The sequence below is a fragment of the Mesorhizobium sp. AA22 genome, assembly GCF_001672375.2.
GTDB lineage: Bacteria > Pseudomonadota > Alphaproteobacteria > Rhizobiales > Rhizobiaceae > Mesorhizobium > Mesorhizobium wenxiniae.
On sequence record NZ_CP048406.1, the window covers coordinates 57,290 to 172,632 of the forward strand.

The 115,343-nt window shown below is 62.9% G+C and carries 100 protein-coding genes, 2 tRNA genes and 3 pseudogenes (1 of these 105 cut by a window edge); 62 read left to right on the forward strand and 43 right to left on the reverse strand.

Going from position 1 to position 115,343, the window contains the following annotated elements; translation table 11 throughout:
• Window positions 1-196: 196 nt before the first annotated feature.
• From A9K68_RS00275 to A9K68_RS00285, 3 genes are read left to right on the forward strand one after another with little or no spacing between them, the layout of a single operon-like run.
• A complete protein-coding gene (locus tag A9K68_RS00275; RefSeq protein WP_029356985.1) occupies window positions 197-616 on the forward strand; it encodes an HIT family protein in 420 nt (139 codons plus the stop codon).
• 36 nt (window positions 617-652) lie between these two features.
• On the forward strand, window positions 653-1,594 hold the full coding sequence (gene nudC / locus A9K68_RS00280; RefSeq protein WP_065005913.1) for an NAD(+) diphosphatase: 942 nt from the start codon (window positions 653-655) through the stop codon (window positions 1,592-1,594).
• Window positions 1,595-1,611: 17 nt separating this feature from the next.
• Entirely contained in the window at window positions 1,612-1,905 is a 294-nt protein-coding gene (locus tag A9K68_RS00285) for a Dabb family protein (RefSeq protein ID WP_065005914.1), read from the forward strand.
• Between the two features lie 40 nt (window positions 1,906-1,945).
• On the opposite strand, the gene A9K68_RS00290 is transcribed toward A9K68_RS00285, so the two are convergent.
• From A9K68_RS00290 to A9K68_RS00305, 4 genes are all read right to left on the reverse strand, one after another.
• On the reverse strand, window positions 1,946-2,599 hold the full coding sequence (locus tag A9K68_RS00290; RefSeq protein WP_065005915.1) for a glutathione S-transferase family protein: 654 nt from the start codon (window positions 2,597-2,599) through the stop codon (window positions 1,946-1,948).
• Window positions 2,600-2,745: 146 nt separating this feature from the next.
• Window positions 2,746-3,549: an alpha/beta hydrolase gene (locus tag A9K68_RS00295; protein WP_065005916.1), complete on the reverse strand. Its 804-nt coding sequence runs from the start codon at window positions 3,547-3,549 to the stop codon at window positions 2,746-2,748.
• A gap of 64 nt (window positions 3,550-3,613) precedes the next feature.
• Window positions 3,614-4,477 carry a prephenate dehydratase gene (locus A9K68_RS00300; RefSeq protein WP_065005917.1) on the reverse strand — a complete coding sequence of 288 codons (864 nt, stop codon included), beginning with the start codon at window positions 4,475-4,477 and terminating at the stop codon, window positions 3,614-3,616.
• Between the two features lie 20 nt (window positions 4,478-4,497).
• Entirely contained in the window at window positions 4,498-5,226 is a 729-nt protein-coding gene (locus A9K68_RS00305; RefSeq protein WP_065005918.1) for a 3-deoxy-manno-octulosonate cytidylyltransferase, read from the reverse strand.
• 193 nt (window positions 5,227-5,419) lie between these two features.
• On the opposite strand from A9K68_RS00305, the gene A9K68_RS00310 reads away from it, so the two are divergent.
• The 7 genes from A9K68_RS00310 to A9K68_RS00340 all read left to right on the forward strand — a co-directional run bounded on the left by A9K68_RS00310 (window position 5,420) and on the right by A9K68_RS00340 (window position 14,912).
• On the forward strand, window positions 5,420-6,124 hold the full coding sequence (locus tag A9K68_RS00310) for a cytochrome c family protein (protein ID WP_065005919.1): 705 nt from the start codon (window positions 5,420-5,422) through the stop codon (window positions 6,122-6,124).
• Window positions 6,125-6,281: 157 nt separating this feature from the next.
• Entirely contained in the window at window positions 6,282-8,162 is a 1,881-nt protein-coding gene (locus A9K68_RS00315; RefSeq protein WP_065005920.1) for an extracellular solute-binding protein, read from the forward strand.
• A complete protein-coding gene (locus A9K68_RS00320) occupies window positions 8,162-10,048 on the forward strand; it encodes an extracellular solute-binding protein (RefSeq protein ID WP_065005921.1) in 1,887 nt (628 codons plus the stop codon). The genes A9K68_RS00315 and A9K68_RS00320 overlap by 1 nt, the downstream gene beginning before the upstream one ends.
• A 30-nt stretch (window positions 10,049-10,078) precedes the next feature.
• Window positions 10,079-11,173: a microcin C ABC transporter permease YejB gene (locus A9K68_RS00325; protein ID WP_065005922.1), complete on the forward strand. Its 1,095-nt coding sequence runs from the start codon at window positions 10,079-10,081 to the stop codon at window positions 11,171-11,173.
• Window positions 11,173-12,312 (forward strand): ABC transporter permease, encoded by a 1,140-nt coding sequence (locus A9K68_RS00330; RefSeq protein ID WP_065005923.1) that lies wholly within the window; start codon window positions 11,173-11,175, stop codon window positions 12,310-12,312. The genes A9K68_RS00325 and A9K68_RS00330 overlap by 1 nt, the downstream gene beginning before the upstream one ends.
• Window positions 12,309-13,940 (forward strand): ABC transporter ATP-binding protein, encoded by a 1,632-nt coding sequence (locus A9K68_RS00335; protein ID WP_065005924.1) that lies wholly within the window; start codon window positions 12,309-12,311, stop codon window positions 13,938-13,940. Before A9K68_RS00330 ends, A9K68_RS00335 begins: the two co-directional genes overlap by 4 nt.
• A 30-nt stretch (window positions 13,941-13,970) precedes the next feature.
• Window positions 13,971-14,912, forward strand: a complete 942-nt coding sequence (locus tag A9K68_RS00340) for a glyoxylate/hydroxypyruvate reductase A (RefSeq protein ID WP_065005925.1) — start codon at window positions 13,971-13,973, stop codon at window positions 14,910-14,912.
• Here A9K68_RS00340 and A9K68_RS00345 read toward each other — a convergent pair.
• Window positions 14,909-15,241 (reverse strand): hypothetical protein, encoded by a 333-nt coding sequence (locus tag A9K68_RS00345; protein ID WP_065005926.1) that lies wholly within the window; start codon window positions 15,239-15,241, stop codon window positions 14,909-14,911. The two genes, A9K68_RS00340 and A9K68_RS00345, sit on opposite strands and share 4 nt — an antisense overlap.
• Before the next feature lie 217 nt (window positions 15,242-15,458).
• Between A9K68_RS00345 and A9K68_RS00350 the strand changes: the two genes are divergently transcribed.
• Window positions 15,459-16,469 carry a ligase-associated DNA damage response exonuclease gene (locus tag A9K68_RS00350; RefSeq protein WP_065005927.1) on the forward strand — a complete coding sequence of 337 codons (1,011 nt, stop codon included), beginning with the start codon at window positions 15,459-15,461 and terminating at the stop codon, window positions 16,467-16,469.
• A gap of 51 nt (window positions 16,470-16,520) precedes the next feature.
• Window positions 16,521-18,122 (forward strand): cisplatin damage response ATP-dependent DNA ligase, encoded by a 1,602-nt coding sequence (locus A9K68_RS00355; RefSeq protein WP_065005928.1) that lies wholly within the window; start codon window positions 16,521-16,523, stop codon window positions 18,120-18,122.
• Between the two features lie 3 nt (window positions 18,123-18,125).
• On the opposite strand, the gene A9K68_RS00360 is transcribed toward A9K68_RS00355, so the two are convergent.
• Window positions 18,126-19,334, reverse strand: a complete 1,209-nt coding sequence (locus tag A9K68_RS00360) for a hypothetical protein (protein WP_065005929.1) — start codon at window positions 19,332-19,334, stop codon at window positions 18,126-18,128.
• A gap of 342 nt (window positions 19,335-19,676) precedes the next feature.
• Here A9K68_RS00360 and A9K68_RS00365 point away from each other — a divergent pair.
• Window positions 19,677-19,752: transfer RNA gene (locus tag A9K68_RS00365), tRNA-Thr, on the forward strand.
• A 62-nt stretch (window positions 19,753-19,814) separates the two neighbouring features.
• On the opposite strand, the gene A9K68_RS00370 is transcribed toward A9K68_RS00365, so the two are convergent.
• A complete protein-coding gene (locus A9K68_RS00370; protein WP_065005930.1) occupies window positions 19,815-20,942 on the reverse strand; it encodes a PQQ-dependent sugar dehydrogenase in 1,128 nt (375 codons plus the stop codon).
• Between the two features lie 305 nt (window positions 20,943-21,247).
• Between A9K68_RS00370 and A9K68_RS00375 the strand changes: the two genes are divergently transcribed.
• The 4 genes from A9K68_RS00375 (at window position 21,248) to A9K68_RS00390 (ending at window position 22,788) form a co-directional block, all read left to right on the forward strand.
• Window positions 21,248-21,673: a globin family protein gene (locus A9K68_RS00375; protein ID WP_065005931.1), complete on the forward strand. Its 426-nt coding sequence runs from the start codon at window positions 21,248-21,250 to the stop codon at window positions 21,671-21,673.
• Between the two features lie 66 nt (window positions 21,674-21,739).
• Window positions 21,740-22,066 (forward strand): hypothetical protein, encoded by a 327-nt coding sequence (locus A9K68_RS00380; RefSeq protein WP_029357011.1) that lies wholly within the window; start codon window positions 21,740-21,742, stop codon window positions 22,064-22,066.
• A 186-nt stretch (window positions 22,067-22,252) separates the two neighbouring features.
• On the forward strand, window positions 22,253-22,561 hold the full coding sequence (locus A9K68_RS00385) for a DUF2380 domain-containing protein (protein ID WP_246811389.1): 309 nt from the start codon (window positions 22,253-22,255) through the stop codon (window positions 22,559-22,561).
• A 151-nt stretch (window positions 22,562-22,712) separates the two neighbouring features.
• Window positions 22,713-22,788: transfer RNA gene (locus tag A9K68_RS00390), tRNA-Thr, on the forward strand.
• 728 nt (window positions 22,789-23,516) lie between these two features.
• On the opposite strand, the pseudogene A9K68_RS00395 reads toward A9K68_RS00390, so the two are convergent.
• Both A9K68_RS00395 and A9K68_RS00400 read right to left on the reverse strand, forming a co-directional pair.
• Window positions 23,517-25,062, reverse strand: a pseudogene (locus A9K68_RS00395) (GMC family oxidoreductase N-terminal domain-containing protein).
• A 156-nt stretch (window positions 25,063-25,218) separates the two neighbouring features.
• Window positions 25,219-26,013, reverse strand: coding sequence for an alpha/beta hydrolase (locus A9K68_RS00400; protein ID WP_065006134.1), 795 nt, complete (start codon window positions 26,011-26,013; stop codon window positions 25,219-25,221).
• Window positions 26,014-26,157: 144 nt separating this feature from the next.
• Here A9K68_RS00400 and A9K68_RS00405 point away from each other — a divergent pair, with 144 nt between their 5' ends.
• On the forward strand, window positions 26,158-26,628 hold the full coding sequence (locus tag A9K68_RS00405) for a MarR family transcriptional regulator (protein ID WP_065005932.1): 471 nt from the start codon (window positions 26,158-26,160) through the stop codon (window positions 26,626-26,628).
• A gap of 54 nt (window positions 26,629-26,682) precedes the next feature.
• Here A9K68_RS00405 and A9K68_RS00410 read toward each other — a convergent pair whose 3' ends face one another.
• Together A9K68_RS00410 and A9K68_RS00415 are read right to left on the reverse strand one after the other, a co-directional pair.
• The gene (locus tag A9K68_RS00410) at window positions 26,683-27,462 is read right to left on the reverse strand and encodes an SDR family oxidoreductase (protein ID WP_065005933.1); all 780 of its coding nucleotides are present in this window, start codon (window positions 27,460-27,462) and stop codon (window positions 26,683-26,685) included.
• The gene (locus A9K68_RS00415) at window positions 27,459-27,800 is read right to left on the reverse strand and encodes a nuclear transport factor 2 family protein (RefSeq protein WP_065005934.1); all 342 of its coding nucleotides are present in this window, start codon (window positions 27,798-27,800) and stop codon (window positions 27,459-27,461) included. The genes A9K68_RS00410 and A9K68_RS00415 overlap by 4 nt, the downstream gene beginning before the upstream one ends.
• Before the next feature lie 137 nt (window positions 27,801-27,937).
• On the opposite strand from A9K68_RS00415, the gene A9K68_RS00420 reads away from it, so the two are divergent.
• Window positions 27,938-28,840 carry a LysR family transcriptional regulator gene (locus tag A9K68_RS00420; RefSeq protein WP_065005935.1) on the forward strand — a complete coding sequence of 301 codons (903 nt, stop codon included), beginning with the start codon at window positions 27,938-27,940 and terminating at the stop codon, window positions 28,838-28,840.
• An 895-nt stretch (window positions 28,841-29,735) separates the two neighbouring features.
• A complete protein-coding gene (locus A9K68_RS00425; RefSeq protein WP_065006135.1) occupies window positions 29,736-30,530 on the forward strand; it encodes an FkbM family methyltransferase in 795 nt (264 codons plus the stop codon).
• Window positions 30,531-30,626: 96 nt separating this feature from the next.
• On the opposite strand, the gene A9K68_RS00430 is transcribed toward A9K68_RS00425, so the two are convergent.
• The 5 genes from A9K68_RS00430 to A9K68_RS00450 form a co-directional block, all read right to left on the reverse strand.
• Window positions 30,627-32,219, reverse strand: coding sequence for an indolepyruvate oxidoreductase subunit beta family protein (locus A9K68_RS00430; protein WP_065005936.1), 1,593 nt, complete (start codon window positions 32,217-32,219; stop codon window positions 30,627-30,629).
• Window positions 32,212-34,365: an indolepyruvate ferredoxin oxidoreductase subunit alpha gene (locus A9K68_RS00435; RefSeq protein ID WP_065005937.1), complete on the reverse strand. Its 2,154-nt coding sequence runs from the start codon at window positions 34,363-34,365 to the stop codon at window positions 32,212-32,214. Before A9K68_RS00435 ends, A9K68_RS00430 begins: the two co-directional genes overlap by 8 nt.
• A 45-nt stretch (window positions 34,366-34,410) precedes the next feature.
• Window positions 34,411-34,890 carry a MarR family transcriptional regulator gene (locus A9K68_RS00440; RefSeq protein WP_065005938.1) on the reverse strand — a complete coding sequence of 160 codons (480 nt, stop codon included), beginning with the start codon at window positions 34,888-34,890 and terminating at the stop codon, window positions 34,411-34,413.
• A complete protein-coding gene (locus tag A9K68_RS00445; protein WP_065005939.1) occupies window positions 34,890-36,461 on the reverse strand; it encodes an NAD(P)/FAD-dependent oxidoreductase in 1,572 nt (523 codons plus the stop codon). Before A9K68_RS00445 ends, A9K68_RS00440 begins: the two co-directional genes overlap by 1 nt.
• A gap of 202 nt (window positions 36,462-36,663) precedes the next feature.
• Complete coding sequence (locus A9K68_RS00450) at window positions 36,664-37,455, reverse strand: cyclase family protein (protein ID WP_065006136.1); 792 nt, start codon at window positions 37,453-37,455, stop codon at window positions 36,664-36,666.
• A gap of 122 nt (window positions 37,456-37,577) precedes the next feature.
• Here A9K68_RS00450 and A9K68_RS00455 point away from each other — a divergent pair, with 122 nt between their 5' ends.
• From A9K68_RS00455 to A9K68_RS00550, 20 genes are all read left to right on the forward strand, one after another.
• Window positions 37,578-39,152 (forward strand): NAD(P)/FAD-dependent oxidoreductase, encoded by a 1,575-nt coding sequence (locus tag A9K68_RS00455; protein ID WP_065005940.1) that lies wholly within the window; start codon window positions 37,578-37,580, stop codon window positions 39,150-39,152.
• Window positions 39,153-39,258: 106 nt separating this feature from the next.
• Window positions 39,259-40,785 (forward strand): ABC transporter substrate-binding protein, encoded by a 1,527-nt coding sequence (locus tag A9K68_RS00460; RefSeq protein WP_065005941.1) that lies wholly within the window; start codon window positions 39,259-39,261, stop codon window positions 40,783-40,785.
• 70 nt (window positions 40,786-40,855) lie between these two features.
• Complete coding sequence (locus A9K68_RS00465) at window positions 40,856-41,863, forward strand: ABC transporter permease (protein ID WP_065005942.1); 1,008 nt, start codon at window positions 40,856-40,858, stop codon at window positions 41,861-41,863.
• Window positions 41,856-42,704, forward strand: a complete 849-nt coding sequence (locus A9K68_RS00470) for an ABC transporter permease (protein ID WP_065005943.1) — start codon at window positions 41,856-41,858, stop codon at window positions 42,702-42,704. Before A9K68_RS00465 ends, A9K68_RS00470 begins: the two co-directional genes overlap by 8 nt.
• Window positions 42,701-43,588 (forward strand): ABC transporter ATP-binding protein, encoded by an 888-nt coding sequence (locus tag A9K68_RS00475; protein WP_065005944.1) that lies wholly within the window; start codon window positions 42,701-42,703, stop codon window positions 43,586-43,588. Before A9K68_RS00470 ends, A9K68_RS00475 begins: the two co-directional genes overlap by 4 nt.
• The gene (locus tag A9K68_RS00480; RefSeq protein WP_065005945.1) at window positions 43,581-44,411 is read left to right on the forward strand and encodes an ATP-binding cassette domain-containing protein; all 831 of its coding nucleotides are present in this window, start codon (window positions 43,581-43,583) and stop codon (window positions 44,409-44,411) included. The genes A9K68_RS00475 and A9K68_RS00480 overlap by 8 nt, the downstream gene beginning before the upstream one ends.
• A gap of 106 nt (window positions 44,412-44,517) precedes the next feature.
• Entirely contained in the window at window positions 44,518-45,129 is a 612-nt protein-coding gene (locus A9K68_RS00485; protein WP_065005946.1) for a VOC family protein, read from the forward strand.
• 143 nt (window positions 45,130-45,272) lie between these two features.
• On the forward strand, window positions 45,273-47,567 hold the full coding sequence (locus A9K68_RS00490) for a bifunctional salicylyl-CoA 5-hydroxylase/oxidoreductase (RefSeq protein WP_065005947.1): 2,295 nt from the start codon (window positions 45,273-45,275) through the stop codon (window positions 47,565-47,567).
• The gene (locus A9K68_RS00495; RefSeq protein WP_065005948.1) at window positions 47,564-48,337 is read left to right on the forward strand and encodes an SDR family NAD(P)-dependent oxidoreductase; all 774 of its coding nucleotides are present in this window, start codon (window positions 47,564-47,566) and stop codon (window positions 48,335-48,337) included. Before A9K68_RS00490 ends, A9K68_RS00495 begins: the two co-directional genes overlap by 4 nt.
• A complete protein-coding gene (locus tag A9K68_RS00500; protein ID WP_029357027.1) occupies window positions 48,331-48,801 on the forward strand; it encodes a MarR family transcriptional regulator in 471 nt (156 codons plus the stop codon). Before A9K68_RS00495 ends, A9K68_RS00500 begins: the two co-directional genes overlap by 7 nt.
• Complete coding sequence (locus A9K68_RS00505) at window positions 48,798-49,610, forward strand: enoyl-CoA hydratase family protein (RefSeq protein ID WP_065005949.1); 813 nt, start codon at window positions 48,798-48,800, stop codon at window positions 49,608-49,610. Before A9K68_RS00500 ends, A9K68_RS00505 begins: the two co-directional genes overlap by 4 nt.
• 104 nt (window positions 49,611-49,714) lie before the next feature.
• Entirely contained in the window at window positions 49,715-50,863 is a 1,149-nt protein-coding gene (locus tag A9K68_RS00510) for an acyl-CoA dehydrogenase family protein (RefSeq protein ID WP_065005950.1), read from the forward strand.
• 77 nt (window positions 50,864-50,940) lie between these two features.
• Entirely contained in the window at window positions 50,941-51,336 is a 396-nt protein-coding gene (locus A9K68_RS00515) for a RidA family protein (RefSeq protein WP_065005951.1), read from the forward strand.
• 356 nt (window positions 51,337-51,692) lie between these two features.
• Window positions 51,693-52,421, forward strand: a complete 729-nt coding sequence (locus A9K68_RS00520) for a GntR family transcriptional regulator (protein ID WP_082982108.1) — start codon at window positions 51,693-51,695, stop codon at window positions 52,419-52,421.
• Window positions 52,422-52,592: 171 nt separating this feature from the next.
• Window positions 52,593-53,732 (forward strand): aminotransferase class V-fold PLP-dependent enzyme, encoded by a 1,140-nt coding sequence (locus A9K68_RS00525; RefSeq protein WP_065005953.1) that lies wholly within the window; start codon window positions 52,593-52,595, stop codon window positions 53,730-53,732.
• 100 nt (window positions 53,733-53,832) lie between these two features.
• Window positions 53,833-54,630, forward strand: coding sequence for an ABC transporter substrate-binding protein (locus A9K68_RS00530; RefSeq protein ID WP_065005954.1), 798 nt, complete (start codon window positions 53,833-53,835; stop codon window positions 54,628-54,630).
• Between the two features lie 193 nt (window positions 54,631-54,823).
• The gene (locus A9K68_RS00535; RefSeq protein WP_065005955.1) at window positions 54,824-55,498 is read left to right on the forward strand and encodes an amino acid ABC transporter permease; all 675 of its coding nucleotides are present in this window, start codon (window positions 54,824-54,826) and stop codon (window positions 55,496-55,498) included.
• 61 nt (window positions 55,499-55,559) lie between these two features.
• Complete coding sequence (locus A9K68_RS00540; RefSeq protein WP_065005956.1) at window positions 55,560-56,840, forward strand: cysteine desulfurase-like protein; 1,281 nt, start codon at window positions 55,560-55,562, stop codon at window positions 56,838-56,840.
• Between the two features lie 463 nt (window positions 56,841-57,303).
• Window positions 57,304-57,999, forward strand: a complete 696-nt coding sequence (locus A9K68_RS00545) for an RNA polymerase sigma factor (RefSeq protein WP_065006137.1) — start codon at window positions 57,304-57,306, stop codon at window positions 57,997-57,999.
• 294 nt (window positions 58,000-58,293) lie between these two features.
• Window positions 58,294-59,568, forward strand: coding sequence for a hypothetical protein (locus A9K68_RS00550; protein WP_246811272.1), 1,275 nt, complete (start codon window positions 58,294-58,296; stop codon window positions 59,566-59,568).
• A gap of 363 nt (window positions 59,569-59,931) precedes the next feature.
• On the opposite strand, the gene A9K68_RS00555 is transcribed toward A9K68_RS00550, so the two are convergent.
• The 5 genes from A9K68_RS00555 to A9K68_RS00575 are packed head-to-tail and all read right to left on the reverse strand — an operon-like array spanning window position 59,932 to window position 65,214.
• Entirely contained in the window at window positions 59,932-60,762 is an 831-nt protein-coding gene (locus A9K68_RS00555; RefSeq protein WP_065005958.1) for a dipeptide ABC transporter ATP-binding protein, read from the reverse strand.
• Window positions 60,759-61,634 (reverse strand): ABC transporter ATP-binding protein, encoded by an 876-nt coding sequence (locus A9K68_RS00560; protein ID WP_065005959.1) that lies wholly within the window; start codon window positions 61,632-61,634, stop codon window positions 60,759-60,761. Before A9K68_RS00560 ends, A9K68_RS00555 begins: the two co-directional genes overlap by 4 nt.
• 2 nt (window positions 61,635-61,636) lie before the next feature.
• Window positions 61,637-62,554 carry an ABC transporter permease subunit gene (locus A9K68_RS00565; protein ID WP_065005960.1) on the reverse strand — a complete coding sequence of 306 codons (918 nt, stop codon included), beginning with the start codon at window positions 62,552-62,554 and terminating at the stop codon, window positions 61,637-61,639.
• 1 nt (window position 62,555) lies between these two features.
• A complete protein-coding gene (locus A9K68_RS00570; RefSeq protein WP_065005961.1) occupies window positions 62,556-63,563 on the reverse strand; it encodes an ABC transporter permease subunit in 1,008 nt (335 codons plus the stop codon).
• A gap of 58 nt (window positions 63,564-63,621) precedes the next feature.
• The gene (locus A9K68_RS00575) at window positions 63,622-65,214 is read right to left on the reverse strand and encodes an ABC transporter substrate-binding protein (RefSeq protein ID WP_065005962.1); all 1,593 of its coding nucleotides are present in this window, start codon (window positions 65,212-65,214) and stop codon (window positions 63,622-63,624) included.
• 429 nt (window positions 65,215-65,643) lie between these two features.
• Between A9K68_RS00575 and A9K68_RS00580 the strand changes: the two genes are divergently transcribed.
• A complete protein-coding gene (locus tag A9K68_RS00580) occupies window positions 65,644-67,497 on the forward strand; it encodes a long-chain fatty acid--CoA ligase (RefSeq protein WP_065005964.1) in 1,854 nt (617 codons plus the stop codon).
• Between the two features lie 86 nt (window positions 67,498-67,583).
• A complete protein-coding gene (locus tag A9K68_RS00585) occupies window positions 67,584-68,243 on the forward strand; it encodes a 50S ribosomal protein L11 methyltransferase (protein WP_082982109.1) in 660 nt (219 codons plus the stop codon).
• 10 nt (window positions 68,244-68,253) lie between these two features.
• On the opposite strand, the gene A9K68_RS00590 is transcribed toward A9K68_RS00585, so the two are convergent.
• Window positions 68,254-68,976 (reverse strand): HAD family hydrolase, encoded by a 723-nt coding sequence (locus tag A9K68_RS00590; protein WP_065005966.1) that lies wholly within the window; start codon window positions 68,974-68,976, stop codon window positions 68,254-68,256.
• Window positions 68,977-68,981: 5 nt separating this feature from the next.
• Window positions 68,982-70,625, reverse strand: coding sequence for a glucose-6-phosphate isomerase (pgi, locus tag A9K68_RS00595; protein ID WP_065005967.1), 1,644 nt, complete (start codon window positions 70,623-70,625; stop codon window positions 68,982-68,984).
• 337 nt (window positions 70,626-70,962) lie between these two features.
• Here pgi and A9K68_RS00600 point away from each other — a divergent pair, with 337 nt between their 5' ends.
• Window positions 70,963-72,456, forward strand: a complete 1,494-nt coding sequence (locus A9K68_RS00600; protein WP_065005968.1) for a PLP-dependent aminotransferase family protein — start codon at window positions 70,963-70,965, stop codon at window positions 72,454-72,456.
• 185 nt (window positions 72,457-72,641) lie between these two features.
• Window positions 72,642-74,231, forward strand: a complete 1,590-nt coding sequence (locus tag A9K68_RS00605; RefSeq protein WP_065005969.1) for a trimethylamine methyltransferase family protein — start codon at window positions 72,642-72,644, stop codon at window positions 74,229-74,231.
• 21 nt (window positions 74,232-74,252) lie between these two features.
• On the opposite strand, the gene A9K68_RS00610 is transcribed toward A9K68_RS00605, so the two are convergent.
• Genes A9K68_RS00610 through A9K68_RS00620 form a run of 3 tightly spaced genes read right to left on the reverse strand, consistent with a single transcriptional unit; the run spans window position 74,253 to window position 76,921 of the window.
• Window positions 74,253-74,651 carry a hypothetical protein gene (locus A9K68_RS00610; RefSeq protein ID WP_065005970.1) on the reverse strand — a complete coding sequence of 133 codons (399 nt, stop codon included), beginning with the start codon at window positions 74,649-74,651 and terminating at the stop codon, window positions 74,253-74,255.
• Between the two features lie 54 nt (window positions 74,652-74,705).
• Window positions 74,706-76,109, reverse strand: a complete 1,404-nt coding sequence (chrA, locus tag A9K68_RS00615; protein WP_065005971.1) for a chromate efflux transporter — start codon at window positions 76,107-76,109, stop codon at window positions 74,706-74,708.
• Window positions 76,106-76,921 carry a sulfurtransferase/chromate resistance protein gene (locus A9K68_RS00620; RefSeq protein ID WP_065005972.1) on the reverse strand — a complete coding sequence of 272 codons (816 nt, stop codon included), beginning with the start codon at window positions 76,919-76,921 and terminating at the stop codon, window positions 76,106-76,108. Before A9K68_RS00620 ends, chrA begins: the two co-directional genes overlap by 4 nt.
• 192 nt (window positions 76,922-77,113) lie before the next feature.
• Here A9K68_RS00620 and A9K68_RS00625 point away from each other — a divergent pair, with 192 nt between their 5' ends.
• A complete protein-coding gene (locus A9K68_RS00625) occupies window positions 77,114-77,533 on the forward strand; it encodes a GFA family protein (RefSeq protein ID WP_065005973.1) in 420 nt (139 codons plus the stop codon).
• Window positions 77,534-77,686: 153 nt separating this feature from the next.
• Here the strand turns inward: A9K68_RS00625 and A9K68_RS00630 are convergent, their stop codons facing one another.
• Window positions 77,687-79,492 carry an IlvD/Edd family dehydratase gene (locus tag A9K68_RS00630; protein ID WP_065006138.1) on the reverse strand — a complete coding sequence of 602 codons (1,806 nt, stop codon included), beginning with the start codon at window positions 79,490-79,492 and terminating at the stop codon, window positions 77,687-77,689.
• Between the two features lie 157 nt (window positions 79,493-79,649).
• Here A9K68_RS00630 and A9K68_RS00635 point away from each other — a divergent pair, with 157 nt between their 5' ends.
• Complete coding sequence (locus A9K68_RS00635; protein WP_065005974.1) at window positions 79,650-80,099, forward strand: carbon monoxide dehydrogenase subunit G; 450 nt, start codon at window positions 79,650-79,652, stop codon at window positions 80,097-80,099.
• Window positions 80,100-80,254: 155 nt separating this feature from the next.
• Here the strand turns inward: A9K68_RS00635 and A9K68_RS00640 are convergent, their stop codons facing one another.
• Window positions 80,255-81,448: an Mrp/NBP35 family ATP-binding protein gene (locus tag A9K68_RS00640; RefSeq protein WP_065006139.1), complete on the reverse strand. Its 1,194-nt coding sequence runs from the start codon at window positions 81,446-81,448 to the stop codon at window positions 80,255-80,257.
• Window positions 81,449-81,688: 240 nt separating this feature from the next.
• Here A9K68_RS00640 and A9K68_RS00645 point away from each other — a divergent pair, with 240 nt between their 5' ends.
• The 10 genes and pseudogenes from A9K68_RS00645 to A9K68_RS00690 all read left to right on the forward strand — a co-directional run bounded on the left by A9K68_RS00645 (window position 81,689) and on the right by A9K68_RS00690 (window position 91,860).
• A complete protein-coding gene (locus A9K68_RS00645) occupies window positions 81,689-82,066 on the forward strand; it encodes a VOC family protein (protein ID WP_065006140.1) in 378 nt (125 codons plus the stop codon).
• Between the two features lie 96 nt (window positions 82,067-82,162).
• Window positions 82,163-83,062, forward strand: coding sequence for a LysR family transcriptional regulator (locus tag A9K68_RS00650; RefSeq protein ID WP_065005975.1), 900 nt, complete (start codon window positions 82,163-82,165; stop codon window positions 83,060-83,062).
• Window positions 83,063-83,196: 134 nt separating this feature from the next.
• Entirely contained in the window at window positions 83,197-83,676 is a 480-nt protein-coding gene (locus tag A9K68_RS00655; RefSeq protein ID WP_065005976.1) for a formate dehydrogenase subunit gamma, read from the forward strand.
• A pseudogene (locus tag A9K68_RS00660) lies at window positions 83,673-85,230 on the forward strand (NADH-quinone oxidoreductase subunit NuoF). The gene A9K68_RS00655 and the pseudogene A9K68_RS00660 overlap by 4 nt, the downstream one beginning before the upstream one ends.
• A 10-nt stretch (window positions 85,231-85,240) precedes the next feature.
• Complete coding sequence (gene fdhF / locus A9K68_RS00665) at window positions 85,241-88,117, forward strand: formate dehydrogenase subunit alpha (RefSeq protein WP_065005977.1); 2,877 nt, start codon at window positions 85,241-85,243, stop codon at window positions 88,115-88,117.
• A gap of 3 nt (window positions 88,118-88,120) precedes the next feature.
• Complete coding sequence (gene fdhD / locus A9K68_RS00670; protein WP_065005978.1) at window positions 88,121-88,951, forward strand: formate dehydrogenase accessory sulfurtransferase FdhD; 831 nt, start codon at window positions 88,121-88,123, stop codon at window positions 88,949-88,951.
• Window positions 88,941-89,288, forward strand: a complete 348-nt coding sequence (locus A9K68_RS00675) for a formate dehydrogenase subunit delta (protein WP_065005979.1) — start codon at window positions 88,941-88,943, stop codon at window positions 89,286-89,288. The genes fdhD and A9K68_RS00675 overlap by 11 nt, the downstream gene beginning before the upstream one ends.
• Before the next feature lie 127 nt (window positions 89,289-89,415).
• Entirely contained in the window at window positions 89,416-90,969 is a 1,554-nt protein-coding gene (locus A9K68_RS00680; RefSeq protein WP_065005980.1) for an alpha/beta fold hydrolase, read from the forward strand.
• A 173-nt stretch (window positions 90,970-91,142) separates the two neighbouring features.
• A complete protein-coding gene (locus A9K68_RS00685; protein ID WP_065006141.1) occupies window positions 91,143-91,505 on the forward strand; it encodes a nuclear transport factor 2 family protein in 363 nt (120 codons plus the stop codon).
• Between the two features lie 40 nt (window positions 91,506-91,545).
• Entirely contained in the window at window positions 91,546-91,860 is a 315-nt protein-coding gene (locus tag A9K68_RS00690) for a hypothetical protein (protein WP_065005981.1), read from the forward strand.
• Window positions 91,861-92,008: 148 nt separating this feature from the next.
• On the opposite strand, the gene A9K68_RS00695 is transcribed toward A9K68_RS00690, so the two are convergent.
• The 7 genes from A9K68_RS00695 to A9K68_RS00725 form a co-directional block, all read right to left on the reverse strand.
• A complete protein-coding gene (locus A9K68_RS00695) occupies window positions 92,009-93,436 on the reverse strand; it encodes a gamma-aminobutyraldehyde dehydrogenase (RefSeq protein WP_065005982.1) in 1,428 nt (475 codons plus the stop codon).
• A gap of 29 nt (window positions 93,437-93,465) precedes the next feature.
• On the reverse strand, window positions 93,466-94,281 hold the full coding sequence (locus A9K68_RS00700; RefSeq protein WP_065005983.1) for an ABC transporter permease: 816 nt from the start codon (window positions 94,279-94,281) through the stop codon (window positions 93,466-93,468).
• Window positions 94,271-95,236 carry an ABC transporter permease gene (locus A9K68_RS00705; RefSeq protein ID WP_065005984.1) on the reverse strand — a complete coding sequence of 322 codons (966 nt, stop codon included), beginning with the start codon at window positions 95,234-95,236 and terminating at the stop codon, window positions 94,271-94,273. The genes A9K68_RS00700 and A9K68_RS00705 overlap by 11 nt, the downstream gene beginning before the upstream one ends.
• Before the next feature lie 256 nt (window positions 95,237-95,492).
• On the reverse strand, window positions 95,493-96,491 hold the full coding sequence (locus A9K68_RS00710; protein ID WP_065005985.1) for an ABC transporter ATP-binding protein: 999 nt from the start codon (window positions 96,489-96,491) through the stop codon (window positions 95,493-95,495).
• Between the two features lie 186 nt (window positions 96,492-96,677).
• Window positions 96,678-97,829, reverse strand: coding sequence for an ABC transporter substrate-binding protein (locus A9K68_RS00715; protein WP_065006143.1), 1,152 nt, complete (start codon window positions 97,827-97,829; stop codon window positions 96,678-96,680).
• Between the two features lie 126 nt (window positions 97,830-97,955).
• Window positions 97,956-98,882: a LysR substrate-binding domain-containing protein gene (locus A9K68_RS00720; protein WP_065005986.1), complete on the reverse strand. Its 927-nt coding sequence runs from the start codon at window positions 98,880-98,882 to the stop codon at window positions 97,956-97,958.
• Window positions 98,883-98,958: 76 nt separating this feature from the next.
• Window positions 98,959-99,735 (reverse strand): DeoR/GlpR family DNA-binding transcription regulator, encoded by a 777-nt coding sequence (locus tag A9K68_RS00725; protein ID WP_065005987.1) that lies wholly within the window; start codon window positions 99,733-99,735, stop codon window positions 98,959-98,961.
• A 435-nt stretch (window positions 99,736-100,170) separates the two neighbouring features.
• Here A9K68_RS00725 and A9K68_RS00730 point away from each other — a divergent pair, with 435 nt between their 5' ends.
• A complete protein-coding gene (locus tag A9K68_RS00730) occupies window positions 100,171-101,055 on the forward strand; it encodes a phosphotransferase family protein (protein WP_065005988.1) in 885 nt (294 codons plus the stop codon).
• Complete coding sequence (locus A9K68_RS00735; RefSeq protein ID WP_065005989.1) at window positions 101,052-103,505, forward strand: FAD-dependent oxidoreductase; 2,454 nt, start codon at window positions 101,052-101,054, stop codon at window positions 103,503-103,505. The genes A9K68_RS00730 and A9K68_RS00735 overlap by 4 nt, the downstream gene beginning before the upstream one ends.
• A 1-nt stretch (window position 103,506) precedes the next feature.
• On the opposite strand, the pseudogene A9K68_RS00740 reads toward A9K68_RS00735, so the two are convergent.
• Window positions 103,507-103,641, reverse strand: a pseudogene (locus tag A9K68_RS00740) (SAM-dependent methyltransferase); the annotation flags it as partial.
• 154 nt (window positions 103,642-103,795) lie between these two features.
• Between A9K68_RS00740 and A9K68_RS00745 the strand changes: the two are divergent.
• Window positions 103,796-104,791: a methyltransferase domain-containing protein gene (locus A9K68_RS00745; protein WP_082982110.1), complete on the forward strand. Its 996-nt coding sequence runs from the start codon at window positions 103,796-103,798 to the stop codon at window positions 104,789-104,791.
• A 263-nt stretch (window positions 104,792-105,054) separates the two neighbouring features.
• On the opposite strand, the gene A9K68_RS00750 is transcribed toward A9K68_RS00745, so the two are convergent.
• Complete coding sequence (locus A9K68_RS00750; protein ID WP_065005991.1) at window positions 105,055-105,687, reverse strand: methyltransferase domain-containing protein; 633 nt, start codon at window positions 105,685-105,687, stop codon at window positions 105,055-105,057.
• A 158-nt stretch (window positions 105,688-105,845) separates the two neighbouring features.
• On the opposite strand from A9K68_RS00750, the gene A9K68_RS00755 reads away from it, so the two are divergent.
• A complete protein-coding gene (locus tag A9K68_RS00755) occupies window positions 105,846-106,748 on the forward strand; it encodes a phosphotransferase family protein (RefSeq protein ID WP_065006144.1) in 903 nt (300 codons plus the stop codon).
• 121 nt (window positions 106,749-106,869) lie between these two features.
• Here the strand turns inward: A9K68_RS00755 and A9K68_RS00760 are convergent, their stop codons facing one another.
• The 4 genes from A9K68_RS00760 to ilvD all read right to left on the reverse strand — a co-directional run bounded on the left by A9K68_RS00760 (window position 106,870) and on the right by ilvD (window position 111,467).
• Window positions 106,870-107,790: a DMT family transporter gene (locus tag A9K68_RS00760; RefSeq protein ID WP_065005992.1), complete on the reverse strand. Its 921-nt coding sequence runs from the start codon at window positions 107,788-107,790 to the stop codon at window positions 106,870-106,872.
• A gap of 141 nt (window positions 107,791-107,931) precedes the next feature.
• The gene (locus tag A9K68_RS00765; protein ID WP_065005993.1) at window positions 107,932-108,186 is read right to left on the reverse strand and encodes a hypothetical protein; all 255 of its coding nucleotides are present in this window, start codon (window positions 108,184-108,186) and stop codon (window positions 107,932-107,934) included.
• Between the two features lie 115 nt (window positions 108,187-108,301).
• Window positions 108,302-109,594, reverse strand: a complete 1,293-nt coding sequence (locus tag A9K68_RS00770) for an amidohydrolase family protein (protein ID WP_065005994.1) — start codon at window positions 109,592-109,594, stop codon at window positions 108,302-108,304.
• A 28-nt stretch (window positions 109,595-109,622) separates the two neighbouring features.
• On the reverse strand, window positions 109,623-111,467 hold the full coding sequence (ilvD, locus tag A9K68_RS00775) for a dihydroxy-acid dehydratase (RefSeq protein ID WP_065005995.1): 1,845 nt from the start codon (window positions 111,465-111,467) through the stop codon (window positions 109,623-109,625).
• A 272-nt stretch (window positions 111,468-111,739) separates the two neighbouring features.
• Here ilvD and A9K68_RS00780 point away from each other — a divergent pair, with 272 nt between their 5' ends.
• A complete protein-coding gene (locus A9K68_RS00780) occupies window positions 111,740-112,213 on the forward strand; it encodes a VOC family protein (protein WP_065005996.1) in 474 nt (157 codons plus the stop codon).
• 43 nt (window positions 112,214-112,256) lie between these two features.
• On the opposite strand, the gene A9K68_RS00785 is transcribed toward A9K68_RS00780, so the two are convergent.
• Window positions 112,257-113,849, reverse strand: a complete 1,593-nt coding sequence (locus tag A9K68_RS00785) for a peptide chain release factor 3 (RefSeq protein WP_065005997.1) — start codon at window positions 113,847-113,849, stop codon at window positions 112,257-112,259.
• Window positions 113,850-113,983: 134 nt separating this feature from the next.
• Between A9K68_RS00785 and A9K68_RS00790 the strand changes: the two genes are divergently transcribed.
• Complete coding sequence (locus tag A9K68_RS00790) at window positions 113,984-115,060, forward strand: FAD-binding oxidoreductase (RefSeq protein WP_065006145.1); 1,077 nt, start codon at window positions 113,984-113,986, stop codon at window positions 115,058-115,060.
• Here A9K68_RS00790 and A9K68_RS00795 read toward each other — a convergent pair.
• On the reverse strand, window positions 115,054-115,343 hold the end of the coding sequence (locus tag A9K68_RS00795; protein ID WP_065006146.1) for an amidase. 1,084 nt of this gene lie beyond the right edge of the window; only the last 290 of its 1,374 coding nucleotides appear in the window; the start codon falls outside the window, past its right edge; it ends in the stop codon at window positions 115,054-115,056. The genes A9K68_RS00790 and A9K68_RS00795 overlap by 7 nt on opposite strands.

Below are 115,343 nucleotides of genomic sequence, written 5' to 3' on the forward strand. Positions count from 1 at the left end.
GCCGGGAGTGGCGCCGAATGCTGAAACAGAAAACCCGCCTCGGGGCGGGTCATTGGCGCAAAGCAGCACCATGGCCGAACCACTAGCATAACTGCCGTCACAAAGCAACGATTCGCTTGCCGCCTCTTGCGGGCCACCGGCAGCCGCTTTAGCGTTCGAAAGTCTAAAAAACACGACAAAAGTGAAGGAAACGCCGATGTTGCCGGGCCTCAAGGCCGGATTTACGCTGGATGCTCGTCTGGAGGCGGACAGCGAGCAATTGATGTGGCTCGGCCTATGCGAGCTGCGGGTGATGAACGACCGCCGCTGGCCGTGGCTGCTTCTGGTGCCGCAGCGACCGGGCGTGGAGGAAATCCACGATTTGACGCCGCTCGACCAGGCGATGCTGACCTTCGAGACCAATATGGTGGCGCAGGCGCTGAAGAGGGTGAGCGGCTGCACCAAGATCAACAGCGGCGCCCTCGGCAACGTCGTGCGCCAGTTGCATGTCCATGTCGTCGCCCGCTCGGAAGGCGATCCCGGCTGGCCGGGCCCGGTGTGGGGGCACGGCATGCGCGAGCCCTACCAGCGCTCGGACCTTCGCCGGTTTGCGCAACAGATAAAGGCGGCGCTATAAGCCTGTCCCGTGTCCATCCTGAATCTTGAGTCTCCCATGAGCATCCGCCTGTTTGACGCGCCCTTGCGCGAGCCGAGCCAGTTCGTTGGCTTCGCCGGCAATGTGATCGACCGGCAATCGGAAAACCGCGCCGACGATTCCGTCGAAAAGGCGCTCGCCGATCCCTCGGTCAGGCTTTTGCTGATGCATGGCGGGCGCCTCTACCTGAAGCTTAGGGATGGCGGCTTCGACCCCTGGTTCGGCGCCGAGGAAAGCCAGCCGCTCCAGGTGTCGCGCGACCATGGCGTCCTGCTCGGTTTTTCCGACAGCGGTCCGGTGCTCGCCGTGCCGGCCGGCATCGACCCCGAACAACTGCCGGAGACGATCAAGGCCATCGACTATCGCTCGGTTTATATGCAGGGGCTGATCGACGAGGCGGCGGCCGGCGCGATGGCGCAAGGAGCAGCATTGCTCGCCTGGCATGCCAGCCACCGCTTCTGCAGCAAATGCGGCGCTGAAGCCGAAATGCGGGCCGGCGGCTACAAGCGGCTTTGCCCGGCCTGCGCCACCGAGCATTTTCCGCGCACCGACCCGGTGGCGATCATGCTGACCGCGACGCCCGAAAAATGCCTGCTTGGCCGCGGCCGGCATTTCGCACCGGGCATGTATTCGGCGCTCGCCGGCTTCATCGAACCCGGCGAGACGATCGAGGCGGCGGTGCGCCGTGAAACGTTGGAGGAAGCCGGCATCAGACTTGGCCGCGTCGTCTACCATGCCAGCCAGCCCTGGCCGTTTCCCTATTCGCTGATGATCGGCTGCTTCGGGGAACCGCTCAACGACGACATCCAGGCCGACCTCAACGAGCTGGAAGACTGCCGCTGGTTCTTTCGCGACGAGGTATTCTCGATGCTGGCCCGCGAGCATCCGGGCGGCCTGATCACGCCGCCGAAGGGGGCGATCGCCTATAATCTCATCCGCGCCTGGGCAGACAGCGCGTAAAACTCACAGGGGGACAAATGATCCGTCACACAGTGGTGTTCAGGCTGAAGCACAAGGACAGCTCGGCCGAGGAGGCAAAATTCCTCGTCGACGCGAAAATACTGGCGGCGATACCGGGCGTCGAAAAGTTCGAGCAGCTGCGTCAGGTCAGCCCGAAGAACGATTTTCGTTTCGGCTTCTCGATGGAGTTCGCCGACCAAGCCGCCTATTCCCGCTACAACGACCATCCCGACCACGTCGCCTTCGTCCGCGACCGCTGGATCCCAGAGATCGAGGCGTTTTTGGAGATCGACTACGCGCCGCTGAGCTAGCATCAATCATTCGAGCAAGTTCGACCGAGAGCAGCCCTCATCAGCCGGTCGGTGACTTGCCAGTGAAAACCGCCAGTTGAGCGGCGAAAGCACGCTTGTAGGCCGGCCGGGCTTCGCCGCGGGCGACATAGGCGAAGAGGTTCGGATATTCGTGCAGTATACCCGACCCGCTCAACCTTAGCAGCACGTGCACCATCATCAGGTCCCCCGCGCTGAACGCACCATCGAGCCAGTCGGCATCGCCCAAGCGACCGGAAAGTTCGCCCAGCCGGTCACGGATGCGATTCTCGACCATAGGCAGGCGCTGTTCGTGCCAGGTCTCGTCGCGCTCCAGGAGCACGGCGGTTTGGCGTTCAAGGATCGGCGGCTCCACCGTGTTGAGCGCGGCAAACATCCATGAGATCGCGCGCGCCCGCGCATTCCCATCCTCTGGCAGCAGGCCACCATGGCGCTCGGCGATATGGAACACGATCGCCCCCGACTCGAACAGGGCGAGATCGCCTTCCTCATAGGTCGGAATCTGCCCGAACGGATGGAGCGCTCGATGCGCGGGTTCGTTCATCGCCTTGAACGAAACAAGACGAACCTTGTAGGGCTGGTTCACTTCTTCAAGCGCCCAGCGAACACGCATGTCGCGCGCCAGTCCCCTGCCGCGATCCGGCGACTGCTCAAAGGCGGTGATGGTTGGGGTCATTGGAAGGCTCCGGATGATTGCATGACGCGATCGTGCGTGACGTCGTCGATTGAGATCAGTTTCCTCATCTCGTCGCGTCCCTTCTTCGATTGAGGCAACCAAAGGACGAATGTCGAGCCGGAATTCCGACATCTGGGAACTGCTCGTCAATCGCGCGTGACCGCTGCAACGGAGGCGCGTAGCGCTCCGGCGAAATCGGGATGGCCATAGAGGTCGTTGTGGCCAGCCGCTATGGCGATGTGGCTGCGCAGATCACGGGCAGCCTCGCGCAGAGGTGCCGAGCGTGCGGCAGGAACGATGGTGTCGTTTTCGGCGGTGATTACGGCCGTGGGCACATCGAGGTCGCGCAGAGATCCTGCCGCCTCCATGCGGTGCCGCAGCAAGAGGCGAACCGGAAGCCAGGGATAGTGGTGAGCGGCGAGTTCTCTCAGCGAATCGAAGGGCGTAACCATCACTATGCCGCGCAATGGCCGGGCCGTCGCCAGATCGACCGCAACCGCAGCGCCGACGCTAAGGCCGATGGCGACGACGCCGGCTTTGGCATCGGTGGCCAGGTGGTCGTGGGCGCGTCGGGCGTCCTCGAATAGGGCGGCGGCCGACGGGCTTCCGCTGCTCGGCGCATATCCGCGGTAGTGCAGCGCAGTGACTTGATGTTCGGGAAATAGCTGGTGCAGCATAAGGGCAAGTGCATCGGCATTCCAGGCATTGCCGGCGAATCCCAGCAGGAGCGGGCGCGGCGCGGCCGGCGTCTGCCTTGCCGGCAGGCGCACCAGAACGACGCGCTCGCCGTCCTCCGTCGCCAGCTCGACATGGCGTGCCCCGGCCGGCAGATCGGGTCCGAACGCCGCAAGGCCGGCCGGAAAGATCAGCCAGGACTGAAGCACATACACGACGGCGACAAAAACCGCATACAATCCAGCGACTGCGAGTGCCAGTTTCAGGAGCCACATCGCAGGAATGTCGCCCGGCGCTCGTCACCTGGCAAGGCGCTACGTCAGGACGCCGCAGGGGGAGCTAATCCGCCACCTTCCATTGCTCGCGCGATTCGCTGGCCGGGTAGACGCCAAGGATCCGCATTTCGCGCGAGAAGAAGGCAAGCTCGTCGAGTGCCAGCTTGACCAAAGGATCGTCCGGATGGCCCTCGATATCGGCATAGAACAGGGTCGCGGTGAATGCGCCGAGCTGGTAGCTCTCTAGCTTGGTCATGTTGATGCCGTTGGTGGCAAAGCCGCCCATCGCCTTGTAGAGCGCGGCCGGCACGTTGCGGACGCGGAAGATGAACGTCGTCATCATCCTGGCTTCGGCGGAAGGGCGTTGTGCCCACTGCCTGTTCTTGGTCAGCACGACGAAACGGGTGACGTTGCTGTCGGTGTCCTCGACATTCTCCTCGATGATGTCGAGCCCGTAGAGCGTCGCGGCCAAGGCCGGCGCCAGCGCCGCCATGGTGCGGTCTTTCAGCCCGGCGACGAGCTTGGCGGCGCCCGCCGTGTCGCCGGCGACCACCGGCTTCCAGCCGTTTTTGCGGATGTATTTGCGGCACTGGCCGAGCGCATGGATGTGGCTGTGCACGGTCTTGATCTCGTCGCGCCTGACGCCCGGCAAGACCATCAGCTGGAAATGGATCGGCAGGAAATATTCGCCGACGATGTGCAGCTTCGATTCCGGCAGGAGGTGGTGGATGTCGGCGACGCGCCCGGCAATCGTGTTCTCGATCGGGATCATGGCGAGGTCGGCCTTGCCGGTCTCGACCGCATTGAAGGCATCCTCGAAGGTCGGACACGGCAACGGCTCCATATCAGGGAACATGTTGCGGCAGGCAGTGTCGGAATTGGCGCCCGGCTCGCCCTGGAAGGCTATTCTGTTGGTTTTTTCAGGCATTCTCAGGTTGACCGGATGTCTCAGGTTGAAAGAAGGGTTCTGGCGCGTTCGAGATCGTCCGGCGTGTCGACGCCGAACGGCGCCGACTGCACAATCTCGGCGTCGATGCGCATGCCGGCCTCCAGCGCCCGCAACTGCTCGAGCTTCTCGCGCCGTTCCAAGGGCGATGGCTTCAGCGCGACGAAGCGTTCGAGCGCTGAGCGGCGATAGGCATAGAGGCCGATGTGGTGATAGAGCGGCCCCTCGCCCCAGGGTGCCGTGGCGCGGGTGAAATAGAGCGCCCGCAGCCGTGTCTCCGACAGCGGCGAGCCGACGATCTTGACGACATTCGGGTTGGTCTTTTCCTCGTCGCGGACGATCTCGATACCGAGCGTGGCGATGTCGACCGTCGCATCCGCGAAAGGCCTCAGCGCGGCATTTATGATGTCGGGATCGATGGTCGGCAGGTCGCCTTGCACATTGACGATCGTTTCGACCTTACGCCCGGGATCCAGCGTGGCCAGCGCCTCGAAGATGCGGTCGGAGCCCGATTCGTGGCCGACGCGCGTCATCACCGCCTCGAAACCGTGCTCGCGCACCGCTTCGGCCACGCTTTCGGTATCGGTGGCGACCACCACCCGGCCGAGCCCGGCTTCGGCAGCGCGACGGGCGACATGGACGATCATCGGGACGCCGGCGATTTCGGCAAGCGGCTTGCCCGGCAGGCGGGTCGAGGCCATGCGGGCCGGGATGAGAATGAGCGTGGACATCGGGTGATGAAGCGTCCGAAAAAGAGGAAGGGAAAAGTGGCAAAAGGTCTCACTGGAAGCGCCCTTATAGGTGTTGCAACGCCAGAGCAAAAGACCTAGTTTCCGCCCGATTTGACCGCCTTGTGGGGTGGTTCACGATTACCGACGGACGGAGTGGACGGATCGGTCCGCCGGAAAAGGGAGCCTGGGGCGTATGGACTCTTTCGAAATCAACAAGCTGATCGGCGGCCTGCTCGGAACCGTGTTCGTCGTCTTCTCGGTCGGCATTGTGTCCGACGCGCTGTTCGCCTCCCCCGCACCGGAAAAACCCGGCTTTGCCATCGAGGCGACCGAGGAGCCTGCCGAGGGCGGCCCGGCAGCCCCCGCTTCAGAGGCCAAGCCGATCGCCGACCTCCTGGCCAACGCCAATGTCGAGGCGGGTGCCGCCGTGTTCAAGAAGTGCCAGGCCTGTCACTCCGGCGAGAAGGGCGGGCCGAACAAGGTCGGCCCCGATCTCTGGGACCTCATCGACCGTCCCGTCGCCGAGCATGGAGGCTTCGCCTATTCGGCCGGCATGAAGGATTTTTCCAAGGGCGGCGCCGAGAAGTGGACCTATGACAACCTCAATCACTTTCTCCTCTCGCCGAAGAAGCTCGTGAAGGGCACGGCGATGGGCTTCGCCGGCCTGCCGAAGGACGAGGACCGCGCCAACGTCATCGCCTATCTGCGCACGCTGTCGGACAGTCCAAAGCCGCTGCCGGCCCCCGGCGCTTCGGCCGAGAATGCCGCCGCGCCCGCCGAAGGCGCGGCGCCGGCCAAACCGGCAAAAAGTGCGGCACCGGCCAAACCCGCAGAGGGTGCAGCGCCGGCCGCACCTGCGCCGGCCCCAGCTGCTCCGCCACCAGCGCCGGCGCAATAACGCAATTGTAATCGTACATTCCTTGAAAAAGCCGGGTTCAGCCCGGCTTTTCAATGGGAAAAGCGCATGTGCGGCGACAAAGGCGACCTGTCGCGGTTTTCATGATCGTCAAATGAACTAGATTGTCGGCTGACAGCTATCGCGCAGAGGAGAAGGCATGACGGTTGGCCGAACGTTTCTCAGATCGACGCTGGTTGTGGCGGCTTTCGCCGGCGGCCTGCAAGCAGCCTTCGCGGACGAATGGCGCACTACCTCGTCGCTGATCGGCGAATCCAAATACGGCAACAACTTCCAGCGCTACGACTACGTCAATCCGGACGCGCCGAAGGGCGGCACCCTAAATTCGGTGGTGCTCGGCACGTTCGACAGCTTCAATCCCTATATCGTCCAGGGTTCCTTCGCCGCCGGCTTCGTCCCGTTCGGCGGCGGCCTGCTCTATGACACGCTGATGGAGCAGGCGACCGACGAAGGCAGCGTCAGCCATCCGCTGGTCTCCGACGCCTACAAACATCCGGACGACTATTCCTCAGCGACCTACCGTCTCGATCCGCGGGCCAAGTGGCACGACGGCAAGCCGATCACCACCGACGACGTGATCTGGTCGTTTCAGGTGCTGAAGGCCAACAGCCCGATGTACAGCCGCTATTTCGAGAACGTAACCGATGCCGTCGCGATCTCGGACCGCGAGGTCGAGTTCCATTTCGACCAGAAGGGAAATCGGGAGCTGCCGAAGATCCTCGGCGATTTGGTGGTGCTGCCGAAGCACTGGTGGGAAGGCACCGACGCCAACGGCAAGAAGCGCGATATCACCAGGTCGACGCAGGAGCCGCCGCTCGGCTCGGCCGCCTACAAGATCGCCAGCTTCAAGCCTGGCACTGAGATCGTCTGGCAGCGCGTGCCGGACTACTGGGGTGCCAAGCTGCCGGTGAAGATCGGGCGAGAGAATTTCGACAGGCAGCGTTTCAGCTACTTTCTCGACGACAATGCCTCTTGGCAGGCCTTCACCAAGGGCGGCTTTGAGGATTTTCGCGTTGAGTCACGGGCCCAGAGATGGGCAGTCGAGTACACCTTTCCCGCCATCAAAGCGGGGGACGTCATAAAAGCGGAATATACCACAACCTCGCCGGAACCCATGCAGGCCTACGTGATGAACACGCGCCGGCCGCTCTTTCAGGACGTGCGCGTGCGCCAGGCTCTGACCTACGCCTATGATTTCGAGAGCATGAACCGCACCATCTTCTTCGGCGCCTATACGCGCACGGACAGTTATTTCGAAGGTGGCGATTTAGCCTCAGGCGGCCTGCCGCAGGGCAAGGAGCTGGAAATCCTGCAGCAATATCGCGACAAGCTGCCGCCCGAACTGTTCACCCAGGAGTTCAAGCTGCCCGTCTACACCACGCCGCAGTCGGGGCGTGAAAATCTTCGGAAGGCCTATGACCTCTTCAAGCAAGCGGGTTGGGTCAATCGCGGCGGCAAGCTCGTCAACGAAAAGACCGGCGAACCGTTCAGGATCGAGTTTCTCGGCAACGACCCCGTAGACGAACGCGTCGCCGGGCCCTTGATTGACAATCTCAGACGTCTCGGCATCGATGCCACGCTGCGCATCGTTGACGACAGCCAGTACACGAACCGGACCCGCGCCTTCGATTTTGATATGCTGGCGGTTGCCGGCTTCCAGCAATCCAATTCGCCGGGTAACGAACAGCGGGATTTCTTCAGCTCCACTGCAGCCGATACATCAGGGTCACGCAATTTGGCAGGGATCAAGAACCCGATCGTCGACGCCCTCATCGACCGAGTGATCTTTGCCACCGATCGGGACGATCTCATAGCGGCCACCCACGCACTGGACCGGGTGCTGCTCTGGAACTACTACATGATCCCACAGTGGCACTTGGGAAAAATTCGTATCGCCTACTGGAACAAATTCGGCATCCCGGAGAAGCAACCGGCTTATAGCGGCGTCGACCAGAATTCCTGGTGGATCTATCCGGACAAGGAAAAGGCGCTGGCGGCAAAATACAAGAGTGGCAATTGATGGCGGCGCTCCCCTGCCGCGCTCCTCTGGCCCGCCGCGACTTTCTGGCCCTGGGCGCCGCGGCCACGGCGGCAGCTTTGCTGCCCGGCCGGGCCTTCGCCGCCATCCCGACCGGCGTAAAGCTGCACGGCCTGTCGGCCTTCGGCGACCTCAAATATCCTCCCGATTTCACGCATTTCGATTATGTCAATCCGGACGCGCCCAAGGGCGGCACCTTCAATTTTGCCCCACCCAACTGGGGCTATAATCAAAACCCGGAGACCTTCAACACACTGAACTCCTTCACGCCAAAGGGCGATGCTCCGCCGCGCATGGGGATGTGCTTCGACACGCTGATGGTGCGAGCGCTGGACGAGGCGGACGCCGTCTACGGCCTGCTCGCCGACGGCGTGACCATTTCGGACGACCGCAACAGTTTCGAGTTTTCGCTGCGGCCCGAAGCGCGCTTCCATGACGGCACGCCTCTGACCGCGCAAGACGCCGCCTTTACTTTCAAGCTCTTGAAGGACAAGGGCCATCCAAGCCTGTCGTTGCCCTTGAAGCATCTGGACGATGCAGCCGCCGTCGATGCGCGGACGCTGCGCCTCGTGTTTTCCGGCAAACATTCTGCCCGTACGATGCTTAACGTCGTCGAGTTCCCGATCCTGTCGAAGGCCTTTTACGAAGCCAATCCTTTCGACTCCTCGCAACTGAGACCCGCGCTTGGTTCCGGTGCCTACAAGGTTGGACGCTGGTCGGCCGGGGCATGGATCGAATATGAGCGCGTGCTTGACTATTGGGGCCGCGATCTCCCGGTCAATCGCGGCCAGAACAATTTCGAACGCCTCCGCATCGAGTTTTACCAGAACCGAACGGCCGGGTTTGAAGCTTTCAAGAAAGGCGAGGTACTCTACCGGGAGGAAGCCACCTCGCGGGTCTGGGCGACGGCTTACGATTTTCCGGCGCTCACCGCCGGCAAGGTCATCAAGCGCGAATTCCCCAGCGAAAAGCTGCCCTCCATGCAGGCCACCGCCGTCAACCAGCGGCGCGAACAGTTTCGCGATGCGCAGGTGCGGCAGGCGATTGCGCTCTGCTTCGACTTCGAATGGACGCGGAGGAATTTCTTCTACGGTTCCTATGAGCGCTCGCAATCGTGCTTCGAGAAATCGGACTATCGCGCCGAAGGCATGCCGTCGCCGGAAGAGCTTGCCTTGCTGGAGCCGTTGCGCGACAAGCTGCCGGCGGAAGCCTTCGGCGAAGCGGTGGTGCAGCAGGCTTCCGACGGTTCCGGCCGCGACCGGAAATTACTTGGCCAGGCGGTGAAACTTCTCGCCGATGCCGGCTGGAAGCGTTCGGGCGACTTCGTTGTCAACGACAAGGGCAAAAAGCTTTCAGCCGAATTCATGGTCGACGACGATGTCTTCGTACAGGTCTATTCGCCCTGGGTCGCCAACATGAAGGCCGTCGGCATCGACGCGACGATCCGCCTAGTCGATTCGGCGCAGTATCAGCTGCGGCAGTCGACGTTCGATTTCGACCTGCTCTCGGCCGCTTCCAATTTTAGCGCCACGCCGACCCGCGACGATCTCGAGATCTTCTTCCACTCAAGCGCGGCGACCGTGTCCGGCTCGCGCAATTTGCCGGGCATATCAAGCCCCGCCATCGATGCGTTGATCGACGCGATCGGCGCCGCCAAGGACCGCGAAAGCCTGACTGTAGCGATGCGGGCGCTCGACCGGGCCTTGCGCGCACGCCGCGATTGGATTCCAAGTTGGTTCCTCGCGAATCACCGAGCCGCCTATTGGGACATGTTCGGCTTTCCCGAGCAGAAGCCCGATTTCGGCTTTCCGGTCGAGACGCTGTGGTGGTTTGACAAGGACAAGGCGGCAAAGATTGGCAAAGCCTGAGATTCTCGCTCAAGCAAGGCAGAGAGCCTGATGGGCGCCTATATCCTGCGCCGCATCCTGCTGATGATCCCGACCCTGTTCGGCATCATGGCGGTGTCCTTCGCCGTCATCCAGTTCGCGCCGGGCGGGCCGGTCGAGCAGGTCATCGCCAGGCTGACCAACCAGGGCGGCAGCGATCGCCTTGGCGGTGGCGGTGGCGACGCAGGCGCCAGCAATTTCGACGTGGCCGGCGACGTCGGTTCGAAATATCGCGGCGCGCAGGGGCTCGACCCCGAATTCATCGCCAAGCTGGAAAAGCAGTTCGGCTTCGACAAGCCACCGCTCGAGCGCTTCGGCATGATGCTGTGGAACTATATCCGGTTCGATTTCGGCGACAGCTATTTCCGTGACATCTCTGTGATCGATCTGATCCTGGAGAAGATGCCGGTATCGATCTCGATCGGGCTGTGGATCACGCTGCTGTCCTACCTGATCTCGATCCCGCTCGGCATCCGCAAGGCAGTCAAGGACGGCTCGGCATTCGACGTATGGACCAGCGGCGTCGTCATTGTCGGCTACGCCATTCCGGGCTTCCTGTTCGGCATCCTCCTGATGGTGCTGTTTGCCGGCGGATCCTTCTACGACTGGTTTCCGCTGCGAGGCATCACCTCCGACAATTGGGACCAGCTGTCCTGGCCGGCGCGGATCGTCGACTATCTCTGGCACATGACCTTGCCGCTGACGGCGCTGGTGCTGTCGGCCTTCGCCACCACGACGCTGCTGACCAAGAATTCGTTCCTCGAGGAAATCCGCAAGCAATATGTGGTGACCGCGCGCGCCAAGGGCCTGTCGGAACGGCAGGTTCTCTACGGACACGTCTTCCGCAACGCCATGCTGATCGTCGTTGCCGGCTTTCCCGGCGCCTTCATCTCGGCCTTCTTCACCGGCTCGCTGCTGATCGAGAACATCTTTTCACTCGACGGCCTTGGCCTGCTCGGTTTCAGGTCGGTGGTCGAGCGCGACTACCCGGTGGTGTTCGCCAATCTCTACATCTTCTCGCTGCTTGGCCTGATCGTCGGGCTCCTGTCCGACCTGATCTATACCTGGGTCGACCCGCGCATCGACTTCGAGCGGAGAGACGTCTGATGGCCGGGGCCGCAGCCGAAACGGCGCCGGACCGGATTGCCGGGCCCTGGCTGTCGCCGCTCAACCAGCGGCGCCTGCAGAACTTTAGGGCCAACCGGCGCGGCTATTGGTCGTTATGGATCTTTCTCGTGCTTTTCGTGCTGTCGCTGTTTTCCGAATGGATCGCAAACGACAAGCCGGTCCTCGTTTCCTACAAGGGCGAGATCCTGTTTCCGGTCCTGGTCGCTTATCCCGAGGAGAAGTTCGGCGGCTTTTATGCGGTCACCGACTATCGTGACCCGGTCATCCAGGACGAGATCAATGCCCATGGCTGGATGATCTGGCCGCCGGTCCGCTATTCCTACCGGACCGTCAACAACGCGATCCCAGAGGCGGCGCCCACCAAGCCGTCCTGGCTCTATGACGTCAAGACACGCTGCAATCAGTATCCGCAAGGTACCGCCGACCCCAATTGCGCCGTCGGCAACTGGAACTGGCTGGGCACCGACGACCAGGCCCGCGACGTGCTGGCGCGCGTTATTTACGGATTCAGGGTCTCGGTGCTGTTCGGCCTGATCCTCACCGCCGGCTCGGCGCTGATCGGCGTGACGGCCGGGGCATTGCAGGGCTATTTCGGCGGCTGGACCGACCTTCTGTTCCAGCGCTTCATAGAGATCTGGTCGGCGATCCCGGTGCTCTATCTCTTGCTGATCGTCGCCGCCATCCTGCCGCCCGGCTTCTTCATCCTGCTTGGGCTGATGCTGCTGTTCTCCTGGGTGGCGCTGGTCGGCGTGGTGCGGGCCGAGTTCCTGCGCGCCCGCAACTTCGAATATGTCAACGCCGCCCGCGCGCTCGGCGTACCCAATGGCACCATCATGTTCCGGCATCTGTTGCCAAACGCCATGGTGGCGACGCTGACCTTCCTGCCCTTTCTGCTCAGCGGCTCGATCTCGACGCTGACCTCGCTCGACTACCTTGGCTTCGGCCTGCCGCCCGGCTCGGCGTCGCTGGGCGAGCTCCTGAAGCAGGCGCAGCGCAACCTCAACGCGCCATGGCTGGGCATTTCCGGCTTCGTCGTCATCTCGCTGATGCTGTCGCTGCTGGTCTTCGTCGGCGAAGCGACCCGCGACGCCTTCGATCCGCGCAAGACGTTCAGATGAGCGAAGCCCCCCTCCTCTCCGTGCGCGATCTCAGCGTAGCCTTCGCTCAGGAAGGCCGCCAATCGATGGCCGTCGACCACATCTCCTTCGACATCGCCAAGGGCGAGACGGTGGCGCTGGTCGGCGAATCCGGCTCCGGCAAGTCGGTCTCGGCGCTGTCGGTGCTGAAGCTGCTGCCTTATCCGGCTGCCAGCCATCCATCGGGAAAGATCCTGTTCCAGGGCGCCGACCTGCTCGCCACCGACGAGAAGGCATTGCGCCGCGTGCGCGGCAACAAGATCACCATGATCTTCCAGGAGCCGATGACCTCGCTCAATCCGCTGCACACGATCGAGCAGCAGATCATCGAGGTGCTGGCGCTGCACCAGGGCCTGGGCGACCGCCAAGCCAAGGCGCGCACCCTGGAGCTGCTCAACGAGGTCGGTATCCGCGAGCCGGAGAAGCGGCTCGACGCCTATCCGCACCAGCTTTCCGGCGGCCAGCGCCAGCGCGTCATGATCGCCATGGCACTGGCCAACGAACCGGAACTGCTGATCGCCGACGAACCGACGACGGCACTCGACGTCACCGTGCAAGCGCAGATCCTCGAACTGCTTGCGGAGCTGAAGAGCCGCAAGGGCATGTCGATGCTGTTCATCACCCACGATCTCGGCATCGTCAGAAAGATCGCCGACCGGGTCTGCGTTATGACCAAAGGCAAGATCGTCGAAACCGGGCCGACGAAGGAAATCTTCGCCTATCCGCAGCACAGCTATACGCGGCATCTGCTGGCCGCCGAACCGAAGGGCAAACCGCCCGCCGCCAACGCTGCCGCCAAGCCTGTGATGACGGGCCAGGACATAAAAGTCTGGTTTCCGATCAAGAAGGGCTTTTTCCGGCGCACCGTCGACAATGTGAAGGCGGTGGACGGCATCGACGTCACCGTGCGCGCCGGCCAGACGCTCGGCGTCGTCGGCGAATCCGGCTCTGGCAAGACGACGCTCGGCCTGGCGCTGGCCAGGATGATCTCGTCGACCGGGACCATTCGGTTCAACGGGCGCGATATCAACGAACTGTCATTCAACGCCATGCGGCCGCTGCGGCGCGAGCTGCAGATCGTCTTCCAGGATCCGTTCGGGTCGTTGAGCCCGCGCATGTCGGTCTCCGAGATCATCGAGGAAGGGCTGAAGATCCACGAGCCGAAGCTGTCGCACGATGAGCGCGACAAGCGCATCGTCGATGTGCTCGGGGAAGTCGGGCTCGACCCCGCCACGCGCAATCGCTATCCGCACGAGTTTTCCGGCGGCCAGCGCCAGCGCATCGCCATCGCCCGCGCCATGGTGCTCAACCCGCGCTTCGTCATGCTGGACGAGCCGACCTCGGCGCTCGACATGAGCGTGCAGGCGCAGGTGGTCGATCTTTTGCGCAGCCTGCAGGCGAAGCACGACCTCGCCTATCTGTTCATCAGCCACGACCTGAAGGTCATCCGCGCGCTTGCCAACGACGTCATCGTCATGCGCAATGGCAGGATCGTCGAAACCGGCCCATCCGAACAGATTTTCGAACGGCCGCAGACCGACTATACCAAGGCGCTGATCTCGGCCGCATTCAGGATCGAAACGGCGCCGGTCGGCACCGTCAGCGAGTAGCCTGTACCGCATAAGGAAATAGAATCCGCAATGGAAAAAGGCCGTATCCTGCTTGCCCTCACCGGTATCCATCCAGGCCGTTGGCGCGAACTCTTGTCGGCGGAACGCGAGGTGGTGCTCGAGCCGGACGGCGCCAGCGATCCCTCGATCACCTATGCGGTGGTGTGGAAGCAGCGGCCCAACCTTCTGTCGTCGCTGCCCAATCTGCGCGCTGTCTTTTCGATCGGCGCCGGCGTCGACCACATCTTCGCCGATCCCACTTTGCCCGACGTGCCGATCGTCAAGGTCGTGGCCGACAACCTGACCCAGTACATGACCGAATACGTCGTCTGGCGGGTGCTCGATCACCATCGCCAGGGCATGCTCTACCGGTCGCAGCAGCAAAAGAAGATCTGGCACGAGCCGCCGCAGCGGCCGGCCGGCGACATCTCCGTCGGCATCATGGGGCTCGGCACGCTTGGCCACGCAGCGGCGTCGGGGCTTTTGTCGCTCGGCTTTGCGGTCAATGGCTGGTCGCGCAGCGAGCGGCCGATGGAAGGCGTTTCGACCTATGCCGGCGAGGCAGGGTTGATCCCGTTCCTCAACGCTACCGACATTCTGATGGTGCTTTTGCCGCTCACGCCGCAGACGCAAGGCATCATCAATTACGGCGTGCTGAAGGAGCTGAGGAAACGCAACGGCCTCGGCGGCTCCGTGCTGATCAATGCCGGGCGCGGCCGCCTGCAGAAGGATGCCGACATCGTGCGCGCGCTGGACGACGGCACGCTGAAGGAAGCGAGTCTCGACGTGTTCGAGGTCGAGCCGTTGCCGAAGACCAGCCGGCTGTGGAACCACCCGAAAGTGTTCGTGACGCCGCACGCGGCGGCGACATCCGATCCCGTGCATCTGGTGCCGATCATGTTGCGCCAGATGGCCGCCTTCGAGCGCGGCGAAAAGCTCGAGAACGTGGTGGATCGCGACGCGGGGTATTAACCCGGCTTGCCACATTCGCGGCGGGCGATCGACCGGTTCATGGCATCGATCCGGCCGCTCGCCTGTTCGACCTCTCGCTGGGCCTTGGAACGGGCGTCCGGCGTGAACGGGCCGAGGCCCACCCCGGGATCGGAGAAGGACGGCTTGGCATCCTGTGGAAGACGGTATTGCTGTGCCAGCCGGTTGCGTTGCGCCAGCAATTGATTGCAGGGCACGCTATCATATTGCAGCGAGGACTGGACATTCGCGTCCTGTCGCTCGGCAATCGAGGTGCCGACGCAACCGGCCATTGCCAGGCAAGGTGCCAAGACCACCAAGTTCCAGCGCATGCAAGGTCCTCCGTGTCGGTGTCCTGCCCTTTCGGGCATGTGAATCCAGGCTTTTTCACAGCCGCCGCCAGGTATGGCGCAGATGAACGAAAAGCGTCGCCGGACGAGGCCTGATGCAGTTTCGTGATGGAGATCCCGCCGACAGTTGCCTGTAAGCCGAGTCAGCAGTCACTTGCAACAGGCTTCCCGCGCCGGAATTAGCAACTATCTTGGAGCCATGCGCGCCAGTGACCTGCTTCATCCCCGGCCCGAGGGTCTCTACTGCCCACCCGGCGATTTCTTCATCGACCCGGTGCGGCCGGTCAACCGGGCGCTGATCACGCACGGCCATTCCGACCATGCCCGTTCAGGCCACCGCTCGGTGCTGGCCACACAACAGACGCTTGACATTATGGGGCTGCGCTACGGCGAGCACTTTGCCGGGACGACGCAAGCGGCAGCACTTGGCGAGGCGATTGCGCTGAACGGCGTCACCGTAACCTTCCATCCGGCCGGCCATGTGCTGGGCTCGGCGCAGATCGAGGTCGTGCATCAGGGCTCATGCATCGTCGCTTCGGGCGACTACAAGCGCCATAGGGACGCGACTTGCGAGCCGTTCGAACCGGTCAAGTGCGACGTGTTCATCACGGAGGCGACTTTCGGCCTGCCGGTGTTCCGTCACCCGCCCGATACCGAAGAGATCGCCCGCCTGCTGAAATCGACGGCGCAGTTTCCCGAACGCGCGCATCTGGTCGGCGCCTATGCGCTCGGCAAGGCGCAGCGCGTCATGCGGTTGCTGCGCGACGCCGGCTACGACAAGCCAATCTACATCCACGGCGCGCTGGCCAAGCTCAGCGACTACTATCAGCGCCAGGGCATCGACCTCGGGACGCTGGAGCCGGCGACCGTCGAAAGCGGTGGCAAGGACGCCTTCACTGGGGCCATCGTCGTTGGCCCGCCCTCGGCCTTCGCCGACCGCTGGGCGCGACGCTTTCCCGATCCGATCTCGTGCTTTGCGTCCGGCTGGATGCGCATCCGCCAGCGCGCCAAGCAGGGCGGCGTCGAACTGCCGCTGATCATTTCCGACCACGCCGACTGGGACGAGCTGACCGCCACGATCAGGGAGACCGGCGCCGGAGAAATCTGGGTGACGCATGGCCGCGAGGAGGCCCTGGTGCGCTGGTGCGAACTCGAAGGCATCGCCGCGCGGCCGCTGCATCTCGTCGGCTACGAGGATGAGGGCGATTGAGCTGATGGAAGGAACAATCGTCAACGCAGCGCTGACGCGGTTCTCACCGCCATGAATCGCTTCGCCGAACTCCTCGATCGCCTTGTCCTGACTCCGTCGCGTAACGGCAAGCTGACGCTGCTGAGCGATTATTTCCGCAGCGTCGAGGATCCGGATCGCGGCCTGGCGCTGGCTGCCATCACCGGCGACCTGACCATCGCGGCGGTCAAGCCGGCTATGCTTCGCATGCTGGTGATGGAGCGCATGGATCCGGTGCTGTTCGGCTATTCCTACGATTATGTCGGCGACCTGGCAGAGACCGTGTCGCTGGTCTGGCCGCAATCGCCCGCAGATATCGCCAACCATGAGCCGACGCTCGCCGAGGTCGTCGCAAAGCTGCAGGCGGCGAGCCGTTCCGACGGGCCGAAGGTGCTGGCCAGACTGCTCGACAGCGCCAGCATCTCGGCGCGCTTCGCCATCATCAAGCTGGTCACCGGCGGCCTGCGCATCGGCGTCTCGGCGCGGCTGGCCAAGCAGGCGCTGGCCGATCTCGGCAAGGTCGACATCGCCGAGATCGAAGAACTCTGGCATGGGCTGACGCCGCCCTATACCGAGCTGTTCGCCTGGCTGGAAGGCAAGGCAGAAAAACCCAGAAAGACGGCTCTGGCGCTGTTCCGGCCGGTGATGCTGTCGAACCCGATCGGTGACGGCGATCTCGAAAAGCTCGACCCGGCCGACTACGCCGCCGAATGGAAATGGGACGGCATCCGCGTCCAGGCCGTATCGGAAGGCGGCATTCGCCGGCTCTATTCGCGCACCGGCGACGACGTCTCCGGGGCCTTTCCGGACCTCGCAGAGGCGATGGATTTTTCCGCCACCCTCGACGGCGAGCTTCTGGTCGGCGATCCCCTGCAGGCGACCGGTACGTTCTCGGACCTGCAGCAGCGGCTGAACCGCAAGAGCGTGACACCGAAGATCCAGCAGCAATACCCGGCCTTCATGCGCTGCTACGACGTGCTTCAGATCGGCGACGAGGACTTGCGCGCGTGCTCTTTCCGCGAGCGGCGCGGCCGCCTCGAAGCCTTCGTGCAGACGCTCGATCCGAGCCGCTTCGATCTTTCGCCGCTGGTCGAATTCACCGACTGGCAGGCGTTGGAGGAATTGCGCCGCAAGCCGCTGCATCCGGTCATCGAAGGCGTAATGCTGAAGCGCTGGGATTCGCCCTATCTCACCGGCCGGCCCAAAGGTCCATGGTTCAAATGGAAGCGCGATCCGCACACGGTCGACGCCGTGCTGATGTATGCCCAGCGCGGCCACGGCAAGCGTTCGAGCTTCTATTCCGATTACACGTTTGGCGTGTGGTCCGGCCCGGAAGGATCGGAGGAACTGGTGCCGGTGGGGAAAGCCTATTTCGGCTTCACCGACGAGGAACTGAGGCAGATCGACAAATATGTCCGCGACAACACGATCGAGCGCTTTGGCCCGGTCCGCTCGGTACGGGCCGACCGCAGACAAGGTCTCGTGCTGGAGGTGGCGTTCGAAGGGCTCAACCGCTCGACACGGCACAAATCCGGCGTCGCCATGCGCTTTCCGCGCATTTCACGGCTGCGCTGGGACAAGCCGGCGGCCGAAGCCGATCGCATCGAGACGCTGCAGGCGCTGCTCGATACCTGAGGATCACGGAACAATCGAGACGCGGATCTCGTAGATGTCGACCGACTTGCCCTGTTTGTCGAAGTCGGAGTTGATGGCGATGGTGCCGGCAGCACCCGGACGCTTGTCGGGAAACCGCACGTCGAACAGATATTCGTTGCGCTCGTGGCCGACCGCGTAGCGCTTGCGGCCGCAGTCGCCGAGTTCGCCGAAGTTGCAGTCGACGGAGATCTGAGTGTCCTTGCCCTCCTCGGAGCGGGCGATGATGTCGAACGTGGCGTGCTTGCCGGCGAGTTTTTCCAGCACGCCTTGCCCGACGTCGAAGCTGATCGCCGAACCGGAGGCGCCCGACCGGATGCGCAGGAAGGAACCGCTGTCGTCCTGCATGACTTCGGCCTTGGCATCCGAAGGCGCACTGACAAGCGCCGGGTCGCTCGGTGAAAACACATTGATCCAGTCGCGCGCCGTCTCGCCGGAGTCCAGCGGCGAGGCGGTGTCGCTTGGCGGCGTGAAATCATCGTCTTCCACCGTCGGAGGCGTCTGCGGCGGGGCCGTGTCGAGTTCAGCCGCCGACTTGAAGACGCCGGTCTGGGCAGCGAAATAGAGGCCGATGCCGACAGCTGCGAGCAGCGTCACGCCGAGGAAGATTGCGGTGAGAGGCAGGCGGGGGCCTCTCGCCCGCCTGTCGTCGCGGTCGGGCATCACCTCTGCGTCGTCGTCTCCGGTCGATGGAGGGGACGACAAGTCGATCTCCGGCGCACCGGAAAAGGCCGCTTCCGGCATGATATCGGGAACGACCGGCAAGACGCGCGAGCGCGGCGCGTCGGCAGCAGGGGGCGCGTCGGATGCAGGAGGCTCCGCCGGACCGTCGACAACGACGTCAGGCGGCGGCGCGGGTTCGGCGTCGGCTTCGGCATCCGGTTCAACCTCGACATCGGCCTCAACTTCTGCTGCGCTATCAGCCGGCTGCTCCACCGCCGATGCTGCAGCGTCATCATCGGTCTGTGGGCCGACGCCGGCAACCGCCGGCAGGAATTCGGATTCGATTTCGGTGATCTTGGCCTGCACCGCCTTGCGGCGCTTGATAGCGAGTTCCACCGTCACGCCCGGGTTGGCCTGCAGGGCACGGTCAAGTGCGGCGAAGGCCGATCGATAGACCCGCTCGCGAAACGCGCGGTCTTCGGCATTGCCTTTCTCGAAGGCATTCCGGATCGCTTTTTCGATCGCGTCCAAGCTGGATCCCTCTGCACCTACGGCCACATGTCATGATCGTTAGCCGCAGGCGATCAATCAATCAACGGGCCAGCGGCCGCATTCTGTCTTCGTGACGCATCCAAAGCCGATTTCGGCGGTTTTCGGTAAAGGAATCAACATTTTTCGCCGATTTCCCGATGCAGCGCCAACGCGACATCGCGCAACCTGCCAGTGTGGCTTCGCGCAACCGCGCGGCGGGATCGGTGCGGAAGCCCCGCTTATGCGCCCGGCATGAGCCCACACGAATTGCCAAGTCCCATCTTGAATTTATGGTGGGTTGCGTCTATCACCCAGCGCATCTTGGAGGCCTCGGCTTCCCGGGCCGCTTTAGCTCAGTTGGTAGAGCACATCATTCGTAATGATGGGGTCAGGTGTTCGAGTCACCTAAGCGGCACCATATTTCATTTTTCAAGGCGCTTTGCGCTTCTTTCCATCGGAAGTCTGTCGCGCCGCGTGGGCTCACTGCGACGCTGCCGGCGCCAGTCGCAATATCCTTCCCGCTGGCTCGTCGGTCAACGCCATTACCGCGCCGTCGGGAGCCTGCACCACGTCTCGGATACGCCTGCCGAGAGCGAGGACTTCCTCGCCGGCGACCTGCTTTCCGTCGATCCTGACACGAACGATGCCTTCCGCCGAAAGTCCGCCAATCAGGAGGTCGCCTCGCCAATCGGCAAACATGTCGCCGGTGTAGAAGGTCATGCCGGAAGGCGAGATGACCGGCGTCCAGCTATGGATGGAGTCGGCAAACTCCGGCCGGGTCGAAGGATCGGGGATGCGTTCGCCCGAATAATGCCGGCCCCAGCTGACCGCAGGCCAGCCGTGATTCCTACCCGCTTGCGGAATGTTCAGCTCATCGCCGCCGCGCGGTCCCATTTCCGCCGTCCAGAGCACGCGGGTTTCGGGATGGATCGCTGCGCTTTGCACATTGCGATGCCCGTAGGACCATATCTCATCGGCGCCGTCCTTGCCGACGAAAGGATTGTCGTCAGGCACAGAACCATCGGGATTGATGCGGACGACCGTGCCGAGATGATTGTTCGCGTCCTGCGCCTGTTGCGCCTTGCCGCGATCGCCGAGCGTGACGAAGAGCTTGCCGTCCGGCGCGAATACCAGGCGGGATCCGTAGTGGTGCCGGCTGGACACGGCTGGTTCCTGCCGGAAGATCACTTCGAAGTTCGAAAGCGCGCTGCCGTTCTTATCCAGCCGTCCACGGCCGACGGAGGTGGCCGCGCCGCCGCCGCGTTCCTCCGAGTAGGAGAGATAAACCGTCCGGTTGTTGGCAAAGTCCGGATCGAGCGCCACATCCAGCAGACCGCCTTGTCCGCTGGCGAGGACGTCCGGCACACCGTCGATCGGATCGGAAACGGCCCCCTCGGCCGAGACGAGCCGCAGGCGCCCCGGACGCTCGGTGACCAGCATTGCGCCGTCGGGCAGGTAGGTCGCGCCCCAGGGATGTTCGAGCCCTTCGGCAAAGGTCTCGACCGCAATGCGGCCGGTCTCGCTCTCGATGCTGCCGTCCTGCGCGAGCGTGGTCGAGGGCGCACCGAAGGCAAGAAGAAAAGACGAAGCAATGAATATCCGCAGCATGATTTCTCCATCCGAACGGGGGCATAGGGGAGGAGCCACCGGCTCCCCGATATAATGACCGACTGCCGATGCAGTTCCAAGCTGGCGCGCGCGCCTAGGTTTTCAACTATGACCAGGTCCGGATCGAGCGAGATGAGCACGGGGCCTGTGGCACCCTCAGTACGATCTACCTAAAAAGAAGCCAAATGAGCGCGAACTGAAAAACCATCGAGACACAACTGAAACACATCGGCGCGCAGGCGACATGCACGCGAAACGCTCTGGGGCGATGGTCACCCCAAGCCAGGAACGCAGGAGCGTCGCCGATGACACCCGACCAGATCAGACTTGTTCAGGACAGTTTTCGCGAGGTCGTCCCGATTAGCGTGGCCGCCGCCGCGCTGTTCTATGACCGCCTGTTCGCGATCGACGCGGACCTTCGCGCGCTGTTTCCGGTGAGAGACATGACCAAGCAAGGCGCCAAGCTGATGGCGAGCCTGGGCTTCGTCGTGCACGGATTGGACCGTGCCGACACCATCCTCCCGACGGTGCGCGTGCTCGCCAAGCGTCACGAGACCTACGGCGTCGAGGAGCGTCATTACCCGATCGTCGGGCAAGCGCTCATCGAGACGCTGGCAGTCGGCCTCGGTCCGGCTTTTACACCGGCTGTCCGCGACACTTGGGAGGCAGCCTACGGGTTGCTCGCGAATGTGATGATCGCGGCTGCCCGCGAGGATCAGCTCGCAGCGTGATTTTATTGGATGCAGCCGAAGGCGACCATCCAGCCGAACGGCAAATCATTAATAGAGGAGAAAACGATGTTCAGATACACAGCTCTTGCAGCGCTTTGCGTTGTGGCAGGTTCCGCTTCTGCCGGCGAACTCACGGCCCGTCAGGGTGGGAGCGTCGATCTCGGCAACTTTCACGGCGTCGTCTACTACACGGAGGCGGCTGACGGCTACCGGGTGGTCACCACGATGGCGGCGGGCGAAGAAAGTTTGCCAGTACGCTTCGTCGCGACCCTCACCGAGGGCCAGGCGTTCGTGATCTCGGTCCCGGGCGAGTTGGCAGGGGCCGGCCAGGCACTCGAAATCTCGCGCGCCCAAGGCAAGCTCGTTGTCGCCAAGGTGGAGTCCACCCAGTAACGGGCGGAAAGTTGACGTTGCGACGTAACTGGATAGCCTGCGCTTGCTTTCCGCCTCTTCTAAACAACGCGACGAGACAATCATGCAGACGATCGATTTCGACTTTTTGAGTGCGGACGATTTCTCCTGATCCTGATCGGCGCAGGTGTACTCGCGTCGACCGCTTTTGCCGATGCCGAGCCCACGATCCTCGCCGTCGCGGATTTCGAGTTCAAGGATACATCCGGCGAAGTCAGGGACCAGACCGCCGAACACGAGGCGCGACTGAAGGCATTTGGCGTTGCGTTGCAGGATGGTCTTTCGGGCAACCAGAAGATCGACCTCGTCGCACTACCCTGTCAGGCAGAGCAGTGCACCATCAAGGACCCCGGCCTTGTCGATCTCTCCAAGCGGGCAAGAACAGTCAGCGTGAAATATCTCCTGATCGGTCAGGTGCACAAGATGAGCACGCTGGTTGGCTGGGTGAATCGCAGTGCTGGATTTGAACGACAATAAACCTGTCTGCGATCGATACCTGACCTACCGCGGGGATATCGACGAAGCGTGGCGACGCGCAGCAGAGTTCACGGCGCGCGACATCGAGAAGCACTGCATTCCGTAGCGTTGCGTCTATCACCAGCGCATCTTGGATGACTTGGCTTCCCGGGCCGCTTTAGCTCCGTTGGTAGAGCACATCATTCGTAATGATGGGGTCAGGTGTTCGAGTCACGCAAGCGGCACCAAAGTTTGTCAAGAAAATCAAAGGTCTAGATCCAACCATCCGGGCGATCGAGTTGGAGACATTGCTTTCCGCTAAGCCTTTGTCTCCGCGTTGTCTCCAGAAAAATGCTGGCTACGGGATACGGATGGCGAGCAGCGGCGGCATTCCCGGCCTCGACGCTCCGCGCCAATCGGGATCAGGCTTGGGCGAAGCGGCCGATTTGGAATACGGGATTGGCCGAAGACGACGGTGGCGCTCGCCGGTCCCGTTTGCCGCAGCGGATTTAGAATCCGCGGTCCTTACGGATTTGTCGCCTCGCGTCTGACCGCAGCACCCTCCCCTTAACTACGAATCTGGGGTCAGGAGTTCGAATCTCTTCGGGCGCGCCACTCCAACCATTTGAAATCATTAATCTTTCAGAGACTGTACTCCATCTCTCACCAGCTTAATTTTCCAGATTAGGCCGGTTTTTAAGCCGGTTTTGGAAGGACGGACATTCCATCGAACCATGTGGCAGCCTAGCGTACGCGCGACCGGGAGCAGGTGAAGATCCCCGCCAAGAATCGAATTTGCGTGATGCCGATGACAGCTCAGCGCCTCAGTTTTGGACATTGCACAATATGGTGTGGCTGCTTGGAAGCAGACACTCCTTTCGAAGCCGATGTCGTGGCGGCCTCGCGAAGTCCGATTTTGTGCAAGCTGTAACATCAAAGACTGTCGGCGCTTAAACGCCCCGTTTCGCCCCACTTATCAGAGACGATATTCGTTTCGGACCATCTGCGCTGCCCGTTCGCCAATCACAGCACAAGGTGCTTGGGTGTTCCCAGTTGTCACCCTTGGCAAGATCGACCCGTCCGCTACGCGTAGCCCCTTGACGCCATGCACGCTGAGGTCACTATCGACTACCGACATTTCGTCTACACCCATTCGAGCGGTGCCACACTGATGCCAGTAGGTTACGGCTGCATCACGGATGAAATCGTCGTCTGCGTCAGTTCCCACACCAGGGATCACCTCACGCTTGACGAACGGGCGTAGCGCGTTCGCTTGGCCGAGTTCCCGGCAAAGCTTCACACACGCCCTTGCCGCTTCCAGGTCATGGGGGTGAGCCATCATACGGGCGTCAACGACCGGACCCGATACAGGGTCCGCGTTCCTCAATCTCACCCGTCCACGGCTCTGTGGGCGAGCAAGTCCAGCGAACATCGTCCATCCGTGCGCGGGTATCCCCCGAGCGGAAGTTCGGTCGCTTGGAACCGGGAATTCCACCTGACAGAACAGAAGGTCTGGCTCGCGCATTTCCGGCCGGCTCTTCCAGTAAAGAGTAGCTTCGCTTCCATTGTTGCGAGGAGCGAGCGGTTCGCGACACTCCCACGAGCAACCGAAGGATACGTGGTCCTGCAGGTTTTCGCCGACCCCAGGCAGGTTTTGAACGAGCGGAATGTTGTGGCGTTCGAGGTGCGTGCAATCTCCTATTCCAGACAGCATCAAAAGCTTTGGCGTATTGATCGCTCCTGTCGAGAGGATGATTTCCGTGGTCGCGGAGAGCGTCTGAACATTTCCACCTCGCTCAATTTCAACGGCTACAGCGCGTCGTCCGCCGAATAGCACCCGTCTTACCAGTGTATCGTCAGCACTGTGAGATTCGGTTTGTCGGTCCACGGTAGAACGTATGCGCGATAGAGCGAGTGGCGCCGCCCGTCGCGCACAAGCATGTCGGTGTAGGCCGCGCCGCCTCGCTCTCCATCATAGCGCCGTTCGGGCTGTCGAACCGCGGGATACCTAGTTGCTGAGCCGCCTGCAGCATCGCACCCGCGATCGGGCTGGGGTCATGGGGTGGCTGAACCCAAACCGGACCGTTCGTTCCCCGATATCGTTCATTCGGTGCCCCTTGCCAGGATTCAATGCGGCGATAGATGTCCAACACCGCCTCATAACCCCAACCATCATCGCCAGACACCTCAGCAAAGTGATCCCAGTCACTGCGGTGCCCGCGCGCCCAGACCATGACGTTGACGCTGGAGCCTCCACCAAGGCCCTTTCCCATCGACATCGGCAAGGCGCGTCCGCCTAGGTCCCGGTTTGGCTCTGCAACAAAACCCCAATCGCGCTCGCTACCGAGGTTTGTGGGCCACAGGCTCGGATCAAGCACCGCTTCGGTATCGTCGGTACCGCCCGCTTCAATCAGAAGAACATTGCAGGCAGAGTTTTCGGCGAGGCGTCGAGCAATCACGGATCCGGATGCGCCGGCGCCGCAAACTATGAAGTCGTATCCTGGCTTGAGCTTTGCCGTCAGCCTCGCCTGATTTTCTCGAGCGCGTCGTTCGAAGTCTTTTGCCGCGTGGCGGAAGAACTGCTCTGCATTGTAACTCTCTTGGAATTGTTGACTTCGTGTTTCGCGCGCCGGATGTCAGTTATCCGGCGCGCTGTTTGCAGCCACGACTGTCGCTCATCAACGAGCCGCGACGGCGCCCTTGCGTGCAGCTTCGTCAATCACGTCAGCGACGACTTTCGGCTGCGTCATGAACACTGCATGGCTGGCCGCCACCTCGGTGACCTTTGCGCCGATGCGTTTCGCCATGTCCTGCAGCATGCGCTGGTCGAAGGCTTTGTCGTCCGTGGCAATCACTGCCCAGCTCGGCTTGCTGCGCCACGCGGCGTGCTCGAGCTTCGTCCCGAACGCCGACATATTCACCGGCACCTGCGAGTCGCGCATGAAGGCCGCATCAGCGTCGGTCGTGTCGTTGGCGAAGCCGATCTTGAATTTGTCGGGGGAGATAAAACCGTAACCGTCCGGTGTGGTCTCGATGACGAATTCCGGCGGGGTCTGATATCCCTCGTACAGCTGACCGGTGGTCTGTCCGGCGTCGGGAGAAAGCGCTGAAACGTAAACGAGACTTTCGACATTGTGGTGGATGCCGGCCTCGGTGATCACAGTGCCGCCCCAAGAATGCCCCACAAGAACCGCCGGTCCTTCCTGACGATCCAGCGTACGTTTGGTCGCGGCGACATCGTCTGCCAGCGAGGTTAGCGGATTCTGGACGATCGACACGCGATAACCTCGCGCCGTCAGATCTTCATAGACGCCGCGCCAACCGGAACCATCCGCGAATGCGCCATGAACCAGCACCACGTTCTTGATGGCCTGTGTGTCAGGAATCTTTTCGGCGCCGTGTGAAGCTGAGGCAGTGGCGATTACCGCGACGGCGGCTGTTGCTGCCAAGATGTTCGATGTCTTCGAAACCATGTTTTCTCTCTTCATCAAAATCGCGATATTCATTATCGCGATAACTATCTTGGCTCGGCGTGAGAAGCTTGTCAATCATAATTTTTATCGCGATATTCTTTTTGCCGACGGGATAGGCTATATCGATCTGCAGGAGACGAACCCATGCCCACGAAGAAACCGAACAACCCACTGCCGCTCGATGACCAGCTTTGCTACGCAATTTACTCCGCAGGCATCGCAATCCAGCGGGTCTACAAGCCATTGCTGGACGGCCTAGGGCTTACATATCCTCAGTATCTGGTGCTCAACGTGCTCTGGCAACACGGCGAGCAGACGGTTGGCAGCATCGCCGACAGGCTGGCGCTAGAATCAAGTACCCTGACGCCTCTGCTCAAGAGGCTGGAGACTGCGGAACTTCTCAGCCGAACCAGGAACCCGACCAACGAGAGGCAGGTTCTGATTGAACTCACCGACAAAGGGCGTGAACTGAGATCTCGGGCAGGTTGCCTTGCAGATGGACTGCTCTCGACCTCAGGACAAAGTCCTAGTCATCTGAACCAGATCACGCGCGATGTGAGGGAACTGCGTAACGCGATTTACTCCCACACGGGTGGCTGGACCAGCACGGCCTGACCGCACTACCTCTGGCAGGGGGCAGATGCGCGCTGTGGTGCGCGCACCGTCTGTTCACGCGGTGGGAATAGTGCCGCCGTCGATCACATGCTCTGTCCCGGTAATGGACGATGCTCGATCCGATGCAAGGAAGGCGATCAGGTCGGCGACCTCTTTCGGCTCGGCCGGTCGTCCAAGCGGTATGCCGCCGAGTGACTTCATGATCACCTCTACCGCATCGGCGTAGGCAATGCCGGCTTCCTCGGCTATGCGCAGGGCCAGACCATTAGAGTTCGGACTGGCGATCCAGCCGGGAGAAACGCGCACCACCCGCACTCCCTTAGGAGAAACCTCCTTCGAGATGCTTTTGCTGTAGGTGTTGAGGGCCGCTTTGGCCGAAGCGTAGGCCGTCGTCGCCTCCGGTAGCGGCAGGCGGTTCTGGATCGAGGTGACGTGGATGACGACGCCGCTTCCCTGAGCGATCAGGCCGGGAATCAGAGCACGATCGAGCCTGACCGCAGGAAAGAAGTTGAGGTTGAACTCCTTGTCCCATTCCGTGTCGGTGAGCGCAGCAAAGCCGCCTGAAGGGGCAGAAGAGCCTCCCAGCACGTTAACAAGGATATCGAGCCCGCCAAGATCCCGATGCACCGCGTTGACGACGGCTTGAACCCCCGCCTCGGTAGTCAGGTCGGCCGCGACGAATGCCCCACCGGAGAAGTCCGCCGGCTTGGTGCGAGCGGTGGTCAGCACACGGGCGCCAAGCTCTTGAAAGAGCGCCACGGTCGCGGCGCCGGCACCTGAAGTACCTCCGGTGATCAGGGCCCGACGCCCCTGCAATGTGACGAAGGGTGTCATATAGTGATCTCCAGTTCGGCAATCTTGTCGTCCGCGAGGACGAAGAAGAAACGCAGTTCGACCGGGCTTCCCGGGAAGTCGCCGACGGCGTGGCCCGTCACTTGGGTCTTCCCGTTTTCGGTCGCGATGAAGATGGGTTCGACCGTGTAGCTGTATTGCTGGGTGGCCTCAGCCATCCACTTTCGAATGGCCTCACGGCCCATATGGGTTTTGCCCTTGTCCTTCACGATGCCGTTTTCGGTAAAAGCGGCAGCGACAGCATCCGGCCCGCCATTTCGGTCGGCGTCGAAATAGGCTTGGATGCCCTTTGGCAGTGTAAGGGGTAGTGTAATCGTCATTTTACTCTTCCAATCAAGTCCAGCCTTTGCCAGCTGTGGGCCTCGACCCATTTGGGCCGGCAAGTGACAACCTAGGTCTGGACGACTGCCGCGATAACTGGGATAAAAAGGCACGTGGAATTCCGATAAGAGGGATAATGACGAGGTCTTTTCTGGCTGACCTGGATGCGGTTCTCAGCATCGCTCGGCTGGGCTCTTTCCGGGCTGCAGCACTTGATCTCGGTATGTCGACGACGGCACTAAGCAACGCCATTGCAAAGCTTGAGCAGCGTTTAGGAATTCGCCTGTTCAACCGAACAACGCGTAGCGTTTCGCTTACCGATGCCGGAAGAAGCTTCGTGGAGCGGGTCGGTCCGGCGATGACGGACATCCATGACGCCATGCTGGCGGCGCAGTCGCTGCAGGAGACGCCAACGGGCACCTTGCGCATCAACACCTTTGCATCGGCGGCACGGGAAGTGATCGCGCCCCTCGTTCTGTCGTTTCTACGGCGCTACCCGCAGGTGCATATCGATCTTGTCACGGAGGGGCGGCTGGTCGACATTGTCGCCGGCGGATTCGACTTGGGCTTGAGGCCGGCGGACCTTGTGCCAAGCGATATGATCGCCATTTCGCTTGGACTACCGCGACGAAATGCGGTTGTCGCCTCGCCGGATTTCCTGCGCACACACGGGCGGCCTGTCGTTCCGGGCGATCTATACCGATTTCGGTGCATACGGGCACGTCTTCCGAACAACGCGCTGTTCCGCTGGCGGTTCGAGAAGGAAGGGACCGCCGTGCAGATCGATGTCCAGGGGGCCATCACCCTCGACGAGCCGAGCTTGGTCCGGATTGCTGCACAGAATGGGATCGGACTAGGATATGTGATGGAGGCGGATGTGCGCGAGGACATCGCTGAGGGTCGGCTCATGTCCGTTCTCGATGACTGGACCCCGCCGCTGGCGCCGCTCTCGCTCTATTACCCGGGCAGGAAGAACCCACCCGCAGCCTTCAGTGCCTTCCTGCAGGCCGCAAGGGAGTTCGCAACCGGGAACCGTTAGCCACACCTGGCACCAATAACGGTTCTGGGCCCAGAAGCGGTCATCGCACGATCGAACTGTCAATGGCTCCTATGGAGTCGGGTGTCGAACGGCTGCTGGTAAAAAATCCCAGCCGAAACCTGACAGTCCGGTTACGGCCCCACACCCGCCATTCGATCACTGCTTCAGCGATTAAACGCAGTGGAGCCCAAGCTGCGCTTAATCCGTATGGCCGCGTGCCGACGACCCAGGCAATCTTGTTGGGAGTGTCGTTCATAATAGCGACCTGGGCTAGATCGGCGAGCCGCTCGCCACGTGGTCCGGTCTGAATGGAAACCGCTCTATGTCTGCCACCGTGCTCAACCCAGTAAGGATATTTCCTCGTATGCCGACGGCAATAACTATCTGTAAAATAGACATTTTTCGTTCTGTAGCGAATCGTGGCGTCCGCTCGCCATAAAGTTCGTAATGATGGGGTCAGGTGTTCGAGTCACGCAAGCGGCACCAGTTGTTTCATAGGCTTAGGTGCACTGCCCGCAAGCTCAAAGCCTTTCCATCAAGACGCGTTCCGAGGTACAAATGGCGCCATTCGTGTCAGGCTTCTTCCTCTCTGCCGGTTCGTCCACCTTACGTCTGGCCGGCCCCATCAAGCCACTCTCCATTGATGCGGCGCCGTCATTTCCTTTCTGGACCTCGCCACAACGCTGATGCGTGCGGTCAACCCCCCGAACCGCTCCGTGTGTCAATGTGATCGTCCAGAAAGGGCATCCCTCGAATGGACGAAGACAGGCCCAGATTTAAGCGTACTTTGCCGTGTTCGTTTTCCAATGGCGCTGCGGGATCGGAAGCTCCGTGCGAGGTTCAAGCCCTTATCGGAACGGAACGGTCCACCGGGGGCGGGGGCAGGAGGGCGAGGATGTTCATTGCCGCAACGGGGCCGACGGCCCGATTGGCAACAAAGCTCACTAAAAAGACCCAGAAAGCAACAGACGTCTTGAGAACCGAGGGGCTTGGGCGGTTCCTCCAACTGTCGGCCTTGTCGCTGAGCGAACCGTTTAGGTCGCGATGGCTCCGTCGTCGCGTTGCGACGGACGCAAGGCAGGCATTGTCCAAGCTCAAGGCAGCAAGGCGAAGTCGCGGATTGTTTATCGATTGTGGTTCGAACATCGGTCAGGGATACAAATACTTTTCCCGGTACTACACACCCGACCGCTACGACTTCGTTCTGGTCGAGCCCAACAAGAATTGCCTGGCGCACCTTTATGCTTTGCGCTCAGAAAAGGCGACTATGGAGATCATCGGCAAGGCGGCAAGCGTGAAAGATGGCTACGCCGAATTATTTGGTCCCCCTCCGGGCCGGTCGGAGCCCACCCACCAAAGTTGCTCGATCGTCCCTGACCACAACGAAAGCTTGTATCAATCGCTGCGATTTGCCCCGGACCTTGTCGAAACGTTTTCGCTGTCACAGATGATCCGAGCGAAGCATGAGCTGTACGACGTGGTCGTTCTCAAACTCGATGCAGAAGGGGCAGAGTACGAGATCCTTGATGACTTGATCAGGTCCGGAGTCCATCGCGATCTTTATGCCGCATACGTGGAATTCCACTCTCTCAAAATGCGGAATTCTGAGAGACGAAAGAAACACGTCGTGGAATTGCAAATCAGACATGCATTCCTTGAGGCAGGCACGCGCTTCAGCGAATGGATATAGCGTCGGTGATCGGGGGGATAGGAAGCCTGGTCGACATGACTGGACGCTGAATGGTTGCCCGGATCCCTGAGTGGTTCGGTGCCGAACCGGGGCGTTTCAATTTTCCAGATCCGAGCCCAACGACGCCACAGTCTTCAGCGCGCCGTCGAGCATGTCGCCCTTCTCGTCCTTCAGCGCGGCTTCGCGCAAGCGCCGGATCCAGTCGGCGGCGTCGGCGCGGCCCTTGAGCAGATCGAGTGCCGACAGCACGCGGTCGAATTTCGACTGGGCGCGGGCATGTGTGTCGCTGTAGCCCTTGATCAGGCGGCGACAGTTGAGGATTTCGGCGGAGAGTGCGTAGTCCTCCCTGACATGGCCGAGCGCCAGCGCATACCAGCGCTCGAGATGTGCGGTCTCGACCTTGTGGCGCAGCAGGCGACGGCGCCAGCGACGCAGGCCGCCGATGAACCACAGCGCGACGAAGCCGGCGAAACTGTCGGTGCGGATGCGGCGGCCATGGTTGATGCGGCGGTCAAGGAAGGCGGCAAGCTTCGGCCGCGTCTCGATGTAACTGCCGAGGCCGGACGGCAGCGTGCCGCAGAATTCCTCGATGCGCGGATGGAAATATTCGGTCACCTGGAGGATCGTTCCCTCCTTGACACCGACCTCGCGGCGCACCCGCTTGTCGCGCGTCGAACGCGTCTTCAGGTCGGCGACGCGGATCATGTCATCGTAGCACATGGCGTTGGCCAAATGCTTTGCCGCTGATATCGACAGCACGTAGTCATGCTCGGCACTGTCCAGAGCGACGGCCCGGTCGAGCCGGTCGAGATACTCGCCGCCATAGGCGATGTCCTGATAGTCGACGACTTTTTTCAGACCGCGAAACGCCATGTCGTGCAGGGGAAGCGGTAGCGCATCGACGCGCGCCGCAAGGTCCTGCCAGCCCTTCAACAGGCTTTCCGGGCCGCTCACCTTTGCCGCCGCGCCCGAGCCGGTTTCAGCAGCTTTCGGCTCCGCGATCTTGTCGCCCAGAGGTGGCGTGTTCGTGATGTCGCGGGCGCGATCAAAGGACGCGCCGAAGGCGGCGAGGCTGGCCTTCACGCCGCGGCCGCCGGCACTGATCGCCTGTTCATAGCTCTCGCGTGTGAACGGCAAGGCATCGGAGCCGGCCAGCGCGCCGAGCAGGCTGGCCGAGATCATCGAGCCGTTGTCGGCGGCGATCTTCTCCATGTCGAAGGCGATGAAGCGCTTGGCCGCCGTTTCAGCCGTGGCATGCACCTTTGAGGACGAGGCGCGGCCATCGCCGGGCTCGATCTTTTCCGAGACCGCGGCGATGCGATGCGACGAGGCAATCAGCGTCGTGCGCTCCGGCGTGACGAAGCCGCGGATGATGGCGCGGCCGGCCTCCATCAGTTCGGCGGCGATCAAGATGTCGACGTCGCCCTGCGAGGGCGACAGCGCAAAGACCGGCAGGCGGCCGGTGTCGCGGCACATTTCGACATAGTAGATCGTGGCGCCGGTGCGCTGGGCGACGCCGGCGACCGAGGTCGACTGCGCGACATAGCCATTGCGTTCGGCGACGTCGGTGATCCAGTCGGCGAGCACGCCGCCGCCCTGGCCGCCGACCGCCAGCACGGCAAGCTTGATGACGCGCTCGCCTTCAGGAGCACCGGCGTTCGAGCGCGATGAGGGAACGGCGTCAAGCATCGGCGAATGTCAGGCGCCGGCTTTCACGGCGCCGCTGCAAGAGGCTGATCGTGGCGCGACGCGCGGCTTCGAGGAAACGGTCCCAGCGGCTGGGATTGTGCACCACGTCGGCGCGGTAGAAGGACGGGCACAGCACCGCCGCATCGGCAACCTCGCCGCAATTGCCGCAGCCGACGCAGCTCTGGTCGATATGCGCCACCGGATCGTCGCGCAGCGGATCGTCCAGCGACTTCACCGACAGCGACGGGCAGCCGGAAAGCCGCATGCAGGCATGGTCGCCGGTGCAGATGTCCTCGTCGACGCCGAATTTCGGCTTGACGATCCTTTTCCCGCCCTTGATCGCCTTGTCGACCAGCGGCTTTTCGCGGCGCTGCCGGTTCAGCATGCATTCGGACGAGGCGACGATGACTTTTGGGCCCTTCTCGTCCGTCGTCAGCGCCTCGCGCAGCGTGTCCTGCATCTTGGTCACGTCATAGGTGCGGTCGATGTGGCGCAGCCATTTGACACCCATGCCCTTCACCGCCTCGGTGATCGGATGCTTGGTCGATTTCGTCTTGTTGCCGGCGCGGGATGAAAGAATGTCCTGCCCTCCCGTCGCCGCCGAATAGAAATTGTCGACGATGACGATGACGCCGTCGTTCTTGTTGAACACGGCGTTGCCGATCGATGAGGTCAGGCCGTTGTGCCAGAAGCCGCCGTCGCCGACGAAGGAGATCGACCGGCGCTTGGCATCGGGCGAATTGAACGCTGAGGCCGAGGCCGGCCCCAGCCCGTAGCCCATAGTAGTAGCGCCAAGCTCGAAAGGCGGCATGATCGAAAACAGATGGCAGCCGATGTCGGAGGCGATGTGGTGCTTGCCCAGCTCCTGCTCGACCAGCTTGGTGGCGGCGAAGATCGGCCGTTCCGGACAGCCGACGCAGAAGCCGGGCGGACGGCCCGGAACGACGTTGATCAGGTCAGCGGTATCGAGCCCGTCGCCGATCTTGTTCGGCGCGCGGACTTCGCCCGGCAGCAGGTGGGGGATGGTGGCGCGCAGGAACGATCCGATGCCGTCGAGCATGACCTGGCCGGTGTATTCGCCAGCCATCGGCAGGTGCTCCTTGCCGACGAGTTTCGTGCCACGCCCGGCCTTGTGCAGCATCGATGCGAAAGCCTGCTCGATATAATTGGGCTGGCCTTCCTCGACGACGAGCACAGCGTCCTTACCCTCGCAGAAGGACAGGAACTCGTCGTCGACCAAGGGATAGACGGCATTCAGCACGTAGAGCGGCACGTCTGTCACACCATAGGTGTCGGCAAGGCTTAGCCGCTGCAGCGCTCGGACGACCGAATTGTACATACCGCCCTGCATGACGATGCCGACCGAGCCGTGCTCCGGACCGAAGAACTCGTTGATCTTGTTTTTGCGGATGAAATCCACCGCCGCCGGCCAGCGTTTCTGCACCTTTTCCTTCTCGTGCAGGAAAGAGGCGGGCGGCAGCACGATGCGGCCGGTGTCGCGGCGCGGCGCGGCGAGCGCATCGGCCACCGTCATGGTCGGCCGCTTGTTGTCCTTGGCGATGAAACGGCCATGGACATGGCAGCAGCGGATGCGGACCTGCAGCATGACAGGCGTGTTGGAAACCTCGGAAAGCTCGAAGCCGTCCTCCACCGCCTTGACGATCGAGGGCAGGTTCGGCCGCGGGTCGAGCAGCCAGACCTGGCTTTTCATGGCAAAGGCGTGGCTGCGCTCCTGCATGATCGAGGAGCCCTCGCCATAATCCTCACCGACAATGATCAGCGCGCCGCCGGTGACGCCGCCAGAGGCGAGGTTGGCGAGCGCGTCCGACGCGACATTGGTGCCGACGGTCGACTTGAAGGTCGCCGCACCGCGGATCGGATAATGCACAGATGCGGCCAGCATGGCGGTGGCGGTGGCTTCCGAGGCGCTTGCCTCGAAATGCACGCCGAGCTCGCCCAGAATATCCTGCGCATCGGCCAGCACATCCATCAGATGGCTGATCGGCGCGCCCTGATAGCCGCCGACATAGCCGACGCCGCATTGCAGCAGCGCCTTGGTGATGGCGAGAATGCCCTCGCCGGAAAACTCCTCTCCGGCGCCGAGCCTGAGCTTTTCGACTTCCTTGGCAAAAGACCGTTCAGCCATGTCAGCCTCCTTCCGTTGCCGCCGATATCCGGCGGCGGCGTACGTCTAGATGTCGTGCTTGCGAATGTTCTTCAGCATCTTCTGCAGCGTCGCGATCAGGGCGGCATATTCAACATCATCGATGTCATCGAACATCGCCTCGAACGCATCATGCATGGCCGGCCAGGCGCGGCTGAACTCGGCGCGACCGTCGTCGGTCAGGAACACATGGCGGATGCGGCTGTCGGTGACCCCCTGCTCCCGCCGCACAAACCCTTGCCCTTCCAGCGTGTCGAGCGTCCGGCTCAACGTGGATTGTTCGATGACCGTGTAGACCGAGAGATCGTTGACGGTGACGCCGTCGGCCACCGACAGCACGGCGAGTGTGCGCACCTGCGGGATGGTCAGGCCCTGCTTGCGAAAATCGTCGCGCAAGGTGGCGTTGTAGCGGCCCATGATGCGGTTCATCAGATAGGGCGCGAATTGCTGCAGTCCGATCTGGCCCAGTGTCGAGATGCGCTGGCGCTTTTCAACCTTCTGTTCCATCACAGCCTCCCCGCCAGCAGAAAGCCGGAACCGCCGCCAAGCCCGGCGCCGGGATGGGTCGAGGCTCCGATATGGTAGAGGCCCTTGATCCCGGTGTCGTGATTGCGGCTCGTCTTGAACGGCCGCCATAGGAACGACTGGTCGATGGTCGATGAGCCGCCATAGGGATCGCCGCCGACCAGATTGACGTTGATCGCTTCCAGATCGGCGGGCGAATAGGCGCGGCGTGCAATGACGCTGTCCTTGAACCCGTCGATATGGCTGGCGAGGATCGCTTCGGCACGGTCCGCGTAGGCCTCGCGCAGCGCGTCGGTCCAGCGGCCGTCGGCCGGTGTCTGCAGTTTGCCGGCGGCATCGCCCTTGATATGGCGTGGCGCCTCGGGCAGTTGCAGCCACAGGATCGCCTTGCCTTCCGGACAGCGCGAAGGATCGAGCGCATGCGGCTGGCCGACGCAGATGGTCGGCACCTCCGGCAGCATGCCGCGCGTGGCCTCGTTGCAGGCTTTCGACACGCCGTCGAGCCCCGGTGTCAGATGCAGCAGCGCGACCTTTGCCAGGCCCTCGCCGCGCCATGCGGGCGGCTTGTCCAGGGCATAGTGTATTTGGAAATTGCCCTTGCCGTAGCGGTATTTCTGCGCCGCCTCGAGGTCGGCTTTCGGAGCCGCGTCGCCGAGCAGCCGCCCGTAGAGATGGGTCGGCGTGACCGAGCAGATGACGCTCTTCTTCGCGGTGACCGTTTCGCCCGAAGCCAGCCGTACGCCGGTGGCTCGGCCTCCAGTCTGGATGATGGAGGCAACGTCCCCTTCAGTCCGGATCACGCCGCCGCGCTCCTTGATCAGCGCTTCGAAGGCGGACAGCAGATTCCCAGCGCCGCCCTTGACGATCGGCGCGCCGGCAGCTTCCAGCGCAAAGGCGATAACCCTGGCGATCTGGCCGGAGAACGCGTCTTCAGGCCCAAGGCCGGCATGCAGCACCCAGGGCGCCCACAGCGCCCGGGTGATCTCAGACTGGTAAGTGTTCTCCAGCCAGCCGCGCGCCGGCACCAGCGCATCGCCGAGAAAGGCGGCAAGGCCGCGCGGGCCGCGCCGCCAGGCTTCGCCCGCCAGCAGCCTGGTCGTGGGGTAAGACCACAGGCTGCCGCCGAGCAGCCCGAACAGCAGGCCGGCATTGCGCTCGATCTCGCCGACGTCGCTGCCGTGCCGGTCGCCATCGCCTGCGGCAAGCGCATTGGCAGCCGCGACATTGGCGGGCCGATCGGTGCGCAGGATGGCATAGCTGCCGTCCGGCCGCAGCACGCCGGTGGGCGTGCCGGTGTTGCAGAACTCCAGGCCGTGCCGCGCCAGATCCTTGCCCAGCGCCGCATAGGCAGGCGAGGTGATGAACAGTACGAAGGTCGTCGCCATCACGTCGTGGATGAAGCCGGGCGCGGTGATCTCCTCGGTGCGCATGCAACCGCCGATGCGGTCGTTGCGCTCGAGCACCAGCACCTTTGCCCCCTTGCCGCCAAGCATCGCCGCGCAGACCAGCGCGTTGATGCCGCTGCCGACGATGATGTGATCGGGCGCGTTCATCTGCGATTGCTCCTCGTCCTCGGGAGGTTGGAGTCAATTGCGCGGGTTGGCGTTCCTTCGCGCCCCCCTCTGTCCTGCCGGACAGTCCAGCAGGACAGAGGGGGGCGCCGTAGAGCGACAGCGCTACAAGGCTGCCGCTCCAAATCCGTCACTACAGCATTGCCTACAAGCATGATCTTCTCCCGAAGACCGCCACCTCGTCCTAATGCCTTGGCACCAGCGCCAGTGCGCGGATCGGGCTTCCGGTGCCGTGCTCGATTTTGAGCGGTGCGGCGATGAGGATCGCGCCTTTCGGCGGCAGCCGATCGAGATTGCACAAGCTGGCGAGGCCGTAGCGGTTCGCCTTGTGCATCAGGCTGTGCGCCGGGAATGGCGGCTCCATTCCCCCTGCTTTGCCAGCATCCGTGCCGATCGTCTCGCTGCCCCAGCCCTTGATGTCTTTGCTGATCAGGTACTGGATGGCCTCGGCCGTCGGTCCGGGCGTGTGCGGTCCGGTCTCGTCGGCGTTGAGGAATTCGGCTTCCGAGCCGTTGCGCTTATACCAGTCGGTGCGCATCACCACCCATTCGCCGGCGTTAATCGGGCCGTGCTCGGCTTCCCACGCCTTGATGTGGTCGACTGTGAGGAGGAAATCGTTGTCGGCGGCGGCTTGCTTCGAGCAGTCGATGACATTGACCGGGCCGACGAAATTCTGAACCGGAATGGTGTCGGTGGCACCGTCCGGATAATCCTTGCCGGTAATCCAGTGCTGCGGCGCGTCGAAATGCGTGCCCGAATGTTCGCCGAGCTTCAGCCAGTTCCATGCCCACCACGGACCGTTCTTGTCATAGCGGGAGATGGCGTGGATCTCGACCTTCGGCGTGTCCACCGCCAGCTCCGGCGGCAGCTTGATCAGCGGCGTGTTGGGCCCGAGCGGCGCCGTCAGGTCGACCACCTGGATGCTGCCTGAAAGAAGCTGGCCGGCGACCTCGCCGAGGAGTTGTTGCGTGTCCATGGTCTCTATTCCCTCTTTCTCGGTGATGATCAAGGCTCTTCGCGGCCCTTAATATCCTACTAGACTAAAACATATGCATCTGCAATTATCTTTAAGCATAAAGGAAATGGGTTGGGTGGGGTGTGAGCGAGTTTGACGCCATATTCGTCGGGGCAGGCCACAACAGTTTGGCATGCGCCGCGCATCTGGCGCTCAAAGGTTGGAACACCGGGATTTTTGAGCGCAGCGCAACTATCGGCGGCGCTGTCCAGAGCCGCGAATTCACGCTTCCCGGCTTCCGGCACGATTTCGGCGCGATGAATCTGAGCCTGTTCGCCGGCTCGGCCTTTCACAAGAAATATGCAAATGAATTGAAAAGCCATGGGCTGCAATTTGCGCCGGTCGCCGATTGCTTTGCCAGCGCCTTTCCCGACGGACGGTGGTTCGGCGTCAGCAACGATCTGGAAAAGACCGCGTCGCGCATGGCAGCTTTCTCCGCAACCGACGCCGCCACATGGCGCCGGCTGGTCGGCGCCTTCCCGGTGGAAGCCGAGCATCTGTTTCGGCTGCTGGGCTCACAGATGAGCGGGCGGGCGCTGGCCGGCACCGCATGGAACCTGTGGCGCAAGAAGGGCCTTGCCGGCGCGCTCGACACCGGCCGGCTGCTGCTCTCATCACCACGCTCGTGGCTCGAGGAGAATTTCGAGTCGCCGCATGTCAGGGCGACGCTCGCCACCTGGGGCATGCATCTCGACTTCGCCCCTGACATCGCCGGCGGCGCGGTGTTCCCCTATCTGGAATCGATGGCCAACCAGTGCTTCGGCATGGTGCTCGGCAAGGGCGGCGCCGACACCATCATCCGCGCGCTGACCGGCATGGTCACCGTTGCCGGCGGCCAGATTAGCACCGGTGCTGAGGTGGCCGAGATCACGGTGTCCGGCGGCCGAGCGACAGGCGTGCGGCTTGCTTCCGGCGAGACCCATACAGCCACCAAGGCGGTGATCGCCGGCGTTGCACCCGGGGCGCTAGCCGGAAAGCTTTTGCCTGATGGTTCCGGCGACGCCGGCTTCGACATGGCGATGAAAAAATTCCGACATGCGCCGGGCACGATGATGATCCATCTGGCGCTTGACGATCTGCCGGACTGGCGCGCCGGCGCCGAGCTTCGGCAATTCGCCTACGTCCATCTTTCGCCGTCGCTCGACGCCATGTCGCGGACCTATCAGCAGGCAATATCCGGCATGCTGCCGGACGAGCCGGTCCTTGTCGTCGGCCAACCGACTGCGGTCGATGCATCGCGGGCGCCGGAAGGCAAGCACGTTCTGTGGGTACAGGTGCGGATGCTGCCCGCCGAAATCTTTGGCGATGCGGCCGGCAAGATCGCGCCAGCTCATTGGGATCAGGTCAAAGAACGCTACGCCGAGCGCGTTCTCGACATCATCGAGACCTATGCGCCCAACCTTCGCCGGAATATCCTCGGCCGTGCCGTGTTCTCGCCCCTTGACCTCGAACGCGAGAACCCCAATCTCGTCGGCGGCGACCAGATTTGCGGCAGCCATCATCTGGCGCAGAATTTCCTGTTTCGTCCGGCGCGCGGTTTTGCCGGCTGGAACACGCCGGTCATGAATTTGCATCTCACCGGTGCTGCAACATGGCCGGGCGCCGGCACAGGCGCGGCCTCGGGCTACATGCTCGCCCAACAGCTCGGCGGGAGGTAGAATTCAAAACACTTGCGGGTGAAGGAGAGGCAATGCGCGGTTGCCCAAGGAGCCTGAACCCACTGCATGACAACGACGCGCATAGAAAACCAACAGGGGAACGACCATGACAATCAACAGACGAGAATTGCTCGGATATGGCGCAGCAGCACTTGGCGCCACCGTCATCGGCCTGCCGCAAATAGCCAAGGCAGCCGGCGAACTGACCATCGCCTACAACGTCAACCTGCCGTCCTGGGACCCGACAACCGGGCCTTCGGCGGTCAACCCGACGATCCAGGGCCTCTACCAGTCGGTGTTCGATCAGTTCATCCCGCAGAAGCCGGACCTTTCCTTTGCGCCGGGCCTGCTCACCGAATGGGGCTGGAACGACGACCGCAGCAAGATCATGATGACAGTGCGCGAGGGCGTCACCTGGCATGACGGCTCGCCGTTCACCGCCGAGGACGTGGTGTGGTCGCTGCAGCGGGCGGGCGACGAAAAAACAGGGAATCCGATCCAGTTCGTCTGGAAGAACGTCAACAACTTCAAGATCGCCGGCAACAAGATCACTGGCGATGTCGTGCAGTTCGACCCGGTGTATTTCAAATGGATGTCGTTCCTGACCGGCTACATCATGCCGAAGGCCTACTACGAGAAGGTCGGCGCCGAAGGCTTCGAGAAAGCCCCGATCGGCACCGGCCCCTACATGGTCGACAAGTTCGAGCGCAACGCCTTCCTGCGGCTCAAGGCCAACCCGAACTACTGGGGCGGCAAGCCGGCTTTCGAGAATGTGACGATCAAGTTCGTCACCGACGCGGCGAGCCGCGTTGCCGAAATCGAGTCCGGTTCTTCGCAGGTGACGCTCGAAATCCCCTATGAGGAATATGATCGCCTGGTCGCCAAGGACGGGCTTGCCGGCTCGTGCAAGAACGTTTCCGACATCGGCATGATCTTCTTCAACGACATCGATGTGATGCTGGACAAGAACGTCCGCCAGGCCGCGGTGATGGCCGTCGACAAGAAGCTGCTCGTCGAGCGGCTGCTGCGCGGCTACGGCCAGCCGATCGATACGCTGGAGACGCCGGAATACGAGGCCTACGACCCGTCGATCAAGGTCGAGCACAATCCGGAAAAAGCTAGGGAATTGCTGGCCGCGTCGGGCTACTCGCCGGAGAAGCCGGTCAAGTTCACGATTCAGACGACTAAGGGCTTCAAGCCCAAGGATTACGAGATGGTCCAGGCGATCGTCGGCATGTGGCGCAAGGTCGGCATCGAGGCGTCGATCGAGGTCTACGAGATCGCCAAGCACTACGAGCTGCGCGCCGCCGACAAGCTGGCCCCGGCCGCCTTCTACAATTGGGGCAACGCCATCGGCGATCCGACCACCTCGACCGGCTTTGCCACCTATGGCCCGAGCCCGCATTCGGTGTGGGACAGCCAGGATCTGATCGACATGATCAACCCGCTATGGGGCGAGAAGGACGAGACCAAGCGCATCGCCGGCTGGAAGGCTGTCGACAAATACATCGCCGAACAGGCCTATGTGCTGCCGCTGATCCAGTATGCGCAGCCGATCGTGCACGCCAAGGGCGTCAATGTCGTGCAGCATGTTTCCGGCGCGCTTTTGCCGGCGCTGATGACCCCGGCCTGACATCGGCCAGGGATCGCCGCGCGCTGTCCGCAATGACGGCGCGCATTTTCCGCCAGGCATACAGGCGACCATGCTGCTGCAAAGATTCCTGATCCGTCTTTTGACGATGGCGATCACGCTGCTCGGCGTCGCCGTCGTGGTCTTTGTCGTCATTCGCGTCGCGCCCGGCGATCCGGTTGCGATGATGCTGCCGCCCGGCGCGACCGATGCCGACATCGCCCGGCTGCGCGCGCTCTACGGGCTCGACAAAACCATCGTCCAGCAGTTCTTTATCTGGCTGTCCGGCGTCATCAGGGGCGATTTCGGCACCTCGATCTCGCTCCGGCAGGATGTGCTGGGCCTGGTCTTCAACCGGCTGCCGGCGACGCTGGAACTCGCCATCGTCGCGCTGTTGATGGCGCTGGCGATCGGCGGCACGACGGCGATCCTCGGGGCACGCGAGCGCGGCACGGCAGTCGAAGCCGGTATCGACATCGCCAGCGGTGCAGCGCTTTCCATTCCCGACTTTTTGTGGGGCCTGGTGCTGATTCTTTTGTTCGGCGTGCTGGTGCCGGTGTTCGACATTTCCGGCCGGGTGTCGCCGCAGCTCGACCTGCCCTTCGTCACCCAGTTCTATCTGTTCGAGAGCATCGTGCGGCTGCGCTTCGACCTGACCAAGGACCTGCTCGGGCACATGCTGATGCCGGCCGTGGCCCTGGCGCTGCCGCTCGCCGCGATCATCTCGCAGCTCCTGAAGCAGTCGTTGAAGGAAGTGCTCGACGTCGATTACGTCGTGCTGGCGCGGGTGAAGGGCTTTTCGGAAACGCAGGTCATTTTGCGTGAGGCGCTGAAGAACGCCGCCCTGCCAACGCTCACTCTGGTCGGCGTGCAGTTCACCTTCCTGATCGGCGGCACGGTCATCGTCGAACGGCTGTTTTCCTATGAAGGGCTCGGCAACATGGCGATCGACGCCGTCATCAACCGCGACCTTCCGCTGATCCAGGGCATCGTGCTGGTCTTCGCGCTGCTGTTCGTGCTGATCAACCTCACCGTCGACATGATGTATGCGCTGCTCAATCCGAGGCTGCGCCATGGATGAGGGCCGCATTTCAAGACATGGCTCGGGCGCAAGGCTGTGGCTGGCCGGCGGCTGGCTGCTGCTGGCTTTGCTTGCCGCGATCTTCGCGCCGCTGATCGCACCGCAGAACCCGCTGGCGCAGGATCTGATGTTCGAACGCCTGCCGCCCTTTTGGATGAGCGGCGCGGAGCCCGGCTTCTGGCTCGGCACCGACAGCCTCGGCCGCGATCTCCTGTCACGGCTGATCTTCGGCGCCCGCATCGCCTTGATCGTCGCCTTCGCGGCGGCCTTGGCCGCCTGCCTGATTGGCTCGACGCTCGGCCTGATAGCAGGCTATTTCGGCGGCTGGGCCGATCGCATCATCTCGCGCATCGTCGACGTCTGGATGGCGTTTCCGCCGGTGCTGTTCGCCATCCTGCTGGTGGCCGTGCTCGGCACCGGTCTGAACTCGGTCATCATTGCCATCGCCGTCATCGACTGGACGCGCTTCTGCCGGGTGATCCGCGCCGAGACCATGGGCCAGGCGCGCATGGATTATGTTGAGAACGCCCGTATCGCCGGCTATGGCCGTATCGGTATCATGCTGCGCGAAGTGCTGCCCAATGTGGTGCCGTCGATCGTCGCGTTGCTGTCGCTCGAAATGGGCATCGCCGTGATCGTCGAGGCGATCCTGTCCTTCGTCAACCTGTCGATCTCGACCGACGATCCGACCTGGGGCGGCATCATCGCCGAGGGCCGCCTGTCGATCCATCAGGCGTGGTGGGTGCTGGTGTTTCCACTGGTCACCCTGATCCTGACGGTTCTGTCGTTCAGCCAGTTCGGCGAGGGTCTCAAGGCGCGTTTCGATCCGGTGCTGCGATGAACGCCACGAGACCTTGCCTCGACATTCAGTCCTTGAGCGCCGTGCTGCCGAATGGCGCGCGCGTGCTGCGGTCGGTGTCGCTCTCCGTTCAACCGGGCGAAGTTCGCGCGCTGGTCGGCGAGAGCGGCGCCGGCAAGACGATGATCGGCAAGGCGGTACTCGGCGTGCTGCCACCCAGCGTGCGCGTCGTCGATGGCGATATGCTGCTCGAGGGCGAGGACCTCGGCCGGCTTCAGCCAAAGGCGAGGCGCACGCTGATCGGAGCGCGCACCGCACTGATCCCTCAAGACCCGCTGACCGCGCTCAATCCGTCGCGCCGCATCGGTCCGCAAATGACCGATCGGCTGGTGCGCATCCTCGGATGGAGTGGGCCGCGAGCCGACGCCCGCATCCGCCAATTGCTCGACGCGGTACAGATCCGCGACCCGGACCGCGTCCTCAAATGCTATCCGCACGAGCTTTCCGGCGGCATGCGCCAGCGCGTGCTGATCGCCGCAGCCTTCGCCGCCGAACCAAGGTTGATCGTCGCCGACGAGCCGACCACTGCGCTAGACGTAACCGTGCAGAAGCAGATTTTGCGGCTGATCGCGCAATTGCAGCGCGAGCACGGCACGGCGATCCTGTTCGTTACCCATGATCTCGGCGTCGTCGCCAAGATCAGCCAGAAAGTGTCGGTGCTCTATGCCGGCAAGGTGGTGGAGGAGGCCGAGACGGCGGCGCTGTTCGCGGCTCCGCAGCACCCCTACACGCGAGCGTTGATGGCGGCAACACCGCGCTACACCGATCCGCTCGCCTCGCTGAAACCGGTGGACAAGGTGGTATTGGCCGGACTGGCCTCGGAGATCGCCGCTGCCGACCAGGCCTGGAGGCGGCCGCATGGCTGAGCCGCTGTTTTCCGTGCGCGGGCTGAAGGTCGCGTTGCCCGACATGTCGCGCAAACCACTGATCGGCCGGGCGCCGATGGCCGAGATCCTCAAAGGGCTTGATTTCGAGCTGCCCAGGGGATCGGTGACCGGCATCGTCGGCGAATCCGGATCCGGCAAATCGACGCTGGGTCGCGCTTTGGTGCGCCTCCTGGAGCCGAGCGCCGGCAGCATCATCTTCGACGGCCGCGATATCACGCATCTGCCGGAGGCGGAGCTCAGGCCGCTGCGCCGCAACCTGCAGATGATCTTCCAGGATCCGATGTCGTCGCTTAATCCGCGCCGCACCATCTTCAGCATTATCGCCGCCCCACTCAGGCAAAACGGGTTTGGCGACAATCTCAAGGGTCGTGTCGCGGAGGCGCTGCAGCGCGTCGGCCTGCCGCTAAGTTTCGCCAGCCGCTATCGTCACCAGCTGTCGGGCGGCCAACGCCAGCGCGTCGGCATTGCCCGGGCGCTGGCGCTGTCGCCGAAATTCGTGCTGGCCGACGAGATCGTCTCCGGCCTCGACGTGTCGACCCAGGCACAGATCCTGACGCTGCTGGAACGGCTGGCCGCCGAAATGGGCCTGACCGTCGCCTTCATCAGCCACGACCTGTCGGTAATCCGGCGGCTTTGCCGGCAAGTGATCGTCATGCGCGAAGGCGTGATCGTCGAGGCAAGCGCCACCGACGCTTTGTTCGCGAACCCGCGGCAGGCCTACACGCGCGATCTTCTCGCAGCCATCCCGCTGCCCGAGATCGATGACGGCTGGCTGCTGCCTGCGGCGAAGGCGCCGGCATGACATCGGTCGCAACGATCATTCACAGCACATCTCATTCGCACACCGAAGAGCGGGCCTCGGGCGTGCGCCCGGCAAGTCACCCATGTCCCGCGAGAGGATGACTGAGATGAAGAATGCGCTCCTAACCGCAACGCTTGCGGCCGCCGTCCTGGGCACTATCGGTGGAACCATCAGCACAGCCTCAGCGGATTCCATTCCTGGCATGCGCGGGCATGATCACACCGGGGTTACAGTCCCCGACATGAAGCAGGCCGTCGACTTCTTCACCGAGGTCGTCGGCTGCAAGAAGGCGATGTCCTTCGGGCCGTTCGCCGATGATAAGGGGACGTTCATGCAGGATCTGCTGGGAGTCGACCCCAAGGCGGTGATCGAGGAGATCACCCTGGTTCGCTGCGGCTACGGGTCGAATATCGAGCTGTTCAAATATACCGCGCCCGACCAGAGAGACCTGCAGGCCCGCAACAGCGACATTGGCGGCTTCCACATCGCGTTCTATGTCGACGATATCGCTGCCGCGAAAGCCTATTTCGATGAAAAGGGCGTCAAGACGCGTATGGGGCCGCTGCCGGTTACCGAAGGGCCGGCGGCCGGCCAGAGCATCCTTTATTTCCAGGCGCCCTGGGGCCTGCAGCTGGAAGCGATCAGCTATCCCAACGGCATGGCCTATGAAAAGGACGCCGAGACGGTGCTGTGGAGCCCGAAGACCCCGGAAAAATGATCCGCCAGGCGCGTGCTTGCGGGTCTGACCGCAAGCACGCCATAGGCACCTGAGACGAATCGCTTCAATTATGAAACTTCAAGCTTGAAATAATATACGTCAGGCGCGATACTGAAGATAGGAAGCGAGAGGAGATCGCACAGATGAAGGTTGCGGTTCTCGGCGGCGGACCAGCCGGCCTCTACTTTGCCATTTCGATGAAGCTCAGGGACGCCGCGCACGAAGTGACCGTGTTCGAGCGCAACCGCGCCGACGACACATTCGGCTGGGGCGTCGTTCTGTCGGCCGAAACGCTCGACAATCTGACCAGGAACGATCCGGTCAGTGCCGTCTGGATCAGGAAGCATTTCGCCTATTGGGACGACATCGCCGTCATCCATGATGGGGTGCGCACGGTCTCGACCGGCCATGGCTTCTGCGGCATCGGCCGCAAGCGGCTGCTCACCTTGCTGCAGCGGCGGGCCCGCGAGCTCGGCGTGAAGCTGGTCTTCGAGACCGATATCGCCGACCCCAAACCCTACATGGAGAGCCACGATCTGGTGGTCGCCGCCGACGGCTTGAATTCGAAGGCACGGAGCGCATTCGTCGACGTGTTCAAGCCCGATATCGACACCCGCAAATGCAAGTTCGTCTGGCTTGGCACCCAGCAGAAGTTCGACGATGCCTTCACCTTCATCTTCGAGAAGACGGAGCATGGCTGGGTGTGGGCGCATGCCTACCAGTTCGACAAGGACACCGCGACCTTCATCGTCGAATGCAGCGAGCAGACCTGGGGGCGCTTCGGCTTCGGCACGATGTCGCAGCAGGAATCGATCGCCGTCTGCGAACAGATCTTCGCCAGGCATCTCGCTGGCCATTCGCTGATGACCAACGCCAACCACATCAGAGGTTCGGCTTGGATCAATTTTCCGCGCGTGCTGTGCGAGCGCTGGTCCTACAAGAATTTGGCGCTGATGGGCGACGCAGCGGCATCAGCGCATTTCTCGATCGGCTCCGGCACCAAGCTGGCGCTGGAAAGCGCGGTGGCGCTGGCCGACTATGTCGATTCCGAGCTCGGCCTCGAGGCGGCGTTTCGCAAATATGAAGACGCCCGCCGCACCGAAGTGCTGAAGCTGCAGTCGGCGGCGCGCAACTCGCTCGAATGGTTCGAGGAGGTCGAGCGCTATCTCGGCCTCGATCCGGTGCAGTTCAATTATTCGCTGCTGACGCGCTCGCAGCGCATCAGCCACGAGAATTTGCGGCTGCGCGATGCCGAGTGGCTGGCCGGCGCCGAAGAATGGTTCCAGCGCCAGGCCGGCGCCGGCGGCAACAGTCTTCGTCGCGCGCCGATGTTCGCACCGTTCCGGCTGCGCGACATGGCGCTGCAGAACCGCATCGTCGTTTCGCCGATGGCGCAGTACAAGGCCGTCGACGGCTGCCCGACTGACTGGCACTTCGCCCACTATGCCGAACGGGCCAAGGGTGGCGCCGGCCTGCTCTACATCGAGATGACTTGCGTCAGCCCCGAAGGCCGGATCACGCCTGGCTGTACCGGCTTTTACGCGCCCGAGCACGAAGTCGCCTGGAAGCGGCTTGTTGACTTCGTCCACACCGAGACCGAGGCGAAGATCTGCGCGCAGATTGGCCATTCCGGCGCCAAGGGTTCGACCCGGCTCGGCTGGCAAGGAACCGACGTGCCACTGACATCAGGCAACTGGCCTGTCATGGCGGCGTCGGCGGTGGCATGGTCGCCCGAGAATCAGCTGCCGAAGGCGATGGACCGCGCCGACATGGATTTAGTGCGCGATCAATTCGTCGCTTCGGCCGAGATGGCTGAACGCTGCGGCTTCGACATGCTCGAAATCCACGCCGCGCACGGCTATCTCCTGTCCTCCTTCATCACGCCGCTGACCAACCGGCGCACGGACGCCTATGGGGGCTCGCTCGAAAACCGCATGCGCTATCCCTTGGAACTCTTCCATGCCGTCCGCGCCGCCTGGCCTGATGAAAAGCCTGTTTCAATACGCATCTCGGCCAATGACTGGGTCGGCATCGATGGCGTGACACCGGCCGATGCGGTCGAAATCGCGCGGCTGCTGCATGAGGCCGGCGTCGACATCTGCGACGTGTCGGCCGGCCAGACTTCCGCCGAGGCAAGGCCGGTGTATGGCCGTATGTTCCAGACGCCGTTTTCCGACCGCATCCGAAACGAGGTCGGCATGGCGACCATGGCGGTCGGCAACATCTACGAACCGGACCATGTCAATTCGATCCTGATGGCCGGCCGGGCCGACCTGGTCGCGATGGCACGACCGCATCTAGCCGACCCCTACTGGACGTTGCATGCGGCCGTCAAGCTCGGCGACCGCGGCGTCAAATGGCCGGATCCCTATCTGCCTGGCCGCGACCAGATCTACCGGCTGGCCGAACGCGACGCGGCAGCGGGGCTGAAGGTATGAGCGTCGTTGAAACGATGGCGGGACGGCATGCGCTGGTCACCGGCGGCGGCTCCGGCGTCGGCCGCGCCATCGCGCTGGCGCTCGCCAATGCCGGCATCGATGTCACCATCTGCGGCCGGCGCGAGGCAGCGCTGGTCGAGGTCGCCAGGGAAAACGACCGCATTTTCGGCATCGCCGCCGACGTCACCAATGAGGCGGCGATGGCGTCGCTCTACAGCCAGGCTGAGGCGGCGCGCGGGCCGATCGATATTGTCGTCGCCAATGCCGGCATGTCCGGCAGCGCGCCAGCATCGCGGACCTCGCTTGCGGACTGGCAGCGCACGCTCGACGTCAACCTGACCGGCGCGTTCCTGACAGTGAAACCGGCGCTGGCCGGCATGGTCGCACGGAAGATAGGCAGGATCATCTTCGTTGCTTCGACGGCCGGGCTAAAAGGCTACCCGTATGTCGCCGCTTACGTTGCCGCCAAGCATGGCGTCGTCGGCTTAATGCGAGCGCTGGCGGTCGAGACGGCAAAATCCGGGGTGACGGTCAACGCCGTCTGCCCGGGCTTCACCGAAACCGACATGCTCGAGGAATCCATCCAGCGAATCGTCGAAAAGACCGGCCGCTCGGCCGAAGAAGCACGGACGAGCCTTGCCTCGACCAACCCGCAAGGCCGCTTCATCCAGCCGGAAGAAATTGCAGCCGCGGTGCTGTGGCTGTGCGGCGATGCTGCCCAATCGATCACCGGACAGACGATTTCGATCTCGGGAGGCGAGACATGGTAGCCGGTCCCCTGCCCGCGCCGTCCGGACCCGGCAAGGATCGGCTGCGGCTGTGGGTGCGGCTGCTGCGCGCCTCGCGCAGCATCGAGGCCGAGCTGCGCGAGCGCCTGCGGCAGGAATTCAACACGACGCTGCCGCGCTTCGACGTGATGGCGGCACTCTACCGCGCGCCGGAAGGCATGTTGATGAGCGACCTGTCGCGCTTCCTGCTGGTGTCCAACGGCAATGTGACCGGGATCGTCGACCGGCTGGTTTCGGAAGGGCTGGTTACCCGCGCCCGGCGCAATGGCGACCGCCGCACCTCGATGGTGCGGTTGACGGAGGAAGGTTCGAAGGCTTTCGCTGTGATTGCCGCCGCGCATGAAAGCTGGATCGGCGAGCTGCTGGGCAACGTGAGCGAGGACGAGGCGCGCCGGCTGACCGGCATGCTGAATTCCTTCCGCAGCAATTGGGAGGGACGGGAATGACAAAGATGGCCGGCCGCAAGCCGAAGCATTTCCTCTGGCAGGTCGAAGGCAAGGTCGCAACAATCCGGCTCGACCGGCCGGAGCGCAAGAACCCGCTGACCTTCGAAAGCTATGCGGCGCTGCGCGATACTTTTCGCGACCTCGTCTATGCCGACGACGTCGATGCGGTGGTGTTCCTGCCCAATGGCGGCAATTTCTGCTCCGGCGGCGATGTTCACGACATCATCGGCCCGCTGGTGAAGATGGACATGAAGGCATTGCTCGCCTTCACCCGAATGACCGGCGATTTCGTCAAGGCGATGCTCAATTGCGGCAAGCCGATCATTGCGGCGGTCGACGGTGTTGCGGTGGGCGCCGGCGCCATCATCGCCATGGCCTCCGACATCCGCATCGCCACGCCTGAGGCCAAGACGGCATTCCTGTTCACCCGCGTCGGCCTTGCCGGCTGCGACATGGGCGCCTGCGCGATCCTGCCGCGCATTATCGGCCAGGGCCGCGCCGCCGAGCTGCTTTACACCGGCCGGACGATGAGTGCCGAGGAAGGCGAGCGCTGGGGTTTCTACAACCGGCTGGTCGATGCCGCAGCACTTGAAGCCGACGCGCTCGACATGGCCGCGCGCATCGGTTCCGGCCCGACCTTCGCCCACGGCACCACCAAGACGCAGTTGAACCAGGAATGGTCGATGGGCCTCGACCAGGCGATCGAGGCGGAAGCGCAGGCGCAGGCGATCTGCATGCAGACCGGCGATTTCAAGCGGGCGTACCAGGCTTTCGTCGCCAAGGAAAAACCGGTGTTCGAGGGCAATTAGGATGAGAGCTGCATCCATAAGAACGGACAGATTGGCGGGACTGCGCCCCCCTTTGTCCGACAGAGGGGGGCGCCGTCGAGTGCAGTTCGGGACGAGGCATTCCCATGCCTGACCGCTCCTTCCTCAACTGGCCGTTCTTTGAGGATCGCCATCGCGAGCTTGCCGAGCGGCTGGACGCCTGGTGCGGAAGAAACCTGCCGGTCGCGCAGGACGATGTCGATGCCGCCTGCCGCGCGCTTGTGGCGAAGCTCGGCCAAGACGGCTGGTTGAAACCGACGGCGCTCGACATCGCAAACCCCGGGCCGCTTGACGTGCGCACGCTGTGCATTACGCGTGAGACGCTGGCCCGGCATGACGGACTGGCCGACTTCGTCTTCGCCATGCAAGGGCTCGGCACCGGGGCGCTCAGCCTGTTCGGAACGCCCGACCAGCAGCGCTGGCTGGCGAAGACACGCGCCGGCGAAGCGATTTCCGCGTTCGCGCTGTCGGAGCCACGCTCCGGATCTGACGTCGCCAATATGGAGATGACGGCCGCGCGCGACGGCGACGACTATGTTCTGTCAGGCGAAAAGACCTGGATTTCCAATGGCGGCATTGCCGATCTCTACGTCGTTTTCGCTCGCACAGGCGAGGCGCCCGGCGCCAAGGGGCTTTCCGCCTTCATCGTGCCTGCAGACACCGAGGGCCTGACAATCGCCGAGCGGCTGGAGGTGATCGCGCCGCATCCGCTTGCACGCCTGTTCTTCGACAATGTCCGCGTTCCGGGCTCGGCATTGATCGGCAAGCCAGGCGACGGTTTCCGTCTCGCCATGTCGGTGCTCGACGTGTTCCGCTCGACGGTCGGCGCGGCGGCACTCGGCTTTGCCCGGCGCGCGCTGGACGAAAGCATCACAAGAGTGGCCGAGCGCAAACTGTTCGGCGCTGCGATGGCCGAGCTGCAAATGGTGCAGGGCCACATCGCCGACATGGCGCTTGATGTCGATACCGCAGCCCTGCTGGTCTACCGCGCCGCCTGGACCAAGGACATGGGCGCCGCCCGTGTCACCCGCGAAGCGGCGATGGCCAAGCTGTTCGCCACCGACAAGGCGCAAGAGGTGATCGACAAGGCCGTGCAGCTGCATGGTGGTGACGGCGTGCGTAAGGGCCACATCATCGAAAGCCTCTATCGCGAGATCCGCGCGCTGCGCATCTATGAGGGCGCATCCGACGTGCAGAAGTTGGTCATCGCCAGGCAAGTGATGGGAGCGGCCTGAGACCGAGCTTGCGACAGAAAATTGCTGGTTTCGAATTTTGAACACTGCGACCGGATTTGAGTATCGGGAGGCTTGATATGCACACCATCCTGCAGCCGGAAGGCTGGGCGAAACCAATCGGTTACGCCAATGGCGTCGCCGCGCGCGGGCAGCTGATCTTCATCGGCGGCCAGGTCGGCTGGACCGGCCAAGGCCAATTCGAAACCGATGATTTTGTCGGCCAGGTGCGGCAGACGCTTACCAACATCGTCGCGGTGCTCGCCGAGGCCGGCGCCAAGCCTGAGTATATCACCTCGATGACCTGGTACTTTACCGACAAGGCCGAGTATCTGGCCAACCTCAGGGGTATCGGCGAGGCCTATCGCGAGGTCATCGGACGACATTTTCCGGCCATGGCCGCTATGCAGGTGATGGCGCTGGTCGAGGATCGCGCCAAGGTGGAGATCCAGGCCACGGCGGTGATCCCGGACTGAGGCGAGGCGTGCTTCCGTTCTCCCCTTGTGAGGCCTTTGCAGAGAAGGTGGATCGGCGCGTAGCGCCGAGACGGTTGAGGGGTGTTGGACGGAGCGCGGTCGACGCCAAGCTGGAACACCCTTCATCCGTCCGAGCTTCGCTCGGCCACCTTCTCTCACAAGGCGAGAAGGGAGAGCCACACGCTGGCGCCCTTTTCTCCCAGTTTCTTCACGGAAGAGGGGGGAGGCTGAGAGCGATTGCCCCCAGCGTGCCATCTAGACGGCTTGGCTTAACGCGCATCTTGTGATCAGATGATCATGCCTGCTTCGGTTGGGCAATGACCGTACATAGCTTCTGTCGGGAGAAAAGCGAAACCGTGGCTCTGGGATTTGAACCGGTATCGGGACGTGTGACCGTCCAGGATGGTGTCTACCAGCAGCTTCGGCATGCCCTGATGGTCGGCAGCTTCGATCCGGCCCAGGTGCTGACCATCGCCTCGCTGGCCGAAGCCTTCGGCACCTCGAACATGCCGGTGCGTGAGGCCTTGCGGCGGCTCGCCGCCGAGAACGCGCTGGAGATATCGCAGAACGGCTCGGCCTGCGTGCCGGTCGTCACCCGCGCGCGGCTCGACGATCTCTGCCGGGCGCGCGTCACCGTCGAAGGGCTGGCGGCCGAGCTCGGGGCGCCGCGCCTGAGCGCTTCCGAGATAGCCACATTGCAGAGGATCACCGCCGACCAGAAGGCGATCGGGCTGAACGGCAGCATCTACGAACTGATCGCCAAGAACCAGCAGTTCCATTTCACCATCTACCGCGCCTCCGGCTCCGACGTGCTGTTTCAGTTGATCGAGACGCTGTGGCTGCGCTTCGGCCCCTATATGCGGCTGTTGTCCAACCATGTCGCGCCCTTGATGCGCGCCGGCACGATGGAGCCGTCCGGGCGGCACACTGCGATCATCGCAGCATTGAAGGATCGCGATTTTGCCCGCGCCCGCGAAGAGGTGATTGAAGACATCAGGACGACGCAGGAGACGCTGCGCGCAATCTGCCCAGACGTGCCGGAAACCAGGCCGGTCGAGTTCGCCGGGTTCGGCAAGGCCTCCTGAAGCTCCGCTGCGGATTGAACGCCAAATTGACGCCGGAAAGTGCCGATTCGCGACCACTCGCGGTCGGAAAAAATCGCCCCCGATTTTCCCGATGAATCACATTTCTTCGCGGGCAGCGATTGATCCGTATTCGGTTTTGTGATCACATGATCACAAGGGAGCCAAAGCGTCGTGTCTGGTTATTTTCTCTACCATTCGATCGGGACGTTTCCCGGCAAGGCGGAGCGCATGGCTGCTGCCCTGTCGGAATTCTCGGGCGTCTGGTCGGCGGAAGATGACGGCCAGTGGCCGGCGGCCCTTGCCGCGCGGCAGCGCTTCGTCGATGCCTGGGGCCGGCTGATCGATGCCCCGCAAGGCACCCTGACCACCGCCGAGAACGTCACGTCAGCGCTTTATAGTCTGATCGGCGGCCTGCCGTCCGAGCGTCTGGCGGGAAAGCGCCTGCTGGTCGCGGCCGACTGTTTTCCGAGCCTGCACTTCCTGCTTGCCGGACTTGCCGAGCGCTTCAACTTCGTGCTCGACACCGTGCCGCTGCGGCCTGGCGAGAGCTGGGTGCGCGACGAGGATTTCATCGCCCGCTGGCAGGACGATGTCGGTCTGGCCTTGCTGACCTTCGTCACCTCGACGGCCTCACACCGCTGCGACGTGACGCGGCTTGCCGAGCATGGCCGGGAGATGGGCAGCGTCGTCGGTGTCGACATTACGCAAGGTGTCGGCGTCGCACCCTTCTCGGTTGTCGAGACGCCGGTCGATTTCGTCGTCTCGACCTCGCTGAAATGGCTGTGCGGCACTTCGGGTGCCGGCATCCTGCAGGTGACGTCCGATCTGCTGTCCGCCTGCCGGCCGGAACTTCGCGGATGGTTTAGCCAACCGAACCCGTTCTCCTGGGATCTCGACAGTTTTTCCTATGCAAGCGATGCGCGCCGTTTCGACCATGGCACGCCGGCCATCCTGGCCAGCGTCGCATCGCTGCCCGGCCTCGAATGGGTCGCCGAGACAAGCGTCGACGCCATCCGCTCACAGAATGCCAGCATGACCGAGCGCATCATCGGCTGTGCGATGGACAATGGCTGGGTATTCCGTACGCCGCTCGATCCAGACCAGCGCGGCGGCAGCGTCATGCTGACCTTGCCGCAAGGCGTCGACCCGGTGAAAACGGTGTCGGCGCTGCGCAGTGAGCGACTTTACTGCGACGCGCGCGGCGCGACGCTCAGGCTGTCGCCCGGCATGGTCACCACAGACGACGCGGTGGACGCACTGCTGGAGCGTCTGCAGCAGTTGATCGGCTCGCGACAACGCCGCGCATCCTGACTTCAGGCGCCGCCTCGCCTGCAGTGTCCGGAAATACGGCGCTGAAAAGGGGCGGAAGTGAAAAGCGCCACAGGGAGTGGCCGAACCAGAGGGAACGAAAATGAGCTTCACTCGCCGTAATTTGCTTCTTCTCGCTGCCGCCATCGGCATTGCCGCCGGCCCGGTTGCGGCCTATGCCCAAGAGACGCTGAATGTCGGCGCCTATCCGACCAATCCGCCCTTCGAATACAAGAACGAAAGCGGCACCTTCGAGGGCTTTGAAGTCGACATCGTCAACGAGGCGGCCAAGCGCATCGGCATGACCACGGAAATGGCCGATCTCGGATTTCAGGCCCTGTTCGCCGCCACCACGTCGAAGCGCATAGACGTTGCCATCTCCTCGATCACGATCACGCCGGAGCGGCTGAAGTCGCAGGCGTTCACGCAGCCCTACTATGATTCCGACATGGGCATCGCCGCCAAGGCGGACAGCCCGATCAAGTCCGAGGCCGACCTCAAGGGCAAGATCATCGGCGTGCTGTCCGGCTCGACCGGGGAAGCCTGGACCAAGCAGCACCAGGAGGCCGGCGGGTTCAGCGAGGTGAAGGGTTACGACACGCAGCAGAACCTGCTACTCGATCTCAGCGCTGGTCGCGTCGACGCCGCGGTCAGCGACATCCCAGGCCTGGAATATTCCTTCACCAGGATGAAGGACCTCGCCGTAAAAGAGCGTATCAAGACTGGCGAGCAGTACGGCCTGATGATGGCCAAGGACCACCCGCTGCTCGGCAAGCTGAACGACGCACTGACGGCGATGAAGAAGGACGGCACGCTGGCCGCGATCCACAAGAAGTGGTTCGGCAGTGACGCACCCGCCGATTCTTCGACCGTCAAGGAAATGCCTATCCCGAAGGCCTGAGCGGCAGCGGCTGAAATCGAGCCGGCTTTCCACACCGGCACGATTTCACGGACAGCGTTGCGCGCCCTCCTGGACGTGCAACGGACGCCGTAGCCCTTCGACTTTCACGCATGATCCGCTCCGAAACCCGATTTCTGGTTTCGGCAGCATGCTTTAGCGTCGCGGGACGCCAAATCTTTCGGGAATGCTCCCCATGTCGCTGCTCGAGACCTTCTTCAACGCCGATGTCATGATCTCCAGCCTGCCGGCGTTGCTGCGCGGCTTCCTGAACACGCTGCTGCTCGGGCTGTTGAGCATCGGCATCGGTATCCCCGTCGGCCTGGCGATCAGCCTGATGCGCCTCTACGCGCCAAAGCCGCTGCGGCTGCTGGCGGTCGGCTATATCGATATTTTCCGGGCGATGCCGGTGCTTGTCGTGCTGATCCTGATCTATTACGCGCTGCCGTTCCTCGGCATACGCCTGTCATCCTGGACCTCCGCGGTGACGGCGTTCGCCATTATCATGGCAGCCTATTCGGCCGAGGTGTTCCGCTCCGGCATAGAAAGCATTCCGCGCGGCCAGTTCGAGGCGGCGCAGGCACTCGGCCTGCCGTTTTTACTGACCTTGCGCAAGGTGGTGCTACCACAGGCGATCCGCGTCGTCATTCCGCCGATGACCAGCAACTGCGTTTCGATGTTCAAGGATACATCGCTTGCCTCAACAGTGGCGCTGCCCGAACTGCTGAAGGAAGCGACCAACGCGCAGTCACTCTACGCCAACCCCTCGCCGCTGATCGGCGCGGCGCTGGTCTATCTCATCTTTCTCTGGCCGATGGTCCGTCTCGTCAGCCTGCTGGAACGCCGCTTCAAAACCGAAAAAACCCGCTGACGTCGCCAGCTTCTCCATCTGCCAATTTTCATATCTGTCAGGCACTTCGCAGGAGACCAACTTGAACAAGCATCAGCCCCACAATGCGAACGACGTCTCCGCAATCTTCCCGGTCGACACGATCCGCGCCATGTTTCCAGCCCTGCAGCAGGCCGGCGACTTCATCTTCATGGACAATGCCGCCGGCGCGCAGATCCCGCAAAGCGTGCTCGATGCCGTGACCGACCATCTGGTGGCGCACAATGTACAGCGCGGCGGCCGCTATAGCCGCAGCGTCGCCGTCGACCAGGCGATCGCCGATGCGCGCGAAAGCGTGGCGCTGCTGATCAATGCCTATAGCCCAGCGGAAATCTGCTTCGGCATGAACGCCACCTCGTTCATCCGCCTCGTCAGCCTCGGCATCGGCCAGATGCTTGGAGAACGCGACGAGATCGTCATCACCGACATGGACCATGACGCCAACATCGCCACCTGGCTGGCGCTGGCGCCCGCTGGCGCCAAGTTCAAGTGGTGGCGGATGCGCGACGACGGCAATCTCCATGTCGACGATTTGCGCCCGCTTATCTCCGACCGCACCCGGCTTGTCGCCTGCACCGTCACCGCGCATTCGATCGGTTCGATCGTCGATGTTGCTGCAGTGGCTGACATCGCGCATGCGGCCGGCGCCGAAGTGTTCCTCGACTGCGTGCATTACGGGCCGCACGGACTGATCGACGTGCAGGCCTGGGATTGCGACTATCTGGTCTGCTCAGGCTACAAGAATTTCTCGCCGCATATGGGCTTCCTGTGGGGCCGCTTCGAGACGCTGAAGCGCCTGCCGACCTTCCGCGAGGATTTCATTCCCGACGAGCCGCCCTACAAGGTCGAGGCCGGCACCTTCATCTACGAGAACGTCTCCGGCATGGACGCGGCCGTGCAATATCTGGAACTGATCGGCCGCAACTTCCTGGCCGAGAACAACCGGTCGCGGCGCGACAACCTCGTCGCCGGCATGAATGCCATCCGCGACTATGAGCTGGTGCTGGCGCGCGAAATGCTCGGCGTGCTCAAGGAGTGCGGCGCAACGATCTATGGCGTCGCCGACGAAGCCCGCCTGAACGAGCGGGTGCCGACCTTCTGCTTCAACATCGGCACGCTGCCGCCGCAAATGATCGTCGAGGCGATGGCCGAGATGCAGATCGGCATCCGCGACGGCCATATGTATGCGCCGCGGTTGATGAAGCGGCTGAACCTCAGCATGGACAGCGGCGCCATCCGCGCCTCGCTGGTGCATTACAACACGGTCGGGGAAGTCCGGCGCTTCGGCGAGGCGCTGCGCGCCATCATCGCAAAGCTGTCTTGATCGGCGTCTGGAGCGAGATGCATTTAGGTTGAACTTTTGCTCTATCTGTTTTTAGCCGCGCGATTGCTTCCACTTGGCTGCAAAACGCTCCAGGTCAAAACTCGATCATCTTGCAGCCGCCAATGGCTGAGAGGCGTCAGGAACGCGCCAGGTCAGCTCGTTGCGGAGAAGCTGGCCGAACACCCGCTATGGCGCAAAGCGGTCGCTCGTCACATCAGCACTCCATTGCATTCCGCCTCTCGGCGATAGCAGCCATCGTCTCAGGTTCGATGCACGGATCACGCGCCGCCGCTGCATGCGATTGCGATAGGGATGTACAATTCTCAGTAATCGGCGCCATCATCCACAGTTGGTCTTGGCAGCGCACGGGCCGTGCAGGACTCGCGAACATCTCTTCGGCAGGCACTCTCGCGTTGAGCTGGCCCGCACGCCACAGGTACCGGTGAAGCGCTTGGAGAGCACCATGACGAAGCCGATCGCACCGACCGAGGCAGTGAGAGTGGAAGACCTCGACGATGCGGCATTGGTCGATCGCGCGCAACAGCGCGACGGGGCTGCTTTCTGGTTGATCATAAAACGTCACAACCAGCGCCTCTATCGAATCGCTCGCGCCGTCCTGGATGACGACACCGAGGCGCAGGACGTGCTCCAGGAGACCTACATCCACGCCTTCATGCATTTGTCCGAATTCCGCGCGGAGGCACAGCTCTCCACCTGGCTCACCCGGATCACGCTGAACGAGGCCCTGGGCCGCCGCCGGCAAAGGCGACCGACGGTCGACGTAAAGGCGATCAAAGCCATGCCCGCTCCGTTCAGCGCATACAACGCTGACCCGGAGGAGGCATCCGCCCTCGCCGAGATCCGCCGCCTGCTGGAACGTGCGGTCAGTGACCTTCCGGAGCACTTTCGCATCGTGTTTGTTATGCGCGATGTCGAGGAAATGAGCACCGAGGAGACGGCCCTCCTTCTCGGTTTGCGACCTCAGACCGTGAAGACTCGGCTGCATCGCGCGCGCCGGCTGCTGCGTGAGACGCTGCGGGACAAGCTTGCCACCGTGTTTACCGACACCTTTCCCTTTGCGGGCGCGCCTTGTGACCGCCTCATGCAATCGGTCCTCGACCGGCTTGGAATTAGTCTTCTGCATTTGCAGGCTCACTAGGCGGCAGAGCGACCGAGCACGGGTTGCGCGAGTCGTGCCGACTTCATCTTTAATCGCTCCTCGGAGGTCCTCCGGCGGGCAGCGGGGATGTCGGGAACCTTTTGACAGTTGGGACCATCCAATGCTCATCGGCCGCAGAGCGCCGATGAAGATCTGTGTTGGATCCGGCCAACCATGGAGGCTGCCGACCGGCAAATCTATTAGGGAGGACTGCCAATGCTCATGCGTGTTAAGGTAATCGCCTGCTTTTCCGTTCTCGTGCTCTCCTCAACTCTGATACCGACCGCTGCCCAAATGAGCGCGAAGGGATCGACAAGCGGGAAGGATTATGACGACGCGGCCGCTGACCAGGCTAAGCAGTATCTTGAAGAAGGCCGCGAGACATTCCGCTTCGATACGTTCGGCAGCGAGGATTTCTGGGGTGGAAAGCTCAAGCTTCACGACGCGATCGCTGGCGATAAGCTAGGTGGCGCAGGACCAGGGCTCAGCCCGCAAAAAGCCCTCGAACTCGGCCTGAAGGTCGATGTGAACGCCATCCCGAAGGATGTGGCCGAGGCACTTGACAAAGGTGAAGTCGATCTCGCGGACCCGGCCAGCACGCTTCTCCTGCTCAAAGCCAACGCCGTTGTCGGAGTAACCGGTTTTTTTGGCGAGGACGGGAAGACGCTGACTTCCGTCGGCATTCAGTGCGCGGTGTGCCATTCGACGGTCGACGACTCATATGCGCCGGGCATCGGGCACCGACTCGACGGCTGGCCCAACCGAGACCTCAATATAGGGGCGATCGTGGCCTTGGCGCCGGATCTGACCGCCTTTGTAGAAATGCTGCAGATCCCCGAAGCGGAGGTGAAGAAGGCAGTAGAGGCTTGGGGGCCGGGAAAATTCGATGCGGAACTGAATCTCGATGGCAAGGCCTTCCGGCCAGACGGCAAGACTGCCGCCACGCTCAATCCGCCGGCCTTCGGGCTAGCGGGCGTAAACAACCACACGTGGACCGGCTCCTGGGGGACGGTGAGCTACTGGAACGCCTACGTCGGCAATCTCGAAATGCATGGGAAAGGCGTGTTTTACGATCCGCGGCTGGACGACGCCGAGAAGTATCCGGTCGCCGCCAGAACGAAGCAAGGCCACAAGCAGGACAGCGAAGACCGGATTACTGCCAAGCTGCCCGCCCTCCACTTCTACCAGCTCTCTCTGCCAACCCCAAAGCCGCCGGAAGGCTCCTTCGACGTTGCCGCTGCAGAGAACGGGATGGCGCTGTTCAACGAGAAGGCCAGATGCGCCACCTGCCATGTCCCGCCAATCTTCACGGAGCCGGGCTGGAACCTGCACACGGCGGAGGAGATCGGGATCGACGATTTCCAAGCGATGCGCTCTCCTGACGAGAGGTACCGAACCGCGCCGCTGCGTGCCCTGTGGGACGTCGAGAAGATCCACAAAGGCGGGTTTTACCACGATGGGCGGTTCGCCACGCTTGGTGACGTGCTCGAGCACTACAACAGTCATCTCGGCCTCAATCTGACCGATCGGGAAAAGAGCGATCTAATCGAGTATCTGAAATCGATATGATCTGAGGTTCGGCGTGAATCCGGTATTCCCTTTGCCAGTGCCAATGGGCTCGCTTCTTACATGACGGGTTCGCCTGTGACACGAGGGGCCGGAACCACGCCGAAGAGTGTGGCGCCATACCAGAATTCTCCAAATCAGAGGCGCCGCTGCGGCAAGGTGCACCCATTTCCTGAAGCCGAACGCGTGCGAGATCGTCGCAGGCGAGATCAGCCCGGATGGCTGGTGCCGCTTTCGCGAACCGCTGCCGGCCTGAGATTGATCGGTTCATAACAAGGACTGCTTTTCCCGCCTAATCCAGACCTGCTGCTCTGCTTGTTGAAGATCGCGAATGGGTCAAACTCGGTCATTCAGAGTAGTTTGACTCTAGGCCGCCTTCTTCTTCGCCAGCCTCGCCTTGATCGAGGCGACGTCGGCGCGCGGCGTGGCCGCGAATAGCGTCTTAGTGTAGCTGTGCTTAGGGTCGGCAAAGACTTCGTTGCGCGAACCGTATTCGACCGCCTCGCCGTAATACATGACCATCACGTCGTCGGCGATGTAGCGCACCACCGACAGGTCGTGGCTGATGAAGACATAGGTCAGCTTGAATTCGTCCTGCAGGTCGGCGAGCAGGTTGAGCACCTGCGCCTGCACCGACAGATCGAGCGCCGAAACCGGCTCGTCGAGCACCAAAAGGCTTGGATTGAGCATCAGCGCGCGGGCAATGGCGATGCGCTGGCGCTGGCCGCCCGAGAACATGTGGGGGTAGCGGTTGTAGTGTTCGGGGCCGAGGCCGACCTTCTTCAGCATCTTCATGGCGAGATCGCGCCGTTCGGCGGCCGGCTTGTCGGTGTTGATGAGCAGCGGCTCGCCCAGCACGTCGCCGATCTTCTGGCGCGGATTGAGCGAACCATAAGGGTTCTGGAAGACGATCTGCACCTTGCGGCGCATCTCCTTCGTCAAGCCATCCTTGGCGATGTCGACCTTGTTGCCGTCGATGAAGAGTTCACCTGATGTCGCCGGATCGATCAGGGTGATGATGCGGGCGAGCGTTGACTTGCCGCAGCCGCTTTCGCCGACGATGGCCAGCGTCTTGCCCTTGTCGACGCTGAAGGAAACGCCCTTGACCGCATGCACCGTGCGCGAGGGACGAAACAGGCCGCCGCCGACATGATAGTCGCGCACGATGTTCTTGCCTTCGAGAACCGTCACACTCATGGCGCGGCTCCCGTTGCAGTCCCGGCTCCCGCAGCAGAGGGGGCCGGTTCGAACAGCATGTCGGAAATGGTCGGCAGCCGGTCGCCGACGGCATTTTCCGGCAGCGCCGACAGCAGCGCGCGCGTGTAGTTGCTCTTCGGCTGCTCGAACAGCGACAGCACGTCTGCCTCCTCCATCTTGCGGCCCTTGTACTGGACGATGACGCGGTCGGCGGTTTCGGCCACGACGCCCATATTGTGGGTGATCATGATCAGTCCCATGCCATATTTGGCCTGCAGGCCAACCAGAAGGTCAAGGATCTGCTTCTGGATGGTAACATCGAGCGCGGTGGTCGGCTCGTCGGCGATCAGCAGCTTCGGATTGCAGGCGATGGCGATGGCGATCATGACGCGCTGGCACTGGCCGCCCGACATCTGGTGCGGGAACGAGTTCAGCCGCTCTTCCGGATCGGCAATGCCGACCAGCTTCATCAGCTCGATGGCGCGGGCCCGGCGCTGGGCGCGGTCCATGCCCATGTGGAAACGCAGCACCTCCTCGATCTGGAAGCCGGCGGTGAAGCACGGATTGAGGCTGGCGATCGGCTCCTGGAAGATCATCGAGATGTCCTTGCCGACGATCTTGCGGCGCTCGGACGGACTGAGCACGAGCAGGTCGATGCCGTCGAAGGCCATGCGGTCGGCCTTTACCGTGGCCGTATTCGGCAGAAGCCCCATCACCGCCAGCATCGCCACCGATTTGCCGGAGCCGGATTCGCCGACGATCGCCAGCACTTCGCGCGGCTCGATCGACAGGTCGATGCCTTGTACGGCCATGAAAGGTCCGGCAGCGGTATCGAAGGACACCGTGAGATTCTTGATTTCGAGAAGAGGCATGGTCACGACCTCTTCAGCTTGGGGTCAAAGGCATCGCGCAGGCCATCGCCGATCAGGTTGATGGCAAGCACCGTGATTAGAATGGCAAGGCCGGGGAAGGTCACCACCCATGGCGCGCGCAGGATGAACTCGCGCGCCGTGGCCAGCATCGTGCCCCATTCCGGCGTCGGCGGCTGCGCGCCGACGCCGAGGAAGCCGAGAGCCGCGGCCTCGAGAATGGCGTTGGAGAAGGACAGCGTCGCCTGCACGATCAGAGGTGCCATGCAGTTCGGCAAGATCGTCTTCACCATCAGCCTGAGGTGACTGGCACCGGCCACCTTGGCGGAGATCACATATTCGCGGTTCTTTTCAGCCATCACCGCCGCGCGCGTGAGCCGCGCGAAATGCGGCTGCAGCACCAGCGCAATCGCCAGCATGGCGTTGAACAGGCCGGGTCCGAGGATCGCCACCAGAACCAGGGCGAGGAGCAGCGACGGGAAGGCCAGAATGACGTCCATGATGCGCATGATCAGCGTATCGACCCAGCCGCGGAAATAGCCGGCGAGCACGCCGAGGACGATGCCGCTGGTCAGCGAGAAAACGACGACGACCAGACCGATGAACAGCGAGAACCGCGCGCCGAAAATCAGCCGCGAAAGCATGTCGCGGCCGACCGCGTCGGTGCCGAGCAGGAACATCGATTTGCCGCCCTCCTGCCAGACCGGGGGCGTCAGCAGCGAATCGCGAAACTGTTCGTCAGGCGAATGCGGCGCGACCAGCGGTGCGAAAATCGCGATCAGCACCAGAGCCGCGAACACGACCAGGCCGATGACGGCGCCGGTGTTCATCGAGTAGTAATGCCAGAACTCGGCGAAGGCGCGCTGACGGCCGCCGGTCGGAATGGCGGAGGCGGTGGCTTCTGCCGTGGTTTGGTCGGTCATCTCACTGCACCCGGATACGTGGGTTGATGACGGCGTAGAGCACGTCGACGATCAGGTTCACCGCCATCACAATTAGCGCGATGATCAGCAAGCCGCTCTGGACGACGACATAGTCGCGCTTGGCGATCGCGTCGATCATCCACTTGCCGATACCGGGCCACGAAAAGATCGTTTCGGTCAGGATGGCGCCGGCCATCAGCGTGCCGACCTGCAGGCCGATGGTGGTAACGACGGGGATCAGCGCATTGCGAAAAGCGTGGAGCCCGATGACGCGGCGCGGCGCCAGGCCCTTGGCGCGGGCGGTGCGGACATAGTCTTCGCCCAGCACCTCCAGCATCGCCGACCGCGTCTGCCGCGCTATAACGGCGAGCGGAATCGTCGCCAGCACGATCGCCGGCAGGACCAGATGACTGGCCGCGGACCTGAAAGCGCCGCTCTTGCCGGAGATCAGGCTGTCGATCAGCATGAACCCCGTGGTCGGCTTGAAGAAATACTGAAGGCCGATGCGCCCGGAAACCGGCGTCCAGCCGAGATAGCCGGAGAAGAAGATGATGAGCAGCAGCCCCCACCAGAAGATCGGCATCGAATAGCCGGTCAGCGCCACACCCATCGTCGCCTGGTCGAACCATGATCCGCGCTTGACCGCGGCGAAGATACCGGCGGGAATGCCGATGAGCACGGCAATGATCAGCGCGATCGTCGCCAGTTCCAGCGTCGCCGGAAACAGCGCCTGGAATTCACCGAGCACAGGCCGCTTGGTGGCAAGCGATATGCCGAAGTCGCCGGTCAGGACCCTGCCGATATACTCCAGATACTGGATGACATAAGGCCGGTTGTAGCCAAACCGCTCGATAAGCTCGGCGTAGCGTTCGGGGCTGACGCCGCGCTCGCCGGCCAGGGCCAGGATCGGATCGCCCGGCAGAAGACGGACGAAAGCGAACGCCGCCAGCGATATGCCGAACACCGTCGGGACGATCAAGGCGAGCTTGTGGAGGAGATAGCGGAGCATCTTACTTCATAGAACGGCGGCGCCGGAAGTCCAGCGCCGCCGTCCAATTTCTCAGGAGTTATTCGGTGACGTCGACGCCGTCGAACCGATGAATGCCGAGCGGGTCCATGACGAAGCCGGTAACTTTCTTATTCATCGGCATGAAGACCTTGGAATGGGCGATGGTCAGCCACGGGGCCTCACGCTTGAACACGACCTGAGCTTCCTCGTAGATCTTGGTGCGCTCGGCGACGTCAGTAGTTGCCTTGCCCTTCTGCAGCAGAGCTTCGAACTCCTGGTTGCACCAGATCGCATAGTTGGACTGGCCGATGGCATCGCAGCCGAGCAGGAACAGGAAGTTGTCCGGATCGCCATTGTCGCCGGTCCAGCCCAGCTGGAAGGCGCCGTCGCGGTCCTTGGCCTTGCCGCGTTCGCGATACTCGGTCCATTCGTAGCTGACGATCTCGGCCTTCACACCGATTTTGGCGTAGTCGGCCTGAATCAGTTCGGCTACTCTTTGGGCGTTCGGATTGTATGGGCGGCTGACGGGCATTGCCCAGATCTTCATCGAGAGATCCGTGATGCCGGCATCAGTCAGCATCTTCTTGGCCGCGTCCGGATCGTACGGATCGTCCTTGATGTCCTTGTTATAGGACCACATCGTCGGCGGGATCGGGTTTATGGCCGCCTGGCCAGCGCCCTGATAGACCGCATCGAGAATGGCCTGCTTGTTGACGGCCATGTTGAGGGCCTTGCGGACCTCGACCTTGTCGAAGGGCGGCTGGGTCGTGTTATAGGCCATGTAGCCGATGTTAAGGCCTTCCTGCTCGTCGACCTTGAGGTTCGGGTCGGCCTTCAGGCCGGCGATGTCGGCCGGCGCCGGGTACGACATGATATCGCATTCGCCCGCCTTCAGCTTCTGCGCGCGCACGGCCGGATCAGTCGTGATGGCAAAGATCAGATCGTCGATCTTCTGGCGGCCGCCATAGTAGCCGTCCCATGCCGCATAGCGGATGACCGCATCGACCTGGTAGTCGACGAACTGGAACGGACCGGTGCCGATCGGCTTCTGGGTGAATTGCTGCCTGGTCCCGGCCTTGTCGAGTTGGTCGGCATATTCCTTGGAGACGATCGAAGCGAAATCCATGCCGAGGTCCGGCAGGAAAGCGACTTCAGGCTTGTTCAGCACGAATTTCACCGTCAGGTCGTCGACCTTGACGATTTCCTTGAGAAGATCCGGGAAGCCCATGCCGGCAAAATATTCCCAGCCGGTGCCTGCCAGATAGTCGAACCACGGGTTTTCCTTCTTCCACTGGCGTTCGAAGGAGAAGATCACGTCGTCGGCGTTGAGATCGCGCGTCGGCGTGAAGTAGTCGGTGGTCTGGAACTTAACACCCGGCCGAAGCTTGAACGTGTATTCGAGACCGTCGTCGGAAACCGTCCAGCTCTCGGCGAGGCCGGGGGTGATGGTGGTCTTGCCGTGTTCGAACTCGACCAGGCGCGAATAGATGGTGCGCGACGACGCGTCGAAGTCGTTGCCACCGCTCCACGGCGACGGGTCGAAGCCGGCCGGCGACGCCTCCGAGCAGTAGACCAGCTGTTTCGCATTGGCCATGCCGCCGAGGACGCTTGCGGCCAGCAACGCGGCCGCAAAAGTCAGTTTCTTTTTCATGGAGGACTCCCTGATGTTCTTCCAAGCCCCTCTATCAGGCTCGCGAAGCGCGCATATAAGCACCGTTTTTCCGGCTTTGGAACACCCCGTTTGCCCTACCCATGGGAAGCAGAATTTGGTTCTCCGGAAGCATCGAGAGCGAGAATGAAATGTCAATTTCTGCCGATCACGGTATTATTAACGACTGCATTTTTTTATTGATCTTCAACCCGGCGTTGGTGAGGAACCGCGACCATCGGCTTGTCATTGGCGCGGAAGATTTCTTTCCAGTCTTGCCGCAGGGTCAGACTTGCACGGCTGCCGATAGTCGCAATACATAGATGGCAAGCTGGATTTCCTGGATGCCGGCAGCAGCGGAGGATGTCTCTGTCATTCGGAGGCAACGCGGCGGGCAAGCAGAGACAATAAGAACAACCGAGGGAGGGACAGGTGGCAAAAGCACCAAGGACAACGGCCCCCGCGAAAGCGAGGGCCAAAACTGCCGCAAAACTGGCCAGCTCCGACAAGCCAAAGGCGCCGGCGGCCAAAGCCGTTGCCAAGCCGAAAGCGGCACCGACATCGACTTCGAAGCCGGGTCCGGCCGAGAGATTGCCGAAAGCAGTTGGCGCCGGATCGCCTGAAAGGCCTTGGCTCAAGAGCTACCCGAAGGTCGTTCCTGCTGAGATCGGCGCCCTGCCCTTCGGCTCCATCGGCGATCTGCTCGCCGACGCCTGCAAGCAGTATGCCAGCCGGCCGGCCTTCACCTGCATGGGCAAGACCATCACCTATGCGGAAGTCGAGCGGCAATCGGCCGCCTTCGCCGCCTATCTGCAGTCTACGGGACTGCGGAAAGGCGCACGCGTGGCGGTGATGATGCCGAACGTGCTGCAATATCCGGTGGCGATGATGGCAGTGCTGCGTGCCGGCTATGTCGTGGTTAACATCAACCCGCTCTACACGCCGCGCGAGCTGGAACATCAGCTCAGGGATTCAGGCGCTCAAGCCATCGTCATTCTCGAAAATTTCGCCAACACCTTGCAGGCGGTGATCGCCAAAACGGCTGTCAAGCATGTCGTGGTCGCGGCGATGGGCGACATGCTTGGCGGCCTGAAAGGAACGATCGTCAATCTCGTCGTGCACCGCGTGAAGAAGATGGTCCCGGCCTGGTCGCTGCCGGGCCATGTCAAGTTCAACGCCGCGTTTAAAGCAGGCACCGGCATGAATTTCAAGCCGGTGAAGGTCGCTGCCGACGATGTCGCCTTCCTGCAATATACCGGCGGCACCACCGGCATCTCGAAGGGCGCGGTACTGCTGCACAGCAACGTGCTGGCCAATGTGGCGCAGAACGCGCTCTGGATCGAGGACGCCTTCACGGTCAAGCCGAAACCGGCGCATCTCAACTTCATCTGCGCGCTGCCGCTCTACCATATCTTCGCGCTGACGGTGAACGCACTGATGGGCATGCAGCTCGGCGGCCAGAACATACTCATTCCCAATCCGCGCGACATTCCCAGCTTCGTCAAGCAACTCGGCAAATATCCGATCCACATCTTTCCAGGCCTCAACACGCTGTTCAACGCACTGCTCAACAATGAAGATTTCCGCAAGCTTGACTTCAAGCCACTGATCCTGACGCTGGGTGGCGGCATGGCGGTGCAGAAGGGTGTTGCCGAACGCTGGAAGGCGTTGACCGGCTGCCCGGTCACCGAGGGCTACGGGCTTTCGGAAACCTCGCCGGTGGCCACCGCCAACACATTCAGCAATGGCACCTTCACCGGCACGATCGGCCTGCCGCTGCCCTCGACCGAGATCGCCATCCGCGACGACGACGGCAACGATTTGCCGCTCGGCGAAGTCGGCGAGATCTGCATACGCGGACCCCAAGTGATGGCTGGCTACTGGAACCGGCCGGACGAGACCGCCAAGGTGATGACCAAGGATGGTTTCTTCAAGTCGGGCGACATGGGCTTCATGGACGAGCGCGGCTACACCAAGATCGTCGACCGCAAGAAGGACATGATCCTGGTGTCCGGCTTCAACGTCTATCCGAACGAACTCGAGGAAGTCGTGGCCCTGCATCCGGGCGTGCTCGAAGTGGCGGCGATCGGTGTGCCGGACGAGCATTCAGGCGAAGTGCCGAAGCTGTTCGTCGTCAAGAAGGACCCGTTGCTGACCGCTGAGGTGCTGACCGTCTATTGCCGCGAGAACCTGACCGGCTACAAGCGGCCCAAATACATCGAGTTTCGGACCGAACTGCCGAAGACGCCGGTGGGCAAGATCCTGCGGCGGGCGTTAAGGGGATAGGGATAATTTTGGGCGATTGCCTTACTGTCGATGACACGGTGGACACGCTTTCCCGTCACGATCCGCTGACATTCATCAAGGCGAACATGCGTATCGCCCCTGTTCGTGCGCTTCCCGAAATCCGGCTTTATGCATCGCATCCCGCGAGCGGTCTGTGGCGGCTCACGCATCAAGAAGGACAAACAGCCGAGCCGGAAGAAGAAGGAACCGAAGCCGACGCGGACGGGCCCGAGCCGCAGCCACCTTACTGGGCCTATGCCTGGGCCGGCGGCGCGGTGCTTGCCCGCTACATCCTCGATCGGCCGGAGTCCGTGGCCGGGCTTCGCGTGCTCGACCTCGGCGCCGGGTCGGGCCTCGTCGGCATCGCCGCGGCAAAGGCCGGAGCGCGCGAAGTGCTCGCGTCCGAGATCGACCGCAACGGCGTCGCGGCGCTCGGTCTCAATGCGGCGGCGAACGGCGTCGCAATCACAATCGTCGGCCAGGACATCACCGCTGGTCCGCCGCCGCCGGTGGATGTCGTGGCAGCCGGCGACTTGTTTTACGGGCAAGATCTCGCCGACCGGGTCATCCCCTTCCTCGACCGCTGCCTGGCCGCACGCATCAATGTGCTGATCGGCGACCCGGGCCGGGCCTACCTGCCCCGCTCGCGGCTTCGGCTGCTGGCCGAATACCGCGTGCCGGATGTCGGCGAAGCAAAAGGCGCGGCGATGAAGCCGAGCGGTATCTTCTCGTTCGAGCCGGAGTAGCCCTGCGAGTTCAGGTCGTCTCCTTGACCCTTGCCGAAAGAAAGTCGGGCAGGTCGGCAACCGAATCCAGAATGACGTCGGCGATCTGCGATAGCGATTCCCGCGTGCCGGTGCCGGAGAGCACGCCGATTGCCAGACCGCAGCCGCCGGCCCGCGCCATCTCCAGATCGTGGCGATTGTCGCCGACCATGGCGATCGCGGTCGGCCTCAGGCCGGTAAGGTCCGAGAAGGCAAGGATCGTATCCGGCGCCGGTTTCGGATTGGCCACCGCGTCGTAACCATAGGCGCCGTCGAACAGCTGCGCGACGCCCAGCGTCAGCAATGTCTTTTCCGCGCCAGTGGTCGAATCGTTGGTGGCGACGCCGAGCCGGTAGGATTTCCTGTGAAGAACGCCGAGCGTTTCGACGATGCCCGGCAGCGCCACCGCCATCGCCGAACCCTGCACCGAGGTGATCTCGTTGAAGCGGGCGACGGCAAGCATCTGGTCTTCATCCGACAGCCGCGGAAACCAAAGCTCGACGACATCCATGTTGGTGCCGGAGGCAAAGATGGAGTCGGGCTTGAAGCGTTTGGTGGCGAAATCGTAGCCCGCCGCGGCAAGCAGCCTGTCGGCCTTCCAGCGGTCGCCCTCCGACGCATCCATCGCCATGAAATCGGCAACGCCGAGCCATGTTGCGTTGAAGTCGACAAGCGTGCCGTCCTTGTCGAATAATATTCCTTTTATCTCGGCCAAGCCGCTTACTCCGATCCGCGCAATCGGTGGATGTGTTCCACCAGCCCGGCGGTCGAAGCGTCCCGCTTTGCGGCATTCTCCTTGCCTTCCACGACAGGCAGCAGGCCGGTCGCCAGTTCCTTGCCGAGCTCGACGCCCCACTGGTCGAAGGAATTGATGTTGAAGAGCGTGCCTTCGACGAAGACGCGGTGCTCATAGAGCGCGATCAGCCGTCCGAACGTATGCGGATCGAGTTGTCTGTAGAGGATCGTCACAGAGGGCCGGTTGCCGGAGAAGACGCGGTGCGGGGCGATCCTGTCGACCTCGGCGGGCGCCATGCCTTTCGCCAGCATCTGCGCGCGCGCTTCCTCCAGCGTGCGGCCCTTCATGAAAGCCTCCGACTGCGCCAGGCAGTTGGCGAGCAACAGATCGTGGTGATGTTTGAGATCCGGCTCATGGCCGATGGCCGCTGCGAGGAATTCGACCGGAATGAAATCGGTGCCCTGGTGCAGCAGCTGAAAGAAGGCGTGCTGGCCATTGGTGCCGGGCTCGCCCCAGACCAGTGGGCCGGTCGGCGTGGTCACAGCGCCGCCGTCGAGGGTGACGCTCTTGCCGTTCGATTCCATGTCGAGCTGCTGCAGATAGGCCGGCAGCCTCGACAGGCGCTGGTCGTACGGGATGACGGCGCGAGCGGGGTATTTACAGATCACCCGATGCCACCAGCCGATCAGCCCCATCAGCGCCGGCAGGTTCCTGGCCAGCGGCGCAGTCTGGAAATGCTCGTCCATCGCGTGCGCGCCGTCAAGAAAGGCGCGAAAATTCTTCGGGCCAACTGCGATCATCACCGGGAGGCCGATCGCGCCCCAGACCGAATAGCGTCCGCCGACCCAGTCCCAGAAGCCGAAGACGCGGTCGGACGCGATGCCGAACTTGGCCACCAGCTCCAGCGCCGTCGAGACGGCGGCGAAATGCTTACCGACCGCTTCCTTGCCGAGCGCCTTCTGCACCCATTCGCGTGCCGTCTCGGCATTGGTCATCGTCTCGACCGTGGTGAAGGTCTTCGAGGCCACGATGAACAGCGTGGTTTCGGCGGAAAGGCCCATCAGCGTGTCGTGGATATGAGCGCCGTCGATGTTGGACACGTAGTGCGTGCGCGGCCCGTCGTGATAGGGCGCCAGAGCCAGGGTCGCCATGGCCGGGCCAAGGTCGGACCCGCCGATGCCGATGTTGACGATGTCGGTGATCTTCTTGCCTGTGGCGCCGGCCGCCTTGCCGGAGCGCACGGCATCGGCGAAAACGCCCATCGCGTCGAGCACGGCGACAACCTCCGCCTTCACATCCTGACCGTCGAGCACGATGCCCTTGCCGTCCAGGTTGCGCAGGGCGGTGTGCAGCACGGCGCGGCCTTCGGTGACGTTGATCTTCTTGCCTGAGAACATCGCGGCGCGCCGGCCTTCGAGATCGGCGGCTCCCGCCAGCTTCTCCAGCATATCCATCGTCTGCGCATCGACCGCGCATTTCGACCAGTCGAGCAGCAGGTCGCCGTCGGTGGCGGAGAATTTTTCGAAGCGCTGCGGATCAGCGGCGAAAGCCTCGCGCATGCTGCCCGATTTGGCCGCACGGTGATCGCGCAGGGCGTCGAGCTGTTTTTGAAAGGACGATTGATCCACTGCCTCACTCCGAGCCTTGAAATCTCAACATAACAGACCGGATGTTTCCGGCGCGTGTCGTCGCGTCCAAACTATCTAGCCGAAATCAACTGGTTTCAATGCGCAGCGATGACGCACGGCGTCACGCTGGGATGACGCGTTGCGTCACGCTGGGATGACGCGTTGCGTCACGCTGGGATGACGCGTTGCGTCACGCCAGGGGATGACGCGTTGCAGCGAAGGATCACTGGCGTAAATCCCAGCGATCAGAAAAATTGATTGGCGCAACAGCTTGTGCCACCGGTACATTTGACTGGTCCAGCGAAGTGAAAAAGCTGGCCATCGAGGAACATCTTCCATGCCACAGCGAAACGACACGGCCATATGGTCCGGCCTGTTCCGGATTTCGGCGGAATCCGGCCAGACCCTGCAGGCACAGATCCGTCAAGCGATCGTCGCCGCCATCCTCGACCGGCAAATCGCCGCCTCGATGCCGCTTCCGTCCTGCCGGATTCTGGCCGAGAAACTCGGCGTGGCGCGCGGCACCGTGGTGCTGGCCTTCCAGCAACTCGTCGACCAGGGTTTCCTTGTGGCGCGCGAACGGCGCGGCCATTTCGTCAATCCGGACGTGTTGGCGACGCCGGCCAAACCGCACCAGAAGGCGCCCGACCAGGCCAATGAGATCGACTGGAAGGCGCGCCGACAGATCGCGGCCAGCGACATGCCGCCGCCGGCCAAGCACGACAACTGGATCAAGTCGTCCTACCCCTTTGTCTATGGCCAGTTCGATCCGGCACTGTTCCCGACCGCCGAGTGGCGCGAGTGCAACCGCATGGCGCTCGCCGTGCTCGAGATCCGCAACTGGGCGTCCGACATGGTCGACCGCGACGATCCGCTGCTGATCGAGCAGATCCAGGCGCGGCTGTTGCCGCGGCGCGGCATCTTCGCCAACCCCGATGAGATCATCGTCACGCTCGGCGCGCAGAATGCGCTCTATATGCTGGCGACGCTGCTGATGACCAAAGGCTCCAAGGTCGCCATGGAAGACCCCGGCTATCCCGACGCACGCTCGATCTTCCGGCTGGCGGGCGCCGACGTCACACCGGTCCCGGTCGACCACTCCGGCATCGTAACCGCTTCTATTCCAAGTGATTCCGGCTTCGTCTTCGTGACACCCAGCCACCATTGCCCGACCATGGTGCCGCTGTCGGCGGAGCGCCGGCAGGACCTGCTGGCGCGCGCCAATCGTCTCAACCAGATCATCATCGAGGACGGCTATGACAGCCAGCTTCTGGACGAAGCGCCGCAGCAGGCGCTGAAGAGCCTCGACCGCTCGGGCCGCGTCATCTATGTCGGCTCAATGTCGAAGACGCTGGCTCCGGGCCTTAGGCTCGGCTACATCGTGGCCTCGGCCGGGCTGATCTCCGAGCTTCGCGCGCTACGCCGCTTCATGCTCCGTCATCCGCCGGCCAACAACCAGCGCGCGGTCGCACTGTTCTTGTCGCTTGGCCACCATGAGGCGCTGGTGCGGCGGCTGTCGAGCGCTTTCGACGAACGGCGCAAGCGTCTGATCCATGCAATTTCCGCTTTCCTGCCGGAGTGGCGCTCGACCGATTCCGCCGGTGGCGCGTCGCTCTGGCTCGAAGGGCCGCGCGGCACCGATTCGCGCGGGCTGGCCGAGGCCGCTGCCTCGCGCAGCGTCATCATCGAGCCTGGCGACCGCTTCTTCGACCGCACCGAAAAGCCGTCGCGCTTCATGCGGCTGGGCATCTCCTCGATTGCGCTGCAGCATATCGAGCCCGGCATCCGCGAACTCGCCACGGCGGCCGGGCGCAGGCCGGCGGCGGCTTGATGCCTCGGTCGGGCGTGACAGAGACCGGCCGCCATTCTTTAGCGCTCTGGCATATGTGACGGGACCGTCTGGCTCATAGGCTGCACCAATGCCGGCGGCATAGTTCGAGGCATAAGGGGACGAAGCACGCCGATGGTGGACCAACCACCGCCGCCCGCTTCGCAGCTAAAGGTGGAGTGCCTCCCATGTCAGTGGCTGTTGAGAAGCCGGATACGACCTCGGACCAACGTTCGCGGCGTTCCGGGGGGCGCGAAGCGCGCCGCGCCATGCGGGCGGCGCCGCTTGCCGACGATATCAAGCCGGTGCGCGCCGGCCTTGAAGGCGGAAGCTACGGGCCGCTCAGCGAAAACGACTGCGAGCGCATCCACGAAGCGGTGCTGACGCTGCTTGAAACGGTCGGCTTCGCCAATGCCATCCCATCCTGCATCGAGGCGCTGACCAAGGCCGGCGCCACGCTCGGCGAGGACGGCCGCATTCGTTTTCCGCGCGCGCTCGTCCTCGACACCATCAAGAAGGCCGCACGCCACTTCACCCTTCATGGCCAGGATCCCAAGCACGACATGCTGATCCAGGGCAAGCGCGTGCATTACGGCACGGCGGGCGCCGCCGTGCATCTGGTCGACGTCGAGAAGCGCGAGTATCGAGAGTCGCTGCTGCAGGACATCTATGACGCGGCCCGCATCGTCGAAGGGCTCGACAACATCCATTTCTTCCAGCGGCCGATGGTGCCGCGCGACATTCCCGATCCGCTCGACATGGATTTCAACACGCTCTACGCCTGCGTGATGGGCACGTCGAAGCATGTCGGCACGTCCTTCACGGTGCGCGAGAACGTCAAGCCGGCGCTCGACATGCTCTATGCCATTGCCGGCGGCGAAGCGAATTTTCGCGCGCGGCCTTTCGTCTCAAATTCGAACTGTTTTGTCGTGCCGCCAATGAAATTCGCCGAGGACGCCTGCGGCGTGCTCGAGGCCTGCGTCGAAGGCGGCATTCCGATCCTGTTGCTGTCGGCCGGCCAGGCAGGCGCCACAGCGCCGGCGGCGATCGCCGGCGCGGTGGTGCAAGCAGTGGCCGAAGTGCTCGCCGGCCTCGTCTATGTCAACGCCATCAAGCCGGGGCATCCGGCGATCTTCGGCACCTGGCCGTTCGTATCGGATCTCAGGACCGGCGCCATGTCAGGCGGTTCGGCCGAGCAAGCGGTACTGACGGCTGCCTGCGCCCAGATGGCGCAGTTCTACGACCTGCCCGGTGGTTCGGCCGCCGGCATGACGGATTCGAAACTGCCTGACATCCAGTCCGGTTACGAAAAGGGCATCACCGACGTGATGGCGGGCCTTGCCGGCCTCAACCTCGTCTACGAATCGGCCGGCATGCACGCCTCACTGCTCGGTTTCTGCCTGGAAAGCCTGATCATCGACAACGACATGCTTGGCCATTGCCTGCGCTGCGTGCGCGGCATCGAGGTGACCGATGAGTCGCTGTCGATAGACACCATCGCCGACGTCTGCCTGAAGGGGCCGGGTCACTATCTCGGCAACGAGCAGACGCTGCGGCTGATGCAGACGGAATATTTCTACCCGGCGGTTGGCGACCGGTTTTCGCCGAAGGAGTGGAACGAGAAAGGCAGGCCCGACATCTTGCAGCGGGCGATCATCGAGAAGAAACGCATCCTCGCCGAGCGCTTCCCTCGCCATGTCCCGAAGCTGGTCGACGACAAGTTGCGCGCCCGCTTCGGCAATCTTATCCATCTGCCGCGCAGCGGCATGGGCGGCTGAGAACGCTTCTCGTCAAAACGGTCAGTCGGTCCTCAACCCATAGCGCTCGACGACCTCGCCACTGATCAGCTTGGCATGCAGCGTCATCAGTATGATTTGCGCATCGAAGCTGTCGCCGGCCTCAAGTGCCGCCTCCAGCCGGCGCTCCGCATCCAGCCTATGTTGAAGGCCGTTGGATTGCTCGAATGCTTCCGGCCCGGCAATACAATAGCCAAATAGCTGCGCCACCGCTGGATAGGCTTGTAGTGGCGGCTCGTCAGACCAGTGGTCTTTCATCAGATTGACGATGGTGAGCTTTGCTCCCTCCGGCACAAGGGCGGGATGAAGATCGACGCCGCGTAACGCGGCGTCGAGTTGCCTGAGGTCGCCTGATCGGCCGAACATTCCAAGGAAGCCTAGGGAAGAGCGTTGTCTCGCCATGATGTTCCTATCCGAATGCCCGAACTACAATGAAGCGACGGCCGCACGCAGCCGTTATCCGCTCGCTGCCAGCAACAAAACACCGGCGAGGGCCGATCCCGCAAGCGTCGGCAGCATGCCGATCTTCAGCTTCAGAATGGCGATCATGGCAGCACACGACAGCAGCGCCGCGCGCCAGTCGATGGATGAGAGCACCGGCACGTCCATTCCAAGCCCGATGTTGCGCACTTCGCCAAAGATGACGTGCAAGCCGAACCACAGAGCGAGATTCATGATGACGCCGACGACGGCGGCAGTGATCGCGGTCAGCGCCGCCGACAGCGCCTTGTTGCCACGCAGGGCTTCGATGTAGGGCGCACCGAGGAATATCCAGAAGAAGCAAGGCGTGAACGTCGCCCATAGGGTGAGCATCGCCCCAAGCGATCCTGCAAGCAGCGGGCTCAACGATCCGGATTGGCGGAACGCGGCAAGAAAGCCGACGAACTGCAGGACCAGAATGAGCGGACCAGGCGTGGTTTCGGCAAGCCCGAGGCCATCGACCATTTCACCGGGTCCGAGCCAGCCGAAGGACTCGACCGCTGCCTGCGCGACATAGGCAAGGACCGCGTAAGCGCCGCCGAAGGTGACGACCGCCATGACGCTGAAGAAGCCACCGATCTCAGTCCACACGCTGGTGGATCCGGTGAACACCCAGATCAGCAGCACGGGGCCGAGCCAGATCGGCAGCCAGATCGCAATGATGCGCGGCGCATGCCATCGCGTCGGCCTGGTGTGGGCCAGCTCGCCGCGCTCGAACATCAGGTCGACCGCGCCCTTGATGTCGGGAACCGCGTCTTTGCCGTGTGCCGCACCCGAAAAAAGGGCCGGCGCAACACGGTTTCCAATCCAGCCCGTCACGCCGGCAAGCAGGATGATGAGCGGAAACGGCAGGTTCAATGCATAGATGGCAATGAAGGCGGCGAGCGCGATCGAAACCATGACCCGGTTCTTCAGGGCTCGACGTGCGATCCGGATCATCGCCTCGATCACGATGGCGAGCACGGCCGCTTTCACCCCGAAAAACAGCGCCTCGACGAGGGGAGCGTCGCCGTATAGCGCATAGAGGATGCTCAAGGTGAGCATCACAACCGCGCCCGGCGCGACGAACAGGATACCGGCGACCAGGCCGCCGATCGTCCGGTGCAACAGCCAGCCGATATAGATGGCGAGTTGCTGGGCTTCAGGGCCGGGCAGCATCATGCAGTAGTTCAACGCATGCAGGAAACGTTGCTCGCCGATCCAACGCCGTTCCTCGACCAATTCCTTGTGCATGAGCGCGATCTGGCCGGCCGGCCCGCCGAAGCTGAGCAGGCCGATTTTCGCCCAGAGCTTTACGCCTTCGCGGAAGGTTGGCGCAGCCGGCGCTTCGACGATCTCGCCCCCCGAAGCCTCCGTTCCGTCAGAAACCGGGGCGCTCATGGCTTGCTCACGCTTGGCCAGTTGTGCGTCTCCTCGGTGGCGTCGCGGCACCATCGGTAAAACGCATCGTAGAGCAGCATGCCTGCCTCCAGCTGTTCCAGATCGTCGCGAAACATCCGCGACAGGCCAAGCGAGGCGGCCAGGAATCCGGCCGCCTCGGGAACCAGATCGAGACTTGCAGTGTCGGCTGCGCGCACAGTCATGGCCAGGCGGTCGAGCGCCTCGGATTCGAGCCCGAACTCTTCGATCATCGTGTCGAAGGTGCAGCGTTCGCCGCGGTGTGACCAGAACACATTGTCGATGTCGAAAGGCACGGCCTGAAAGCGATCCGCAGTGGCCAACACTTCGGCCGCCTCGACAAAGAGGAAAACAGCGCTCGGATCGATGAAACGCCGGATCAACCAGGGGCAGGCGATGCGATCGACCTTCGGGCGCGCCCGCGTCACCCATACGGTGCGGCCTTTTCCATCGCGGGGCGGTATCTTGCCGGCATCGACCAAAAGCCCCTTGGCATCGCGCCAGGCCTCGAAGCCGCCTTCGAGGGATTCGGCACTGACGCCCTCATGCCGCAGCCATGCGGCCACGCCTTGCGAGAGCTTTTGTCCTCTTTGGCAGATGACCGCCACTCGGCTGCCGGCGTATTCGGACGCCCAGGTAGAGACGGTTTTGAAATCACGCCGGCTTGAGGCCGGGAGCAGGCGCGGATCGGCGTTGTAATCATCTTCGATACGAACATCGACGATCGCGGGCGCACCCGGCAGACCAATCAGACGGGATAGTTGCAATACGGTGATAGCGGTTGTCGACGGCATGGCGTCCACCTCCTTGACAGAGAAGCTTGGACGCGAACGTTGGGCTGACGCCTCACGGGGTCGTCGCGATGCACCCCTTGCCATGATCGTGGATTTGTTGCGCCCGCTTGTCAAGCGTCATGCCTGAAGCAAAGGATGCTCTGGCTCCGGCGGCCGGTTTGGCGGAGCCAGAACACGTCTGGGAGGAAAACCATGAAAAAGACCTATCACGGCAGCTGCCATTGCGGCGCGGTGCGTTTCGAGGCCGACATCGACCTCACTGAGGGCATCCGCAAATGCAATTGCAGCTTCTGCTGGAAGCTCGGCTACCGGAAATCCTTCGCGGCCTATGAGGCCGTGCGGGTGACGGACGGCCGCGACCGGATGCGGGAATACAAAGCGACGCCGTCGAACTGGCCGGAAGGCGACATCAACCACTATATGTGCCCGAACTGCGGCGCGAATTTTCTCTCGCGCGGCTATCTCGACTTCATGGGCGGGAACTTCTGGGCGGTGAACGTCGCCTGCCTCGACGACGTTACCGAAGCGGAACTCGCCGCAGCACCGATTGTCTACGAGGACGGCAAGCGCGACAGGCAGGACAAAGCGCCGGAGATCACCGGCTATCTCTGAGCGGCGGGCCAGCAAACATATGGCGGCGGCTTGATCGTATCAAGCCGCCGCCAGCGGAAAGCGCCGTCGTCTGAAACACGCGACGCCCTTTAGACCTTTGCTTTTATGCATGTCGTTGTCCCAAAACCGCTGCACACTTTTGGGCGACATGCATTAGTGATTGTCCCGCGGCACGCCGCGGGTGTGCGCCACATCCTGGTACTTTACCGCCGGCTTCAGCACCATTCCTTCGGAAAACTGGTCGACCATGCCGCGCTGGATCTCCTGCCATGGCGTCTGGTGCTTGGGGTAGTGATAGCCGCCACTGTTCTGCAGCTCGGCGCGACGGCGCGTGATCTCGTCGTCGGTGACGAGAATGTCGGCGGTGCCCTTGCGCAGGTCGATGCGGACGCGGTCACCGGTCTTCAACAGCGCCAGCCCGCCGCCTATGGCGGCTTCGGGCGAGGCGTTGAGGATCGACGGCGAGCCCGACGTGCCCGACTGGCGACCGTCGCCGATGCAGGCCAGCGCATGAATGCCCTTCTTGATGAGATGGGCCGGCGGCTGCATGTTGACGACTTCGGCGCCGCCCGGATAACCGATCGGGCCGGCGCCGCGCATGAACAGGATCGTGTGCTCGTCGATGCCTTGCGCCGGATCGTCGATGCGGGCGTGGTAGTCTTCGGGCCCGTCGAAGACCATGGCGTTGCCTTCGAAGGCCTCGGGGTCCTTCGGGTTCGACAGATAGCGTTCGCGGAATTCGGGCGAGATACCGCTGGTCTTCATAATCGCCGAATCGAACAGATTACCCCTAAGATTGATGAAGCCGGCATTGGCTTTCAGCGGCTCGGCGACGCTGCGGATGACGTCGGGATTCTCGTTGACGGCCCCACTGCAATTGTCGCCCATCGTCTTGCCGTTGACGGTCATGGCGTCGGGATGGGGCAACAGCCCGGCCTTCATCAGTTCGGCCACCACCGCCGGCACGCCACCGGCATGATGATAATCCTCGCCGAGATATTCGCCCGACGGCTGCAGGTTGACGATGAGCGGTATTTTGAGGCCGACCTGCTGCCAATCGTCATTGTCGAGCGGCACGCCGAGATGGCGTGCGATGGCGTTGAGATGGATCGGCGCGTTGGTCGAGCCGCCGATGGCCGAATTGACGACGATGGCATTCTCGAAGGCCTGTCGGGTCATGATGTCGGAGGGCTTCAGATCCTCATGCACCATGTCGACGATGCGTTTTCCCGTCTCATAGGCGATCTGGCCACGCTCGCGATATGGAGCGGGGATCGCGGCCGAGCCAGGCAGCTGCATGCCGAGCGCCTCGGCCAGCGAATTCATCGTGGTGGCGGTGCCCATGGTGTTGCAATAGCCGGTGGACGGCGCCGAGGAGGCGACGATGTCCATGAACTCGTCATAGCCGATTTCGCCTGCCGACAGGCGCTGGCGCGATTCCCAGACGATGGTGCCGGAGCCGGTGCGCTTGCCCTTGTGCCAGCCGTTCAGCATCGGGCCGACCGACAGCGCGATAGCCGGAATGTTGACGGTGGCCGCGGCCATCAGCAGGGCCGGCGTCGTCTTGTCGCAGCCGATGGTGAGCACGACGCCGTCGAGCGGGTAGCCGTAGAGCACCTCGACCAGGCCGAGATAGGCGAGGTTGCGGTCGAGTGCGGCGGTTGGGCGCTTGCCCGTCTCCTGGATCGGGTGGCATGGGAACTCGAAAGGGATGCCGCCCATCGAGACGATGCCCTCGCGCACGCGCTTGGCCAGCTCGATATGGTGGCGGTTGCAGGGCGACAGATCCGAGCCGGTCTGGGCGATGCCGATCAGCGGCTTGCCCGACATCAGTTCGGCACGCGTCAGCCCGTAATTCAGATAGCGCTCGAGGTAAAGCGCCGTCATCCCCGGATTGTCGGGATTGTCGAACCACTCCTGCGAGCGAAATTTCTTTTTCTGCGTGGGGGCGCCGGCCATCATGGTCTCCGTATTTGTATGACAAATCGATATGACAACGCGCGAGAGCAGGCAAGAGGCACGCGCCATCCGATTCCGGACTTTGGTGCGATAGACACGCGTCTACCCTCACGCTAGACCGCATCGGGGCCTGTCAGTTTGTATCCTGGAGATTTTGATGGCTTTGGTGATCGAAGGCGAGGAACGCATCGCCGCACCCCTGCAAAAGGTGTGGGAAGCGCTGAACGACCCGGACGTTCTGAGCCAGACCATTCCGGGCTGCCAGAGCCTCGAAAAGAAATCGGACACCGAGATGGGAGCGACCGTGGTGGTCAAAATCGGCCCCATCAAAGCGACGTTCAACGGCGAGGTGACGCTGAGGAACCTCAACCCGCCGCATTCCTACACCATCCAGGGCGAGGGCAAGGGTGGCATCGCCGGCTTCGCCAAAGGCGGCGCCGATGTGACCCTGACCGCAGATGGCCCGGAGGCGACGATCCTCAGATATGCGGCCAAGGCCGATGTCGGCGGAAAGATTGCCCAGCTCGGCAGTCGGCTGATCGAATCGACATCGAAGAAATTGGCCGGACAGTTCTTTTCGTCCTTCGGCGAGAAGGTGGGCGGCTGATCCCTCCCCCTTGAGGGGAGGGTGCCTCGCGACGCGAGGCGGGAGGGATCACCTCAACTGCCCCGACCTTCAACTGAGGCTAAGAGAGGTGGAGCGCGTTGCCGCGGACCCCACCCGGCCCTGCGGGCGGCCATCCTCCCCTCATGGGGGAGGGATCACTCGAACACGATGCTCGGCACGGCGGCTTCAGCCGCGCCGCGTTCTTCGTTGACCCTGCCCCAGACGTTCGAGGCGATGTCTCGGTAGATCTTCGCCTCGGCGCTATCGGGCTTCGAGACCACCACCGGCGTGCCGGCATCCGAGCTTTCGCGGATACCCATTTCGAGCGGCACTTCGCCGAGGAAGGTGACACCGAGACGCTCGGCCTCGCGGCGCGCGCCGCCATGGCCGAAGATGTCGTAGCGCTTGCCGGTGTCGGGGGCGAGGAAATAGCTCATATTCTCGACGATGCCCAACAGCGGCACGTCGACCTTCCTGAACATGTTAAGGCCTTTTCGGGCATCGATGAGGGCCAGGTCTTGCGGCGTCGAGACGATGACGGCGCCGGCCAGAGGCACCTGCTGGGCCATGGTCAGTTGCGCATCGCCGGTGCCGGGCGGCATGTCGACGACGAGCACGTCGAGCGGACCCCACTCGACCTCGCGCAGCATTTGCGTCAATGCCGACATCACCATCGGCCCCCGCCAGATCATCGGCGTCTCCTCATCGACGAGGAAGCCCATCGACATGACCTTCAGGCCGTAATTCTCCATCGGCTTCAGGACTTTGCCGTCGACGGTCTGCGGCCGGCCATGGATCTTGAGCAGCCGCGGCATGGACGGGCCGTAGATGTCGGCGTCGAGCACGCCGACCCTCAGGCCGTTTGCGGCGAGGCCAAGCGCGATGTTGACGGCAGTGGTCGACTTGCCGACGCCGCCCTTGCCGGAAGCGACAGCGATAATCGCCTCGATGCCGGGCACGCCGCGCTTGCCCTGGCTGTGCGAGGCCGGAGCATGCGGGGCCGGATGTGGCGCGGCAGCGGGTGCGGCCGGCGGCGCGGGCCTGGGGGCGGGTCTCTGCGGAACCGGAGCCTCCATGCCGCCACCTTTCCTTTCCGCCGTCAGCGCAACCACGGCGCCGGCGACACCGGGGATCGCCTTGACGACACGCTCGGCGGCGGCACGCATCGGCTCCATCTCCTGGGCCCGGGCAGCCGGCACCGTGATCGAGAAGAAGACCTTGGAATCGGCAATGAAAATCTCGGAAACCATGCCGAGGTCGACGATGTTGCCGGTGAAGTCCGGTCCGTTGACCGTCTTCAGGCGCTCGATGACGATTTCCTTGGTAACGTTTTCCTGGACGGCGGGCATCAGCTTTTCCTCTGCTTTCCGCTTGAGATAATGCAGTTCCCGAACATAACCAAGCGGCGGAACGACACTCACCGGGCATGGCATCAAAACTCGCGTCTGCTCGTAGGGATTTGCGGGAGTCGAAACGTCCTTACGGAAGAGGCACGCCGATAGCGCAAGCTGCGGTCGCCGGAAGACGAAGCAGCCCTATCTTGTTGCAGGGCTTCGGACGTGCTCGCCAGCAAGGAAAGGAGACCAATCATGCTCGCAAACAGCAACGCAACGGCCAATCTCGCGGTGAAGGACCTGGCCAAGGCCAAGGCCTTCTATGAAGACGTTCTGGGGCTGACGGAGGTTCACAACGAGGGTGGCGAACTGATCGTCTACAAATGCGGCGACACCAGCATCAATGTGTATCGCTCGAAGTTCGCCGGAACCAACAAGGCGACGGCGGTGACCTGGATGGTCGGCGACGAGATCGACACCGTCGTCAAGGCGCTGAAATCGAAGGGCGTTGTCTTCGAGCACTACGAGATGCCGGACCTGAAGCTGGAAGGCGACATCCATGTCGGCTACGGCATGAAGGTCGCATGGTTCAAGGATCCTGACGGCAACATTCTTAACCTGGTCGATCGTTAGGCTTGGACGGCGGCGAAGCTTCGGCCGCATGAGGATTCGCCAAGCAAAATCAGCATGCATCTGGCGTAACCTCACATGGCCGGGTAGCGTCCGCTCATGATCGACAAGCTGGAATTCTTCATCGCGCTGGCCAGGGAAGAGCATTTCGGCCGGGCGGCGGAGGTGTGCGGCGTCACGCAGCCAACGCTTTCGGCCGGCATCAAGCAGCTGGAGGGCCAGCTCGGCGTGATGCTGGTATTACGCGGATCGCGCTTTCAGGGGCTGACGCCGGAGGGAGAGCAGGTGCTGGTGTGGGCGCGCCGCATCGTCGGCGATAGCAGGACCATGCGCGAGGAGATGCGGGCGGCGCGTCACGGCCTCTCGGGGCGCATCCGCATCGCCGCCATCCCGACGGCGCTGGCCATGGTGGCGCGGCTGACGACACCCTTTCGGGCAAAACATCCCGGCGTCACCTTCTCGGTTCTGTCGCGCACCTCGATCGAGGTGCTGTCGCTGCTCGGCAATTTCGACATCGACGCCGGCATCACCTACCTCGACAACGAGCCGCTGGGGCGGGTGACCAGCGTGCCGCTCTATGACGAGCGCTATCAGCTGATCACCGCGGTCGGAAACCCCTATTCCGACCGCGACAAAGTGACATGGGCGGAGCTCAGCCAGCTGCCGCTCTGCCTGCTGACGCCCGACATGCAGAACCGCCGCATCATCGACCAGCATTTGGCCGAAGCCGGCACGCAGGTGCGGCCGACGCTCGAATCCAATTCGATGATCGTGCTGTTCTCCCATATCCGTACCGGCAAATGGTCGTCGATCATGCCGCTCAACCTATCGGAAACATTCGGCTTTTCCGAGCCGATCCGGGCCATTCCGATTGTCGAGCCGGATGCCAGCCACACCGTCGGGCTGGTGGCGACGCCGCGCGAGCCGCACACGCCGCTGGTCTCGGCGCTGCTGGACGAGGCGATGGCGTTGGCGGACGATTTCCGCGCCCGCCACTGAGCTAGAGATTGCAGGCTGAACGGCATCGATAGAAGATTTCTATCGAGCAACGGATCAGCTTTATTGATTTGGTGGGTTTCCTCTGATTTTTTAACCACTTAGCGGAAGATTACTACGACCAGGGAGGGCGCTGCATGACAATGCAGCCTGCAAGTACCGAGATCGCGTTGCGCACGGCGGTGATCGTCCAGGAGCTGAAGGGCCTCGAAGGCCCGCTGTTGCCGATCCTCCACGGCATCCAGGAAGAGTTCGGTCATGTGCCGCAGGACGCGCTGCCGGTAATCGCCGAGGCGTTGAACATCTCCAAGGCGGAGGTGCACGGCGTCGTTACCTTTTATCATGACTACCGCCGCCACCCGGCCGGGCGGCATGTGCTGAAGCTTTGCCAGGCGGAAGCCTGTCAATCGATGGGCTCGGACTTGATCGCCGCCAAACTCAAGCAATTGCTGGGCATCGGCTTCCACGAGACGGCCCGCGACGGTTCGGTGACGCTGGAACCAGTCTATTGCCTCGGCCTTTGCGCCTGTGCGCCATCGGCGATGCTGGACGGCGAGGTGATCGGCCGGCTCAATGACGAAAAACTCGACGAGATCGTTGCCGAGGTACGTTCATGATCCCGCGCATCTACATTCCCGGCGATTCCGGCGCCCTGGCGCTCGGTGCGGAGAAGGTCGCCAAGGCGGTTCGTGCGGAACTGGCCGATCGCGGCATTGAGGCCAAGATCGTGCGCAATGGTTCGCGTGGCGCTTATTTCCTCGAGCCGATGGTCGAAGTGGCGACAGACAAGGGCCGCGTCGCGTACGGGCCGGTGAAGCCTTCCGACGTCAAAAGCCTGTTCGACAGCGGTTTCCTCACCGGCGGCTACCACAAGCGCTGGCTGGGCGCACCCGACAAGATCCCGTTCCTGGCCAAGCAGACGCGGCTGACTTTCGCGCGTTGCGGCGTCACAGATCCGTTGTCGCTCGACAATTACAAGGCGCATGGCGGGCTGAAGGGCCTGCAAAACGCGGTGGCCATGACGCCGGCCGATGTCGTCAGCCAAGTGACCGCAGTCCGGCCTGCGCGGACGTGGCGGCGCCGGCTTCCCGACCGGCATCAAATGGAAGACGGTGCTCGATACGACCGCCGACAAAAAGTACATCGTCTGCAATGCCGACGAGGGCGACAGCGCCACCTTCGCCGACCGCATGATCATGGAGGGCGATCCCTTCGTGCTGATAGAAGGCATGGCGATCGCCGGCATCGCCACCGGCGCAACCAAGGGCTTCGTCTATATCCGCTCGGAATATCCGCATGCGGTGGCGATGATGCAGAAGGCGGTCGAGGCCGCCCGCAAGGCCGGCCTGCTCGGCCTCAACGTGCTGGGCTCGGCCAACGCCTTCGACATGGAAATCCGCGTTGGCGCCGGCGCTTATGTCTGCGGCGAGGAAACCTCGCTGCTCAACAGCCTCGAAGGCAAGCGCGGCGTGGTTCGCGCCAAGCCGCCACTGCCGGCCATCCAGGGCCTGTTCGGCAAGCCGACGGTGATCAACAACGTCATCTCGCTGGCCTCGGTACCCGTCATCATGGACAAGGGTGCTGCCTTCTACAAGGATTTCGGCATGGGCCGCTCGCGCGGCACCATCCCGATCCAGATCGCCGGCAACGTCAAATATCCCGGTCTTTATGAGGCTGCGTTCGGCATGACGCTGGGCGAGATAATCGACGACATCGGCGGCGGCACGGCGACGGGGCGGCCGGTCAAGGCGGTGCAGGTCGGCGGGCCGCTCGGCGCCTATTTTCCACGCAGCCTGTTCGATACGCCGTTCGATTACGAAGCCTTTGCCGCCAAGGACGGGCTGATCGGCCATGCCGGCATCACCGTGTTCGACGATAGCGCCGACATGCTGAAGCAGGCGCGTTTCGCCATGGAGTTCTGCGCCATCGAAAGCTGCGGCAAGTGCACGCCATGCCGCATCGGCTCGACGCGCGGCGTCGAGACGATCGACAAGATCGCCAGGGGTATCGAGCCGGAAAAGCAGATCGAGCTGGTGACCGACCTCTGCAACACGATGAAGTTCGGTTCGCTCTGTGCGCTGGGTGGCTTCACGCCCTATCCGGTGATGAGCGCAATCAACCACTTCCGCGATGATTTCAAGCCGGCGCCGGTCGCCGAAGCAGCAGAATAGGAGTCTCGCCATGGGTCTGGTTCAGGAAATCGACTACGGCACACCGTCCTCGACATCCGAGAAGCAGGTGACGTTGACCGTCGACGGCTTCACCGTCACCGTGCCGGAAGGCACCTCGATCATGCGCGCCTCGATGGAGGCCGGCATTGCCATTCCAAAACTCTGCGCCACCGACATGGTCGACGCTTTCGGCTCCTGCCGGCTCTGCCTGGTCGAGATCGACGGCCGCAACGGCACGCCCTCCTCGTGCACGACGCCGGTGGCGCCGGGCATGGTCGTGCACACCCAGACCGGTCGGCTGAAGGACATCCGCCGCGGCGTGATGGAGCTCTACATTTCCGACCATCCGCTCGACTGCCTGACCTGTGCCGCCAATGGCGACTGCGAGTTGCAGACCCAGGCCGGCGTCGTCGGCCTGCGCGACGTGCGCTACGGTTACGAGGGCGACAACCACGTTTTCAAGAAGAACGACGGCGCAGAAAACTTCAAATGGATGGCGAAGGACGAGTCCAATCCGTACTTCACCTATGATCCATCGAAATGCATCGTCTGCTCGCGCTGCGTGCGCGCCTGCGAGGAGGTGCAAGGCACGTTCGCGCTGACCATCGAGGGCCGCGGCTTCGAAAGCCGCGTGTCGCCCAGCATGCACCAGCTGTTCATCGACAGCGAATGCGTGTCCTGCGGCGCCTGCGTGCAGGCATGCCCGACGGCGACGCTTTCCGAGAAATCGGTGATCAAGATCGGCCAGCCGGAGCATTCGGTCGTCACCACCTGCGCCTATTGCGGCGTCGGCTGCTCGTTCAAGGCCGAAATGCGCGGCGACGAGCTGGTGCGCATGGTGCCCTACAAGGACGGCAAGGCCAACCGTGGCCATAGCTGCGTCAAGGGCCGATTTGCCTACGGCTACTCGACCCACAAGGAGCGCATCCTCAATCCGATGATCCGCGAAAAGGTCACCGATCCATGGCGCGAGGTGTCGTGGGAAGAAGCGCTGACCCACACCGCCAGCGAGTTCCGCCGCATCCAGTACCAGTATGGCCGCACCTCGATCGGCGGCATCACCTCTTCGCGCTGCACGAATGAGGAAACCTATCTGGTGCAGAAGCTGATCCGCCAGGGTTTCCGCAACAACAACGTCGATACCTGCGCCCGCGTCTGCCATTCGCCGACCGGCTATGGCCTTGGCCAGACATTCGGCACCTCGGCCGGCACCCAGGACTTCGATTCGATCGAGCAGACCGACGTGGTGATGATCATCGGCGCCAATCCGACCGACGCACATCCGGTGTTTGCGTCGCGCATGAAGAAGCGGTTGCGCAAGGGTGCCAAGCTGATCGTGCTCGACCCGCGCCGCACCGACATCGTGCGCTCGGCCCATATCGAGGCGCAGCATCATCTGCCGCTGAAGCCCGGCACCAATGTCGCCGTGGTCACCGCCCTTGCCCATGTCATCGTCACCGAAGGCCTGTTCGACGAAGCCTTCATCCGCGAGCGCTGCGACTGGGACGAGTTCCAGGACTGGGCGTCGTTCGTGGCGCTGCCGGAAAACAGCCCCGAAATGGTCGGCCAGCTTGCCAATGTCGACCCCGAAGAGATCCGCGCCGCCGCACGGCTGTTTGCCACCGGCGGCAATGGCGCGATCTATTACGGCCTCGGCGTCACCGAGCACAGCCAGGGCTCGACCACCGTCATCGCCATTGCCAACCTCGCCATGGCGACCGGCAATATCGGCCGGCCGGGCGTCGGCGTGAACCCGCTGCGCGGCCAGAACAATGTCCAGGGCTCCTGCGACATGGGTTCTTTCCCGCACGAGCTGCCCGGCTATCGCCACGTCTCCGGCGATGCGGTGCGCGACATCTATGAGAGCCTTTGGGGCGTCAAGCTCGACGACGAGCCCGGCCTGCGCATTCCCAATATGCTGGACGCCGCCGTCGACGGCTCGTTCAAGGGCCTCTATGTGCAGGGCGAGGACATTTTGCAGTCGGATCCCGACACCAAGCATGTCGCCGCAGGCCTTGCCGCCATGGAATGCGTCGTCGTCCACGATCTCTTCCTCAATGAGACCGCCAACTACGCGCATGTCTTCCTGCCCGGCTCGACCTTCCTCGAGAAGGACGGCACCTTCACCAACGCCGAGCGCCGTATCAATCGCGTGCGCAAGGTGATGGCGCCGAAGAACGGTCTGGCCGACTGGGAAGTGACGCAGAAGCTCGCACAGACGATGGGGCTTACCTGGAACTACCAGCATCCGTCCGAAATCATGGATGAGATCGCCACGACGACGCCGAGCTTCGCCAAGGTCTCCTACGACTATCTGGACAGGATGGGCTCGGTGCAGTGGCCGTGCAACGAGCAGGCGCCGGAAGGCACGCCGATCATGCATATCAGCGGCTTCGTGCGCGGCAAGGGCAAGTTCATCCGCACCGAATATGTGGCGACCGACGAGAGGACGGGACCGCGCTTCCCGCTGCTGCTGACCACCGGCCGCATCCTGTCGCAGTACAATGTCGGCGCGCAGACCAGGCGGACCGACAATGTCATGTGGCACAGCGAGGACCGGCTCGAGATCCACCCGCATGACGCCGAAAACCGCGGTCTGCGCGACGGCGACTGGGTCCGCCTGGCCAGCCGCTCCGGCGAGACGACGCTGCGCGCGCTGATCACCGACAAGGTGTCGCCTGGCGTGGTCTACACGACGTTCCACCACCCCGACACGCAGGCCAACGTCATCACCACCGACTTCTCCGACTGGGCGACCAACTGTCCGGAATACAAGGTGACCGCGGTGCAGGTCGGCGCTTCCAACGGGCCATCGGAATGGCAGCTCGACTATGACGAGCAGGCCCGCAACAGCCGTCGCATCGCGACGCTGGAAGCAGCGGAGTAATCTTTGAGCGCGCGCCGCAAAGTCACGACGCAGATCTCGCGGCTGGCACACCGCGCCGGTGGCGCTGCGGCCGCCAACCGGATGGTGCCGGAAGAGACGCCGGTGGCGTTCTCCTTTGCCGGCACCACCCATGCGGTGATGATGGCGAGCCCGGCCGATTTCGAGGATTTCGCGCTCGGCTTCTCGCTGGCCGAAGGCATCATCGCCGACCGCCGGGAAATCGAGGCGATCGAGGTTGAGGATCACGGCGCCGGCATCGACATCCAGATCAGGCTGAAGGACCAGGCCAATAGGCGCTTCGAGGCGCGGCGCCGGCGGCTGGCCGGCCCGGTCGGCTGCGGGCTGTGTGGCATCGAGTCGATCGATGAGGCGATGCGCTCGGTCGAGGCGGTCGGTTCGTCAAGACTTACGCTTGACACCGACGACGTCGTCGGTTCGGTCAAGTTTTTGTCGCAAGCGCAGCCGCTGCATGCCGAGACCGGTGCGGTCCATGCCGCCGGTTTTTATGTCCCAGGCAAGGGCATCGTCATGGCGCGCGAGGATGTCGGCCGCCACAATGCGCTCGACAAGCTGGCCGGTGCGCTGGCCAAAGCCGGCATCGATGGCACCTTGGGTGCCGTCGTCGTGACCTCGCGCGTTTCGGTCGAGATGGTGCAGAAGACGGCGGCGATCGGTGCTGCCTTCATCATTGCCGTCTCGGCGCCGACGGCACTTGCCATCCGCACGGCAGAAGATGCCGGCATAACGCTTGTGGCTCTCGTGCGTGGCGCTGATTTCGATATCTTCACCCACCCCGAACGGGTGATTTCAGGAGTTGCCAAGCATGTCGCATGACCAAGGCCACATCATGAGCACCAGCGAAAAGCTGGTCCGAATGGCCAACCAGATCGCCGCCTTTTTTCATTCCAAGCCGCGCGAGGAAGGCATTGCCGGCGTCGCCGAGCACATCAACAAGTTCTGGGAACCGAGGATGCGGCGGCAATTGTTCGAAATGCTGGACAGCGGTGGCGAAGGGTTTAACGAGCTTGTCGTCGCCGCCTCGGCAAGGATCAGGCGGCCAGCTGCGCCGGAACGAGGGGGCTTCGGCGCCGATGCAGGGGACGTCGTTCCGGGTGGCAAGGGCGCTCGGGCCGGTGAGTCGAATGCCGGGATCGCCGCTTCGCAGAAGTAGGCCAGCGAACATGCCTCTTAAGGCCCGCACGCTTATGTTCCCATCCTCAAAAGTTTGATCTGCTGCAAGCGACGCGCGTCTGCTATGCTGGGCGATCAGAAATCGTCGGGCTGGGCGGACAAATCTCGTGAGGCCGATCCAAACTCGATACGCCCGAAGCGGCGACCTGCGGATCGCCTATCAGGTGGTCGGCCAGGGATCGTTCGATCTCGTTTTCGTGCCGGGCTTCATTTCCAATCTCGACCTGCAGTGGGAAGACGAAGGCTACAGCCGACTGCTGAAGCGGCTTTCGGCCTTCTCGCGGCTGATCCTGTTCGACAAGCGCGGCACCGGTCTATCGGACCGCATCGATACCAATCACCTACCTAGCCTTGAAACCCGCATGGACGACGTGCGCGCGGTGATGGACGCCGCTGGCAGCGGGCGTGCGGCATTGCTCGGTGCCTCGGAAGGCGCGCCAATGGCGATGCTGTTCGCTGCCACCTATCCGGAGCGGACGCGGGCGCTGGCGCTCTATGGCGGCTATGCGCATTTCCACAAATGGGTAATGCCGTTCGAACGCCTCGACGCCTTCATCGAGATGGCGGAGACGGCATGGGGCACCGGCGCCACCTTGCCGCATTTCACGCCTGGCCGGGTTGACGATCCCCGTTTTGCCACATGGTGGGGGCGTTTCGAGCGGCTGTCGGCGAGCCCGACGGCGGCAGCGGCCCTGGCGCGCATGGATGCGGGGATCGACGTGCGCGGCGTGCTGGCGGCGATCAGCGCACCGACGCTGGTGATCCATCGCCGCAACGATGCGCGCGTCGACCCCGATGCCAGCCGCTTCCTGGCAAGGAAGATCGCGAATTCACAATTGGTCGAGGTCCCCGGGCGCGACCACCCGATCTGGACCGGCGATGTCGATGGGGTGGCCGACCTGATCGAGGAGTTCCTGACCGGAGCGCGCGCGGCAGCCGAGGTGGAGGGTGTGCTGGCTGCGCTTTTGGTGACGCGCATTTACGATTCGGCACGGCTCGGCGACCGCATGTGGAGCGAGAGGAGCCAGCGGTTCTTGGAAAGCTGGCGGCTGCTGGTCGGGCGCCATGGTGGCCGCGCGGCAGGCACGCGTGGCGAGCTGATGATGTCGCGCTTCGACAGCCCGGCCCGCGCCATCCGCTGCGCCGCAGCGCTGCGTGATGCCGCACTCGGGATCGGAGTTGCCAGCGCGCAGGGCGTGCATGTTGGAGAGATTGAAACGCGTGGGCCGCCGACCGGACTGACGGCGCGCGCGGCGATGCAGCTTGCCACCCATGCCGGCCGCGGCGACATCATCGCTTCACGGCTGGTGGCCGACCTGGCAACCGGCTCGGGACTTCATTTCGCCGATGCCGGCCGGATCACGCTCGACGAGTCGAGCGAGCCGCTGGCGCTGGTCCAAGTGACCTCGGAACAGCATCTAGAGCCGGCCTGCCGGCCGAAGGCCAAGACGGCCGAGCCTGCCACGTTGACGGCGCGCGAAAGCGAAGTGGTGGGCCTGATTGCCGACGGCAAGAGCAATGCCGCGATTGCCGCGGAGCTCAGGCTGAGCGAGCATACTGTCAAGCGCCACGTCGCCAACATTCTGCTCAAGCTGGACCTGCCGTCACGGGCCGCGGCGGCGGCATTTTCCGCCAGGCATGCTGGCCCGGACGGGCCATGAGAGCCATGGCGCTTTCGGGCGAAGCGGTCAGAGGGTCGTCGGCGCTATCTATTCTCCCCACGCAGGTCCCATGCAGGCCAAGTCGCAGTGAAGCAATCCCTGCCCGGCGATGAGCGTCGGGCGCTTTTGATCATCAATCGCCCGATGCCAAAGGCGGGCACATGGAGGAGAAAATGCTGACCAAGACTCAAGCCGTGGATGGCGCGGCTATCAAGAAGGCGATCGAAGGCCGTGACGGAAAGATGCTGGCGAGCTTCTATGCCGACGACGCGCTGGTGCGGGTGATCGACCGCAACAACCCGCCGAGCAAGCCACGCGAAATCCATGGGCGCGCGGCGATCACTACATTCTGGGACGACATCTGCAGCCGGGCGATGACCCACACGGTCGACACCACCATCGTCGACGGCGACAACCTCGCCTTCACCCAGGCTTGCAGCTACCCGGACGGCACCAAGGTGTTCTGCGCGGCGATGCTGGAGCTGAAGGACGGCCGGATCGCGCGGCAGACCGTCGTCCAGGCCTGGGACGAGTAATCAACCGCGGACTCAACCGCGATCATGGAGGAGAAGACAGATGTTCAGTGCCAGATGGCAGATCGATGCCAAGTTCGGACACAAGCAGACCGTGCTCGAACTCCTGAAAAAGTGGGAACACGAGATCGGTTCGCAAGTCGGCATCGCCGACCTGGAATTCCGGATCATGACCGGATCGATCGGCGCGCGGGAGGCGACGGTCGAGTCACACCATGAGGTCGAAAGCCTCGCCCAGCTGGAGGCGTTCTTCGCCAAGATCGGCAAGATCGACGCGCAGGTCAAATGGGGCAAGGAGATGGAGCCCTATGTCGTGTCGGGCACCAGCCTGTGGAACATCTATCGCATTGTGGAGTAGCGGTCTTCTCCCCGTTTTACGGGGAGAAGATGCCGGCAGGCAGATGTTGGGCGCGCCAAGTTGACAGAAGCTTGTGCTGCCCCTCATCCGGCCCTTCGGGCCACCTTCTCCCCGTAAACGGCCGTAAACGGGGAGAAGGGAAAAGGCGCTAGCCATGCGCAACCATCACATGGCGGACGGCCGTGTAGTCTTCCAAGGCATATAGTGACATGTCCTTGCCGTAGCCGGACTGTTTCAGCCCGCCATGCGGCATCTCATTGGTCAGCATGAAATGGGTGTTGATCCAGGTGCAGCCATATTGCAACCGAGCGGCTGTCGCCATGGCGCGCGAGACATCCTTAGTCCACACCGAGGACGCGAGGCCATAGTCGCTGTCATTGGCCCAGTTCACCGCCTCGTCGACCTCGGAAAAGCGGGTAACGGAGACAACCGGCCCGAATACTTCGCGGCGCACGATCTCGTCTTCCTGCAGCGCGCCGGCGACGACGGTTGGCTGGTAGAAGAAGCCGGAGCCCTCGCCCGGCTTGCCGCCGGTGGTGATCTCGATGTGCTTCAGTTCCGAGGCGCGCTCGACGAAGCTCGAGACGCGGTCGCGCTGGCGACGTGAGATGAGCGGCCCGATCTCGTTCTCGGTGTCGTCGGAGCGGTTGTATTTGATGGTCGAGACGGCGGAGGAAAGGTCGGCGACGAGCTTGTCGTAGATCTTCTTGCCGGCATAGATGCGGCAGGCGGCAGTGCAGTCCTGGCCGGCATTGTAGTAGCCGAAGGCGCGCAGGCCATTGATCACCGCGCCGAGGTCGGCATCTTCGAAGACGATGACCGGCGCCTTGCCGCCGAGTTCGAGATGCGTGCGCTTGACCGATTTGGCTGCCGCCTGCAGCACCTTCTTGCCGGTGGCGACGTCGCCGGTGATCGAAATCATGTTGACTTTCGGGTGATTGATCAGCGTGTTGCCGACGCTGTCGCCGCGGCCGAGCACAACGTTGACGACACCTTCCGGCAGGATTTCAGCGAGGATCTTCGCCAGCTTCAGCGAGGTCAGCGGCGTCTGCTCCGACGGCTTGAAGACGACGGTGTTGCCGCCGGCAATCGCCGGCGCCAGCTTCCAGGCCATCATCATCAGCGGATAGTTCCATGGCGCGATCGAGGCGACGACGCCGATGGCATCGCGGCGGACCATCGAAGTGTGACCGGGGATGTATTCGCCGGCGATCTGGCCGGGCATCGAGCGGACAGCGCCGGCAAAGAAGCGGTAACAGTCGACGATCGCCGGGATCTCGTCGTTGAGCACGGCATTGATTGGCTTGCCACAATTGAGCGCCTCGAGGGCAGCGAAATCTTGTGCCGCGGCCTCGACGCGATCGGCGATTTTTAGGAGATAACCGGAGCGCTGCGCCGGAGTGGTGCGCGACCAGGTGACGAAGGCCTTTTCGGCCGCCAGCACCGCTGCCTCGATCTGCGCCTGGCTCGCTTCGGGCAGGTTGAGGATGGTCGCCCCGGTCTTCGGATTGAGGATTGGCTCCTCGGTTTCGGTGCCCTTCTCGAATTTCGAGCCGATCAGCATCTTGGTGTCCATGGAAGTCTCTCCCTTATGGATTCTTGACGTCATTTGCCCGAACCGGCGATCTGGTCGCCGTCGCGGGTGAGGTAATACGCGACGAGGATGGGCAGCAGCGTCACCAGCACGACGACCATGGCGACGACATTGGTGACCGGGCGCTGGCGCGGACGGATCAGCTCTTCCAGCATCCAGATCGGCAGCGTCTGCTGCTGGCCGGCGGTGAAGGTGGTGACGATAACCTCGTCGAACGACAGCGCGAAGGCAAGCATGCCGCCGGCGAGCAGGGCGGTGGCGATGTTAGGCAGCACGACATGGCGGAAGGTCTGGAAGCCGTCGGCGCCAAGGTCCATCGATGCCTCGATCATCGAGCCGGAGGTGCGGCGAAAACGGGCGACAGCGTTGTTGTAGACAACGACGACGCAGAAGGTGGCGTGGCCGAGCACGATCGTCCAGAACGAGAACGGAATCTCGGCCAGCGAAAAGGCTGAACGCAGCGCGATGCCGGTGATGATGCCGGGCAGCGCGATCGGCAGGATGACCAGCAGCGAGATGGTTTCGCGGCCAAAGAACCGTGTTCGCGACACGGCGGCCGCGCAGAGCGTGCCGAGGACCAGGGCGACGAGCGTCGAGATAGCGGCGACACGCACCGACAGCGACAGCGACTGCCACACGTCCGGGCGGTTCCAGGTGACGGCGAACCATTGCGTCGTCAGCCCCGGCGGCGGCCAGACGAAGCTCCTTTCCTCGGTCGTGAAGGCATAGATGAAGATCAGGAATATCGGCAGATGCAGGAACAGCAAGCCGCAGGCAGCGGCGATCTTCAGGCCGAGAGGAGCGGATGGTGAGCCATCAGAGCGCATCGAAGGCCCCCATGCGCTTGGCGCCCCAGAGGTAGAAGCCCATGATGACGATGGGCACCACGGTGAAGGCGGCGGCGAGCGGGATGTTGCCGGCGGTGCCCTGCTGCGAATAGACGGCCTGGCCGATGAACAGCCGCGAGGTGCCGATGATCTGCGGGATGATGTAATCTCCGAGCGTCAGCGAGAAGGTGAAGATCGAGCCGGCGACGATGCCCGGGAGCGCCAGCGGGAACAGCACGTTGCGGAAGGTCTGGCCGGGCGAGGCCCCGAGATCGGACGAGGCCTCGACCAGATTGCCGGGCACGCGCTCGAGTGCCGCCTGCACCGGCAGGATCATGAAGGGCAGCCAGACGTAGACGAAGACGATGAAGGTGCCGGTGGACGACACTGACAGGGAATTACCGCCGACGATCGGCAGCGACAGCCAGGCATCGAGCAGCCATAGAAGATGCAGTTTGGCGAGCAGCCAGGTCAGGATGCCTTCCTTGGCGAGGATGAGCTTCCAGGCGTAAATCTTGACCAGATAGCTCGACCACAGCGGCAGCATGATGCCGAGATAGAACAGCGCCTTCCAGCGGCCGCGCGCATAGCGCGCCGCGTAATAGGCGATGGGAAAGGCGACGATCGCGGAGGCGAACGTGACCAGGGCCGCCATCGTCACCGTGCGCAAGATGATGTCGAGATTTGCGGCCTGCAGCAGATCGCCATAGGTCTTCAGCGTGAATTCACGGTTGACGAGGCCGGAGAATTCGTCGATCGAGAAAAAACTCTGCAAGAGCAGTGCGAACAGCGAGCCGATATAGACGATGCCGAGCCACAGCACCGGCGGCAGCAGCATCAACAGCAGCAGGAACTTGGGCCTGCGCCAAAACAGGTCCGACAGCGCGCCGCGCAAGCCGCCGCTTCCTGACAGGATGGCGGGCGCGGGATTGGGGTTGAGCGCGACGATTGTCATGACGCCGCTCTGTCTTGGCGGAGGATATACGAGAGGCCGCGATCCTTCGCGCCCCCCTCTGTCCTGCCGGACATCTCCCCCACTTGGGGGGAGATTGGCAGCTTCGGCGTCTCGCTCATTCTTTCAGCGTAGGCGATTGGCGAAAGCCGGTGTGACGTCCGATCTCCCCCCTTGTGGGGGAGATGTCCGGCAGGACAGAGGGGGGCGCCGTGGAGCGCCTCACTTGACCCGTCAGCCAAGACTTTCCTCACCGCCATCATCCCGGCTCGTCCATCAAATGCAAATGGTCGCGGTTGAAGGTGAGCACGACTGCCTCACCTGCCTTCGGCAAGGCGGCACCGGCCGGCACGATGGCGTGCAGGCGCAAGCCGTCGACGTCGAGCGCCAGTCTGGTCGTGGCGCCGAGATAATTGGTCGAGACGAGACGAGCGGCAACGCCATCGCCCTTCGCCGCCCGGCCGATGCGAATGGATTCAGGGCGCAGGCTGCCCCAGCGATGCTGGCCGGAATAACGCTGGACGAAATCCGGCGGCAGCACATTGGACGAGCCGACGAAATCGGCGACGAAGCGCGTCTTCGGGCGCTGGTAGATGTCCTCCGGCGTGCCGATCTGCATGATCTTGCCGTCGTTGAAGACGGCGACGCGATCGGCCATCGACAGCGCCTCGCCCTGGTCGTGGGTGACGAAGACGAAGGTGATGCCGAGCGCCTTCTGCAGCGACTTCAGCTCCTCCTGCATGTTCTCGCGCAGTTTGAGGTCGAGCGCGCCAAGCGGCTCATCGAGCAGAAGCACCTTGGGCTGGTTGACCAGCGCGCGGGCGAGCGCGACGCGCTGGCGCTGTCCGCCAGAAAGCTGGCTGGGACGGCGGGCGCCGTAGCCGGGAAGCCGGACCAGCGAGAGCGCCTCCTCCGCCGCCTTCTGCCGCTCGGGCTTGCCGACGCCCTTGACCATCAGGCCGTAAGCGACGTTGTCGAGCACGTTCAGATGCGGGAACAGCGCGTAGTCCTGGAAGACGGTGTTGACGTTGCGGCGATAGGGCGGGACGCCTTCGGCGCGTTCGCCGAAAATGGAAATCGACCCCGATGTCGGCTGCTCGAAGCCGGCGATTAACCGCAGGCAGGTCGTCTTGCCGGAACCCGAAGGTCCAAGCATGGCGAAGAACTCGCCCGGCGCGATATCGAGGTCGACCACGTCGACGGCGCGCACGCTGCCGAAATGGCGCGAGACTCTGGCGAACGAAACGGCGGAGGTCATGGGCTGTCCCAGGCTGATCAAATTCAGGCGACGCCGCTGCCCCTCATCCGCCTGCCGGCACCTTCTCCCCGTATAGTGACGGAGAAGGGGCTAGCCGCAACGCTCGCGATCCCCCTCTCCCCGTTCTTCACGGGGAGAGGGTAAGGGTGAGGGCAGGGCTGCGCTCTCACAACGAGCGTGACGAACTCACCGCCCGCCGATGACGCCGATATAGTCCGACACCCAGCGATAGTAAGGCACGCACTGGTCCTGGGTGGCGCACTTCGACACCGGCGTCTTCCAGAACTTGATTTTTTCGAAGTTGCCGTAGCCGTTGGTCTTGCAGCCTTCATCGCCGAGCAATTCGTTGCCCTTGCAGGCAGCCGGCACCACCGGGAGCGAACCGAACCAGGCGGAGACATCGCCCTGCACTTTCGGCGACAGCGAGTGCTCCATCCACATATAGGCGCAGTTCGGGTGGGCTGCGTCGGCCGCCAACATGGTCGTGTCGGCCCAGCCGGTGACGCCTTCCTGGGGAATGGTCGAAGCGACGGGCTTCTTGGCGGCAATCAGCGTGTTGACCTGATAGGGCCATGAACCGGAGGCGACGACGCCTTCGTTCTGGAAGTCATCGACCTGAATGGCAGCGTCATGCCAGTAGCGTCCGACCAGCGTGCGTTGGACGCGCAGCAGATCGAGGGCGGCCTTGTACTGATCCTCGGTCAGCTCGTAGGGATCCTTGATGCCGAGCTCCGGCTTGTGGAACATCAGATAATTGGCAGCGTCGGCGATGTGAATCGGCCCGTCATAGGCCTGGACGCGGCCCTTGTTCGACTTGCCGTCAGGCAAGGTCATCTCCTCGAAGACGACGTTCCAGCTCTTCGGCGCTTCCTTGAACACCTCCGTGTTGTACATCAGCACATTCGGTCCCCACTGGTAGGGGGCCCCGTAGTGGACGCCGCCAACCGTGAACCACGGCGCATCCTTCAGCCGGTCGTCGACCGTGCTCCAGCTCGGGATGAGATCGGTGTTGATCGGCTGGACCCGCTTGCCGGCGACGAGGCGCAGCGAAGCGTCGCCCGAGGCGGTGACGAGGTCGAAGCCGCCCTCATTCATCAGCGCGACCATCTCGTCGGAGGTGTTGGCGGTCTTGATGTTGACCTTGCAGCCTGTGTTCTTCTCGAAAGACGTGACCCAATTATAGTTCTTGTCGGTTTCGCCGCGTTCGATGTAACCAGGCCAGGCGACAATGTTGACCTGGCCTTCGCCCTTGCCGAGTTCCTTGACTTGGGCGATCGCCTGGCCGGAGAAGGCCAGCGCGACCGTCAATGCAGTGCACGACTTCAGGAACGAGTTCATCATCGATCTCCCATTTGAGGGGCCGCACTCTCGCGGCGGCTTTGGTCCCTGATTGTGAAAGTGCTGTGAAATTTCCGGTTTCGCAAATTCATTTATCAGAAAGGCGATATCGGTTTTTCCGATAGATTAACGACCAATCTTCTCCGGCCGCTGACGGACCATGCGCTGCGACTGTGCAAGCCCGATGAAGTCGCGCGCGGCCTGGGGCAGGCCGGAGCCGCGCCGCCAGACGGTGCCGACCTGAACAACCGGCAAGGAGCCCGAAATATCGCGCGATTCGATGCGGTCGCCTTCGAGCGACCATGGCCGGTAGACGAGGTCGGGCAGCAGCGCCACGCCGGCGCCGGTAGCGACGAGGCTGCGCACCGCTTCGACCGAGCGGGTGCGGAAGGCGACGTGCGGCTTAGCGCCGATCGCCGCCAGCAGTTTTCCGGTATTCTCCTCGATCTCGTCGACGGTCAGCATGATCAGCGGCTCCGAGGCGATATCGCCAATGCCGATGATGTCGGCGCCAGACAGCGGATGGCCAAGCGGCAGCCATAGCCGATAGGCCGAGACTTCGAGAATTTCGGACTGCAGGGCGGTGCGGTCGCGCAGGTTCGAGGTGACCATGACGGCGATGTCGAGCTTGCCGCCGATCAGCAGATGTTCGAGGTAATCGCCATTGTCCTCGATGGCCGAAATCTCAACGCCCGGATAGGCGCGGCGATAGCGGGCGAGAAGGTCCGACAGCACATAGCCGGCGACCAGCGAAGTGACACCGAGTTGCAGCCGGCCGCCCGCCGCCGCTTGCTCGCCGAAGAAGGCGCGGCGCGCGTCGGAAACGTCGGCAAGTATCTTTGTCGCGTGGCGCAGGAACTGATGGCCCTTGTGGGTGATGTTCAGGCCGCGCGGATGGCGCTCGAACAGTTCGACGCCGAGATCGCCTTCGAGCTCCTTGATCGCCTCGGTGACCGACGATTGCGAGATGGACAGATTCTGCGCAGCACCCGACACCGTGCCTTGCTCGGCGACGGCGATGAAGAATTGCAATTGGCGGATTGTGAAGGCCATCGCCGAACTAAACACCGGGACGGCAAGGAAGAAAAGCCGCCGATCTCAGGCTCACCGCTTTACTGCTCTGGCCAGGTCAGGTCCCGCTATCGTCACCGGCAATGCTGAGCCGTGCGCCCGCTTGCCCAAGGGCGGAGGCGATGGCGCGCGGCGGCGGCCGATCGGTGACGAGTTCGGAAAAACCGTCGAGGCCGCAGACCTGGACGAGGCCTTGGCGGCCGAACTTGGTGTGGTCGGTGATGACGAGCGAGCGCTGGCCGCGCGACAGCACCATGCGGGCGAATTCCGCCTCTTCCAGATCATAGTCCATCACGCCCGTGACGGCATCGACCGCACCGGTGGAGATCACCGCATGGCTGACGGAAAAGCGGCTGACGAATTCGATGGCCGAGACGCCGAAGGCGGCGCCCGAATCGCTGCGCAGTTCGCCGCCGGCCATATAGACCTTGTTGCCGTTGACGGTGGCCAGCGTGCGGGCGATATCCGAAGAGTTGGTGACCACCGTCAACCGCCGGTGGCCGAGCAGCTCGCGGGCTAGGAAAGATGTGGTGGTGCCGGTGTCGAGCATGATCGATTCGCCGTCGCGGATGGTTGCGGCAACCATGCGGGCAATGGCGCGCTTGGCATCGGCATTCTCGCGCATGCGCCGCTCGAATGGCGCCTCGCCGGCCATCGACGGCAGGCCGACGGCGCCATGCATCTTCAGGATCGAACCGTCAGTGGTCAGCGGCTTGACGTCGCGGCGCACGGTCTCCAGCGAGACGCCCAGCCGGTCGGCCAGGCTGGCGATGGTGACGGTGCCCTCTTCCTGCAGGAGACGCAGGATTTCGCCATGCCGCTTCGAATGGATCATTGGGTTCGCCCAATCGGGTTGTTGCGCTGCTGACCGGTTCTAACGCAAATCGGCCACAGTTTATAAGGAATCCTAAAGGATTCGGGCAAGAAGGCAGAAAAAGCCACAAGTTTTCGTTGACAGGCCGGATCACATGGCGTGACACTGGCTCGTGACAGGCTCGGAACTGCCACGGGAGAACGATGGCAGAGCCGCACCAAATTTCGCCTGCCCGAACGTCTGGAAAATCGTCTGACGTAAGGGAAAAGGACTGTTTCGAATCCGCGGGGGCGGATGCCGGTGTCGAAGAACCCGGCACAGGGGCTCGTCGGTGCGGTGCGGGATACCGATCCTGGCATCCCGCACCGACGAGATTTTCGCATTGCCCCCTCCTGCCGGCCGCCATCTTTGTCTCGCCCGCGGCGTCTTGAACCCCGCCCAACGAGGGATGAACCTGTGACCGCCGAGGACCGCATCCGCGCCCTGCCCTGCTGGACCGGCAGCATCGAGATCGCGCCGCTGCCGGGCGGCCTGAGCAACGCCAACTATCTGGTCAAGGACGGAGCTGGGCGGCATGTCGTGCGCTTTGGCCAGGACTTTCCATTCCATCACGTCTTTCGCGAGCGCGAGGTGATGACCGCGCGCGCGGCGCACGCCGCCGGCTTCGCGCCTGCAGTCCACCATTCCGAGCCCGGGATCTTGGTGACGGAATTTCTCGGCGCCAAGACCTATGTCGCGGAAGACGTACGCGCCAATATCGGCCGCGTCGCCGCCCTGATGCGCGGCTTCCATCGGGAGATGCCCAATCATGTCTCCGGCGCCGGCTTCATGTTCTGGGTGTTCCATGTCATCCGCGACTATGCGCGCACGCTGGAGGAAGCCGGCAGCCGCATGCGAAGCGAGTTGCCGCGGCTGCTGACGCTAGCGGACGAACTCGAACGGGCGCAGAAACTGCTGCCGATCGTCTTTGGCCACAACGATCTCTTGCCGGCAAATATTCTCGACGACGGCCATAGACTGTGGCTGATCGACTTTGAATATGCCGGCTTCAACACGGCGATGTTCGACCTCGCCGGCGTCGCCTCGAACGCCAGCATGAACGACGAGGAGTCCTTCGCCTTCCTGACTGCCTATTTCATGAAGGAGCCGGACGAGGCGATCCGCCGCTCGCATGCGGCCATGCAATGCGCATCGCTGCTGCGCGAGGCGATGTGGAGCATGGTTTCCGAACTTTATCTCGACGCGCCCGGCATCGACTACGTTGCCTATACCGACGAAAACCTGACGCGGCTCGATGCCGCGCTGGAAAACTACCGAACGAAATACGGACAGAAATCATGACATTGCCCGCTCACGCCGAGATCGTCGTCATCGGCGGCGGCATCATCGGCTGTTCAACGGCCTATCATCTGGCGCGTGACCACAAGGCCGATGTCGTGCTTTTGGAACAGGGCAAACTGACTTCGGGCTCCACATGGCATGCGGCGGGGCTGGTCGGCCAGTTGCGGTCTTCGGCCTCTATCACCGGCGTGCTCAAATATTCGGTCGATCTCTACAAGGGGCTGGAAGCCGAAACCGGGCTGGCCACCGGCTGGAAGATGACCGGGTGCCTCAGGCTCGCTACCAATGCCGACCGCTGGATCGAGTATAAGAGGCTGGCGACGACGGCGAAAAGCTTCGGCATGGATATGCAGTTGCTGTCACCGGCCGAGGTCAAGACAATGTGGCCTCTGCTGGAGGCCAGCGATCTCGTCGGCGCCAGTTGGCTGCCGACCGACGGGCAGGCAAGCCCTTCCGACATCACGCAATCGCTGGCCAAAGGCGCGCGCATGCATGGCGCCAGACTGTTCGAGGATGTCCGCGTTACCGGCTTCGACATGAAGGATGGCCGCATCACCGCGGTAAAGACCAACAAGGGCGATATCGCCTGCGGCAAGGTGGTGAACTGCGCCGGGCAATGGGCGCGGCAGGTAGGCGCCCTTGCCGGCATCAACGTGCCGCTGCAGCCGGTGAAGCACCAGTATATCGTCACCGAAAGAATAGACGGGTTGGCGACCGATGCGCCGACGATCCGCGACCCCGACCGCCGCATTTATTTCAAGGAGGAGGTCGGCGGGCTGGTGATGGGCGGCTATGAGCCGAACCCGCAAGCCTGGACGACCGATCTTCCCGGCGGCGATGTCCCTGATGACTGGGAGTTCCGGCTGTTCGACGACGATTATGATCATTTCGAGCAGCATATGAACCAAGCGATCGCGCGGGTTCCGGCGCTCGAAAACGTCGGCGTCAAGCAGATGATCAACGGGCCGGAGAGTTTTACGCCGGACGGCAATTTCATTCTCGGCGTGGCGCCCGAATGCGTCAACATGTTCGTCGGCGCCGGCTTCAACGCCTTCGGCATCGCGGCGGGCGGCGGCGCCGGCTGGGTGCTGGCGCAATGGGCGGTCGACGGCGAGGCGCCGCTCGATCTGTGGGTGGTCGATATCAGACGCTTTTCCGACCTGCACCGCGACCGGCAATGGGTCCGCGACCGCACGCTGGAAGCCTATGGCAAGCACTACACGATCGGCTTCCCGCATGAGGAGTATGTCACGGGCCGGCCGCGGATCGTGTCGCCGCTCTATGAACGGCTGCAAAAGCACCGCGCCGTGTTCGGCTCCAAACTCGGTTGGGAGCGGCCGAACTGGTTTGCGCCCGAAGGCGTCGAGCCGAAGGACATCTATTCGATGGGCCGGCAAAACTGGTTCGCGCCGGTCGGCGACGAGCACCGGCACGTGCGCGAGAACGTCGGTATCTTCGACCAGTCGTCCTTCGCCAAATACGAAATGACCGGTGCGGATGCGCTGAAGGCGCTCGACTGGATCTGCGCCAACGACGTCGCCAAGCCGGTCGGCCGGCTCACCTACACGCAGCTTCTCAACACGCGCGGCGGTATCGAGGCCGACTTGACCGTGGCGCGGCTCGGCGAAGAACGATTCTTCGTCGTCACCGGCACCGGTTTTAGGACGCATGATTTCTCGTGGATCGGCGACCATGTCGGCAACGAGCTCGACGTGACGCTCACCGATGTCACCGAGGATTTCGGCACGCTTTCGCTGATGGGGCCGCGCGCCCGCGACGTGCTGGCTGCGGTGACCGATGCGGACGTGTCGAACACCGCTTTCCCGTTCGGACATGTGCGGGAAATCTCCATCGCCGGCCACACAGTTCGGGCGCTGCGCGTCACCTATGTCGGCGAGCTCGGCTGGGAGCTGCATGTGCCGATCGCGGCGACGGGCGAAATCTTCGACGCGCTGATGGCGGCGGGCGAGAAGCACGGCATTCGCCCGGTCGGCTACCGGGCGCTGGAATCGCTGCGGTTGGAAAAAGCCTACCGCGCCTGGGGCTCCGACATCACGCCCAATGACACGCCGCAGGAGGCCGGCCTCGGCTGGGCGGTGAAACTCAGAAAGAACACGGATTTCCTTGGCAGGCGGGCTCTGGAAAGCATCAGCGGCGGCACACCGAAAAAACGCTTTGCCGGCTTCACGGTCGCAGATTGCGAGATCGTGCTGCTCGGGCGCGAAACGATCCTGCGCAATAACGAGCCGGTCGGCTACCTGACCAGCGGCGGCTATGGCTACACGGTCGGCAAGAACATCGGCTACGGCTATGTGCGCAACGCCGATGGCGTCAGCGACGATTTCCTCACCTCCGGCGACTACGAGCTGGTGGTGGCGATGGAGCGGACGCCGGCAAAAATCCATCTCGAGCCGCTTTACGATCCGGCGGGAGCAAGAATCAGAGCCTAGATCAGCTCACGCGCAGAACGAGGCCGCGGCTCGGCACGGTGTACGCCTCGCCCGGCATGGAGACATAGGGCGACGTCTCCTCGGCACGCGTGACGACGCGCTTCGTCTCGAGGTCGGCGATCCGCGCGGCAAAACCGGCGCCTATAAGCACTGAGCTTGAGTCCGTACGTCAGATCGAGAACCGCTCTAGGGTTACTGAGACAACACGCTATTCACTTTTCCTGAAACTTGTCTAGCGTTTCACCTGGATTCTACACGTTCGAGACTGTCTTTCTATGACGAGGCACAATATGCAAATAAACGAAATCAAGGAGAAAAAGCAGAAGATTATCGAAAGGTTCGGCCCCTGGACGGCAGGTTCCATCCATCTGGCCGATCAAATTGACACGTTCGATGAGCCGCACTGGGACGCCCGATTGAGGCGCTTCGTGCAGATCGCTGCAGATCTTGCGGGGAAGCCGTTGGAGAAGCTTCGCGTTCTGGACCTGGCGTGTCTCGAGGGGCAATACGGGATCGAGTTCGCGCTCCATGGGGCCGATGTGCTCGCCATCGAGGGTCGGGAGGCGAACCTTGAGAAGGTGCACTTCGCTAAGGAAGTACTCTCCCTGGACAACCTCGAACTCGCCCTAAATGACGTGCGCAACCTCGACGAGGAGCGCCATGGTCGTTTCGATGTTGTTCTATGTTTGGGGATCCTTTACCACTTGGATGCTCCGGACGTCATGGACTTCGTGGAGAGAATCTCGAAGGTTTGCGGAAAGATATCAATAATCGATACCCATATCAGCCTCAGCGACGAAGCGTCGTACACTTGGAAGGGGAAGACCTACTGGGGCAGGTATGGCAAGGAACACGATACTGATGCGACCTCCGAGGAGAAGCTGGCAGCGCTCTGGAACTCGCTCGACAACCCGAAGGCCTTCCTCTTCACGCGTGCATCGCTCTGCAACCTACTCCGACACGTGGGCTTCACGTCCGTCTACGAGTGCTTGAACCCGTACGAGTATCATAATCCCAACTGGCCGCTGGCTGCAGAAGGGGACAGGCATGTCGTCTGGAGGGATCGCATCACCCTGGTTGCTATCAAAGGGCGGAGTCAGCCACTGCTCTCCTCGCCCATTACGGACGCATCGCCCGAGATCGATCGCCCCGAAAGGCCAGAGTATATCGAGCAGCTCCCGTGCATTACCGGAGTGTCGCGCAGAAGGTCGAGAGGTCTGCGGTCGCGATTGAGCAGGTTCCTGCCCGGCCCTGTGAAGGCAGTGCTGAGGAGGATAATCCAATGAAATGTCGGACAGACGCCGGCGTTGACGCACCTTCACCGACGGCTGCAAGCCGCCTGACTTCCCCGGAGGCGTAAAGGAGGTCGGCTCTTGGGCACTTTTGATACTGCTGGCGAAGTCGGAAATAAGCCCAGTTCGGGGGCAACATGTTGCTTGTAAACTCGGGCTGTCAATTGTCTAGCCGCGGCCAAATTGGCTTCGCCAGCAGTATCACTTTTGGTGTCATCGAGCGCACGGGAACCTTAACGAGGGGAATGGAAGAATGATCAGTTCACGCGCAGAACGAGGCCGCGGCTCGGCACGGTGTCCGCCTCGCCCGGCATGGAGACATAGGGCGACGTCTCCTCGGCACGTGTGACGACGCCCTTCGCATCGAGGTCGGCGATCCGCGCGGCAAAACCCGCATCCCACAGCGTGTTCTTGACCGTCAGCACGATTATCCCGCCCGGCCGGCAAATGCGGATCAGTTCGTCGAGCCCCTCGGCGCCGACATGGCCCGAGGTGAAGACGCCGGCCGATATGATCCCGGCATAGGCATTATCGGCGAAAGGCAGCGGGCCGCCGAGCGCCAGGCAGTGAAGCGCCGAATAGACGCCCTTGCGCTCCGCTTTGGCCAGCATGCCCGCCGAGATGTCGAGTGCCTCGACCTGCGGATAGCCGGCGATCTTCAGCCACTCGCCGATGAGCCCGGTGCCGGCACCGGCATCGAGGAGCGGTGCCGCGCCGCGCGGCAAGTGGCGGGCAAGCAGGGCGAGGCAGATGGTCGGATGGCGATAACCGACCGCCGACATGTCGGCGTCGTAGGTGTCGGACCAGCGGTCGTAGAGCGTCGCCACTTCTTCAGGCCGCTTCGCTGCATAGGCCGCGGCGAGCGCGCCTTCATTTTTCCTGTCCGCCATCGCAGTCCCGTCCGCAAAATCAAAGTGCAGCAGCGTCCTTCCGCGTCCGACAGGACCGTGCGGCGCTGGAGTGAATCGCATGCCGCTGATGATAGCCAAACGGCGAAATTTGTGGAACCGTCGTGGCCACAAATAAAGACGCGAAGAGGGCGGAAGCGATGGTGGACGAGGAAGCACGTGCGGCGCTTGCAGCCATTCCGGGGCTGGCCGGTTACGAGGGACCCTTGGAGCGGCTTGGCGGTCTCACCAACCTCGTCTTCAGGGCTGGAGATGTCTGCCTGCGGATTCCCGGCAAAGGCACCGAGGAGTATATCAACCGCGCCAACGAGGCGGTGGCGGCGCGGGAAGCCGCCAAGGCCGGCGTCAGCCCCGAGCTGCTGCATGTCGACGGCGAAACAGGTGTGATGGTGACGCGCTTCATCGCCGGCGCCGAGACGATGTCGCCGGAAAAATTCAAGACCCGGCCGGGCAGTCCGGCGCGCGCCGGCAAGGCCTTCCGCAGATTGCATACATCCGGCGCGGTGTTTCCCTTCCGCTTCGAGCTGTTTGCGATGATCGACGACTATCTGAAGGTGTTGTCGACCAAGGACGTCGCCCTGCCTGCCGGTTACCACGACGTCGTTATCGAGGCGGAAACCGTGCGCTCGGCGCTTGCCGCGCATCCCCTGCCTCTCGTCGCCTGCCACTGCGATCCGCTGTGCGAAAACTTCCTCGATACGGGCGACAGGATGTGGATCGTCGACTGGGAATATTCCGGCATGAACGACCCGCTTTGGGATCTCGGCGACCTCAGCGTCGAAGGACAGTTTGATACGGCGCAGGAGGAAGAGATGATGGGCGCCTATTTCGGTGGCGAGCCAACGCCGGCGGAGCGCGGCCGCATCGTCATCTACAAGGCGATGTGCGATCTCTTGTGGACGCTGTGGGGGCTGATTCAGCTCGCCAACAGCAATCCGGCCGACGATTTCCGCGCCTATGCCGACGGTCGCTTTTCGCGCTGCAGGGCGCTGATGGAGACGACCGACTTCTCAAGGCATCTGGCGGCGGTGCGCGTGGGTTAGGCGCCAGAAATCTGGAACCTTAAAGCACGCCACGTGATGGGATTCACGCGGTGTGCTTTAAGTTCTTGTTTTTATGGATGTCGTGGCCCCAAAACCGCTGCGCACTTTTGGGCGACATGCATTAGTTGACGCCTTTCGGCACGTTTTCCGGCGGCACAGTGTCGACCACCTTCTGGCGATGGAAGATGAACAGGCCGGCCAGCACGATAATGCCCGAGCCGATCAGGATGCGCGGCCCGGGCATGTCGCCGAAGAAGGCCAGCCCGAAGATGACGGCCCACAGCAGCAGGCTGTAATGCAGGGGCGCCAGCGTCGAGGCGGGGGCCAGCTTCAGCGCCCTGGTGATCATCAGATGCGCACCGCAGGAGACGATGCCAAGAAGCAGCATGGCGCCGAAATCGAGCGAGGACGGCGTCTGCCAGTTGCCGATGGTGAGAAACCCGCCGACCAGCAATGTGCCGATGGTTTGCCACGTAACCAACGAGGTGTCGCTGGTGCCGCGCAACCGCCGGTTGAGGATGATGGCGAAGGCGAATGAAATGCTTCCGGCCAGCGCGAAGGTCGACGACAGCGAAAACGCGGCCGAGGACGGTTTGAGCATTATCAGCACGCCGCAGAAGCCGACCAGGATCGCCATCCAGCGGCGCCAGCCGACCTTTTCACCGAGCAACAGGTGCGACAGCGCCGCCACGTAGATCGGTCCGGCCATGTAGAAGCTCATGACGTCGGCGAGCGGCAGATAGACGACGGCGGCGTAGAACAGCGCCGTGTCGAGGGTCGTCATGACGACGCGCAAGACCTGCAGTTCCAGGCGCTCCATGCGGAACAGCCTGGCCGTACCTTGACGCGCGATCATCGGGCCGAGCACGAAAAAAGCGCCGATGGAACGGATCAGGATGACCTGGCCGACGGAAAAGCTGGCGACCAGCCATTTGCCCATCGCATCGTTCAACGCAAACAGGAAATCGCCGGCCAGCATCAGCAGAATGCCGGCCAAAAGCACGTTCCTGATCGTCGAATTCTGGGCTGGTGGCTGTGCCATGCCGATATCGCTTCCTCCCGCATGAAAGCTCGGTAAGCAGCGTCGTAGACGCAAGCAGCCGCTTTGACGAGCGGAAATCGGGAACCCCGGCCGGACCAGCGACTGGAAATCGGCTGGGCCTGTACGGAAGATCGGAACGGCTTACTTTGGCCGTGGCCGAACGATGACCGGACGATAGATCACCGGCCGGTCCCAGGGATCGAAAACCGACACACTTCTCAACTCAGCGCGGCGCGCCAGATCGATGCGCTGCAGACATTCGGCGAAGGCATCATTCTTCCTGACGAAGCCATAGGACCGGCATTTCGCCTCGTCCGCGGCACGACGGTCTTCGGCCGTCATGCAACCTGCACAGGTCGCCGCCAACGCGACCACCATCGCCGTCTTGTGCCACATCGTGTCCTCCTCACCATAAAAGTTGAGACTGACTGTAGACTTAAGATCAGGACCTATCAATCTGATCGACGTGTGCGGCCTGATGCAGGCTCAAACATCTTATCGGGCCTGCCAATTATTGGTCGTGAAGTGGGCGGCGATGCCTGCGGTTCACTGTTCCCGGCCGTCCGGCGATCGAAAGCCGCGTTTCCTGCCTGGCCCGCTCGGCCACCACCTTGCCCCTGGCGATGACGCAGAGGCGCTCGGGGCGCAGGCGCAAGGCCTCGACCGGATCGCCGGCATCGAGCACGACGAGGCTGGCGCGCTTGCCAACCGCCAGGCCGAGATGGTCGAGGCCCATGATGGCGGCGTTGACGTTGGTGACCATGTCGAAGCAGCGCGCCATGTCGGCCGGGCTCGACATCTGGGCGACGTGAAGGCCCATGAAGGCGACGTCGAGCATGTCGGCGGTGCCCAGCGAATACCAGGGGTCGAGCACGCAATCCTGTCCCCAGCCGACGCGGATGCCGTGGGCAAGCATTTCCTTGACCCGCGTCAGGCCGCGGCGTTTGGGGAATGTGTCGTGGCGGCCCTGCAGCATGATGTTGATCAGCGGATTGGGGATCGCCGAGACGCCTGCCTCGGCGATCAGCGGCAACAGCTTCGAGACATAGTAATTGTCCATCGAGTGCATCGAAGTGAGATGCGAGCCGGCGACCCTGCCCTGCAAGCCGAGGCGTTGCGTCTCATAGGCTAGTTGTTCGATATGGCGCGACAGCGGATCATCGGTCTCGTCGCAATGCAGGTCGACCATCAGGCCGCGCTTTGCCGCGATTTCGCACAGTTCCGTCACCGAACGCGTGCCATCGGCCATGGTGCGCTCGAAATGTGGAATGCCGCCGACGATGTCTACACCCATGTCGAGCGCCCGGATGGTGTTATCGCGCGCCGTCGGCGAGCGATAAAACCCATCCTGCGGGAAGGCGACCAGTTGCAGGTCGATATAGGGCGCGACCGTCTTCTTCACATCGAGCAGGGCTTCGACCGCCAGCAGCCTGGTATCGCAGACATCGACATGGGTACGGATGGCGAGCAGGCCCATGGACACCGCCCAGTCGCAATAGGCGAGCGCGCGCTCGCGCACCGCTTCGTGCGTCAACAGCGGCTTCAGTTCGCCCCACAGCGAAATGCCTTCCAGCAGTGTGCCCGACGCGTTGATGCGCGGGATGCCCAGCGAGAGCGTGGCGTCCATGTGAAAATGCGGATCCACGAAAGGCGGCGAGACCAGATTGCCATGGGCGTCGATCGCCGTGCCCGCGGTAACGTTCAGCTCGGGCTCGATGGCCGCGATCGTCTCGCCGATGATGCCGATATCGGCGATCGTGCCGTCGGGCAGCATGCCGCCGCGGACGATAAGATCAAAAGTCATCTGTCGTCATCCCTTTGAAGAAGCCGACCTATTCCGGCACATACCTTACCGCACCCTTGGCAGCACTGGTCGCCATTGACGCATAGGCGCGCAAAGCCATCGTCACCTTGCGCTTGCGCTTTTCCTCTGGCTTCCAGGCGGCGGCTCCCTTGGCCTCCATCGCTGCGCGGCGGGCGGCCAGTTCGGCATCGTCGACGGCAAGCCGGATGGTGCGGTTCGGGATATCGATCTCGATCGTGTCGCCCTCATGCACCAGCCCGATCAGCCCGCCTTCCGCCGCCTCGGGAGAGGCATGGCCGATCGACAGGCCGGAGGTGCCGCCGGAAAAGCGGCCATCGGTGACCAGCGCGCAAGCTTTGCCGAGGCCCTTCGATTTCAAATAGCTGGTCGGGTAGAGCATTTCCTGCATGCCGGGGCCGCCGCGTGGCCCTTCGTAGCGGATAACAACGACATCGCCGGCCTTGACCTCGTTGGACAGGATCGCCTTGACGCTGGCGTCCTGGCTTTCGAACACCCTGGCCGGGCCGGTGAATTTCAGGATCGATTCATCGACGCCGGCGGTCTTGACGATGCAGCCGTCCAGCGCAAGGTTGCCCTTCAGCACAGCAAGGCCACCGTCCTTGGAAAAAGGATGTTGGGCCGAGCGGATGACCCCCTTCTCCCGGTCGAGATCGAGTTCGTCCCAGCGGCGATCCTGGCTAAAGGCGACCTGCGTCGGCACGCCGCCCGGGGCCGCCAGAAAGAAGTCGCGGACATTCTGGCTTGACGTGCGCGAGATATCCCAATGGTCGAGCGCTTCGCCGAGCGTTCGCGTATGTACGGTCGGCAGGTCGCGGTTGATCAGTCCGGCGTTATCGAGCTGACCGAGGATCGCCATGATCCCGCCGGCGCGGTGGACGTCTTCCATGTGCACATCCGCCTTGGCGGGGGCAACCTTGCATAACACCGGCACCTTGCGTGACAGTGCGTCAATGTCGTCCTGATCAAAATCGATCTCGCCTTCATGCGCGGCAGCCAGGATGTGTAGCACGGTGTTGGTCGAGCCGCCCATGGCGATGTCGAGCGTCATGGCGTTCTCGAAGGCGCCTTTCGAGGCGATGCTGCGCGGCAGCGCGGTGGCGTCGTCCTGCTCGTAGTAGCGCTGGGCGAGATCGACGATCAGATGGCCGGCCTCGACGAACAGCCGCTTGCGGTGGGCATGGGTGGCCAGCGTCGAGCCGTTGCCGGGCAGCGAAAGCCCGAGCGCCTCGGTCAGGCAGTTCATCGAATTGGCGGTGAACATGCCTGAGCAGGAGCCGCAGGTCGGGCAGGCCGAGCGCTCGATGGTCTTGACGTCCGCGTCGGAGACCTTGTCGTCAGCAGCCGCGACCATGGCATCGACGAGATCGAGCGCCTGCGCCTTGCCGGCGAGCACCACCTTGCCGGCTTCCATCGGCCCGCCGGAGACGAAGACGGTCGGGATGTTGAGACGCAGCGACGCCATCAGCATGCCCGGCGTGATCTTGTCGCAATTGGAGATGCAGACCATCGCGTCGGCACAGTGGGCATTGACCATGTACTCGACCGAGTCGGCGATGAGCTCGCGCGACGGCAGCGAATAGAGCATGCCGTCATGACCCATGGCGATGCCGTCGTCGACAGCGATGGTGTTGAACTCCTTGGCGACGCCGCCGGCCTTTTCGATCTCGCGGGCGACCAGCTGGCCGAGATCCTTGAGATGGACGTGGCCCGGCACGAACTGGGTGAAGGAATTGACCACCGCGATGATCGGCTTGCCGAAATCGGAATCCTTCATACCGGTGGCGCGCCACAGACCGCGGGCGCCGGCCATGTTGCGGCCATGGGTGGTGGTGCGGGAGCGATAGGCGGGCATAGACTGTCCTTGCTGTCTGCGCCGCGCCCGGACAGGCGCGGAAAACCGGAATTGAGCGGCGTTATATACGCCGCGGTCTGGTCTGGCCACGGTTTTGCGATGCGCCGGGATCTTGCGCCAAGACGGTAAGCCGGCCGAGGCAGTAAAAAAGTCAGAGGTGCTGTCGGATCATGTTTTGCCCGAGCGTCCTTGGGCAGACGGCGCGGACGGGCATCAATCGCCAGCCGGCCGTTTTACGAGTGACAACAAAAACCAGCCCGAGGAGCAAGCAAATGCAAAAGATCACCCCCTGCCTGTGGTTCGACGACCAGGCCGAGGAGGCCATGAACCATTACATCTCCATCTTCAAGAACTCGAAGGTGCTAAGCGTGATGCGCTGGCCCAAGGGCAGCGGCGATCGTGAGGGCAAAGTGCTGGTAACCAATTTCGAGCTCGACGGCGTTCAGTTCCAGGCGCTCAACGGCGGGCCGCAATTCAAGTTCACCGAGGCAGTCTCGCTGTCCATCGACTGCAAGACGCAGGAGGAGGTCGACTATTTCTGGGACAGGCTCATCGAGGGCGGTGGCGAGCCCAGCCAGTGCAGCTGGCTGAAGGACAAATTCGGCGTCTCCTGGCAGGTGGTTCCCGAGCAGTTGCCGAGGCTGCTGCAGGACCCCGACACGGAAAAGGCCGGCCGTGTCATGCAGGCGATGATGCAGATGACCAAAATCGACATCGCCAAGATCGAAGAGGCGGCCAGGGGGTGATCGAACGCGCTCGTTCCCTTCTCCAGTGGGGAAGGGACGCAGCTCAAGCCGCCTTGTCGCGGACCTGGTAATCCTTGACCGCGGCGAAGCGGATCGCTTTCCAGCGCTCGGCCTCGTAGTTGAGCGAAAAGGCGTGCTGGGCCAGGAACACCGGGTCGTTGTCGAGATCGCGGGCAATGTCGCCGCGATGCGCCTCGATGAAGCGATGCACCTCGGCCTTGTCGTCAGCCGATATCCAGCGGCAGACGGAAAAGCGCGACATCTCGAAATCCACGGGCAGCGTGTATTCGAAGTTCAGCCGCTCCTTCAGCACGTCGAGCTGCAGTGCACCGACAACGCCGACGATGGCCGGTGAACCATCCTCCGGCGAGAACAGTTGTACGACGCCTTCCTCGGCCATCTGGTGCAGCGCTTCCTTCAGCTTCTTGGCCTTCATCGCGTCGCCGAGGCGAACCCGGCGCAGGATTTCCGGCGCGAAGTTCGGCACGCCGCGAAACAGGATCTCCTCGCCCTCGGTCAGCGTGTCGCCGATGCGCAGCGTGCCGTGATTGGGGATCCCGACGACGTCGCCGGCGAAAGCCTCGTCGGCGGTGACGCGGGTGCGAGCGAAGAAGAATTGCGGCGCCGACAGGCTCATCGGTTTTCCCGTGCGCACCAGCTTGGCCTTCATGCCGCGCTCGAGCTTGCCCGAGCAGACGCGGACGAAGGCGATGCGGTCGCGGTGGTTGGGATCCATGTTGGCCTGAATCTTGAAGACGAACGACGTCATCTTGTCCTCGGTCGCCTCGACCTTGCGGGTATCTGCCTCCTGCGCGCGCGGCGGCGGCCCGTAGGCGCCAAGCGCCTCGATCAGGTCGCGCACACCGTAATTGCGCAGCGCCGAACCGAAATAGACCGGTGTCAAATGACCCTCGCGGAAGGAATCGATGTCGAGCGGACGGCAGGCTTCGCGCGCCAGCTCCAGCTCCTCGATAAAGCCTTCGCGCTCGTTTTCCGGCAACAGGCCGGCGACGCGGTTGGAATCGGGACCGTTGACCGGCGTGCGGTCCTTCTCGGCGTCGCCCTTGCGTACCGCGTTCAGCGCCAGATGATAGGTACCGGAAAAGGTTTTGCCGCGGCCGATCGGCCAGGTGATCGGCGCGGTGTCCAGCGCCAGCTTCTGCTCGATCTCGTCGAGGATTTCGAACGGGTCGCGGCTTTCGCGGTCCATCTTGTTGACGAAGGTGATGATCGGGATGTCGCGCAGCCGGCAGACCTCGAACAGTTTCAGCGTGCGCGGCTCGATACCCTTGGCGGCGTCGATGACCATGACCGCCGCATCGACTGCCGACAGCGTGCGATAGGTATCGTCGGCGAAATCCTCGTGGCCGGGCGTGTCGAGCAGGTTGAAGACGTTGTCCTCATACTCGAAGGTCATCACCGAGGTGACGACCGAAATGCCGCGCTCGCGCTCGATCTTCATCCAGTCCGACCGGGTCTGGATGCGATCCTTCTTGGCCTTGACCTCGCCGGCAAGCTGGATGGCGCCGCCGAACAAAAGCAGCTTTTCGGTCAGCGTCGTCTTGCCGGCGTCCGGATGCGCGATGATCGCGAAAGTGCGGCGGCGCTCCACCGCGTTCGTGATGTCTTCAGCCAATTTATGGAATCCCATGGTGCGCGGGCTTCTAGCAGCGCTTTTGCAGCCTGTCGAACAATTTTGGGCGGATGGCCGGTCTTGAGATAGGGTCGCCGCAACGACATCAGAAGACCCGATTCGACAAAGGATCATCCATGAGCGCAGCCAAGCAAGTCATCGTCGTCGGCGCCGGCATCATCGGCGCGTCTGTCGCCTGGCATCTGGCGAAGGCCGGCGCGAACGTAACGGTGGTTGCCGACAGCGGCGCCGGCGGCGTCGCCACGCCGAATTCCTTTTCCTGGATCAATGCCAGTTGGGGCAATCCAGAGCCGTATTTCCGGCTGCGTACCCGTTCGATGGCCGAATGGACGCGGCTTGCGCATGACGTGCCCGGCATTCCGTTGGAATGGTGCGGCGGCCTGTGCTGGGACCTGCCGCCAGCCGAGTTGGAAGCCTATGCAGTCGAGCATTCTGCCTGGGGCTACGGCATCGAGCGCGTCGACCGCATGGGAGCCGAACGTATAGAGCCCAATTTGACCAAGCTTCCCGATTTCGCCCTTCACGTGGCAGAGGAGGGCGTCGCCGAGCCGGTCGCGGCCACGCAGGCGCTGCTGGTGGATGCCGAGCAGCGCGGCCTGCGGGTGATGGGCGGAACGGCCGTGACCGCGTTGGTGCAGACCAATGGCAGGATTACCGGCGTGGATTTGTCAGGCGGACGGATCGCTGCCGACGAGGTGGTGATCGCAGCGGGCGCCGGCTCTCCGGCAATTGCGGCGACGGCCAGGTTAAAACTGCCGATCGAGACGCCGCCCGGCCTGATCGTCCATTCACGCCCCTACGAAAAGCTGCTCAACGGCCTGGTGATCGGCGATCGGCTGCACATGCGCCAGACTGCCGAGGGCCGCATCATCGCCGGTTCGGATTTCGGCGGCGCCGATCCGGGAATGGATGCCGCAGCCACCGGTCGCGAGCTGTTTGCGGCGATGAAGAGCATGCTGCGCGACGCCGACCGGCTGGAACTGGATTTCCACTCCGTCGGCTATCGGCCGACGCCGATCGACGGCTTTCCGATCATCGGACGGGCTGAAGGCCTGAGCGGCCTTTATGTCGCGGTCATGCATTCCGGCATCACACTGGCCCCAGCTGTCGGCCTGTTCGCCGCCCGGGAAATCCTCGACGACGCGCGCGACCCGCTACTTGAGCCGTATGGGCTGACGCGGTTTGCTCAATAGCCGCGCGGACGGCGAAAACCGCCGCTCAGCAGCGCTATTGCCCTGGCGACGCCGAGCAGCCGCGCTTCCGACCAGCGGCGGCCGACCAGTTGCAGGCCGATGGGCAGGCCGTCGCGGTCCTGCCCGCAGGGCATCGACAGTGCCGGCTGGCCGCTGTAGTTGAACACTGCGCCATAGGCCGGCAGCATCCAGTAGCTCTGCTCCCTGTCATCGACTTTGACCGGTGTTCCCGGCTCACAATGCGGGAAGGCCGTGGTCATGGCGACGGGGCAAAGCAAGACAT

Bases quoted from the DNA above. Each gene is read 5' to 3' on its own strand.
- A9K68_RS00480 (WP_065005945.1), top strand. From the start codon at position 43,581: ATGGCTGAGCCGCTGTTTTCCGTGCGCGGGCTGAAGGTCGCGTTGCCC.
- A9K68_RS00610 (WP_065005970.1), bottom strand. From the start codon at position 74,651: ATGGCGAGACAACGCTCTTCCCTAGGCTTCCTTGGAATGTTCGGCCGA.
- A9K68_RS00605 (WP_065005969.1), top strand. From the start codon at position 72,642: ATGTCAGTGGCTGTTGAGAAGCCGGATACGACCTCGGACCAACGTTCG.
- A9K68_RS00535 (WP_065005955.1), top strand. From the start codon at position 54,824: ATGTCGCTGCTCGAGACCTTCTTCAACGCCGATGTCATGATCTCCAGC.
- A9K68_RS00380 (WP_029357011.1), top strand. From the start codon at position 21,740: ATGTTCAGATACACAGCTCTTGCAGCGCTTTGCGTTGTGGCAGGTTCC.
- A9K68_RS00410 (WP_065005933.1), bottom strand. From the start codon at position 27,462: ATGACACCCTTCGTCACATTGCAGGGGCGTCGGGCCCTGATCACCGGA.
- A9K68_RS00415 (WP_065005934.1), bottom strand. From the start codon at position 27,800: ATGACGATTACACTACCCCTTACACTGCCAAAGGGCATCCAAGCCTAT.
- fdhF (WP_065005977.1), top strand. From the start codon at position 85,241: ATGGGTCTGGTTCAGGAAATCGACTACGGCACACCGTCCTCGACATCC.
- A9K68_RS00430 (WP_065005936.1), bottom strand. From the start codon at position 32,219: ATGCTTGACGCCGTTCCCTCATCGCGCTCGAACGCCGGTGCTCCTGAA.
- A9K68_RS00770 (WP_065005994.1), bottom strand. From the start codon at position 109,594: ATGACTTTTGATCTTATCGTCCGCGGCGGCATGCTGCCCGACGGCACG.
- A9K68_RS00555 (WP_065005958.1), bottom strand. From the start codon at position 60,762: ATGAGTGTGACGGTTCTCGAAGGCAAGAACATCGTGCGCGACTATCAT.
- A9K68_RS00340 (WP_065005925.1), top strand. From the start codon at position 13,971: ATGGAAAAAGGCCGTATCCTGCTTGCCCTCACCGGTATCCATCCAGGC.
- A9K68_RS00655 (WP_065005976.1), top strand. From the start codon at position 83,197: ATGACAATGCAGCCTGCAAGTACCGAGATCGCGTTGCGCACGGCGGTG.
- A9K68_RS00585 (WP_082982109.1), top strand. From the start codon at position 67,584: ATGCGTATCGCCCCTGTTCGTGCGCTTCCCGAAATCCGGCTTTATGCA.
- A9K68_RS00725 (WP_065005987.1), bottom strand. From the start codon at position 99,735: ATGATCCATTCGAAGCGGCATGGCGAAATCCTGCGTCTCCTGCAGGAA.
- A9K68_RS00285 (WP_065005914.1), top strand. From the start codon at position 1,612: ATGATCCGTCACACAGTGGTGTTCAGGCTGAAGCACAAGGACAGCTCG.
- A9K68_RS00305 (WP_065005918.1), bottom strand. From the start codon at position 5,226: ATGTCCACGCTCATTCTCATCCCGGCCCGCATGGCCTCGACCCGCCTG.
- A9K68_RS00750 (WP_065005991.1), bottom strand. From the start codon at position 105,687: ATGGCGGACAGGAAAAATGAAGGCGCGCTCGCCGCGGCCTATGCAGCG.
- A9K68_RS00625 (WP_065005973.1), top strand. From the start codon at position 77,114: ATGAAAAAGACCTATCACGGCAGCTGCCATTGCGGCGCGGTGCGTTTC.
- A9K68_RS00420 (WP_065005935.1), top strand. From the start codon at position 27,938: ATGACGAGGTCTTTTCTGGCTGACCTGGATGCGGTTCTCAGCATCGCT.
- A9K68_RS00320 (WP_065005921.1), top strand. From the start codon at position 8,162: ATGGCGGCGCTCCCCTGCCGCGCTCCTCTGGCCCGCCGCGACTTTCTG.
- A9K68_RS00290 (WP_065005915.1), bottom strand. From the start codon at position 2,599: ATGACCCCAACCATCACCGCCTTTGAGCAGTCGCCGGATCGCGGCAGG.
- A9K68_RS00425 (WP_065006135.1), top strand. From the start codon at position 29,736: ATGTTCATTGCCGCAACGGGGCCGACGGCCCGATTGGCAACAAAGCTC.
- A9K68_RS00700 (WP_065005983.1), bottom strand. From the start codon at position 94,281: ATGCGCTCTGATGGCTCACCATCCGCTCCTCTCGGCCTGAAGATCGCC.
- A9K68_RS00315 (WP_065005920.1), top strand. From the start codon at position 6,282: ATGACGGTTGGCCGAACGTTTCTCAGATCGACGCTGGTTGTGGCGGCT.
- A9K68_RS00650 (WP_065005975.1), top strand. From the start codon at position 82,163: ATGATCGACAAGCTGGAATTCTTCATCGCGCTGGCCAGGGAAGAGCAT.
- A9K68_RS00570 (WP_065005961.1), bottom strand. From the start codon at position 63,563: ATGCTCCGCTATCTCCTCCACAAGCTCGCCTTGATCGTCCCGACGGTG.
- A9K68_RS00545 (WP_065006137.1), top strand. From the start codon at position 57,304: ATGACGAAGCCGATCGCACCGACCGAGGCAGTGAGAGTGGAAGACCTC.
- A9K68_RS00765 (WP_065005993.1), bottom strand. From the start codon at position 108,186: ATGTGGCACAAGACGGCGATGGTGGTCGCGTTGGCGGCGACCTGTGCA.
- A9K68_RS00485 (WP_065005946.1), top strand. From the start codon at position 44,518: ATGAAGAATGCGCTCCTAACCGCAACGCTTGCGGCCGCCGTCCTGGGC.
- A9K68_RS00375 (WP_065005931.1), top strand. From the start codon at position 21,248: ATGACACCCGACCAGATCAGACTTGTTCAGGACAGTTTTCGCGAGGTC.
- A9K68_RS00440 (WP_065005938.1), bottom strand. From the start codon at position 34,890: ATGGAACAGAAGGTTGAAAAGCGCCAGCGCATCTCGACACTGGGCCAG.
- nudC (WP_065005913.1), top strand. From the start codon at position 653: ATGAGCATCCGCCTGTTTGACGCGCCCTTGCGCGAGCCGAGCCAGTTC.
- A9K68_RS00465 (WP_065005942.1), top strand. From the start codon at position 40,856: ATGCTGCTGCAAAGATTCCTGATCCGTCTTTTGACGATGGCGATCACG.
- A9K68_RS00325 (WP_065005922.1), top strand. From the start codon at position 10,079: ATGGGCGCCTATATCCTGCGCCGCATCCTGCTGATGATCCCGACCCTG.
- A9K68_RS00300 (WP_065005917.1), bottom strand. From the start codon at position 4,477: ATGCCTGAAAAAACCAACAGAATAGCCTTCCAGGGCGAGCCGGGCGCC.
- A9K68_RS00675 (WP_065005979.1), top strand. From the start codon at position 88,941: ATGTCGCATGACCAAGGCCACATCATGAGCACCAGCGAAAAGCTGGTC.
- A9K68_RS00295 (WP_065005916.1), bottom strand. From the start codon at position 3,549: ATGTGGCTCCTGAAACTGGCACTCGCAGTCGCTGGATTGTATGCGGTT.
- A9K68_RS00645 (WP_065006140.1), top strand. From the start codon at position 81,689: ATGCTCGCAAACAGCAACGCAACGGCCAATCTCGCGGTGAAGGACCTG.
- A9K68_RS00635 (WP_065005974.1), top strand. From the start codon at position 79,650: ATGGCTTTGGTGATCGAAGGCGAGGAACGCATCGCCGCACCCCTGCAA.
- A9K68_RS00745 (WP_082982110.1), top strand. From the start codon at position 103,796: ATGCAAATAAACGAAATCAAGGAGAAAAAGCAGAAGATTATCGAAAGG.
- A9K68_RS00445 (WP_065005939.1), bottom strand. From the start codon at position 36,461: ATGAACGCGCCCGATCACATCATCGTCGGCAGCGGCATCAACGCGCTG.
- A9K68_RS00490 (WP_065005947.1), top strand. From the start codon at position 45,273: ATGAAGGTTGCGGTTCTCGGCGGCGGACCAGCCGGCCTCTACTTTGCC.
- A9K68_RS00460 (WP_065005941.1), top strand. From the start codon at position 39,259: ATGACAATCAACAGACGAGAATTGCTCGGATATGGCGCAGCAGCACTT.
- A9K68_RS00760 (WP_065005992.1), bottom strand. From the start codon at position 107,790: ATGGCACAGCCACCAGCCCAGAATTCGACGATCAGGAACGTGCTTTTG.
- A9K68_RS00755 (WP_065006144.1), top strand. From the start codon at position 105,846: ATGGTGGACGAGGAAGCACGTGCGGCGCTTGCAGCCATTCCGGGGCTG.
- A9K68_RS00275 (WP_029356985.1), top strand. From the start codon at position 197: ATGTTGCCGGGCCTCAAGGCCGGATTTACGCTGGATGCTCGTCTGGAG.
- A9K68_RS00405 (WP_065005932.1), top strand. From the start codon at position 26,158: ATGCCCACGAAGAAACCGAACAACCCACTGCCGCTCGATGACCAGCTT.
- A9K68_RS00630 (WP_065006138.1), bottom strand. From the start codon at position 79,492: ATGGCCGGCGCCCCCACGCAGAAAAAGAAATTTCGCTCGCAGGAGTGG.
- A9K68_RS00560 (WP_065005959.1), bottom strand. From the start codon at position 61,634: ATGCCTCTTCTCGAAATCAAGAATCTCACGGTGTCCTTCGATACCGCT.
- A9K68_RS00370 (WP_065005930.1), bottom strand. From the start codon at position 20,942: ATGCTGCGGATATTCATTGCTTCGTCTTTTCTTCTTGCCTTCGGTGCG.
- A9K68_RS00435 (WP_065005937.1), bottom strand. From the start codon at position 34,365: ATGGCTGAACGGTCTTTTGCCAAGGAAGTCGAAAAGCTCAGGCTCGGC.
- A9K68_RS00310 (WP_065005919.1), top strand. From the start codon at position 5,420: ATGGACTCTTTCGAAATCAACAAGCTGATCGGCGGCCTGCTCGGAACC.
- A9K68_RS00695 (WP_065005982.1), bottom strand. From the start codon at position 93,436: ATGGACACCAAGATGCTGATCGGCTCGAAATTCGAGAAGGGCACCGAA.
- A9K68_RS00640 (WP_065006139.1), bottom strand. From the start codon at position 81,448: ATGCCCGCCGTCCAGGAAAACGTTACCAAGGAAATCGTCATCGAGCGC.
- A9K68_RS00620 (WP_065005972.1), bottom strand. From the start codon at position 76,921: ATGCCGTCGACAACCGCTATCACCGTATTGCAACTATCCCGTCTGATT.
- A9K68_RS00400 (WP_065006134.1), bottom strand. From the start codon at position 26,013: ATGGTTTCGAAGACATCGAACATCTTGGCAGCAACAGCCGCCGTCGCG.
- A9K68_RS00685 (WP_065006141.1), top strand. From the start codon at position 91,143: ATGCTGACCAAGACTCAAGCCGTGGATGGCGCGGCTATCAAGAAGGCG.
- A9K68_RS00735 (WP_065005989.1), top strand. From the start codon at position 101,052: ATGACATTGCCCGCTCACGCCGAGATCGTCGTCATCGGCGGCGGCATC.
- A9K68_RS00575 (WP_065005962.1), bottom strand. From the start codon at position 65,214: ATGAAAAAGAAACTGACTTTTGCGGCCGCGTTGCTGGCCGCAAGCGTC.
- A9K68_RS00515 (WP_065005951.1), top strand. From the start codon at position 50,941: ATGCACACCATCCTGCAGCCGGAAGGCTGGGCGAAACCAATCGGTTAC.
- A9K68_RS00780 (WP_065005996.1), top strand. From the start codon at position 111,740: ATGCAAAAGATCACCCCCTGCCTGTGGTTCGACGACCAGGCCGAGGAG.
- A9K68_RS00710 (WP_065005985.1), bottom strand. From the start codon at position 96,491: ATGACCTCCGCCGTTTCGTTCGCCAGAGTCTCGCGCCATTTCGGCAGC.
- A9K68_RS00550 (WP_246811272.1), top strand. From the start codon at position 58,294: ATGAGCGCGAAGGGATCGACAAGCGGGAAGGATTATGACGACGCGGCC.
- A9K68_RS00510 (WP_065005950.1), top strand. From the start codon at position 49,715: ATGCCTGACCGCTCCTTCCTCAACTGGCCGTTCTTTGAGGATCGCCAT.
- A9K68_RS00715 (WP_065006143.1), bottom strand. From the start codon at position 97,829: ATGAACTCGTTCCTGAAGTCGTGCACTGCATTGACGGTCGCGCTGGCC.
- A9K68_RS00565 (WP_065005960.1), bottom strand. From the start codon at position 62,554: ATGACCGACCAAACCACGGCAGAAGCCACCGCCTCCGCCATTCCGACC.
- A9K68_RS00450 (WP_065006136.1), bottom strand. From the start codon at position 37,455: ATGGACACGCAACAACTCCTCGGCGAGGTCGCCGGCCAGCTTCTTTCA.
- A9K68_RS00495 (WP_065005948.1), top strand. From the start codon at position 47,564: ATGAGCGTCGTTGAAACGATGGCGGGACGGCATGCGCTGGTCACCGGC.
- A9K68_RS00600 (WP_065005968.1), top strand. From the start codon at position 70,963: ATGCCACAGCGAAACGACACGGCCATATGGTCCGGCCTGTTCCGGATT.
- A9K68_RS00500 (WP_029357027.1), top strand. From the start codon at position 48,331: ATGGTAGCCGGTCCCCTGCCCGCGCCGTCCGGACCCGGCAAGGATCGG.
- A9K68_RS00355 (WP_065005928.1), top strand. From the start codon at position 16,521: ATGAATCGCTTCGCCGAACTCCTCGATCGCCTTGTCCTGACTCCGTCG.
- A9K68_RS00335 (WP_065005924.1), top strand. From the start codon at position 12,309: ATGAGCGAAGCCCCCCTCCTCTCCGTGCGCGATCTCAGCGTAGCCTTC.
- A9K68_RS00505 (WP_065005949.1), top strand. From the start codon at position 48,798: ATGACAAAGATGGCCGGCCGCAAGCCGAAGCATTTCCTCTGGCAGGTC.
- A9K68_RS00720 (WP_065005986.1), bottom strand. From the start codon at position 98,882: ATGGCCTTCACAATCCGCCAATTGCAATTCTTCATCGCCGTCGCCGAG.
- A9K68_RS00530 (WP_065005954.1), top strand. From the start codon at position 53,833: ATGAGCTTCACTCGCCGTAATTTGCTTCTTCTCGCTGCCGCCATCGGC.
- A9K68_RS00470 (WP_065005943.1), top strand. From the start codon at position 41,856: ATGGATGAGGGCCGCATTTCAAGACATGGCTCGGGCGCAAGGCTGTGG.
- A9K68_RS00790 (WP_065006145.1), top strand. From the start codon at position 113,984: ATGAGCGCAGCCAAGCAAGTCATCGTCGTCGGCGCCGGCATCATCGGC.
- A9K68_RS00330 (WP_065005923.1), top strand. From the start codon at position 11,173: ATGGCCGGGGCCGCAGCCGAAACGGCGCCGGACCGGATTGCCGGGCCC.
- A9K68_RS00345 (WP_065005926.1), bottom strand. From the start codon at position 15,241: ATGCGCTGGAACTTGGTGGTCTTGGCACCTTGCCTGGCAATGGCCGGT.
- A9K68_RS00475 (WP_065005944.1), top strand. From the start codon at position 42,701: ATGAACGCCACGAGACCTTGCCTCGACATTCAGTCCTTGAGCGCCGTG.
- A9K68_RS00690 (WP_065005981.1), top strand. From the start codon at position 91,546: ATGTTCAGTGCCAGATGGCAGATCGATGCCAAGTTCGGACACAAGCAG.
- A9K68_RS00350 (WP_065005927.1), top strand. From the start codon at position 15,459: ATGCGCGCCAGTGACCTGCTTCATCCCCGGCCCGAGGGTCTCTACTGC.
- A9K68_RS00705 (WP_065005984.1), bottom strand. From the start codon at position 95,236: ATGACAATCGTCGCGCTCAACCCCAATCCCGCGCCCGCCATCCTGTCA.
- chrA (WP_065005971.1), bottom strand. From the start codon at position 76,109: ATGAGCGCCCCGGTTTCTGACGGAACGGAGGCTTCGGGGGGCGAGATC.
- ilvD (WP_065005995.1), bottom strand. From the start codon at position 111,467: ATGCCCGCCTATCGCTCCCGCACCACCACCCATGGCCGCAACATGGCC.